The sequence below is a fragment of the Streptomyces sp. NBC_00554 genome, assembly GCF_041431135.1.
Classification (GTDB): domain Bacteria; phylum Actinomycetota; class Actinomycetes; order Streptomycetales; family Streptomycetaceae; genus Streptomyces.
Genome location: NZ_CP107799.1, coordinates 282,195 through 394,942, shown reverse-complemented (window position 1 = coordinate 394,942; position 112,748 = coordinate 282,195). Strand labels below are relative to the sequence as shown.

The 112,748-nt window shown below is 68.6% G+C and carries 100 protein-coding genes and 10 pseudogenes (1 of these 110 only partly in view); 51 read left to right on the top strand and 59 right to left on the bottom strand.

The genetic code is table 11. From position 1 onward, the window contains the following. Positions 1-10 precede the first annotated feature (10 nt). The gene (locus OG266_RS01900; protein WP_371552612.1) at positions 11-1,150 is read left to right on the top strand and encodes an acyl-CoA dehydrogenase family protein; all 1,140 of its coding nucleotides are present in this window, start codon (positions 11-13) and stop codon (positions 1,148-1,150) included. 142 nt (positions 1,151-1,292) lie between these two features. Here the strand turns inward: OG266_RS01900 and OG266_RS01895 are convergent, their stop codons facing one another. Further along, positions 1,293-1,802 (bottom strand): hypothetical protein, encoded by a 510-nt coding sequence (locus OG266_RS01895; protein ID WP_371541942.1) that lies wholly within the window; start codon positions 1,800-1,802, stop codon positions 1,293-1,295. A 358-nt stretch (positions 1,803-2,160) separates the two neighbouring features. Here OG266_RS01895 and OG266_RS01890 point away from each other — a divergent pair, with 358 nt between their 5' ends. After that, positions 2,161-3,390 carry an MFS transporter gene (locus OG266_RS01890; protein WP_371541939.1) on the top strand — a complete coding sequence of 410 codons (1,230 nt, stop codon included), beginning with the start codon at positions 2,161-2,163 and terminating at the stop codon, positions 3,388-3,390. 842 nt (positions 3,391-4,232) lie between these two features. After that, the gene (locus tag OG266_RS01885) at positions 4,233-5,528 is read left to right on the top strand and encodes an MFS transporter (RefSeq protein WP_371541937.1); all 1,296 of its coding nucleotides are present in this window, start codon (positions 4,233-4,235) and stop codon (positions 5,526-5,528) included. Between the two features lie 155 nt (positions 5,529-5,683). Here the strand turns inward: OG266_RS01885 and OG266_RS01880 are convergent, their stop codons facing one another. Both OG266_RS01880 and OG266_RS01875 read right to left on the bottom strand, forming a co-directional pair. Then, positions 5,684-6,088: a nuclear transport factor 2 family protein gene (locus tag OG266_RS01880; protein WP_371541934.1), complete on the bottom strand. Its 405-nt coding sequence runs from the start codon at positions 6,086-6,088 to the stop codon at positions 5,684-5,686. Between the two features lie 94 nt (positions 6,089-6,182). Beyond that, positions 6,183-7,163, bottom strand: coding sequence for an aldo/keto reductase (locus OG266_RS01875; RefSeq protein WP_371541932.1), 981 nt, complete (start codon positions 7,161-7,163; stop codon positions 6,183-6,185). Between the two features lie 205 nt (positions 7,164-7,368). On the opposite strand from OG266_RS01875, the gene OG266_RS01870 reads away from it, so the two are divergent. Further along, a complete protein-coding gene (locus OG266_RS01870) occupies positions 7,369-8,280 on the top strand; it encodes a helix-turn-helix domain-containing protein (protein WP_371541930.1) in 912 nt (303 codons plus the stop codon). Between the two features lie 305 nt (positions 8,281-8,585). Further along, the gene (locus OG266_RS01865) at positions 8,586-9,899 is read left to right on the top strand and encodes an MFS transporter (protein WP_371552610.1); all 1,314 of its coding nucleotides are present in this window, start codon (positions 8,586-8,588) and stop codon (positions 9,897-9,899) included. 71 nt (positions 9,900-9,970) lie between these two features. Here OG266_RS01865 and OG266_RS01860 read toward each other — a convergent pair whose 3' ends face one another. Next, complete coding sequence (locus tag OG266_RS01860; protein WP_371541928.1) at positions 9,971-10,798, bottom strand: helix-turn-helix domain-containing protein; 828 nt, start codon at positions 10,796-10,798, stop codon at positions 9,971-9,973. A 168-nt stretch (positions 10,799-10,966) separates the two neighbouring features. Between OG266_RS01860 and OG266_RS01855 the strand changes: the two genes are divergently transcribed. Continuing rightward, a complete protein-coding gene (locus OG266_RS01855; RefSeq protein ID WP_371552608.1) occupies positions 10,967-11,740 on the top strand; it encodes an NADPH-dependent F420 reductase in 774 nt (257 codons plus the stop codon). Between the two features lie 34 nt (positions 11,741-11,774). Here the strand turns inward: OG266_RS01855 and OG266_RS01850 are convergent, their stop codons facing one another. From OG266_RS01850 to OG266_RS01840, 3 genes are all read right to left on the bottom strand, one after another. Then, on the bottom strand, positions 11,775-13,409 hold the full coding sequence (locus tag OG266_RS01850; protein ID WP_371541926.1) for a Na+/H+ antiporter: 1,635 nt from the start codon (positions 13,407-13,409) through the stop codon (positions 11,775-11,777). 42 nt (positions 13,410-13,451) lie between these two features. Continuing rightward, positions 13,452-14,318, bottom strand: a complete 867-nt coding sequence (locus OG266_RS01845; protein WP_371541923.1) for an NAD-dependent epimerase/dehydratase family protein — start codon at positions 14,316-14,318, stop codon at positions 13,452-13,454. 120 nt (positions 14,319-14,438) lie between these two features. Next, entirely contained in the window at positions 14,439-15,314 is an 876-nt protein-coding gene (locus OG266_RS01840; RefSeq protein WP_371541920.1) for a LysR family transcriptional regulator, read from the bottom strand. 171 nt (positions 15,315-15,485) lie between these two features. On the opposite strand from OG266_RS01840, the gene OG266_RS01835 reads away from it, so the two are divergent. After that, complete coding sequence (locus tag OG266_RS01835; protein ID WP_371552606.1) at positions 15,486-16,136, top strand: DNA alkylation repair protein; 651 nt, start codon at positions 15,486-15,488, stop codon at positions 16,134-16,136. 21 nt (positions 16,137-16,157) lie between these two features. Here OG266_RS01835 and OG266_RS01830 read toward each other — a convergent pair whose 3' ends face one another. Further along, positions 16,158-17,429 (bottom strand): CynX/NimT family MFS transporter, encoded by a 1,272-nt coding sequence (locus OG266_RS01830; RefSeq protein WP_371541918.1) that lies wholly within the window; start codon positions 17,427-17,429, stop codon positions 16,158-16,160. 138 nt (positions 17,430-17,567) lie between these two features. On the opposite strand from OG266_RS01830, the gene OG266_RS01825 reads away from it, so the two are divergent. After that, positions 17,568-18,038: an Lrp/AsnC family transcriptional regulator gene (locus tag OG266_RS01825; protein WP_371541915.1), complete on the top strand. Its 471-nt coding sequence runs from the start codon at positions 17,568-17,570 to the stop codon at positions 18,036-18,038. A gap of 15 nt (positions 18,039-18,053) precedes the next feature. On the opposite strand, the gene OG266_RS01820 is transcribed toward OG266_RS01825, so the two are convergent. After that, positions 18,054-19,088 (bottom strand): helix-turn-helix domain-containing protein, encoded by a 1,035-nt coding sequence (locus OG266_RS01820; RefSeq protein WP_371541912.1) that lies wholly within the window; start codon positions 19,086-19,088, stop codon positions 18,054-18,056. A gap of 117 nt (positions 19,089-19,205) precedes the next feature. On the opposite strand from OG266_RS01820, the gene OG266_RS01815 reads away from it, so the two are divergent. Then, entirely contained in the window at positions 19,206-20,102 is an 897-nt protein-coding gene (locus OG266_RS01815) for an alpha/beta hydrolase (RefSeq protein WP_371541910.1), read from the top strand. 252 nt (positions 20,103-20,354) lie between these two features. Next, positions 20,355-21,416 carry a serine hydrolase domain-containing protein gene (locus OG266_RS01810; protein ID WP_371552604.1) on the top strand — a complete coding sequence of 354 codons (1,062 nt, stop codon included), beginning with the start codon at positions 20,355-20,357 and terminating at the stop codon, positions 21,414-21,416. A 46-nt stretch (positions 21,417-21,462) separates the two neighbouring features. Here OG266_RS01810 and OG266_RS01805 read toward each other — a convergent pair whose 3' ends face one another. Further along, positions 21,463-22,083: a TOPRIM nucleotidyl transferase/hydrolase domain-containing protein gene (locus OG266_RS01805; protein ID WP_371541908.1), complete on the bottom strand. Its 621-nt coding sequence runs from the start codon at positions 22,081-22,083 to the stop codon at positions 21,463-21,465. Positions 22,084-22,356: 273 nt separating this feature from the next. Here OG266_RS01805 and OG266_RS01800 point away from each other — a divergent pair, with 273 nt between their 5' ends. Beyond that, complete coding sequence (locus OG266_RS01800) at positions 22,357-23,751, top strand: amidohydrolase family protein (RefSeq protein WP_371541905.1); 1,395 nt, start codon at positions 22,357-22,359, stop codon at positions 23,749-23,751. Positions 23,752-23,833: 82 nt separating this feature from the next. Here OG266_RS01800 and OG266_RS01795 read toward each other — a convergent pair whose 3' ends face one another. From OG266_RS01795 to OG266_RS01780, 4 genes and pseudogenes are all read right to left on the bottom strand, one after another. Beyond that, positions 23,834-24,181 carry an antibiotic biosynthesis monooxygenase gene (locus OG266_RS01795; protein WP_371541903.1) on the bottom strand — a complete coding sequence of 116 codons (348 nt, stop codon included), beginning with the start codon at positions 24,179-24,181 and terminating at the stop codon, positions 23,834-23,836. A gap of 243 nt (positions 24,182-24,424) precedes the next feature. Then, positions 24,425-25,015 carry a transposase family protein gene (locus OG266_RS01790; protein WP_371541900.1) on the bottom strand — a complete coding sequence of 197 codons (591 nt, stop codon included), beginning with the start codon at positions 25,013-25,015 and terminating at the stop codon, positions 24,425-24,427. 121 nt (positions 25,016-25,136) lie between these two features. Continuing rightward, positions 25,137-25,760 (bottom strand): NADPH-dependent F420 reductase, encoded by a 624-nt coding sequence (locus OG266_RS01785; protein ID WP_371541897.1) that lies wholly within the window; start codon positions 25,758-25,760, stop codon positions 25,137-25,139. 32 nt (positions 25,761-25,792) lie between these two features. After that, positions 25,793-26,053, bottom strand: a pseudogene (locus tag OG266_RS01780) (SDR family oxidoreductase); the annotation flags it as partial. A gap of 35 nt (positions 26,054-26,088) precedes the next feature. Between OG266_RS01780 and OG266_RS01775 the strand changes: the two are divergent. The 3 genes and pseudogenes from OG266_RS01775 to OG266_RS01765 form a co-directional block, all read left to right on the top strand. After that, a pseudogene (locus OG266_RS01775) lies at positions 26,089-26,220 on the top strand (CGNR zinc finger domain-containing protein); the annotation flags it as partial. Positions 26,221-26,262: 42 nt separating this feature from the next. Beyond that, positions 26,263-27,327: a class I SAM-dependent methyltransferase gene (locus OG266_RS01770; protein ID WP_371552602.1), complete on the top strand. Its 1,065-nt coding sequence runs from the start codon at positions 26,263-26,265 to the stop codon at positions 27,325-27,327. Positions 27,328-27,721: 394 nt separating this feature from the next. Then, a pseudogene (locus OG266_RS01765) lies at positions 27,722-28,048 on the top strand (transposase); the annotation flags it as partial. Positions 28,049-28,057: 9 nt separating this feature from the next. On the opposite strand, the gene OG266_RS01760 reads toward OG266_RS01765, so the two are convergent. Further along, positions 28,058-29,038 carry a winged helix-turn-helix domain-containing protein gene (locus OG266_RS01760; protein ID WP_371541894.1) on the bottom strand — a complete coding sequence of 327 codons (981 nt, stop codon included), beginning with the start codon at positions 29,036-29,038 and terminating at the stop codon, positions 28,058-28,060. Positions 29,039-29,127: 89 nt separating this feature from the next. Here OG266_RS01760 and OG266_RS01755 point away from each other — a divergent pair, with 89 nt between their 5' ends. Then, positions 29,128-30,444, top strand: a complete 1,317-nt coding sequence (locus OG266_RS01755; RefSeq protein WP_371541891.1) for an MFS transporter — start codon at positions 29,128-29,130, stop codon at positions 30,442-30,444. A gap of 112 nt (positions 30,445-30,556) precedes the next feature. Further along, positions 30,557-31,141 carry a DinB family protein gene (locus OG266_RS01750; protein WP_371541888.1) on the top strand — a complete coding sequence of 195 codons (585 nt, stop codon included), beginning with the start codon at positions 30,557-30,559 and terminating at the stop codon, positions 31,139-31,141. A 38-nt stretch (positions 31,142-31,179) separates the two neighbouring features. Here OG266_RS01750 and OG266_RS01745 read toward each other — a convergent pair whose 3' ends face one another. Beyond that, entirely contained in the window at positions 31,180-32,178 is a 999-nt protein-coding gene (locus OG266_RS01745) for an ArsR/SmtB family transcription factor (protein WP_371541885.1), read from the bottom strand. A 67-nt stretch (positions 32,179-32,245) separates the two neighbouring features. On the opposite strand from OG266_RS01745, the gene OG266_RS01740 reads away from it, so the two are divergent. Both OG266_RS01740 and OG266_RS01735 read left to right on the top strand, forming a co-directional pair. After that, complete coding sequence (locus tag OG266_RS01740) at positions 32,246-33,154, top strand: aldo/keto reductase (RefSeq protein ID WP_371541882.1); 909 nt, start codon at positions 32,246-32,248, stop codon at positions 33,152-33,154. A 51-nt stretch (positions 33,155-33,205) separates the two neighbouring features. Next, a pseudogene (locus tag OG266_RS01735) lies at positions 33,206-33,475 on the top strand (helix-turn-helix domain-containing protein); the annotation flags it as partial. 23 nt (positions 33,476-33,498) lie between these two features. On the opposite strand, the gene OG266_RS01730 reads toward OG266_RS01735, so the two are convergent. Together OG266_RS01730 and OG266_RS01725 are read right to left on the bottom strand one after the other, a co-directional pair. After that, the gene (locus OG266_RS01730; protein WP_371541879.1) at positions 33,499-34,617 is read right to left on the bottom strand and encodes a fatty acid desaturase; all 1,119 of its coding nucleotides are present in this window, start codon (positions 34,615-34,617) and stop codon (positions 33,499-33,501) included. A 7-nt stretch (positions 34,618-34,624) separates the two neighbouring features. Next, positions 34,625-35,680: a ferredoxin reductase gene (locus OG266_RS01725; protein WP_371541876.1), complete on the bottom strand. Its 1,056-nt coding sequence runs from the start codon at positions 35,678-35,680 to the stop codon at positions 34,625-34,627. A gap of 87 nt (positions 35,681-35,767) precedes the next feature. On the opposite strand from OG266_RS01725, the gene OG266_RS01720 reads away from it, so the two are divergent. Then, the gene (locus OG266_RS01720; protein ID WP_371541873.1) at positions 35,768-36,907 is read left to right on the top strand and encodes a PucR family transcriptional regulator; all 1,140 of its coding nucleotides are present in this window, start codon (positions 35,768-35,770) and stop codon (positions 36,905-36,907) included. A 420-nt stretch (positions 36,908-37,327) separates the two neighbouring features. Further along, complete coding sequence (locus OG266_RS01715) at positions 37,328-37,666, top strand: thioredoxin domain-containing protein (protein WP_329543513.1); 339 nt, start codon at positions 37,328-37,330, stop codon at positions 37,664-37,666. On the opposite strand, the gene OG266_RS01710 is transcribed toward OG266_RS01715, so the two are convergent. The 7 genes from OG266_RS01710 to OG266_RS01680 all read right to left on the bottom strand — a co-directional run bounded on the left by OG266_RS01710 (position 37,620) and on the right by OG266_RS01680 (position 43,625). Then, a complete protein-coding gene (locus OG266_RS01710; RefSeq protein WP_371541870.1) occupies positions 37,620-38,087 on the bottom strand; it encodes an FAD-binding protein in 468 nt (155 codons plus the stop codon). The two genes, OG266_RS01715 and OG266_RS01710, sit on opposite strands and share 47 nt — an antisense overlap. Before the next feature lie 36 nt (positions 38,088-38,123). Continuing rightward, on the bottom strand, positions 38,124-38,291 hold the full coding sequence (locus OG266_RS01705) for a hypothetical protein (protein WP_371541867.1): 168 nt from the start codon (positions 38,289-38,291) through the stop codon (positions 38,124-38,126). A 91-nt stretch (positions 38,292-38,382) separates the two neighbouring features. Continuing rightward, entirely contained in the window at positions 38,383-39,138 is a 756-nt protein-coding gene (locus OG266_RS01700) for an Atu4866 domain-containing protein (protein ID WP_371541864.1), read from the bottom strand. A 226-nt stretch (positions 39,139-39,364) separates the two neighbouring features. Continuing rightward, positions 39,365-40,792, bottom strand: coding sequence for an Nramp family divalent metal transporter (locus OG266_RS01695; RefSeq protein WP_371541861.1), 1,428 nt, complete (start codon positions 40,790-40,792; stop codon positions 39,365-39,367). A gap of 85 nt (positions 40,793-40,877) precedes the next feature. After that, positions 40,878-41,831 carry a phosphoglycerate dehydrogenase gene (locus OG266_RS01690; protein ID WP_371541859.1) on the bottom strand — a complete coding sequence of 318 codons (954 nt, stop codon included), beginning with the start codon at positions 41,829-41,831 and terminating at the stop codon, positions 40,878-40,880. Further along, a complete protein-coding gene (locus tag OG266_RS01685; protein WP_371541856.1) occupies positions 41,831-42,616 on the bottom strand; it encodes an HpcH/HpaI aldolase/citrate lyase family protein in 786 nt (261 codons plus the stop codon). Before OG266_RS01685 ends, OG266_RS01690 begins: the two co-directional genes overlap by 1 nt. 28 nt (positions 42,617-42,644) lie before the next feature. After that, positions 42,645-43,625, bottom strand: coding sequence for an aldo/keto reductase (locus OG266_RS01680; RefSeq protein ID WP_371541853.1), 981 nt, complete (start codon positions 43,623-43,625; stop codon positions 42,645-42,647). A gap of 369 nt (positions 43,626-43,994) precedes the next feature. Between OG266_RS01680 and OG266_RS01675 the strand changes: the two genes are divergently transcribed. The 4 genes from OG266_RS01675 to OG266_RS01660 all read left to right on the top strand — a co-directional run bounded on the left by OG266_RS01675 (position 43,995) and on the right by OG266_RS01660 (position 47,732). Beyond that, positions 43,995-45,239 carry a four-carbon acid sugar kinase family protein gene (locus OG266_RS01675; protein ID WP_371541850.1) on the top strand — a complete coding sequence of 415 codons (1,245 nt, stop codon included), beginning with the start codon at positions 43,995-43,997 and terminating at the stop codon, positions 45,237-45,239. A 39-nt stretch (positions 45,240-45,278) separates the two neighbouring features. Beyond that, complete coding sequence (pdxA, locus tag OG266_RS01670; RefSeq protein WP_371541847.1) at positions 45,279-46,292, top strand: 4-hydroxythreonine-4-phosphate dehydrogenase PdxA; 1,014 nt, start codon at positions 45,279-45,281, stop codon at positions 46,290-46,292. 51 nt (positions 46,293-46,343) lie between these two features. Continuing rightward, complete coding sequence (locus OG266_RS01665; protein ID WP_371541843.1) at positions 46,344-47,126, top strand: DeoR/GlpR family DNA-binding transcription regulator; 783 nt, start codon at positions 46,344-46,346, stop codon at positions 47,124-47,126. Positions 47,127-47,201: 75 nt separating this feature from the next. Then, the gene (locus OG266_RS01660; protein ID WP_371541841.1) at positions 47,202-47,732 is read left to right on the top strand and encodes a GNAT family N-acetyltransferase; all 531 of its coding nucleotides are present in this window, start codon (positions 47,202-47,204) and stop codon (positions 47,730-47,732) included. Positions 47,733-47,767: 35 nt separating this feature from the next. Here the strand turns inward: OG266_RS01660 and OG266_RS01655 are convergent, their stop codons facing one another. The 5 genes and pseudogenes from OG266_RS01655 to OG266_RS01635 all read right to left on the bottom strand — a co-directional run bounded on the left by OG266_RS01655 (position 47,768) and on the right by OG266_RS01635 (position 52,893). Further along, positions 47,768-49,699 carry a glycoside hydrolase family 9 protein gene (locus OG266_RS01655; protein WP_371541838.1) on the bottom strand — a complete coding sequence of 644 codons (1,932 nt, stop codon included), beginning with the start codon at positions 49,697-49,699 and terminating at the stop codon, positions 47,768-47,770. After that, complete coding sequence (locus tag OG266_RS01650) at positions 49,696-51,006, bottom strand: sensor histidine kinase (protein ID WP_371541836.1); 1,311 nt, start codon at positions 51,004-51,006, stop codon at positions 49,696-49,698. The genes OG266_RS01655 and OG266_RS01650 overlap by 4 nt, the downstream gene beginning before the upstream one ends. After that, positions 51,003-51,674 carry a winged helix-turn-helix domain-containing protein gene (locus OG266_RS01645; protein ID WP_371541834.1) on the bottom strand — a complete coding sequence of 224 codons (672 nt, stop codon included), beginning with the start codon at positions 51,672-51,674 and terminating at the stop codon, positions 51,003-51,005. Before OG266_RS01645 ends, OG266_RS01650 begins: the two co-directional genes overlap by 4 nt. Before the next feature lie 199 nt (positions 51,675-51,873). Next, a pseudogene (locus tag OG266_RS01640) lies at positions 51,874-52,011 on the bottom strand (short-chain dehydrogenase); the annotation flags it as partial. A gap of 42 nt (positions 52,012-52,053) precedes the next feature. Continuing rightward, entirely contained in the window at positions 52,054-52,893 is an 840-nt protein-coding gene (locus tag OG266_RS01635; protein ID WP_371541831.1) for an SDR family NAD(P)-dependent oxidoreductase, read from the bottom strand. 171 nt (positions 52,894-53,064) lie between these two features. Between OG266_RS01635 and OG266_RS01630 the strand changes: the two genes are divergently transcribed. Beyond that, complete coding sequence (locus OG266_RS01630) at positions 53,065-53,529, top strand: MarR family winged helix-turn-helix transcriptional regulator (protein WP_371541828.1); 465 nt, start codon at positions 53,065-53,067, stop codon at positions 53,527-53,529. Between the two features lie 26 nt (positions 53,530-53,555). On the opposite strand, the gene OG266_RS01625 is transcribed toward OG266_RS01630, so the two are convergent. Next, positions 53,556-54,431 (bottom strand): helix-turn-helix transcriptional regulator, encoded by an 876-nt coding sequence (locus OG266_RS01625; protein ID WP_371541826.1) that lies wholly within the window; start codon positions 54,429-54,431, stop codon positions 53,556-53,558. Positions 54,432-54,630: 199 nt separating this feature from the next. Here OG266_RS01625 and OG266_RS01620 point away from each other — a divergent pair, with 199 nt between their 5' ends. The 4 genes from OG266_RS01620 to OG266_RS01605 all read left to right on the top strand — a co-directional run bounded on the left by OG266_RS01620 (position 54,631) and on the right by OG266_RS01605 (position 58,201). Further along, on the top strand, positions 54,631-55,479 hold the full coding sequence (locus tag OG266_RS01620; RefSeq protein WP_371541824.1) for a helix-turn-helix transcriptional regulator: 849 nt from the start codon (positions 54,631-54,633) through the stop codon (positions 55,477-55,479). Between the two features lie 201 nt (positions 55,480-55,680). Further along, the gene (locus OG266_RS01615; protein ID WP_371541821.1) at positions 55,681-56,496 is read left to right on the top strand and encodes a nucleotidyltransferase domain-containing protein; all 816 of its coding nucleotides are present in this window, start codon (positions 55,681-55,683) and stop codon (positions 56,494-56,496) included. A gap of 375 nt (positions 56,497-56,871) precedes the next feature. Then, positions 56,872-57,420, top strand: coding sequence for a hypothetical protein (locus OG266_RS01610; protein ID WP_371541818.1), 549 nt, complete (start codon positions 56,872-56,874; stop codon positions 57,418-57,420). Positions 57,421-57,634: 214 nt separating this feature from the next. Next, a complete protein-coding gene (locus OG266_RS01605) occupies positions 57,635-58,201 on the top strand; it encodes a hypothetical protein (RefSeq protein WP_371541815.1) in 567 nt (188 codons plus the stop codon). Positions 58,202-58,220: 19 nt separating this feature from the next. Here OG266_RS01605 and OG266_RS01600 read toward each other — a convergent pair. Continuing rightward, positions 58,221-58,490: pseudogene (locus OG266_RS01600) on the bottom strand (transposase); the annotation flags it as partial. Positions 58,491-58,507: 17 nt separating this feature from the next. Continuing rightward, positions 58,508-58,864, bottom strand: a pseudogene (locus OG266_RS01595) (transposase); the annotation flags it as partial. Positions 58,865-58,997: 133 nt separating this feature from the next. On the opposite strand from OG266_RS01595, the gene OG266_RS01590 reads away from it, so the two are divergent. The 3 genes from OG266_RS01590 (at position 58,998) to OG266_RS01580 (ending at position 62,813) form a co-directional block, all read left to right on the top strand. Beyond that, complete coding sequence (locus OG266_RS01590; RefSeq protein ID WP_371541812.1) at positions 58,998-60,179, top strand: ISAs1 family transposase; 1,182 nt, start codon at positions 58,998-59,000, stop codon at positions 60,177-60,179. An 835-nt stretch (positions 60,180-61,014) separates the two neighbouring features. Continuing rightward, positions 61,015-61,668 carry a hypothetical protein gene (locus tag OG266_RS01585; RefSeq protein WP_371541810.1) on the top strand — a complete coding sequence of 218 codons (654 nt, stop codon included), beginning with the start codon at positions 61,015-61,017 and terminating at the stop codon, positions 61,666-61,668. A 113-nt stretch (positions 61,669-61,781) separates the two neighbouring features. Next, a complete protein-coding gene (locus OG266_RS01580; RefSeq protein ID WP_371541807.1) occupies positions 61,782-62,813 on the top strand; it encodes a LacI family DNA-binding transcriptional regulator in 1,032 nt (343 codons plus the stop codon). 117 nt (positions 62,814-62,930) lie between these two features. Here the strand turns inward: OG266_RS01580 and OG266_RS01575 are convergent, their stop codons facing one another. The 3 genes from OG266_RS01575 to OG266_RS01565 form a co-directional block, all read right to left on the bottom strand. Continuing rightward, positions 62,931-64,037, bottom strand: coding sequence for a substrate-binding domain-containing protein (locus OG266_RS01575; protein ID WP_371541804.1), 1,107 nt, complete (start codon positions 64,035-64,037; stop codon positions 62,931-62,933). Positions 64,038-64,322: 285 nt separating this feature from the next. After that, entirely contained in the window at positions 64,323-65,693 is a 1,371-nt protein-coding gene (locus OG266_RS01570) for a hypothetical protein (RefSeq protein WP_371541802.1), read from the bottom strand. Further along, the gene (locus OG266_RS01565) at positions 65,686-66,444 is read right to left on the bottom strand and encodes a cyclase family protein (RefSeq protein ID WP_371541799.1); all 759 of its coding nucleotides are present in this window, start codon (positions 66,442-66,444) and stop codon (positions 65,686-65,688) included. The genes OG266_RS01570 and OG266_RS01565 overlap by 8 nt, the downstream gene beginning before the upstream one ends. Positions 66,445-66,551: 107 nt before the next feature. Between OG266_RS01565 and OG266_RS01560 the strand changes: the two genes are divergently transcribed. Then, positions 66,552-67,421 (top strand): LysR family transcriptional regulator, encoded by an 870-nt coding sequence (locus OG266_RS01560; protein WP_371541796.1) that lies wholly within the window; start codon positions 66,552-66,554, stop codon positions 67,419-67,421. Positions 67,422-67,889: 468 nt separating this feature from the next. On the opposite strand, the gene OG266_RS01555 is transcribed toward OG266_RS01560, so the two are convergent. The 8 genes and pseudogenes from OG266_RS01555 to OG266_RS01520 all read right to left on the bottom strand — a co-directional run bounded on the left by OG266_RS01555 (position 67,890) and on the right by OG266_RS01520 (position 80,251). Then, on the bottom strand, positions 67,890-69,212 hold the full coding sequence (locus OG266_RS01555; protein WP_371541793.1) for a sugar ABC transporter permease: 1,323 nt from the start codon (positions 69,210-69,212) through the stop codon (positions 67,890-67,892). Further along, a complete protein-coding gene (locus OG266_RS01550) occupies positions 69,209-70,000 on the bottom strand; it encodes an ATP-binding cassette domain-containing protein (RefSeq protein WP_371541791.1) in 792 nt (263 codons plus the stop codon). Before OG266_RS01550 ends, OG266_RS01555 begins: the two co-directional genes overlap by 4 nt. Before the next feature lie 403 nt (positions 70,001-70,403). Then, a complete protein-coding gene (locus tag OG266_RS01545) occupies positions 70,404-71,504 on the bottom strand; it encodes a sugar ABC transporter substrate-binding protein (protein ID WP_371541788.1) in 1,101 nt (366 codons plus the stop codon). A gap of 727 nt (positions 71,505-72,231) precedes the next feature. Beyond that, positions 72,232-72,999, bottom strand: a complete 768-nt coding sequence (locus OG266_RS01540) for a transposase (RefSeq protein ID WP_371541785.1) — start codon at positions 72,997-72,999, stop codon at positions 72,232-72,234. Positions 73,000-73,213: 214 nt separating this feature from the next. Beyond that, positions 73,214-73,483, bottom strand: a pseudogene (locus OG266_RS01535) (DDE endonuclease); the annotation flags it as partial. 53 nt (positions 73,484-73,536) lie between these two features. Next, positions 73,537-74,019 (bottom strand): winged helix-turn-helix domain-containing protein, encoded by a 483-nt coding sequence (locus tag OG266_RS01530; RefSeq protein ID WP_371541781.1) that lies wholly within the window; start codon positions 74,017-74,019, stop codon positions 73,537-73,539. 192 nt (positions 74,020-74,211) lie between these two features. Continuing rightward, positions 74,212-75,825, bottom strand: coding sequence for an ISL3 family transposase (locus OG266_RS01525; RefSeq protein ID WP_371541778.1), 1,614 nt, complete (start codon positions 75,823-75,825; stop codon positions 74,212-74,214). A 343-nt stretch (positions 75,826-76,168) separates the two neighbouring features. Then, a complete protein-coding gene (locus OG266_RS01520; RefSeq protein ID WP_371541775.1) occupies positions 76,169-80,251 on the bottom strand; it encodes a CHAT domain-containing protein in 4,083 nt (1,360 codons plus the stop codon). A 524-nt stretch (positions 80,252-80,775) separates the two neighbouring features. On the opposite strand from OG266_RS01520, the gene OG266_RS01515 reads away from it, so the two are divergent. Further along, positions 80,776-81,684 (top strand): hypothetical protein, encoded by a 909-nt coding sequence (locus tag OG266_RS01515; RefSeq protein ID WP_371541772.1) that lies wholly within the window; start codon positions 80,776-80,778, stop codon positions 81,682-81,684. A gap of 276 nt (positions 81,685-81,960) precedes the next feature. Here OG266_RS01515 and OG266_RS01510 read toward each other — a convergent pair whose 3' ends face one another. Beyond that, positions 81,961-82,167 (bottom strand): hypothetical protein, encoded by a 207-nt coding sequence (locus tag OG266_RS01510; protein WP_371541769.1) that lies wholly within the window; start codon positions 82,165-82,167, stop codon positions 81,961-81,963. A 231-nt stretch (positions 82,168-82,398) separates the two neighbouring features. On the opposite strand from OG266_RS01510, the gene OG266_RS01505 reads away from it, so the two are divergent. Next, positions 82,399-82,641 (top strand): transposase, encoded by a 243-nt coding sequence (locus tag OG266_RS01505; protein WP_371541766.1) that lies wholly within the window; start codon positions 82,399-82,401, stop codon positions 82,639-82,641. 42 nt (positions 82,642-82,683) lie between these two features. On the opposite strand, the gene OG266_RS01500 is transcribed toward OG266_RS01505, so the two are convergent. Both OG266_RS01500 and OG266_RS01495 read right to left on the bottom strand, forming a co-directional pair. After that, a complete protein-coding gene (locus tag OG266_RS01500; protein ID WP_371541763.1) occupies positions 82,684-82,932 on the bottom strand; it encodes a transposase family protein in 249 nt (82 codons plus the stop codon). Positions 82,933-83,373: 441 nt separating this feature from the next. Then, on the bottom strand, positions 83,374-83,775 hold the full coding sequence (locus OG266_RS01495; RefSeq protein ID WP_371541760.1) for an SMI1/KNR4 family protein: 402 nt from the start codon (positions 83,773-83,775) through the stop codon (positions 83,374-83,376). A 380-nt stretch (positions 83,776-84,155) separates the two neighbouring features. Between OG266_RS01495 and OG266_RS01490 the strand changes: the two genes are divergently transcribed. Next, entirely contained in the window at positions 84,156-84,434 is a 279-nt protein-coding gene (locus tag OG266_RS01490; protein ID WP_371541758.1) for a hypothetical protein, read from the top strand. A 50-nt stretch (positions 84,435-84,484) separates the two neighbouring features. Here OG266_RS01490 and OG266_RS01485 read toward each other — a convergent pair whose 3' ends face one another. Further along, entirely contained in the window at positions 84,485-84,865 is a 381-nt protein-coding gene (locus OG266_RS01485) for a RidA family protein (protein ID WP_371541755.1), read from the bottom strand. Between the two features lie 585 nt (positions 84,866-85,450). Between OG266_RS01485 and OG266_RS01480 the strand changes: the two genes are divergently transcribed. From OG266_RS01480 to OG266_RS01470, 3 genes and pseudogenes are all read left to right on the top strand, one after another. Then, a complete protein-coding gene (locus tag OG266_RS01480; protein WP_371541752.1) occupies positions 85,451-86,062 on the top strand; it encodes a DUF998 domain-containing protein in 612 nt (203 codons plus the stop codon). Between the two features lie 227 nt (positions 86,063-86,289). Continuing rightward, positions 86,290-86,478: pseudogene (locus OG266_RS01475) on the top strand (transposase family protein); the annotation flags it as partial. 244 nt (positions 86,479-86,722) lie between these two features. Next, positions 86,723-87,262: a GNAT family N-acetyltransferase gene (locus tag OG266_RS01470; RefSeq protein ID WP_371541749.1), complete on the top strand. Its 540-nt coding sequence runs from the start codon at positions 86,723-86,725 to the stop codon at positions 87,260-87,262. On the opposite strand, the gene OG266_RS01465 is transcribed toward OG266_RS01470, so the two are convergent. Further along, positions 87,240-88,385 carry an RNA polymerase sigma factor gene (locus tag OG266_RS01465; RefSeq protein ID WP_371552600.1) on the bottom strand — a complete coding sequence of 382 codons (1,146 nt, stop codon included), beginning with the start codon at positions 88,383-88,385 and terminating at the stop codon, positions 87,240-87,242. The genes OG266_RS01470 and OG266_RS01465 overlap by 23 nt on opposite strands. Before the next feature lie 8 nt (positions 88,386-88,393). Continuing rightward, entirely contained in the window at positions 88,394-88,801 is a 408-nt protein-coding gene (locus tag OG266_RS01460; protein WP_332880632.1) for a YciI family protein, read from the bottom strand. Between the two features lie 277 nt (positions 88,802-89,078). Between OG266_RS01460 and OG266_RS01455 the strand changes: the two genes are divergently transcribed. The 3 genes and pseudogenes from OG266_RS01455 to OG266_RS01445 form a co-directional block, all read left to right on the top strand. Continuing rightward, a complete protein-coding gene (locus OG266_RS01455; RefSeq protein ID WP_371541745.1) occupies positions 89,079-90,407 on the top strand; it encodes a cytochrome P450 in 1,329 nt (442 codons plus the stop codon). Between the two features lie 204 nt (positions 90,408-90,611). After that, positions 90,612-91,715, top strand: coding sequence for a DUF4037 domain-containing protein (locus OG266_RS01450; protein ID WP_371541742.1), 1,104 nt, complete (start codon positions 90,612-90,614; stop codon positions 91,713-91,715). A gap of 369 nt (positions 91,716-92,084) precedes the next feature. Then, positions 92,085-92,308: pseudogene (locus tag OG266_RS01445) on the top strand (lipase); the annotation flags it as partial. Between the two features lie 162 nt (positions 92,309-92,470). On the opposite strand, the gene OG266_RS01440 reads toward OG266_RS01445, so the two are convergent. The 6 genes from OG266_RS01440 to OG266_RS01415 form a co-directional block, all read right to left on the bottom strand. Further along, on the bottom strand, positions 92,471-93,109 hold the full coding sequence (locus OG266_RS01440) for a TetR/AcrR family transcriptional regulator (RefSeq protein ID WP_332880634.1): 639 nt from the start codon (positions 93,107-93,109) through the stop codon (positions 92,471-92,473). Between the two features lie 49 nt (positions 93,110-93,158). Further along, positions 93,159-94,265 carry a hydroxyneurosporene dehydrogenase gene (locus OG266_RS01435; RefSeq protein WP_371541739.1) on the bottom strand — a complete coding sequence of 369 codons (1,107 nt, stop codon included), beginning with the start codon at positions 94,263-94,265 and terminating at the stop codon, positions 93,159-93,161. Positions 94,266-94,472: 207 nt separating this feature from the next. Next, a complete protein-coding gene (locus OG266_RS01430; protein ID WP_371541736.1) occupies positions 94,473-96,131 on the bottom strand; it encodes a xylosidase in 1,659 nt (552 codons plus the stop codon). Positions 96,132-96,237: 106 nt separating this feature from the next. After that, complete coding sequence (locus OG266_RS01425) at positions 96,238-98,247, bottom strand: sigma-70 family RNA polymerase sigma factor (RefSeq protein WP_371541733.1); 2,010 nt, start codon at positions 98,245-98,247, stop codon at positions 96,238-96,240. A gap of 115 nt (positions 98,248-98,362) precedes the next feature. Then, the gene (locus OG266_RS01420) at positions 98,363-99,049 is read right to left on the bottom strand and encodes a hypothetical protein (RefSeq protein ID WP_371541731.1); all 687 of its coding nucleotides are present in this window, start codon (positions 99,047-99,049) and stop codon (positions 98,363-98,365) included. Beyond that, positions 99,025-99,675: a TetR/AcrR family transcriptional regulator gene (locus OG266_RS01415; protein WP_371541728.1), complete on the bottom strand. Its 651-nt coding sequence runs from the start codon at positions 99,673-99,675 to the stop codon at positions 99,025-99,027. The genes OG266_RS01420 and OG266_RS01415 overlap by 25 nt, the downstream gene beginning before the upstream one ends. A 398-nt stretch (positions 99,676-100,073) precedes the next feature. On the opposite strand from OG266_RS01415, the gene OG266_RS01410 reads away from it, so the two are divergent. Further along, positions 100,074-100,397, top strand: a complete 324-nt coding sequence (locus OG266_RS01410) for an SDR family NAD(P)-dependent oxidoreductase (protein ID WP_371541725.1) — start codon at positions 100,074-100,076, stop codon at positions 100,395-100,397. A gap of 174 nt (positions 100,398-100,571) precedes the next feature. Here the strand turns inward: OG266_RS01410 and OG266_RS01405 are convergent, their stop codons facing one another. Continuing rightward, positions 100,572-101,312: a TetR/AcrR family transcriptional regulator gene (locus tag OG266_RS01405; protein WP_371541722.1), complete on the bottom strand. Its 741-nt coding sequence runs from the start codon at positions 101,310-101,312 to the stop codon at positions 100,572-100,574. Positions 101,313-101,659: 347 nt separating this feature from the next. Between OG266_RS01405 and OG266_RS01400 the strand changes: the two genes are divergently transcribed. The 3 genes from OG266_RS01400 (at position 101,660) to OG266_RS01390 (ending at position 104,704) form a co-directional block, all read left to right on the top strand. Next, positions 101,660-102,706 carry an ABC transporter permease gene (locus OG266_RS01400; protein ID WP_371541719.1) on the top strand — a complete coding sequence of 349 codons (1,047 nt, stop codon included), beginning with the start codon at positions 101,660-101,662 and terminating at the stop codon, positions 102,704-102,706. A 38-nt stretch (positions 102,707-102,744) separates the two neighbouring features. Next, positions 102,745-103,842, top strand: coding sequence for an ABC transporter permease (locus tag OG266_RS01395; RefSeq protein WP_371541716.1), 1,098 nt, complete (start codon positions 102,745-102,747; stop codon positions 103,840-103,842). A gap of 205 nt (positions 103,843-104,047) precedes the next feature. After that, the gene (locus OG266_RS01390) at positions 104,048-104,704 is read left to right on the top strand and encodes a TetR family transcriptional regulator (protein ID WP_332880643.1); all 657 of its coding nucleotides are present in this window, start codon (positions 104,048-104,050) and stop codon (positions 104,702-104,704) included. A gap of 118 nt (positions 104,705-104,822) precedes the next feature. Here OG266_RS01390 and OG266_RS01385 read toward each other — a convergent pair whose 3' ends face one another. Then, complete coding sequence (locus OG266_RS01385) at positions 104,823-106,211, bottom strand: CoA transferase (protein ID WP_371541712.1); 1,389 nt, start codon at positions 106,209-106,211, stop codon at positions 104,823-104,825. A gap of 67 nt (positions 106,212-106,278) precedes the next feature. Further along, complete coding sequence (locus OG266_RS01380) at positions 106,279-107,358, bottom strand: enoyl-CoA hydratase/isomerase family protein (RefSeq protein ID WP_371541710.1); 1,080 nt, start codon at positions 107,356-107,358, stop codon at positions 106,279-106,281. Between the two features lie 103 nt (positions 107,359-107,461). Here OG266_RS01380 and OG266_RS01375 point away from each other — a divergent pair, with 103 nt between their 5' ends. The 5 genes from OG266_RS01375 to OG266_RS01355 form a co-directional block, all read left to right on the top strand. Then, complete coding sequence (locus OG266_RS01375) at positions 107,462-108,862, top strand: amidohydrolase family protein (RefSeq protein ID WP_371541707.1); 1,401 nt, start codon at positions 107,462-107,464, stop codon at positions 108,860-108,862. A gap of 150 nt (positions 108,863-109,012) precedes the next feature. Continuing rightward, entirely contained in the window at positions 109,013-109,642 is a 630-nt protein-coding gene (locus tag OG266_RS01370) for a TetR/AcrR family transcriptional regulator (RefSeq protein WP_332880647.1), read from the top strand. Between the two features lie 139 nt (positions 109,643-109,781). Beyond that, a complete protein-coding gene (locus OG266_RS01365; RefSeq protein ID WP_332880648.1) occupies positions 109,782-111,116 on the top strand; it encodes an aromatic ring-hydroxylating dioxygenase subunit alpha in 1,335 nt (444 codons plus the stop codon). Positions 111,117-111,120: 4 nt separating this feature from the next. Beyond that, positions 111,121-111,456 (top strand): 2Fe-2S iron-sulfur cluster-binding protein, encoded by a 336-nt coding sequence (locus tag OG266_RS01360; protein ID WP_371541703.1) that lies wholly within the window; start codon positions 111,121-111,123, stop codon positions 111,454-111,456. Positions 111,457-111,583: 127 nt separating this feature from the next. After that, positions 111,584-112,748 carry the 5' portion of an FAD-binding protein gene (locus OG266_RS01355; protein ID WP_371541701.1) on the top strand. It continues 497 nt past the right edge of the window, so only the first 1,165 of its 1,662 coding nucleotides appear in the window; it begins with the start codon at positions 111,584-111,586; the stop codon falls past the right edge of the window.

Genomic DNA, 112,748 nt, shown 5'->3' with positions numbered 1-112,748 from the left:
TCGGCCTGTGATCAGAGACGGATATTTCGACGATGCCCACGAGGCGTACCGGACCGCATGGCGTGACTTCGTCGAGCACGAGGTCATGCCGAGGCAAGCCGACTGGGAGCGTGAGGGAATCGTCGGCAAGGACATCTGGCGGCTCGCGGGGAAACAGAACCTGTTGTGTCCATGGGCCGAACCCGCGTACGGCGGCCTGGGCCTGGCCGACCTGCGGTACGAACAAATCATGATCGAGGAACTGGCGAACGCCGGCGAGTCCGGCTTCGCGGTCCCGCTGCACTCCGGCGTCGTCGCCCCGTACCTCGCCGAATTCGGTACCGAGGACCAGAAGACCCGGCACCTCACCCGCGCGGTCTCCGGCGAGACGCTGGTCGCCATCGCGATCACCGAGCCCGGTACCGGCTCGGACGTGGCCGCCATCCGCACTCACGCGGTGCCTGCCCCGCGAGGGGACGGCTGGCTGCTCAACGGGGCCAAGACCTTCATCTCCAGCGGCATCAACGCCGATCTCGTCGTCGTGGCCGCCCGCACCGGCGAGGACCACTCGATCGGCCTGTTCCTCGTGGCCGCCGACACCCCCGGCTTCACCCGGGGCCGCAAGCTCGACAAGCTCGGCCTGCGGACCTGGGACACCGCCGAGCTGTTCTTCGACGACGTCCACGTCCCGGCCGCCGACGTGCTCGGCGAGCCGGATCAGGGATTCGCCCTGCTGATGCGGCAGTTCGCCCTGGAGCGGCTGGTCCTCGCCATGGGTGCGGTGGCCGACGCCGGGGCGGCGCTGCGGGAGACGGTCGCCTACACCAAGCAGCGCTCCGCCTTCGGGCGTCCGCTGGCGAAGTTCCAGGACACCCGCTTCCGGCTGGCCGCGATGCGGGCACGGATCACCTCCGTGCAGGCCTTCGTCGACGCCTGCGTCCTCGCGCACAACCAGGGCACACTCACCGCGGACGAGGCCGCCGAGGCGAAACTCGTCACCACCGAACTACAAGGCCAGGTCGTCGACGACTGCCTGCAGATGTTCGGTGGATACGGCTACATGTGGGAGTCCCCGATCTGCCGCCGATACGCCGACGCCCGCGTCCAGCGGATCTACGGCGGCACCTCCGAAATCATGAAGGAGATCATCAGCCGCTCCATGGATTTGTAACCCCCGACCGGACTGCCCACGCAGCGGCTCCGGCAAATTGGCCGGCGGAGCGTGGCGCACCACCCGCTCCGCGTAGCGGATGGCGGTCGGCGGCAAAAACTGAAGGTCCCTCAGCCTGAACCCGCGGGTCCACCGGCCTGCTTCAGGTCGGTAGACCCGTGGGTTCGGTTGGAACACGAGGAGCTGTGCAAACCCGAAGAGCTTCGGCCGTGACATCGGCGTCGACCTGTTCCGGTGTTCTGTCGCCGTATTCGAGGACGTCGTAGTCGTCGTCCAGGTTGGCGAATTGTTCGGCCAGAGGCAGCTCGTGCCCGAAGCGCTGATGAATCCGGAAGGCCAGCTCGCGTGGCGTCAGCTCGCCGGCCAGCATCCGGGCGGCAAGTGCTCGTACGGCGGCTTCCTGCCCGGCAACGCTTCCCGCTGAGTGGAAGGTGAGGCCCAGTTCGTCGAGTGCCGGGGGAAGGAGGTCGGGGACGTCGTAATCCGCCTCCGCGCGCGTGCACGCGGCCAAGATCCGCAAGGCGGGACTGTCGAGGCCGGCAACGAGTGCATCACAGGCAGCAGTGACGACGTCGGTTGCGCGGATCTCGCCCATGGTCCAGAGAACGGCACGATCCTGAAGCCGGCGGGCTGCTGGTTCGGTCGGTGGCATCTGTTCATGATCTCGTCAGTGGGTTGAGCGGGTCGAGTGGGTCGGCGCCGTGGGTGAGCGACTCATGCGGATCCTGCGTGAGCACGACGAACAGACCACTGCGGCTTTGGCGTCACACGGTCATGTCGCACCATCGATCGCGCGTTGTCGGAACCGAGGACAGGACGGCCTCCGGCAGGAATGGCAGCGACCGACACCCGTACGACCTACGTACAAGTAATGGAATAGTGGTGCCTCGGTGCCTAGCGTCCCGGCACGCGGCCATGCGTGTGCGGATCGAAATCCGGGCGATCTGAAAGTCGCGACCGGAAGTCCCGTACCCCCGCGGCTCGTTGGGCGCGCGATCGGAGAGCGACGAATGCCGAGAGGACTCATCGCGCTGGCACTCGGCGGGTTCGGTATCGGTCTGACCGAGTTCCTGATCGCCGGGCTGCTGCCGCAGGTGGCGTCGAGTTTCGCGGTGTCCGAGGCGGCCGCAGGCCGGCTGATCTCCGGGTACGCATTGAGTGTCGCGATCGGGGCGATCGCGCTGACCGCGGCAACGGCACGGCTGCCCCGCAAGGGGATCCTGGTCGGCCTGGTGGCGTTGTTCGTCATCGGCAACCTGCTGTCCGCTCTCGCACAGAGCTATCCGGTGATGATGCTCGGGCGGATCGTCGCGGCGTTGTGCCACGGTTCGTTCTTCGGTATCGGCTCGCTGGTCGCTCGCAGTCTGGTCGTGCCGGAGAAGAAGTCCCGCGCGGTGGCCGTCATGTTCGCCGGGCTGACGCTTGCGAACGTCCTGGGCGTGCCGTTCGGTGCGCTGGTCGGCGAGCGCTGGGGCTGGCGAGCCGCCTTCTGGGCGGTCACCGCGATCGGTGTGCTCGCGCTGGCGGGAATCATCGCCCTCGTCCCCAATGGCGCCGGAGAGACGCGGCCGCCGACCGTGACGGGCCGCGCGGACCCGATGCCGCCCGACGGCTTGCGGGCCCAGTTCCGCGCTTTCCGGTCCTGGCAGGTCTGGCTGACCTTGACGGCCACCGCGCTCAGCTATGGCGGGATGTTCGGTGCGTTCAGCTACATCGCCTACACGTTCACCGAGGTCGGTGGCTTCTCCCCGGCGGATGTCGCCTGGTTGCTGATGGTGTACGGCGTCGGCCTGGTCGTCGGGAACCTGGTCGGCGGACGAGCGGCCGACCGCGACCGTGACCGCGCGCTGCTCCTCGCCCTCCTCGGACTCACCATCACCCTGGCCGTGTTCGGCCTGCTGGCCGACAGTGCCACCGCCTCGGTGATACTGGTGTTTCTGATGGGGGTGTTCGGGTTCGCCAGTGTGCCCGGCATGATCACTCGCGTCACCGACTACGCCCACGGGGCGGCACTGGCCGCCAGCGCCAATGTGTCCGCGTCCAACATCGGGAACGCGCTTGGCGCCTGGCTCGGGGGCGTGGCCATCACTGCGGGCTTTGGCTACACCTCACCGCTCTATGTCGGCGCCGGAATCGTCCTGCTCTCCGTCATCGTCATGGCAGTTGCCGCACGCCAAGCCAAGTCACCCGCGTTCACAGTGCAGCCGAACGCCCCGACGTCACTTGATCAAGGTCGGTAGCGGGCAACGCGGGCATGGGCGTGCCGCCCGGAGCAATGTTCTGGGCGGTACATCTTGGATCCGGCTGCGCGAGTTCACGGCCACAGTCCAGCTGTGCAGTCATGCAAAGCAGCAAACCTCGCAGCGGTCGAGCGCCTGCCCGACTGCCCCTTCCGTTTGTCATCGACGGAGCATCGCTTTCCTGGGCGGGGACGGATGGAGGACGTGACTGCCCGCTCCTACGCGGCAGTGTCCGAGCCTGAGTTGCCCAAGGCGGCGAACGCCAGCCCTGCGGCAGCCGGGGCGTTGAGGGGCGACAGTCAACGATTGCCTCAGTGATGCTGCCGGCTGGGCAAATTTCCATCCGTTCCACTCTCTTGACACCGGTTGCATGGCTGCCTTTACTTACCAATCACCAAACGACCAATCGTTCGGTCGGGAGACCGGGGCGACGATCGACCACCGCCCCGGAAGTCTCCGCCGACACGATGAAAGGCCTAGTCCACTCAGCTGCAGAGTCTCTGTCTCCGGCTGGCGGGAGCGGCCCGGGCGCCACCATGCCTCGGTCTTCCGCCGCCTGCTGCCGACGCTGTTGGTATCACTCACCCAGTGATTCCCGCGGAAGCCGGCTGTGCAGTGTTCCGCTCGAGTCGACCAGCTCAGTCCAACTGCGCGAGCCAGCCAGAAAGCTGGGCTCAGTGCACTAGCTGGCAGGGCACATCCAGCCGTAATCGAGGCAGTGACGGACCGCCTCGATTGGCCTGGCGACTGGGCGAGTTCATCCCTGACTTCGCCCTGGTATCTCCCTCTTAAGCCCCGATGAACAGCTGCGGCGGCACCATTCACCCTGTCAGGAGACAGCAGTGACCATCGACAGAAACCTCCCCGAGACAGTCGCGCCAAATAGGGTCCGCCCGCTGCGGGTGGCCACAGCGAGCTTCGTCGGAACCGCCATCGAGTGGTACGACTACTTCATCTACGGCATGGCTGCGGCAATTGCATTCGGTCCGCTGTTCTTCCCCGCCGTCTCCTCCGCAGCGGGAACCCTGGCTGCCTTCGCCACGTACTCGGTCGGATTCCTGGCCCGTCCGGTGGGCGGCATCATCATGGGCCACTTCGGCGACCGGGTCGGCCGGAAGTCCATGCTGGTGATCTCCCTCCTCACCATGGGAATTGCCACGGTGGGAATAGGACTGCTCCCCACCTACGCCACCGTCGGCGTCTGGGCCCCGATCCTGCTGGTAACCCTGCGCTTCATCCAGGGGATAGGGGTCGGTGGCGAGTGGGGCGGAGCAGTCCTCATGGCTGTCGAGCATGCCCCGGATCGCAAGAAGTCCTTCTACGGCAGCTTCCCGCAGATGGGCGTGCCAGGAGGGCTCATTATTGCCAACCTGGTGTTCCTCGGCCTCACGACCAATCTCAGCTCCGAAGCTTTCCTGGCTTGGGGATGGCGAGTCCCCTTCCTGGCGAGCGCCGTCATGGTCATTGCCGGTCTGGTGATTCGGCTCACCATCTCTGAAAGCCCGGACTTTGAGGCAGTCAAGCAGTCGAAGTCGGAGCAGCGCATGCCCATCGTGACGGTGCTGAGGGAGAACTGGCAGGAAGTGGCTCTGTCCGCCGGGGCCTTCATCGGAATCAATGCGGTCGGCTATATCTTCATGGCCTACCTGCTGTCCTATACGACCGCCGTGCTGGAGTTGAGCAGGAATCGCATCCTGGTCTTCACACTCATCGCATCCATGGTCTGGCTCGCGGTCATACCCTGGGCATCCGCTCTCTCGGACCGACATGGCCGGCGGAGGGTGCTCAGGGTCGGCTCCATAGGCCTTGTCGGGTGCGCACTCCTCCTGTTCCCGATGATCAACACCGCGAACTCCGCCCTGATTCTGTTGGCACTCCTGGTGACGGCGGTATTCATGGGCGTCGTTTATGGGCCCATTGCGGCACTGTTCTCGGAACTCTTCAAGGCCGAGATCCGCTACAGCGGGGCCTCTCTCGGCTACCAACTGGGATCGATACTGGGTGGCGGCCTTGCGCCGACCGTTGCCACGGCGCTCTATACGAGCTGGGCATCCACCACGCCGATCGCCCTCTACCTCACGGCGCTGACTCTGATCAGCCTGGGCTGTGTGTGGCTGGTTACCCGCAGAGCGGATTGAAGCTCGAGCCATCCGGAGACGGCCAGGCTGAAGCGCTTCAGAGGCAGGGCCGTCCCCGATCTCAAGGGCGAGAAGGAGGCGACGCGAGCGGCGGTCCGCGAGTTCCTCTACTGGGTGAGGAACTTTGGAGGGCGATCAGCAAGTTCGAGTGCGCGCTATACGACCCTGGGCTTTTCGAGCATGGAGCCGACGTTGTGGTAGAACACCCGATTCTCGACGATCTTGCCGTCCTTGAGGGTGAACTGCTCGATGAAGTGGGTCAGTTCTCCGGTCGTGACGTCCTTGATACCGACGCACGCCGCGACCCGGTCGCCGTCGGCGATGGTGTAGTACACCGTGATCGAGGAGACCTCGATGTAGTTCGGCAAGACCTGGGCGAGGCCGAGGAATTCGTCCTTGCCGTGGTAGGTCTTCCCGAAGGGCAGGAACACCGGCTCGATGACCGCGACGTCCTCGGACAGAAAGGAAAAGACTCCCTCGACGTCGCCGCGGTTCGCCGCCGCGAACATGCCTTCGACGATCGCGCGGTTCTGCTCGGTCAGTGATGTGGCTGCGGACATGGCGTTTCTCCTTTGAGGCGAAGACTCTCGTGCGTCGAGAACCCCGTTGGGGTCCGGTGTTCGGGCTGGTTGAGGCACACGCGCTGACGCTGGTTCAGCGGTCGATCGTGGACTCGTTGAAGTCGTCGTGTCGGGCGCCGGTGGCCGGCGTGAGGGTGTCGAGCCGCTGCAATTGGTCGGCGGTCAGGACGATGCCGTCGGAGGCGGTGTTCTCCTCGACGCGAGCGACGCGCCGGCTGCCGGGGATCGGGGCGATGTCCCCGCCCTGGGCCACCAGCCAGGCCAGCGCGATCTGGGCCGGGGTGCCACTGACCTCGGCCGCGATGTTCCGTACCTCCTCGACGAGCTGCAGGTTCTGGTAGAAGGCCTCGCCGATGAAGCGCGGATTGGTCTTGCGCCAGTCGCCGTCGGGGATCTCCTCCGGCGTACGGATCTGGCCGGTCAGGAACCCGTGCCCGAGTGGCGCGTAGGGAACGAGGCCGATGCCCAACTCGCGGAGCAGGGGCAGCAGTTCGGTCTCGACGTCGCGGGTCCACAGGGAGTATTCGGTCTGCAACGCGGAGATCGGGTGCACGGCGTGCGCGCGACGAATCGTGTCCGGAGAGGCCTCGGACAGGCCGATACTCAGAACCTTGCCTTCGGTGACCAGCTCGGCCACGGTGCCGATGGTCTCCTCGATGGGGGTGTTCTGGTCGACCCGGTGCTGGTAGTAGAGGTCGATCCGGTCGGTGCGCAGGCGCTTCAGGGAGCCTTCGACGGCGGTGCGGATGTTGGCCGGACTGCTGTCGAACAGGCCGGTTCCGTCCCCGGAATGGGACAGGATGCCGAACTTCGTGGCGAGGACGACCTGGTCGCGCCGACCCTCCAGCGCCTGACCGACGACCTCCTCGCTGTGGTACGGGCCGTAACTTTCAGCGGTGTCGATGTGGGTGACGCCGAGGTCGAGCGCGCGATGGACGGCGCGGATGGATTCGGCGTCGTCCAGGCCGCCCCCGGAGAGGAGGGTGCCGGCCATGGACATGGCACCCAGGCCGATCCGGGAAACCCGCAGGCTCCCCAGCATGGCGTGCTGCATCAGAGAACTCGTTTCTCGTCGAGAGTGTCGAAGGACGGTGCATCAGAGGGAAGCGGCGAGGGCTGACGTCCGAGGCATCCGGGCGTCGATCTCGATCTCGCCGACATCCAGCCAACATCGGTTCACCACATCCCGACAGGCACTGCGAAAAGGGGTACTCACAGGGACCCCTTCCGGGACGTGGGCCGGGCCTATCCTTGATCCCATGGACGAGAAGGAGGCCGCGCGGGCGGCGGTCCGCGAGTTCCTCACCACCCGCCGCGCCCGGGTCACCCCAACCGACGCCGGCCTTCCCCCGCAGGGCACCCGCCGTCGGGTGAAAGGCCTGCGCAGGGAGGAGGTCGCGTTGCTCGCCGGGGTCAGCCCGGAGTACTACGTGCGGCTCGAACGCGGCCAGGCGACCGGGCCCTCCGCCGGAGTCGTCGACGCCGTCGCCGGCGTCCTGCGTCTGGACGATGACGAGCGCGCTCACCTCGACCGGCTGCTCGCCGCTCTGACCCCCGCGGCCCGCAAGCGAAGCCGTGGCGCAGCGAAAGACCTGGTCACCCCCGGAATCCGGGTGCTGCTGGACTCTATGGACCACCTACCCGCAGTGGTCTTCAACGGCCGGTTCGACATCCTCGCGGTCAACACACTGGGGCGGGCACTCCTGGCGCCCATGTTCGACCTGCCGGGACGGACGAACAGCGCCCGTTTCCTGTTCCTCGACGAGCCCAGGGCCCGGGACTTGTTCCCCGAGTGGGACGGGATCGCAGCCGACACCGTGGCGATGCTGCGCATCGAGGCCGGCCGCCACCCAGACGACCCGGACCTGACCGGACTGATCGGAGAGCTCGCGACCCGCAGCACAGCATTCCGGACGCGCTGGGCGACCAACGACGTACGAACCGCCCGAGCCGGCGCGAAGACCGTCCGGCACCCGCTCATCGGCGAGGTCACACTGCCCTACGAGACCCTCCGTATAGACGCCGTCTCCAGCCAGATCCTCAGTGTCTACACCCCTCAACCCGGTACCCCCGAAGCCGATGCGATCCGCCTCCTGGCCAGCTGGAACGCCGACGACCAACGGAACAACAACCCGACGGCAGGAACACGCGGCCGGAACCCTGAGGACTGACTTGATCTTCAATTGCATTTCGCGCCGGGCCGCCGGGGGCTATTGTCCGGGCAGCGAGTGACCAACGAGGAGACAAGACATGCCCGGTCGTCAGAGCGCGCGTTGACGTTGTAGGCCTGATCGGCCCGTCATCGCGTGCTGCCCTTGATACGCGGCACAGCGAGCCTTCCCCGCCTGAACCGTAAGTGCGCCTTTCGTGCGCCAGGTGGCGGGCCTTGCCCTCGGCAACCCAAGGGATCCTCGTGTCGTCCGCTTCCTCTGCTTCCTCCGCTGTTTCCGATTCCGGCCGGCCTGCGTCGTCGAGCCTGTGGCGGGACGGAGACTTCCGCAAACTCTGGCTGGGGCAGACGGCCTCCCAACTCGGCGAACACGCAAGTCTGGTGGTTCTGCCGCTCTTCGCCGTCCTGACGCTCAACGCCGGTGCCGGCCAGGTGGGCGTTCTCCGCGCGGTGGGGCAGGCGCCGATCCTGTTGCTCTCGCTCTTCGTCGGCGCGTGGGTGGACAGGTGGCGGACCCGCACGGTGATGGTACTGACGGACATCGGCCGGACCCTGGCACTGGGCGCCGCCGCCGCGGCCGGCCTCTTCGGTTGGCTCGGCCTTCCCGCGCTGCTCGTGGTCGCCATCGCGGTCGGGACCCTGTCCGTGTTCTTCGACGTGGCCTACCAGGCGTCCCTCGTAAGGCTGGTGAAACGCGATCAGCTGGTGCGGGGCAACAGCGCGCTCGAGGGCAGCCGGTCCGTCGCGCAGATCGGCGGTCCCGCCCTCGGCGGTACGTTGGTGACGCTGCTGTCGGCGCCGATCGCGGCCGCTTCCAGTGCGCTGTTCTTCGCGCTGTCGTTCCTGTCGATCCGACGGATCCGCCGGACCGAATCGATTCCGGAGCGTTCGGAGCGTCCCCCTCGGGTGTGGCAGCGGATCCATGAAGGCCTGCGCTTCGTCGTCAGCGACACCTCGCTGCGGGCCGTGTGCCTGGCCTCGGCCGCCTTCCAGTTCTCCTTCGCGGCCATGATGACCGTCTATCTGCTCTTCCTGCCGCGGGAACTGCACCTGTCGGGTACCGCCGTCGGGCTGGCCCTTGCGGCGACGGGGCCGGGCGCGCTCGTGGGCTCGATGCTCGCCGCCCGCCTGCCGGGCCGGTTCGGTCATGGCGTGGTGCTCGTGTCCGCGGCGGCACTCGGCGACGGCGTGTTGCTGTGCGTCCCCGCTCTGCACGGCCCCTCCGCGGCGACAGTTGCCGCGCTCCTTGCGGTCAACTTCGTGTTCGGGACAGGCAGCCAGTTGGTGAATGTGACGGTCATGGCCGTCCGGCAGGCGGTCACTCCGGACGGGATGCAAGGCCGTACGGCCGCGACGATCACGTTTGTCGGCATGGGGCTGACTCCGCTCGGCTCGCTGCTCGGCGGATTTCTCGCGGGGGAGTGGGGGTTGCGTACCAGTCTCGTGGTGACGGCCACAGGCATGATGCTGTCCCCGGTGCTGATGGCTCTGTCCCCGCTCGCATGCCTGGGACGGGCGCTTCCGGCCTCGCAGGACGCGCCGACGACGGCCGCCCGGCTTCAAGTCCCCGAGAGGTCCCTCCGCGAGACCGGCGGCAGCTCACCAGGTGACGTCGGGTGACATCAAAACCCGGCTCTGGCACAGCTGTTGGGGGAGCGGCAGCGGATCGCCCCCCCGATGTTCGTGCCGGCCTACAGGCTCGCGAGTTTCCGCAGCGCCTGCTCGGATGCCGAGCCCGGTTCTGCGGCGAACAGGTCAAGGCCCCAGCACGCCGGATCGTCGGGCAGCGCGATGAGCTCGCCGTGCAGGGTCAGTTCGCCCACGACCGGATGGTGCAGAACGTAGGCCCGGTCCCGGACCTGCGCGACCGGGTGCTCCGCCCACATCCGAGCGAAGTCCGCGCTCAGATCCCGCATGTGGTCGATGTGCGCCGCGAGCTCGGCGTCCCCGCGATACCGCCCGAGCAGAACGCGCAGATGTGCCACGTGCTCGCGTGCCGCCCGTTCCCAACCGGTGCCGTGCAGTTGCAGGTAGGAGTCGGTGAACCACAGGTGTGAGATCGTGCGGCGGCTCTCCGGCAGTGCGGGAAAGTCGCCGAACACCGCTACCGCGAGCCCGTTCCAGCCGAGGATCTGGGTGTGCCGCCCGACCAGCAGCGCCGGCGTCATCACGAACGACTCCAGCAGGTAGCGCAGGCCCGGACGCACATCGTACGAGGCCACGCCCCCGACGCAGGGCCGGGGGCGCCGTGCGATCCGGTGCAGGTACGCCGATTCGTCAGCGTTCAGACGCAGCGCCGCGCCGACGGCGTCCAGAACCTCGTCCGAGACGGCCTCGCCCTTGCCCTGTTCCAGACGCGTGTAGTGGGCGATGCTCACGCCCGCCAGCCGGGCCAACTCCTCACGCCGCAGGCCCGCGACCCGGCGTACTCCGCCGTAGTCGCGCAACCCGACGTCCTCCGGGCGCAGGCGGGCACGGCGTGATTTGAGGAAGTCGCTCAGCTCGGTCCGATCGTCCACATGACGACTTTACGCCGGGACGTGCCGCGGGTGATCACGCCGTGAGTACGCAGAACACGAGCCTGGGTGAGCGGTCGCGGCCGTTCCATGCTGTGTGGCGGGCCACCCACGCGCGACCGGCGTGGGCCCTGCCACGCTCGCTCGCCGCCCGCCGGCTCCTGCCGTGGCATCCACACCAACGAACGGAGAGAAGCCATGCCCAAAACGCTCGGACTCATCGGCAGCGGAATGATCGGATCTTCCGTCGCCCGTCTGGCCGTTGCGGCAGGCCTCGAGGTTGTCCTCAGTAATTCGCGAGGCCCTGAGACACTCGCTGACCTTGTCGCCGACCTGGGCGGAAGTGCCCGAGCGGCCACACCGGCAGAAGCAGCACGCGCCGCGGACCTGGTGGTGGCGGCCATCCCACTCAATGCCTACAAAGACCTCCCCGCCGATGCCCTGGCCGGCAAGACGGTGCTGGACACGGCGAACTACTACCCGCAGCGGGACGGCCACCTGGCCGAACTGGACGCGGGTGAACTGACCTCCAGCGCTCTGATCCAGCGCCACCTCGCGGGCTCCCATGTCGTCAAGGCACTGAACAACATCACCCCGCACCAGTTGGTCTCCCTCGCCCGGCCCGCGGGCGCGCCGGACCGCAGTGCCCTGCCCATCGCCGCGGACGACGCGGAGGCCAACACAGAGGCCACCCGGCTGTTGGACATCCTCGGCTACGACACGGTGAACATCGGTGCGCTCGCCACCAGTTGGCGCAGTGAACCGAACACACCGGTGTACGTCCAGCCCTATCTCGGCGAAACACCCCCCATGAACGTCGAGGCCTTCTTCCGCTGGACCCTCCAGACACCCGGCATCGTCGTTCCCGCAGCGCAGGTCGACGAGCTCGTCAGGACCGCGGTACGCCTGCCGGCGGGCGAGACCTTGCTCCCGAGCGACGACTGACTCCGGAACCCGGCCGGGCCACCGACGACGTGTCTCACTCCCCGGGCACCCTGTCGCGCGGATCGGCCGTGCCGTCGGCCGGTGGTGAGGGCGGCCGGCCGGCGAAGGCACGCAGGGCCAGCTCGATCCTGATTTCCTCGCTGTCCAGGACCGACTGCAGCCGACGTAGGACGATGTCGTCGATGACGCGCTGGTCGCGCATGTGGATCAGGGCGCCGCGCTTGACGCCGACCAGCGTGCGGCGCAGTTCGAGCCCGGCCCGCACGCCGGGCCCGGTGTCGGACGGTCCCGCGTCCTCGGCCGCGTACTGGCGCAGTTCGCTCACAATGGCGTCGGTCGTCTTCGGCGGCGTATCGAGGCGGTCGGCGTGGTCGGGAAGGACTTTCAGCGCAGCATTGGCCATCTGGCGACGGGCGCGGCGTTCCTCGGTGGTCACGTCGGGATCGCCGCGAAGTCCGGACCAACGGATCACCGCGGGCATGGTCGTGCCCTGGACGACCAGCGTGACCAGGATGACGGCCACGGCGGTGAACACCAGCAGGCCGTGTCCCTCGATCGGTCGGCCCGCAGCAGTGGTGGTCGGCACTCCGAGGGCGGCCGCCAGCGACACGGCCCCGCGCACCCCGCTCCAGGCGACAGGGAACCGTTCCCGGGCGCCGGAGCGCAGCGTGCGCTGGACCGGGCGGCGGTCGACCACGCGGAGCAGGTAGGGCACCGAGTACAGCCACAGCAGGCGAGTGGCGATCACCACGCCGCCGACCAGCAACGCGGTGACCACGGCGTGTCCCAGAGAGACGGAACCGATCGCGCTCACGATGGCGGGTGTCTGGATGCCCACCAGGACGAACAGGGCACTGTTGAGGATGAAGGTGCTCACCTCCCAGAAGTCGGTGATCTGCACTCTTGCGCCCGCGCTGATCACCTTGGGTCCTGCCTGGCTGAGGATGAGACCGCAGGTGACCACCGCCAGCACGCCGGAGACGTCCAGGAGTTGAGCGGGCAGGTAGGTGGCGAACGGGGTGAGCACGGCCAGGGCGCTCTCCAACACGCGGTCGCGCAACCGCCTGCGCAGTGCCACCACGATGGTGGCGCAGGCGGCGCCGATCGCGACACCGCCCGCGTAGGAGAGCAGGAAGCGTGCGGCGGTGCCCGACCAGGTGACGGCCTGTCCCTGAACGGCGACCCCGACGACCACCGCGTAGAGGGCAAGCGCGGTGCCGTCGTTGATCAGGCTCTCCGCCCGCAGGATGGTCTGGATCCGACGCGGCAGGAGCCGGGCGACCGCCCCCACCGCGATGGCATCGGTGGGGGCGACGACGGCGCCCAGCACGAAGGCGAGCGGCCAGGAGAGGCCCAGCGCGTGCCCCACCCCGGCCACGGCGACAGCGGTGGCCAGCACCAGGCCGGTCGCGAGCAGCACGATGCCGCGCAGGTTCGTCCGGATCTCGCGCAGTGAGGTGGTCAGCGACTCCCAGTGGAGCAAGGGCGGCAGGAAGAGCAGCAGAACGACCGAGGGCGGCAGGACCAGTGTGCGGAACTCGGGGGTGAGACCGATCAGGCAGCCTCCTGCCACCAGCAGGACCGGCTCGTTCCAGCGCAGGCGGCGAGCCAGCCACGTCATGACCAGCACGGCCGCGAGAACGACCACGACGACTTCCAGTCCCCGCATTCGGCACCGCCTTCCTAGCAGTCACTCCTTTCCCTGGGTGGTTCAGCCCTGGGCGAGTTCGGCCAGGGCGTCGAGACGGGTGGGCGTCCAGCCGAGCTCGCGGCGCGCACGGGCGCCGCTGAACTGCTGGTCGAGGGCGAACGCCTCGGCGATCGGGCCCATCCGCTGTACGGCCTCCGCGAGGGTCAGCGACTCGATCCGGTCCGGGCATCCGGCGGCGTGGCTGAGGGCCCGGGTGATGTCGGACAGGGGAAGGTTCTGGCCGCCCACTCCCGCGTAGACGGAACCGGCCGGGGCGTTCAGGGCCAGGACGTACAGCTCGGCGATGTCGTCGACGTGGACCAGTGCCCAGTGGTTGGAGCCGTCCCCGATGCAGGGCACGGCACCCGCAGTGCGCCCCGGCTCGACGAAGAACGACTGCGCCAGCCCGCCGGAGCGGCCGTAGACCAGCCCCGGCATCACCACCACCGGGCGCTCTCCGGTGGCGGCCCGGGCGAGCACCCGCTTCTCGTTCTCCAGCCGCCAAGCGGTGATACGCGGCGGGCTCAGCGGGGCGCCCTCGTCGACGACCCCGTCGGTGTCGCCGTACACCCACACCCCGCCCGTGTGCACATACGGGCCACTTCCCACGCCGTCCTGCAGCGCCTCCGCCGCCGCACGGTCGACGTCCGCGGTGCCCTCGGCGTAGTCCACCCCGAGGTGGATGACCCCGTCGGCCGCGCGGGCCGCCTCACGGAGGACATCGGTGTCGGTGAGCGACCCCGCGACCGGGGTGGCACCAAGGTCCGACACGATGCGCGCCGCATGCTCGCTGCGCGCCAGCGCCGTCACGGCGATGCCGTGCCCGGTCAGTGCCCCGATGGTGGAGCGGCCGATGTAGCCGGAGCCGCCTGTGATGAAGATCTGCATCGCTCTCACGGTCCTTGTGGGTGGAGGAGCGGCGGGGGAATCCCGCCGCTCCTCCACCCTGGGGCCGTGCCTCGGCCGGCGTCCAAGACCTCTTCTGTCAGCGGTGATGCTCTCAGGGCATCAGTGCTGGGCAGCGGCGATGTCGGCGAACTCCGGGAGCAGAGGGGAGCGGCGGCCGGTGCTCCAGGCGAGGCAGACCTCGCCGGGGCCGATGTCGTCGATGGGCACATGCGCGACATCGGTGTGGGTGTAATACGCCGCGGTGGACAGCGGAAGGACGAGGACGCCCCCGGACGTCGCGACGTGCTCCAGCTTCTCCTCGACGGTGGCGAACGAGGGCCGCGGCCCGGCCTCCTCGCCGCCGGACCGCTCGGGGAGATCACGCCACTCGGGGACGGCGTCGGGGTCCTGCAGCAGCCGCTCGGACGCCAGATCCGCGATGACGATGGACTCCTTGCCCGCCAGCCGGTGGTCCGCCGGCAGTACGGCGACACGGGGCTCCCGGAAGAGCGGGCGCAGCTCCAGGCCGCGACGGTCGACGGGCAGCCGTACGAAGCTCACGTCGAGAACGCCCTCGTGCAACCCTTGGACCTGGTCACCCCAGGAAGTGCGCACCACCTGCACACTCAGCTCGGGATGCCTGGCGGAGAAGGCACGCACAGCGCCGGTCACGGTGATCCCGGGCATGAAGCCGACCGTGAACGCCGAAGACCCGTGGGCGGCCTGCTGGACCCGGCGGTGCAGAGCCTGCGAGGCGGCCAGCAGGGGGCGCGCGTCCTCCAGCAGTTGGCGGCCGGCGGCCGTCAACTCGGTGCTCTGCTTGTTCCTGCTGAACAACTGCGCGCGCAGCTCCTGCTCCAGCGCGCGGATCTGCCGGGACAGCACCGGTTGCGTGATGTGCAGCCGCTCGGCGGCCCTGCCGAAGTGCAACTCCTCGGCCACAACCACGAAGTAGCGCAACTTGCGCAGATCGACATCCACGACATCTCCCACCATGCAGACTCCACCTCCCAGACTAGATCTTCCGGACCGTGTCACCGGGGAGCCCGGCGAGGATACGGCCGGCGTGCGGATGCGCTGAGGCTGTAGCTCCCGTACCTCGCTAGGCTGAGCGCCGTATGTGATCGACAGGAGGCTGACGTGGCCGGGACGACGGTGGCCGACGTGATGGCCGAGTTGGCCGGGCTCGAGGACCCGAAGACGCGCGAGGTGAACGAGAAACACGGTGACGATCACGGTGTGAACCTCAGCAAACTGCGCGCGCTCGCGAAGCGGCTGAAGACGCAGCAGGAACTTGCGTGCCGGCTCTGGGAGACGGACGACACCGCGGCGAGACTGCTGGCGCTGCTGATCTGCCGCCCGAAGGCTTTCGAGCGCGACGAGTTGGACATCATGCTGCGCGAAACGCGCACGCCCAAGGTGCACGACTGGCTCGTGAACTACGTGGTGAAGAAGAACCCGCACTCCGAAGAACTGCGCCTGACCTGGTCCGCCGATCCGGATCCAGTGGTCGCGAGCGCCGGCTGGGCGCTGACCACCGAACGCGTGGCCAAGAAGCCCGAGGTCCTCGACCTGGCAGAACTGCTCGACGTCATCGAGGCGGAGATGAAAGACGCCCCGGATCGCCTGCAGTGGGCGATGAACCACTGCCTGGCTCAGATCGGTATCGAGCATGCCGAGCACCGCACCCGTGCAATGGACATCGGTGAGCGCCTGCAAGTGCTCAAGGACTACCCGACCTCCCCGGGCTGCACGTCTCCGTTCGCGCCGATCTGGATCACCGAGATGGTGCGCCGACAGCACGACAACGATAAGTAGGAAGCTGCGGCGGAGACACCGTCACTGGCGCTGTGAGGGCCCGGAAGCCTGTGTGGATGTGGCCAAGGCGGTCGTCGCGTCCACCACCGGAGCCGTGGCCCGGGGCCTGAGACGGAGGCTGAGGGCGATGCCCACGGCCGCGCAGGCACAGGTCATCCACCAAGTGGACTGCCAGCCGCCCGTACGGGTGGCCAGCCATGCGGCGATGGCGGGGCCCACGAAGCTGCCGGTGTTGAAGAGTTGCTGGATCAGGCCCATGGTGGCGGGGGCGGAGCCGCCTGCCGGTGTCAGTTCACCGATCATGCGCAGCAAGGCGGCCGGTATCGCGCCGCCGATCAGTGAGAAGGCCGCGACGCACAGGAACTGCCAGGTGGTGCCTGCGGGCACCGCACGCCAGTGGGGGACGAAGGCCAGCAGCGATGTGGTGGCCATGAGGGTGAAGGCGGGGATGAGGAGGGCCCGGGCGGGCAGGCCGCGTTTCATGAGTGCCGCGGTGGTGATCGAGCCGATGGCGTTCGCCGCACCGACCAAGGCACTCAGGACGCCTGGCCAGATGCCCGTCATCCCGCTGTCGCGGTAGATGGTGGGCAGGAACCCGACCACGGCCATCCACTGGAGGGTGTAGCAGGCGAAGACGAGCCCGGCCGTCCACGGAGCGGGGGCTCGGACAGTGCGGCCGATGCGGGCGAGGGCGGCCGACGCGGCACGGGCACCTCGTGCGCCGTCGTGGGGAACGCGGGCCAGGACGCAGGGCAGCGGCGCCAGTGCGAGCAGGGCCATGGCCCACCACCACACCCGCCATGGCACCACCTGCAGGACCAGTGCGCCGGTGATGAGCCCGGCGAAGGTGGAGATGCCCTGGTAGGCGCCCCAGAAGCCCATGGCTGTGGTGAAGCGGCCGGGTGGGGTGCTCCGGCGGATCAGCCCCGGGCCGGTCACCGCCACCAGGATGAAACCGGCGCCCTCGACCGCCCGGGAGGCCAGCAGCGGAGCCGCCGACCAGGCGAAGCCGCCGCCGGCAGACCCGAGGCACAACAGAACCAGCCCGATGCTCAGGCAGCGTCGCTCGCCGATCAGTTCGGCCAGGAGCGAGATGGCGAGTCCGCCGAGCATCCCGGCCAGCTGGACGATCCCCAGCAGGGTCCCGGCCTGGACGAGGGTCAGTGACAGGTCGTGCCGCAGGTACGGGAGCGCGGGCGGCAGCTTCCACACCTGCAGCCCGGCAGCAACCCCGGCGCACACGACGACGATCCAGGAACTGCCGGTGCCGGTGGGATGCGTCGTCGAGGCCATGGCGGCGGTCCTTCATCAGGGCGGGGGTGCGGAACGTCCCGCCACCTTGACCTCACGCCGGGGCATCCGCGCAATACAGACCCTATGGAGTGCGACAGATGCTCAGCATCAGGTCTCTCAGGTGGCAGAATGCGCACCATGACGCTGATGGACCCCTTGGATGCCCGGATCGCTCTGGCCCTGGACGACGACCCGGACGCCACGATTCTCGCTCTGGCTCAGACCCTGGGTGTGGCCCGGAACACCGTTCACGCCAGGCTGCGGAGGATGGCCGCCGACGGAGTGCTGAAGCCCTTCAGCCGGCGCGTCGATCCCGCCACCCTCGGGTACGGCCTGGTGGCGTTCATGTCGCTCACGATGAGTCAGGCCGAGCCCGAGAGCGTCCATGAGGGACTGCTCGCCCTCCCCGAAGTCATCGAGGTCCACTACACCACCGGCGACGCCGACCTCCTCGCGCACGTCGTCGCCAAGGACACCACGGACCTGCACCGCATCACCAAGGCGATCCTCGCCATCGACGGAGTCGACCGGACCAGCACTGCCATCTCGCTGGCCGAGGTCATCCCGTACCGCCCCCGGGCCCTCCTGCAGCGCCTGGCGAAGGGATGAACCCACGGCACGCCCTCAGTCGTCGAGCAGCCGCCAGGCGGTGAGTGCGAGCCCGGCGCGTACCAGTCCGGTGGGCTGGGTCAGTTCGAAACCCAGGGTCTTGCCGATCTGCTCGAGTCGGCGGGAGACGCTGCTGTGGTGCAGGTGGAGAAGGTCAGCGGCCCGGCGCAGGGAGCCGGTTGCACAGTAGGCGTCGAGAGTCTCCAGATCTTCTGGGTTGTCAGCCAGGCGAACGATCGCGGCCACGTCGGCATTTTCCCGCGCGGTGTCCTGGGGTATCTCGGCGAGGAGCGCCAGCGCGCCCAGGTCGGCGTAGCGGATGACGGGTTCGCGTGGGGTGGTGAAGCGGAGGGCGGTGCGCGCTTCCCGCCAGGACCGGTCGGGGCTCTCGGCGGCTCCGATGCCCGCGCGTACGCCTGCCGGAAACCTGGCCAGGTCCTCCCTGGTGGCCAGGATGACTCCCACGTCGGCGAGCGGTGCCGCCTTCACCGGGCGGCCCGGGCACACCAGGCAGCCGATCTTGTCGAGCGGAAGCTGCGACCGTAAGGCGATGACGCGGACCGGCAGGTCGGCGGCGAAACCCAGGAGCCGTAGCGCCCGGGCTCTCGCCGCCTCGTCGCTGTCGGAGCTGATGACCAGTTCGACGAGGGCGGGGTCGGCCATGGTGGTGCGGGCCGGGCCGTACCGCTCGACGACCGCCGCGGCGGCCAGGGCGAGCCGGTCCAGCATCAGTTCGTCGAGCGAGCCGGGCGTGCTGGAGCGTTCCAGCCACACGGTGCCGATCTCCTCCTCGTCGAGGGTGATCGACGCCGTGGTGGACGCGGGTGACGGCGGAGTCGACGCTTCCCTGCCGTCGGACGAGACGCGGATCGCCCGCCCCGTGCTGTGCAGCCGAATCCCGGTCACGCACTCGGCGAGAACCGCCGAGGCCCGGGCGAGCGCCGGGAGATCCACTCGCCGACGCATCAGCGTGTCGTAGAACATGACGACCCGGATCGCGCCTTCAGCTTGGGAGTCCAGGTGCGACAGCCGTACGGCCAGTGCCTCCATGGCTGGAGGATAGGGCCTCCCCGGCAGAAGGAGAGGCGCCAAACGCTGCGCGATCCGGGGGAGTTGACCGACGGACGGCGGATGAACTCGGGGGCGGCGACCGTGAGGATGGCCGACATGGATCCCGAACTCGAAGCATTCATACCGTTGTTCCCCCGCGCCGATCTGACCGACCCGGCCACCGACCGCAAGAGTTTCGCCGGTCTGGCCGCCGCGGTGCCGCCACCGGACACCGCCGGAATGGAGATCGAGGACCGCACGGTGCGCGCCGATCCGGACGTGCCGGTGCGGATCTATCGCCCGCACCGGGCACAGGGCGCCATCGTCTGGCTGCACGGCGGCGGATTCGTCATGGGTGACCTGGACACCGAGCATCCGTGGGCCACCCGGGTCGCGGACGTCTCCGGCGCAGTGGTGGTCTCGGTGGGCTACCGGCTGGCCCCCGAGCACCGGTTCCCTGCCGCCTTCGACGACGCCTACGCGGCGCTGCTCTGGACAGCCGAGTACGCGGCCGAGCTCGGCGTCGACCGGGGGCGGATCGCGGTGGGCGGTCACAGTGCCGGCGCCGGCATCGCGGCCGCGGTGGCGTTGCGGGCGCGTGATGAGCAAGGGCCGCCGATCCGCTTCCAGTTGCTCAACCAGCCCGAGCTCGACGACCGGCAGGAGACGTGGTCGGCGCGCAACTTCACCGACACGCCCTGGATGAATCGCGACAAGATCGCCGCGACCTGGCGGCACTACCTGGGCTCCACACCCGCCACGGCGTACGCCGCCCCGGCACGGGCCGCCGACCTGTCCGGCCTGCCACCCGCCTACATCGCCAGCGCGGAGTTCTGTCCGAACCGGGACGAGGACATCACGTACGCGCTGCGCCTGCTCCAGGCGGGCGTGCCGGTCGAACTGCACCAGTGGCCGGGTACGTTCCACGGTTCGCAGGCGATCGTGTCCGCCGAGGTCTCGCAGCGGCAGATGGCCGAACTGGGCGCCGCCCTGCGCCGCGCCCTGGCCGAGTGAACCGTCGATGTCGAAGAGCACGGGGAGTGTCCCCGTCGCACTCATTGATCATGATCATGAGAGGACGCTGTCATGAAGATCCGACTGGTCGTGTGTGGAAGCGTGGCCGCTCTGAGTGTGAGTGCGGGCATGGCGACGGGAGTTCCGGCGCCCAACGCGACAGACGCTGTACCGGCCGCCAGTACGAGCGCATCGGCCGGCTTGGATCCTGCGGAGCTGAAGTCCGCGCTGGACGGCGTCCACCGTGCGGGGATGCCGGGCGTGTACGCCGAGGTGCGCGACGCCGGCCAGGTGTGGCGCGGCGCTTCCGGGGTCGCCGATGTGAAGACCGGCCGCCCCATCACGCCCGACATGCGGCAGCGTGTCGGCAGCATCACCAAGACCTTCACCGCCGCCGCGGTCCTGCAGCAGGTCGAGAAGGGCCGGATCCAGCTCGACGCGCCGATCGGCGGCTACCTGCCGCGGTTGGTCCCGGGGGAGCGCGGCAAGAAGATCACGGTTCGGATGCTGCTCAACCACACCAGCGGCATCGCCGAGTACCTCCCCTATGCGTTCCCGTCGTTCAAGGAGTGGCCCTCTCTGCCGGACTTGTCCCCCAAGAGCCTGGACGACAACCGGTTCAGGCAGTTCCGCCCGGCTGAGCTGATCGAGATGGGGCTGACGGCGCCTGCCGTCGGCGAGCCGGGAAGCACTCCAGGGGTGTACTCCAACACCAATTACCTGCTTCTCGGCGAACTCCTGGAGCGGGTGACCGGCACGACGGCAGAGAACTACATCACCCGGAATGTCATTGAGCGCGCAGGACTCCAGCACACCGAGTTCCCGTCCGGGCCGCGTATCAACGGGCCGCACTCGCGGATGTACGAGGCGCTGTACGGCTTGATCGATCCGCCGCGCGACTACAGCGTCTACAACATGTCCTGGGCGATGACAGGGGCCGGTCTCGTCTCGACCACGGAAGATCTCAACCGCTTCTACGACCGGCTGCTCTCCGGCGAGATCGTCAACAAGTCATCGCTGGCGCAGATGCAGCGCACGGTCCCGGTCATCAGCCTCGAAGGGCAGCAGATCGACTACGGCCTCGGTCTGCAGAAGGTCACGATCCCGGGGTGTGGCACCTTCTGGGGCCACGACGGCACGGTATGGGGCGCCCTGACGATGTCCTGGACCCGGTCCGACGGCGAGCGGCAGGTGTCCCTCGCGATGAACCTCGCGAGGTGGAACAAGCTGGACGCTTCGGGGACCCCGCAGCACCACCCCATCGACGACGCGCTGTCGACCCTCTATCAGCAAGCGATGTGCGGGAGCTGGTAGGAGCGAAGGATGCCCCGGCCTGAAGGCCGGGGCATCCTCGGAGACTTCAGGTGGCATCCGCGAGCAGGAGCTCCAGGGGCCGTGGCACGCGGGCCGGGTCGAGGTGCTCCACGAGCGCGCGTGCGTACTGCGCCTTCCTGCCGCTGTGTGTACCCAGGAAGCGCCGGAGCTGCTGCTCCACGGTGCGCTCGCGCTGGGCGGGCTGCTTCTGGAAGGTACGGAACGAGCGCAGCTCGCCCTGCTCCTCGACGACCTGCTGCACCGAGTCGGCGCCGAGCGCACGGATCAGCTCGTCCTCGAGGTCCGCTTCACAGACGTAGAAGGCGCTGAACGTGAGCCCCGCCTGCTCCACGCTGCGCCGGAAATAGGGCTCCTCGCCGACATCGCACAGGCCCGCCAGCCGCAGTCCGAGGCCCTGCGGACCGAAGAGCTTCAGAAACCGTCCGATGCTCGTCGCACCCCCCAACGGCACGATCGCGATCCCCTCCGCATCGAGATCCCGGCCGCGGCGCGCAGCCAGCGCTTCGAGGGCGGCTTGGTCGCTGACGCCTTCGACGAGTACGACCATGCCCAGGCCGACGGCCAACTCCTGCGCCGCGGAGGCGGCATGGGCACTTCCGGCCGCCCATTGAACTGCCGCCCGACTGAAGCGTCTTGTGTCATCCATGGGCATGAGTGTCTCTCGCCGTCCGGCGCACCGCGGAGCGATTTTCCGGGGGCGATCTTCGACTGAACCCCCTCGCGGCCGAGATCACCGTGCTCGACTCACCCTTCGCGGGGCGTCGTCACGGCGTCGGCCCGTTGCTGCGTAGGGAACGCGGGCTGTCCTGGGTGTGCCGCACCTAGGGAAACGGCGACCTGGTTCCCGCTCGGGCACCGATCGAGTCTTGGGTCAGAAGCCGCTCGGCTCCGACTCAGCGCCTCCCGAAAGGGGCCTGCCATGAACACCGACGACACCAACAGCGCCAGCCTTCTCGAGCAACTGCGACGCCAGTCCGACGATCCGCGTCGGCGCATCCTGTTCACCGGCGCCACCATCGTCACGATGGACCCGGAACTGGGCATCCTGCACAACAGCGACCTGCTCGTCGAGGGCGACGCCATCGCCGCGATCGGACCGAACCTGACCGCGGACGGCGCGGTGGTCGTCGACGCCTCCGGCACCATTCTGGCCCCCGGCCTCGTCGACACCCACCGGCACGCCTGGGAGGCCCAGCTCCGCCGGATCATGCCCGACGTCGACGACTTCGGCGGCTATGTGATGGCCACCCTGGCCGGCTACGCCACGGTCTACCGGCCGCAGGACATGTACATCGGCACCAAGCTGGCGGCGCTGACCGCGATCGACAGCGGCATCACCACCATGCTCGACTTCTCCCACAACTCCCGTACCCGGGAGCACTCCGACGCGGCGATCGAGGCCCTCCGGGACACCGGCATCCGAGGCGTCCACGCCTCCATGGGACCGCACTTCGGGGAGTGGGACCGCCAGTGGCCGGCCGACCTGACCCGCCTCAAGGACGAGTACTTCAGCAGTGACGACCAGCTGCTCACGCTGCGCATGGCGACACTGGCCACCGACGAGATCGCCGGACCAGCCCTCGCCTACGGACCCGAACTCGCCCGCACCGCAGCCGACTTGGGCATCGGTGTCAGCGTCGACGCGGTCTTCGGCACTTCCTCGTCGGAGGCGGTGCTGTCCTGGGCCAAGCACGGCATCCTCGGCCCCGACGTCACGCTGATCCACGCCACCGGTCTGACCACCGAGGCATGGAAGGCGATGGGGGAGTCCGGCACCACGGTCGCCCTGGCGCCCACCTCGGATGCGCAGATCGGGCTGGAGACGGCGATCCCCGCGGTGGACGAGGCGCTCGCCGTCGGTATCCGCCCCGGACTGAGCATCGACGTCGAAGTCGCCCTCGCCAGCGACATGTTCACGCAGATGCGGGCCCTGCTCGCGATCCAGCGGATGCGCGCGGTCAACGCCGCCTACGGAACGGGCGGCGATCTCTCCCGCATCACCACACACGACGTCCTGGACTTCGCCACCATCCAGGGCGCACGCACCAACGGCCTCGGCGACGTCACCGGCTCCCTCACTCCCGGCAAGAAGGCCGACCTGCTGGTCGTCCAGGCCGAGGATCTCAACAACATGCCCCTCAACGACCCCATCGGCACCCTCGTACTGGGTTCCGACGCCCGCAACATCAGCGCCGTCCTCGTCAACGGCCGGCCCCGCAAGTGGAACGGTCAGGTCCTCGACGTCGACCTTCCCGCGCTGCGCACCGAGGTCAACGCCTCCCGCACGTACGTGCTCAACACGCCGGCCGCCTGACCGGAGTCCCGGGGCGCTCGCTGGGCCGAGCCCGGAGCGCCCCGTCGGACACAGCGCTGCACTGCCTGCGGTGACGTGGCACCTACAAATCTGCCGGGCGGGTAAACCCGTAGGCGCGCTCGACCTTGGCCACCTGGAGCGAGAACGAGGCGTACCAGTGCTCGCGTCCGTGCGCACGGGCCAGGGCGTGCTCTGCGTGATTCCGCCAGGCGGCAATTGAGTCCTCGTCTCTCCAGTACGACACCGTGATCCCGAGGCCATCCGCACCGCGAGCGGATTCGACACCGAGGAAGCCCGGCTGGTCGGCAGCCAGTTTCATCAACCGCTCGTCCGTCTCCCCGTAGCCGTTGTCGCTGGCGGTCCGCACGGCGGTGAACACCACGGCGTAGTAGGGCGGGGCGGGCAGCGACGCGGGCGCAGGATCGGTCACGGAGGTCCTCCAACAGACGGCACCGGCAATATCGCCTCAAACGATCTCGTGCACCGACCTGAACTCACAACCCTGCTGTCCGGCTACCGACCCACGCTCCGCCGGAGGCGCAGGCCGCCTCCGGCCGGGCGCATGTCTATGACAGGCAAGAGCTCCAGCCCTCCGCACGATTGGGGGGAGGGCTGGAGCTCACCGGGTGTGCTCAGGGCCTGCCCTTGATCCGCAATGACACAGTGAGCGTTTTCAGCGTTGCCTCTCCAGGGTGAGAATGGCTTTGGCGATGACGGTCATGCGGTTGGGGCTGATGCGGGATCTGCGGAAGATCTGCCAGGACTTCAGTCGCGCCATGCCGCGTTCGACGGGAGTTCGGGCCTGGGCGAGGACGCGGTTCACGGTGCGCTGGGTGGGGGTGAGTTCCCCGCCGGGCGGTCGTCTCTGGCCAGTGGTGACGACCTGGATGTTCACGCCGTGGTGGCGGTGCTTGGCGCAGTAATCGGCGCGGCTGCCGCCGACGCGGTCGCACTCGGCGAGGGTGCCGTCCAGAAGGGCGAACTCGGGATCGTGCTCGCGCAGCGTCTTCAGCAGGCCCGGGGCCCGGTCGGCGAGCAGGCCCGTGACGGTGGTGACATAGGCGTGGTCGGTGCCGACGGATATCCCGAAGCCGGCCGCGATCCGAGCGAGGGTGTCGTGGCGGTGCAGGTACACCAGCGCGACAGGTGCGTGCCGGTGCGGCGGGAGTTTGCAGCGCCTGTCACCCTCACGGGTTTCGCTGAGCGTCGTGACCCACTCGACCAGGGTGTGCGGGAGGTCGAGTGCGGCAGGACAGGGAACCAACAGGGCTCCTGTGCCGGTGGGTTGAGACTTCGAACACCTCCCTCAATAGCGGGCCCGACTATGGGAAGTGTGAAACCAAGCTTCATTGGCGAGTCCTGTCGGCGATCCGTCTACCGTTTGCTCAGACGGGAAGTTCGGTGATGCTGAGGGCGAAGTCCAAGTTCCCCACCCCGTGGTTGGCGAGGCCCACCGTGACCACGCCTGCTCCTTCCAGCCAGTGCGCCATTTTCAGGCCGCCGACGTCCAGCGGGCGCAGTCCGAGGCTCTCGACGAACGCCTCCACACTTGCCTTGGCCTGCGCATTGTCGCCCGCGAGGAAGACGTCGGGGCTCCCCTTCTCCAGGACATGACGGAAGACGGTGTTGAACGCCTTCACCACGCTGGCGCTTGCCGGGGCGGCCTTGGCGACTTCCTGCGCGATCGAGGTCTCCTCGCGGTGGGCCAGTCCGTCGAACGTGGAATTGAAGGGATTGCTGATGTCGACGATGACCTTGCCCGCGAGTGCGTCTCCGTACTGGGTGACGACCGGCACGACGCCGTCGTACAGCAGGGCCACGATGACGATGTCCCCGGCCGGGGCGGTGCCCCATTCTCCCGTCGTGGCGCCGCCGCCGAGAGCCTTGGCCAGGTCAGCGGCCTTGGACTGATCGCGGCCCATGACCTCGACGGCGTTGCCGCCCGCTATCGCCCGCGCGCCGATGGTGCGGGCCATGTTCCCGGTGCCGATGATGCTGATGCTGCTCATGAGATGTCCTGCCCTGGTTGTGGGTCGTCGGTTCAGATGGCGGTGGTGCCGCCGTCGGCGACCAGTTCCATGCCGTTGACGTAGCTGGAGTCGTCGGAGGCGAGGAAGAGGGCGGCGGTGGCGATTTCGTCGGGGCGGCCCATCTGGCCGCGGGGGATGAGGGACTCGAACTGGCGCTTGGTGGCCTCGTCGAAGAGTTCTGCCTGCTTGGCGGTGGCGACCTGGCCCGGGGTCAGGACGTTGACGCGGATGCGGCGGTCCTTGAGCTCGTTGAGCCAGACGCGGGCCCAGGCTGCTGGCCGGATATATCTGGTCCGCCATCGACTTTTTGTCCGGGCCGGACCGTGACAAACTGACCGCCTGCACCGTGCACCGCTGCGTGCGGTATTTCGTGAAGGTCCACGGCCGTGAGGAGTTCTGCCAGCCGTCGTGCGGCGACCGGGCCCGGGCCGCCCGTTTTGCGCGCAGACAGCGGGCGTTGATCGCCGCTACGCTGCGGCGCATGACCGCTTCCTCCTCGCTGGAGACGGATCCTGTCGCCGCGCGGCGTCCCCAGTATCTCGCCGACATCGCGGCCGGACTGGACCGCTTCTACGAGCCCCGTCGCACCGACTGCCCCTGGTGCGGCAGCGCCCGGCTGTCGACCCGGCTGCGCACCGTGGACCTGTTGCAGCACAAGCCGGGCCGGTTCGAACTGGCCGAATGCCTCGACTGCCGGCACATCTTCCAGAACCCTCGGCTGAGCCTGGCCGGGCTGGAGTTCTACTACCGGGACTGCTACGACGGTCTCGGCGAGCAGCAGATGGCCGTCATGTTCGAGGGCAACGCCGCCGGGCTCAAGGACCGGGCCTCGCTGCTCACCCAGCATCACCAGCCCAAGTGCTGGCTGGACGTCGGCACCGGGCACGGCCACTTCTGCAAGGCAGCCGCGGAGAGCTTGCCCGACACCGAGTTCCACGGCCTCGACATGAGCGCCGGCGTCGAGCTGGCCCAGGAGCATGGCTGGATCACGCGCGGATTCCGGGGCAACTTCCCGGAGATGACCGCAGAACTGACCGGGAACTACGATGTGCTCAGCATGTTCCACTACTTGGAGCACACCCTCGACCCGAAGGCTGAGCTGGCCGCCGCGGCCGCCGTACTGCCGCCCGGCGGGTACCTCGTCATCGAACTGCCCGATCCCGAGTGCAAGTGGGGCCGCATCCTCGGCCGCTACTGGATGCCCTGGCTCCAGCCCCAGCACCTGAACCTGATGCCCATCGCCAACCTGAAGAAGGCGGCCGAGGATGTCGGCTTCGCCGTGGTGGACGAGCAGCGGTCCGAGCCGAACGGCGGCATGGACATGGTCGCCGCCTTCGCGTTGTGGGCCAACTGGATCGTCGGCGGCAACGACGTGCCGTGGCACCCCAAGCCGCCGAGTCCGCTGCGCAAGTTCGCGCGCAAGGCCAGCATGGTCATCTCGGTGCCACTGATGGTGCTCGCGTTCCTCGGCGACAAGCTTTTCGCCCCGTACGGCCGAAAGCACGGCTACTCCAACGCCTACCGCGTGCTCCTGACCCGGAACTAGCGCCCGGGATCCGGGCGCTGCTGTTGTGCAGGGAAGGACGCCTTACCCGCGTTGAGTGCAGGTAAGGCCGACGCCGCGGGCGAGATCGACTGGGACATCTCGGTCGACTCCACCATCGTGCGGGCTCATCGGCACGCGGCCGGTGCCCGGACCGGACCGCCGCCGGCGCCCGCGTCAAAGGGGGCCGGAACGGCAGAACACCAGGGCGAAACACCGTGGCAGAGCCTGCTCACCCGGCTGGTGGAGGTGGTCCGGTGCCCGCGTCCACTACGACGAGAGCTGTCTGCCCGATGTGCGGCTGGCTCCAACCCAATTTGTCAGCGGCCGCCATCTGCTCTGCACCGAGAAGCAGCTCCAGCCCGGCGTCACCGGCTGACGAGGTGAGCCAGGGTTCCTGATCCACGCCGTACCGCCCATCCGCGGTAAGCGCGGACGATCCCGTCAGCGCCCCAAGGTCCTCTACGCCGACCGCGGTTACGACCACAACGTCTACCGCCGCCAGGTCCGTGAGCTGGGCATCCGCACGCTCATCGCCCGGCGCGGCACCGGGCACGGAAGCTGCCTGGGCAAGAACCGCTGGGTCGTCGAAGCGGCCTTCGCACTTCTGCGCTGGTTCCGCCGACTGCGTATCCGCTGGGAAATCTGCGCCGACATCCACCAGGCCTTCCTCACCCTCGGCTGCACAATCATCTGCTGGCGGCGCCTCAAAAAGCAGTGCTGATCCGTGCCCTCAGCCCGAACCGGCGACCAGTGCCTCGCCGAGCGGGGTGCGCCGGTAGAGCACCGACCGTCCGGACCGGGCGCGGACGAGCAGCCCCGCGCCTCGCAGGATGGCGAGGTGGTCTCCTACCGCGCCGGGTGCCATGGCGAGACTTCGGGCGAGGTGGCTGGTACTGGCCGGGGCGTCCAGCGCCAACAGCAGCCGGGCTCGGGCCCGGCCGACCAGAGCGGTCAGCGCGTCCGGTTGGGGGACGGTCTCCTGTTCGCCCCACAGGGCGGCGGTGCCGCGGGCTGGATAGACCAAGGTCCTGGGCCAGGGGTCTTCCAGGTGGGCGGCGATATTCCCGACGAAGACCGAAGGGATCAGCAGTAGCCCGTCGCCGGTGAGGCGGACTGTTCCGTCTCGGGGGAAGAAGCCGAGCTCGATACCGCCGGCGCGCCAGGCGATGCTCGGGTGCAGGCTCTCGATGGTCGTGGCCCATCCATGTTCGCCGATCACGCCCACCCGGTGCACGACATCGCGCTCACAGATCGCGCGCAGTTGCGGCCAGTCCGTGGCGAGCAGCTCGTGCCACGCCTGGTCCATCGCCTCGGCGATCCTGGAGACGGCGTCCGTCGAGTCCAGCACTGCGCGTACGCGGGGATCATGGGCGGACGGGCCGGTCGCGGTGGTGGCGAATTCGTGGCGGGCCGCTTCCAGCGGTGTGGCCCGGATCATGGCCAGGTCGTCTGCCCAGGTCTGGTTGAGGCCGCGCGGGGGCGGGGCGACGAAGTTCGGTCCGGATTGCGGGGTGTGCAGGGCGAGGGCGGCGTCCAGTTCGGTCTCGCGGCGAAGCCGTTCAAAGGTCGGCAGGAGCCGGGTGGCCCAGGCTCGCGGCAGCGGCCGGTTTTGGCCGGCGAGCGAGCGCAGCAGTAGGCAGAGGTCCATCGCGGGCGACAGTGCGAAGCGGCTGCGCAGCAGGTCCTCGACGGAGACTTCGAAGCGGAGCACCCTGGGATGCTACCGCCGGACGTCTGTTCCGATTCGTCCAGCGACGAATCATTGGTGAGTGGCGTGGGCACACGGCGAGGCTGGGCGTCATGATCCCAACCGCCGAACCCGCGCAGGGCAACCACCGTGCCACCTACCGGGAGGTGCTGGCCGAGCCGCGATTCCGGCTGCTCTTCTCGACCCGCGCCGTCGCGATCACTGCGGGCTCGCTGCGGATCACCACGTTCTCGGTGCTGGTCTTCGGGGCCACCGGCTCCGCGCTGTTGAGCGCACTCGCCTTCGGCATCGGCTTTCTCCCGCAGTTGTTCGGCTCCCTGCTGCTGGGCTCACTGGCCGACCAACTGCCGCCCCGTGCGCTCATCGCCGGCGGCTACGCCTTGGAGTGCGCCGCCGCCCTGCTGCTCGCCCTGGTGCGGATGCCGATCGCGGCAAGCCTCGGTGTCGTGGCGCTGGTCGCCCTCGCCACACCGGTGTTCGGCGGCGCGTCGAGTCGGCTGGTCGCGCAGTGGCTGGAGGGCGACGCCTATGTACTGGGCCGTTCACTGAACAACATCGCCTCCTCTGGCGCGCAATTGTTCGGTCTGGCGCTGGGAGGTGCGGTCGTCGCGGTACTCGGCCCGCACCGGGCGTTCGCGGTAAGCGCCGCCCTCTACCTCGGCTGCGCGCTCGCTGTCCGCATCCGGCTACCCCGGCTGAAGCTGGGGGAGTTCGGCGGCACACCCGGCAGCGCTCGGGGCGGTGGCGGGGCCGTCCGGGCAAGCCTGCACGGTGCCGGCCTGCTGCTGCGCGGGCACGCGGTACGACGACTGATGCTTGCCCAGTGGCTACCGCCCGCGTTCGTAGCGGGTGCGGAAGGCCTGATCGTCGCCTATGCGGGAGGACGCCACTTCGCGCCCGGCTGGTACGCGGTGCTGATGGGCTGTCTGCCGGTTGGCATGCTTGTCGGTGACCTGCTGGTGGGTCGACTCCTACGGCCATCCACCCGGGAGCGCCTGGTAGTCCCGTTGATTGCGCTGACGGGACTGCCGCTGCTCGGCTTCGCTGCCGAGCCCGGAGTGGGCGTCTCGTCCTGTCTGCTGCTGCTCTGCGGCTTCGGATTCGCCTACCTCCTCGGCCTGCAACGGCCGTTCCTGGACGCCCTGCCGCAGAATGGCCAGGGCCAGGCCTTCGGTCTGCTCGGCTCCGGCAGCATGACGCTTCAGGGCGTCGGGCCGGTCTGCTTCGGCTCGGTGGCCGCAGGCATCGGAACAGGCGGCGCAATCGCCCTGGCAGGCGGCGCGGGGGTGCTTACCGCCGGCTGGATTCTCACCTGGCACCCGCCCACCTCCCCGGTCCCCGTCCCGAACTACTCAACGGGATCAGAGAACAGCACCGAACAGCATGCGTGTAGTTCTCCTGCGCAGTAACCGTCGCAGGTCGGGTCGGCCGCGAGTCGTCCTAAGCCTCGGCTCTGCCAGCCGTTGCGGACCACGTACGGGATCTTGAGACCACGAGCAGCCCATGGAAGGGTCATGCCACATGATCGATGAATTCGCCAAAGACAACCTGCACGGGAGACTGCGGCGGGACCGCGAGGCGCTGCTCTGGAAAGTCGACGGCTTGTCCGAGTACGACACCCGTCGGCCTTTGACGGCGACCGGGACCAACCTCCTCGGCCTGGTCAAACACGTGGCCACCGTCGAGGCCAGGTACTTCGGCGAGGTCTTCGACCGCCCTTCCCCGGAACCGCTGCCCCGGTGGCAGGACTCCGACGGCAGCGATCTGTGGGCGACCGAGGACGAGACCCGCGATCAGATCGTCGGGTTCTACCGGCGCACGTGGGAACACTCGGACGCGACGATCAACGAGCTTCCCCTCGATGCCCCCGGCCACGTGCCGTGGTGGCCGGAGCCCCATGCCAACACGAACCTGTTCGCCGTCATGGTCCATGTTCTCGGAGAGTCCAACCGGCATGCCGGGCACGCCGACATCCTGCGCGAGGGCCTCGACGGCCGGACCGGGATGCGCCCCGAACACGAGCAGCAGATCGACGAGGAAGCCCGTGCAGCCCACTGCGCGAAGATCGAGCAGGCCGCCAGATCGGCCGCACCGATCAAGACTTAGTGGTCGGCTCCGTAAATCCTTCGGGGGTTGACGTGAGGTCAGGCGGAGGCGGCTTGGAGAAGGGCTTCGGCTGTGGCGGTGCGGGCGTAGAGGACGGAGCGTCCGGCGCGGTGGGCGCTGACCAGGCCCGCGTTGCGTAGCGCGGTGAGGTATTGGGATACACCTGCGGGGGAGAGCCCGGTGCGGTGGGCCAGCTGTGTGGTGGAGGCCGGGATCTCCAACTCGGTCAGCAGCAGGGTCCGCGAGCGGCCCAGTACGGAGGAGAGGGCGTCGGTCTGGGTGACGGGGCGCGGCTTCCACAGCGTGCCGATACCGCGCGCCGGATAGGCGAGTTGGGGCGGGTCCGGCGGCGCCGTTCGGGTGCGCAGCCCCGGTCCGGTGAAGGCTGAGGGGATCAGCAGCAATCCCGTGCCTGCCGTCGTGCGGGTCAGCGGCCGCTTTCGGCGGGCCATCCGTAGCGCGTTGCCATCCCAGCTCAGCGACGTGTGCAGGTCGTTGAAGAGTCGGCCCGCGCCGTGCTCGGCGACCATGCGGGCCCGGTAGAGGATGTCTGCATCCAGCACTTCCCGGATCCGTGCCCAGTAGGGGGCCAGCGCCAGCTCCCAGTACGTTTCGATCTCTTCTGTGACCTTGGCCAGGCGGGTCTGCGGGTCGGCGCGCAGGGTCCGCAGCCGGGGGCCGAGGCTCCCCTGGTGGCGGGCCAGGTGGTCGAGGTCCTGGCGTACCCGGTCGACGGGTGAGGCGAGGATCGCATCTCGCTCTGCCGCCGGCGTGGGGGCCGGTCCGGCGGGGGCCGGGTTGAGGAAGTCGGGGACGTAGCCGCCGGTGGGCGGGATCAGCTCGCAGAGCCAGCCCCGGTCCAGCCCGGCGGCCACCATCCGCGGGCGTACCTGGTCAGCCCAGGGCCGGTGGATTGGATGCGCGGCGGCGGACGTCAGCAGTCGGAAGCTGGGTGCGATCTCCCACATCGGTGAGACGGCGAACCGCACTTGCGCCAGATCGCTCGTCGAGAATGCCAGCTCTGCCAGGGCAACCACTCCTCAATGGATTCAGGCATATATGAATCAATGGCGGGCCAGCCTACCGTGCGGAGATCATCCCGCCATGACCTCACAGACGATCACCGTGGCGGCATCGGGCACCTGGAAGCTCGGCGACCTGACGGTCAACCGGGTCGGTTTCGGCGCGATGCGCCTGACGCAGCACGGCGAGGCGTTCGCGGACGATGCCGTCCCACGCGATCGCGACCAGGCGATCGGTGTGCTGCGCCGCGCGGTCGTGCTCGGCGTGAACCACATCGACACCGCCGCGTTCTATTTCTCTCCGCTGCGCTCGGCCAATGAGCTGATCAACCAGGCGCTGGCCCCCTACCCGGACGACCTCGTCATCACCACCAAGGTCGGCCCGAGCCGCGATCCCTCGGGCCAGTGGCTGCCACACGCCACCCCCGAGCAACTGCGCGGCCAGGTCGAGGAGAACCTGCGCCAGCTCGGCCGCGACCACCTCGACGTGGTGAACCTGCGCATCGTCGGCACCGACTCGATCGCCGAACGCTTCGGCGCACTCACCGACCTGCGCGAGGCCGGACTCATCCGTCACCTGGGCCTGTCCAACATCCGCCCCCACCAGCTCGCCGAGGCTCAGAGCATCGCGCCGGTGGTCTGCGTCCAGAACATGTACGGCGTTGGCGCATCGTCCGAGCAGAAGGAGTTCCTGGACAGCTGCGGTGAACAGCGCATCGCGTTCGTGCCGTTCTACTCGATTGCCGGCACCGGACGCACCGCCGGCGCAACCACCGACCACAGCCGGGAAGTTCGCGCCATCGCCCGCGCCCACGGAGTGAGTGCAGCCCAGATCCGGCTGGCATGGACCCTGCACCAGGGCCCCCACGTCCTGGCCATCCCCGGCACCGGCGACCCCGACCACCTCGCCCAGAACGTCGCCGTCGGCTCCCTGCGCCTGTCGCAGGAAGAACTCACCGCCCTGGACCCCCTCCACCACCAGACGGCATGAGCCAGACCCCCATGGCATTGTGATCCACTTCTGCTGATCGGCCTCTCTGCATTGCCTGTTCCCGCCGCCCGGCCCACAACCCTGACCGCCGCCGAGCGGCAACGGCTGAAGAAGGCGGCCTACGGTCACAAAACTCCGCACCAGACCAGGATCCGGTCACAGATCGTGCTCATGGCGACCCGGGGCAGGCCCAACGCGCGGATCGCTGTCGAGGTGGGAGTGCACGTGGACACCGTGCGCACCTGGCGCGGCCGGTTCGCCGACGGCGGCTTGCCGACCCTGGCCGACCGCAGGCGCAGCGGGCGCCCGGCCCGCTTCACCCCTGTGCAGACCGATACCGGGAATCAGGCGGCGATGAGCTCCTGCTCGCGGTCCGGCGTTTTGATCTTGGGCTTCTTGTTCGGCAGCGAGAGCCGGAAGACCTTGTGCCACGCGGAGAACACCTGCTTGGGCAGCGGGCCGGTGACGTACTCCAGTTCGTACTTTTCGAACAGGGCGCGCACCTTCACAGCCACCTCGGCGTACCGGTTGCTCGGCAGGTCCGGGAACAGGTGGTGCTCGATCTGGTGCGACAGGTTGCCGGTCATGAAGTGCATGGCCTTGCTGCCGCTGATGTTCGCCGAGCCCATCATCTGGCGCAGGTACCACTGGCCGCGGGTCTCGCCCTTGATCGACCGGCGCTCGAAGACCTGCACGCCCTCGGGGAAGTGCCCGCACATGATCACTGAGTGGGTCCAGATGTTGCGGACCAGGTTCGCGGTGAACGTGGCGGCGAGCGTGGGGAGGAACGACGGGCCCGACAGCAGCGGGTGGATCACGTAGTCCTTGAGCACCTGCTTGCGGATCTTGCGGCCCACGGCCTTGGCCCGGGCGCGGAACTCCGGGTTCTTGCGGCGACGCTTGTTCAGGTTCTTGCCGAGCTCCAGGTCGTACGCTGCGATGCCGTACTCGAAGAAGCAGGCGTTTATGAAGTTCCACAGCGGCTGGCCGAGGTGGAACGGGTGCCACCTCTGGTCCTCGTCGACGCGCATGATGCCGTATCCGAGGTCGTTGTCCTTGCCGATCACGTTGGTGTACGTGTGGTGCAGCTCGTTGTGCGAGTGCTTCCACTGCTCGGACGGCGAGACGTGATCCCACTCCCAGGTGGTGGAGTGGATCTTCGGGTCCCGCATCCAGTCCCACTGGCCGTGCAGGATGTTGTGGCCGATCTCCATGTTGTCCATGATCTTCGCCACGGACAGGCCGGCGGTGCCTAGCAGCCACGCGGGCGGGAATATCGAGAACAGCAGCACGCCCCTGCTGACCAGCTCTAGCTTGCGCTGCGCCGAGATGACCTTACGAATGTAGGCGGCGTCCTTCTCGCCGCGGTCGGCGATCACCTCGTCGCGGATCGCGTCCAGTTCGCGGCCTAGCTCCTCGATCTGCTCCGCGGTCAGGTGGGCGGTGGGGTCGGTGGCGGTCAAGGTGCTCCTACCGTTCGATGTCGCAGGGGCCCGCCGCGGCGGACACGCAGGTCTGGATGAGGACGCCCGGCTCGGCCTCGGTGATCTCGCCGGTGCGCAGGTCGCGGACGGCGCCGGCCTTGAGCGGCGTGACGCAGCCGAAGCAGATGCCCATGCGGCACCCGGAGGGCATGAGCACGCCGGCCTCCTCGCCGATGTCCAGCAACGGCGTGGCGCCGTCCGCGTCGACGGTCTTGCCGGTGGCGCTGAACGTGACCTCGCCGCCGTCGCCTGCGACGACGATGCTGGGGCGGAAGCGTTCGGTGTGCAGTCGCTCTGGTACGCCGTGCTCGCTCCAGTGCTCTTCGGCGGCGTCGAGCAGGCCCGCGGGCCCGCAGGCCCAGGTCTCGCGCTCGGCCCAGTCGGGCACGAGTTCGTCGAGACGGGCGATGTTGAGCTTGCCGTCCGTGTCGGTGTGCACCTCGGTGAGCCGCAGCTTCTTGTCCGCGACCAGGTCGTGCAGTTCGTTGCGGAAGATCACGTCTTGCGGCTGTGGCGCGCAGTGGACCATGACGACGTCGTCGAACTCGGTGTCGCGCAGCATGCCCATCACAGGCGTGATGCCGCTGCCGGCCGTCAGGTAGAGCACCTTGGTGGGCTTGGCCTGCGGCAGCACGAAGTCACCGGTCGGCTGGTCGAGCTGGATCAGCGTGCCCGGTTTGGCCCTGCGGACCAGGTGGTTGCTGACCTTGCCGTCCGGGATCGCCTTCACGGTGATCGTGACGCGGCCGTCCTGGCGGTCTGTCGGCGAGGTGAGGGAGTAGGCACGCCACAGGCGCACCCCGTCGACGTCGACGCCGATCCGCACGTACTGACCGGCTGTGTGGCCGCGCCAGCCCCGTCCCGGCCTGATCACGATGGTCGCGGCGTCACCCGTCTCGGGGTGCACGGCCTCGATGCGCCCACGCAGGTCAGCGCCCGCACGCAGCGGGCTGACCAGGTCGAGGTAGTCCGACGGCAGCAGCGGCGTCGTGACCATCTCCAGCAGTTTCCACGCCCTGCTGCGGAGGGCTGTACTCGTCATGACCCCAGCTTGCTGCGCCTCAAGGCGTAAAGTCCTGACCGCAGGACGTAAATCTGGCCGGCTGAATTGTTCGCAGGGAATAGAAACGTGAGCCATGCAATCCCCAGGGCCGGCGAACTGGCCCTGGATGAGACAACGGTCACCGCACTGCGGGCCGCGCTGACGACCACCGCCGACGAGGTCGTCCAGGCGATCATCGACGAGGTCCCTCCCTACGCCAACGCCCTTTCGGGCCACATGGGCGCCACCATCCGCCGAGCCGTCCGCACCGCCCTGGGGCACTACCTGGACCGCGCGAGCGGGAACGCCACAGGCGGCGACGCCGGTGACGCAGCCTACGAGCTGGGCCGCGGCGAGGTGCGCGACGGCCGTTCGATGGACGCCCTGCTCAGCGCCTACCGCGTCGGCGCCCGCGTGGCCTGGCGATGCCTGGCAGCGGGTGCCGTACCCGCAGGTCTGCCCGCCGCCGAGGTCGCCAAGTTCGCCGAGCTGACCTTCGCCTACATCGACGAGCTGTCCGCCGCGAGCGCCGCGGGCCACGCCGACGAACTGGCCGCCCGGGGCAGGGATCACGAGCGCCACCTGGAACACCTGGCCCGCGACCTCCTCGCCGGCGCGAGCCCGGACGTGCTGCTGGCCTCGGCTCAACGGGCCGGGTGGCAGCCTCCGGTTTCACTGACCACGGTCCTGCTGCCCGCCGCCCAGGCCCGGCCTGCCTACCGCGCGCTCGACCCCAGCACCCTCGTCCTGGACGATCTGCCGGACGCCACCGGTGTGCTGCTCGTCCCCGATGCCGACCGACCACATCTCCTGCGCCAGCTGACCGACCGCACCGCCGTGGTCGGCCCGGCCCGGCCATGGACGCGTGCGTCCGCCTCGTACGCACGAGCCGTACGCGCGCGCTCCCTCTCCTCTGATATCCGCGACACCGAGGACCACCTGCCCGAGCTGGTGCTGAGCGCCGACGCGGACGCGTTCGCAGACCTGCGTGCCAGGGCCCTCGCACCGTTGCGGACCTTGCCTGTCGCGACCGCACGGCGGCTGGAGGAGACGTTGCGGGAGTGGCTTCTGCACCAGGGCAGACGGGACGAGGTGGCGGCGGCGTTGTTCATCCATCCCCAGACAGTCCGGTACCGGATGTCGCAGCTGCGGGAGCTGTTTCCGGATCTCGCATCGCCACACCGGGTCCTTGAACTGACGCTGGCGGTCGGTCTAGGGGTCAGCTGACGCGTACATCGACCGTCCACGACCGCGTCCGCGAGCGGTCCAGGAATCGTGCCTCGTTCTCGGTGCCATCAGCTAGCTCGTGCGGCCCGGGGGAAGAGCGGTATGAGCCAGCTGAGACCGGGGGCTGATGCGAAGAGCAGACAAGGCCTTGGGAAGCCCGTCGGAGGCGCTGTCTCTGAGAAGCGCGGTGGCGGATACGGCTCGACTGGATCCGGTGGACGATGCGGACCGGCGGGGCAGCCAGGCCGGGTCACCAGGGGCGCGGGGCCGGGCCGCTCGCGCCGGGGGACCGCCGTGGTTCTGCGACGGCCCCGTGCCTCCCTTCCGGCAGGCCGGCCCGGACGAGCGACCGGGCCGGCTCGGCACACCGCGCGAGGGATGATGGGGATGGAATGACGGAACGTGAGGTCAGGAGCTTGAATGGCGCAGCGGGTTCACCGACCCCGTGAGGACGCGGAGTTCAATTTCATCCTCGGGATGAGCAAAGTTCCGGTCCTCGCCTACTTCACCGGGACATGGCCCAAGGCGATCGAGCCCTGCCGGGTGATGGACCTCGTCGTGGGTGGCATTGCCGACGACTACACGGGCCGCCTGACGGCCGTCCGCGCCGACATCACGCGTTGTCCGGCCGCAACCGAGCGATACGGGATCACCGGAGCCCCGTCCTACGTCCTGCTGAAGGAGGGAGAGGCGGTGGCGCACGGCACGGGGCCTATGACCACCGCCGAGGTACGGAAGTTCCTGGACGGCCACCTCTGAGCGGCCGCTGCGGCACGTGGCCGCGACGCCCGTCACGTCTCGTCCATGGGAGCTGCGCCGCCTGAGACACCTTGGGGCTGAGACACCCCCACAGGTCACATAACGCCGTCGAGCGCGGTGTCGTCGGGCAGATCGGCGGCAGCGGCAACGATCTCGGGTGCTCGTCAAGGCCGATCCAGCCGCCGACGACCGAGCCGGCCCCGAACAGTCCGGGGATGGGCCGGGACTGGGGGTCGAGCACCCGCAGGTACTGGTCGATCTGCAGCGGCCCGGCGGTGTCGATCATGAGTGGCCGGAACCGCAGTGCGTAGAACGGCGGCTTGCGCAGCGGGACCAAGTGCTCGGGGGCTTTTGCCCACAGCGCGTCACGCCCGGCGTCGCAATAGCCGCCGTTGTGTTCCTGCGCGGTGGCGCTCAGCACCTCCGGGTCGGCACCGATCCAGCGCGCGATCTCCGATCAGTCATCGGCCGAGACGCACCACTCCTTGTTACCCGGATCGGCCAGAGTGTCACGCAGCGTGGTGCGGTAGCCCCCGGCGATCCAGGTGCCCGGATCTTCCTCGCCGGGAGGCGCCTCGCCGGTCGCGTTCCATGGAGCCGAGTTCGCCGCTCGGGTAAGCCTCACGGGAAGCGGACGGACGAGAGCTCCAGCCCCCGCCCGATTGCTGGGAGGGACTGGAGCTCACTGGTGTGCTCAGGGCCGTATGGCGAACGGGTCAGCCCAGTCGCATCGCGTATCCCGCGTGGTGCAGTTCCTCGCCCTGGAACTCCCCGAAGGCCCAGAAGCCGAGGTCGTCCAGGTAGTCGATCCGGTCGCCGTCGATCCAGTACCGGCCCTGATAGGCGTGTGGCCGGCCGCCCCGGGTCTCGTCGTAGCGGCCGTCGGCGGTGAGTTCCTGGTGCAGGAAGTCGTTCTTGTCGATCCAGACGCCGACCCGTGGGCTGCCGGTCATGTCCTCGGCGGCCGGGATGCCTGCCACGGGCGCGGTGGGGCGGCCGGGGGCGTCGGCGCCGGCCCACAGGACGGGTTTGCCGGCCGCGACCAGGGCGCGGACCTGCTCCGGGTGGGCCAGGAGCGTGGCCTGCGCACTCGCCACGTCGGGAGCGAGTTCGTCGGGTACGACGAGCAGGTCGCCGGCGTTCCCCGGCGTCAGCGTCGCGACGTACTCCGAGCGGTGGCCACGTCCGCCGACCAGGGCGACGGTGTCCACGACGGCCGGCACGACGGTCATGCCTGTGCAGTCGACGACGATGGCGTTGTCGTCCTGTGCCGCCGTGATGATGCCGGGGCCGACGCCTACGATCAGGGCGCCCACGAGCAGGACGTCGGAGCCGGGCATGGTTCCGATCAGCGGGTCCGTCGTCAGGACCCGGGCGTTGGTGAACAGGACGGGGCGTCCCGTGTCGTTCGAGACGAGCTCGTCGAAGGCCTTGCTGTTCCAGCTCACGGTGTCCGTGTGGGTGGCGCTCATCGCCTGCTCCTCAGGTGAGTGGGTCCATCGGCCTGTGGAATGCGTCGAGCGCGCTCGCGCCGGCCGAACCGGGGTCGGCAGCTCCCTGCGGCTGCTTCACCGTCAGCCTGGTCGCGTCCGGGGAACGTAACCAGGTCGCCGTGTGCCCAGGAGTTCGGCACCCACCTTGCGCGGCGACCCAGCGTCGGGCGGTGCGCGGGGGCGCGAGCGCATCCTGCTGCCGGATTCAGCTGCCCGGCGTGAGCCCGAGCGTGTTGAGCACCCCGTACACCCCGAGGAAGAGGATCGCCGCGCTGCTCAGGACGAGGGCGCCGGTCAGCCAGGGGTTGGCGCGGAAGCGGGGCGGGACGCCGGTGTAGCGCAGGCGCCAGACCGCGACCACGACCGCGAGCAGGAAGATGCCGCCGCCGATGCCGCCGATCTGCACCATCAGGACCGGGGACTGGACCCACAGGAAGATGCACATCCACACCGGGGGCAGGCAGCAGGTGAGGATGCGGATGGTGCGTGTGCGCGAGCGCAGGTCGTGCCAGTCGATCACCCCGAGCAGACCGAGGGTGTTGGTCCACAGGCGGGGAACGCTGGCCGACGAGGCGACGGTGACCGAGAAGAGGACGGCGATCGCGCCGGCCAGGAACAGGTACTCGGCCCAGGGGCCCAGCGTGTCGGTGTAGCTGTGCGACAGCGTGGTGATCATGTCGTTGCCCTCGGGCACCAGGCCCTGCGGGTGGAGCACCGAGGCGCCGATCACGTAGAAGGACAGGGTGCAGACGGTGCACACGATCCAGGACACACCCACGTCGAGCCGCATGACCTTGAGCCAGCCCTCGGCCCGCCGGGCGCGCTGCTCGGTGCCGTCGTCGGGGCCGGTCCAGCGGGCGTAGCCCTTCTCCAGACACCAGTAGGTGTACGTCGTCATCTCGTCGGCGCCGACACCGGTGATGCCGAACATGGCGAGTGCGATGCCGACCGTGCCCGCGGGGATCTGGAAGCTCAGTCCGTCGGCGAGCTGCTCGGTGCCGTACCCGAAGGCGGTGAACGGGAGGGCGAGTGCCAGGCCGAAGGTGATGACCGTCTTGAGCGAGATGCCGATGACCTCGACCCGCTCGACTATGTGGTACTTGCCCGTCTGCAGGATGAGGATGGCGGCGCCGGTGACGATGAGGGCCCAGATGGTCAGGGACGAGGTGCTCAGCGCCGACCCGTGGATCGGCAGCAGGATCGAGCAGGCCGCCGCGGTGCCGCCGATGATGCCACCGCGCTGGAACATCTTGGCGAAGTCCATGCCGATCCAGAGCCAGTTGATCCAGCTCAGCGGGCCGATCCTCGGCCCGATCTGGCTGTAACCCTCCAGCGCGGGCTTGCCGTTGAGGATGGTCCAGCGGGCCAGCTCCATCTGCACCCACACCTTGACCGCGGTGGAGATGATCACCAGCCAGAGCAGCGCGAAGCCGGCCTTCGCGCCGAGCGAGGTGGTGGTTATCAGTTCACCGGAGCCGACGACGGCGGCGGACAGCACGAGCCCGGGGCCGAGTTGGCGCACGCGGCCGCGGAAGGTCTCGGGGGCCGGGCGGGCGTCTTCGGCGCGCAGGGCGTACGGGTCGGTCTGCGCGGGTGGCGGCGCCGCCGTGGCGCCGTCGGTCGTGGTGGCCATGTGAGGTCCTTAGGGATCTTCCGGCGTCGTCGCCGGTATCCGGAACGGGGACAGGGTGGTGCCGTATTACCTGTGCTGGGGCGTCTCAACGCGCCTGGTGGCGCGGCTCCTTGCCGGCCAGTACGCGGACGACGTCCTCGGCCACCATCGCGCCCATGGCCTGGTTGGCCTCGGGGGTGCAGGCGGCCATGTGCGAGGTGAGCAGGGTGCGGGGTGCCGTACGCAGGGGGTGGTCGGCGGGCAGCGGCTCGGTGCTGAACGCGTCGAGGGCCGCGGCTCCGAGGTGCCCGGAGTCGAGCAGGTCGGCGAGCGCGCGTTCGTCGATGAGGCCGCCGCGCGCGGCGTTGACCAGGATCGCGCCCGGCTTCATCGCCGCCAGTCGGGCGCGGTCGAGCAGCGGGGTGCCGGACGGGTCGGGCGGGGTGTGCAGGCTGACGGCGTCGGCGCGTGCCAACAGGGCGTCGAGTGCGGCCGGTTCGGCGCCGTGCGCGTGGACGTCGGCGTCGGAGACGTACGGGTCGTGGGCGAGCAGCTCCATCCCGAAGGCGTGGGCGTACCCGGCCAGCAGGCGGCCGATGCGGCCGAAGCCGACGATGCCCAGCGTCTTGCCGTGCAGTTCGGGGCCGAACAGCTTCGGCCAGCCGCCCGCCGCCACCGCGGTGTGCGAGGCGGCGAGGGAGCGGGTCGCGGACAGCAGCAGGCCGAAGGTGTACTCGGCCACGGCACGGGAGTTGCTGCCCGGCGCGCACACCACCGGCATCGAGCGCGCCCGGGCGGCGGCCACATCGATGGTGTCGACGCCGACGCCGTGCTTGGCGATCACCTTGAGTCGGGGTGCGGCGTCCATCACCTCGGCGGTGATCAGGTCCATGCCGACGATCAACGCGTCAGCTTCCGCTACGTACTTGAGGAGTTCGGCGGTGGGCAGCGCCGCGTCCTCGCGGGGGCGCAGGGGACCGGCTCCGGCCTCCTCCAGGATCTGCCAGGGACGCGCCGAGTGCCGGGCGAAGGTGGGCGTCGTGATGAGCGTGGTCGGCATCAGCGCGCCCCACCGCGTGCCGCCTCCAGGTGGGACGTCGCGATCTGCTGCAGATGTACGACGTCGGCCGCGACCGTCGCGAACGTGAAGCCCTCGGCGAGGCGACGGGCGGCGCTCGCGCCGTCGGCGTTGTGGATGCCGGCAGCGATGCCCGCCGCCTCTGCTGCCTTGCGTACGCGGGTGAGGGCCTGCTCGAACTCCTCCTGTACGGAAGGGTCGGTGGAGGTCGCGCCGCCGATGGCCAGGCGCAGATCGGACGGGCCGACGTAGATGCCGTCCAGGCCGGGAGTCGCGCAGATCTCCTCGACGTTGGCCAGGCCGTCGGCCGTCTCGATCATCGCGAGGACGGCGGTCTGTTCGTGCGCGTCGGCCGGGTTCGGGCCGATCCGCAGCTGGGAGCGCATCGGGCCGTACGAGCGACGGCCCAGCGGCGGATAGCGGACCGCGGAGACTGCGTCGGCGGCGTCCCGGGCGTTGTCGATCAGCGGGACGATCACGCCGGTCGCGCCCGCGTCGAGGGCCTTGCCGATGTAGGTGAGGTCGTTGGCCTCGACGCGCACCATGCCGACGGCGGTGGAGCCCTTGGTGTCGGTGGCGAGGAGGTTGTTCAGCATGCCCTGGTAGCCGAAGAGGCCGTGCTGGGCGTCGAAGGCCAGGTAGTCGTAGCCGACGCGGGCGAGGCGCTCGGCGGCGATCGGCGAGTCGAGCAACGACCAGTAGCCGATGATCTGTTCGCGGTTGCGCAGCGCGGCGGTGAACTGGGCGGAAGTGCGGCCTGCGGACATGTTCGTCTCCATTGCGAGGGCGGTGAGGTCAGCGGTTGTAGGCGGGCATCGGGCCGCGCAGACGGGCACCGACCTCGTCGCAGGCGGCCAGCACGTCCGAGGGCAGCGGACCGGCGGCCGCAGCGGTGATGTTGGCCTTGAGGTGGTCGACCTTGGAACCGCCCAGCAGCAGCGCGTCGGTGGAGGGCTGTGACAGGAGCCAGCGCAGGGCCAGTTCGGTCAGCGGCAGGCCCGCGTCGGAGGCGATGCGGGTGAGGTCGGTGACGGCTCGGAACAAGTCCTCGTTCCAGTACCGCTCGCGGTACATCACGGCCAGCTTCGAGTCGCCGAAGCGCCCGCCCTCCGGGGCCTGTTCGAAGCTGTGGCGGCCGGTGAGCAGGCCGCCACCGAGCGGGTTGTAGACCATGGTGCGCAGTCCGGTGACGGCGGCGTACTCGACGTACTCCTCCTCGATGCGGCGCGCGAGGAGATTGTGGAGCTGCTGGGCGACGACCGGGCGGGGGGCGCCGACCTCGTCGGCCACGCGGTTCAGCTCGGCGATCTGCCAGGCGGCGAAGTTGGAGACGCCGAGGGCGAGGACCTTGCCGTCCTGTACGAACTCGGCGACGGTCGCGAGGGTCTCCGCGAGCGGTGTGCTGCGATCGGGCTGGTGCAGGTAGAAGAGGTCGACGTGGTCGGTGCCCAGGCGCTTGAGGCTGCCCTCCAGCGCGGCACGCAGGCCCTCGGCGGAGAGCGGCGCGTACTCGCCCTGGTCGGGGTGCGGGATGCCGGCCTTGGTGGCGAGCACCACCCGGTCGCGGCGGCCGGGCAGCAGCTCGGCGAGGATGCGCTCGCTCTCGCCGCCCGCGTAGCCGTTGGCGGTGTCCACGCCGGTGATGCCCGCATCGAGCGCGGCGTCCAGCATCGCGGCGGCCGTCGCACGGTCGGCCGTGTCACCGAAGGTCATCGTGCCGAGAACGAGACGGGACAACGGGACGGGGACGTGCGGGAGTTCAAGGCCGACGGTCACTGCGGGTTCCTTCCGAGGCGGGTGGTGCGTTCTCATGCTCGTGCGCGGTCCCATGCGTGATGTGCGCATCGCGGTGGTGCCGTGCGGATGCCCGGTCCCAGCCGTGCGGCTACCCGGTCTCAGGCGGTCGCCGCGGTGGTTCCCGACGATGCGCCGCGCTGCGGCCAAGTGCGGTGCGATGTGCCGTGTAAGCCCGTACGCGTCGCATCCACGAGGGCGCCGAGGTCCGCGGTGACGGTCGTCGGCGCCATGGGAACGCTCGCATGGCTGCGTAAATCACGCAAGGGGTCTCGCGCACTTCACGCAACTTATGCCATGATCCGAACAGAGCCGCCCACCGCCGGGCACGCCCAAGGAGGTATCGACCCCGTGGCTTCCCCGTCCCCGCCCCCGCTTGCGTCCGTCTCGCCGCCCGTACCGTCGTACGTCGTCGCGCTCGCGGACGACCTCTCCGGCGCGGCCGAGACCGCCTGTGCGCTCGGTGGCCCGGTCCGGCTGTCGCTCAACGCTGTTGCCGTGGCCGAGATCGCTGCCGCGCACGATCTCGTCGTGGACCTGGACACGCGTCACCTGACGCGCGCCGAAGCGGTGTACGCCGTGCGGGCGGCGCTGCGCGCCGCGCGGACCGGCCCACCCCGCCTGCTGTACAAGAAGGTCGACTCACAGCTGCGCGGCCACCTCGCGGCGGAGGCGGCAGCGTACGCCGAGGGAGCCGAGGCCGTCGTCATCGCCCCCGCGCTGCCTGCGGCGGGGCGCACCGTGACCGGCGGCGTCGTGCACGTGAACGGAGTTCCGCTGCACCGCACGGACGGCTGGCGCGCGGAACGCGCGCCAGTGCCACGCTCGCTGCCCGAGGCGCTGTCCGGTCTGCCGGTCCGCACGATCCCCCTCGACGTCGTACGGTCCGAACCCGCCGCGCTGGAAGCGGAGTTCCGACGGATCGCCGCATCCGGTGCACACCCTGCGCCAGACACCGAGACCGACGCCGACCTGGACGCGGTGGCCGCGGCGGCGCTGCGGCTCGGCCCCGGATTCCGGCTCCTGGGAAGCGGTGGTCTGGCGGCCGGGCTCGGGCGCGCGCTGCTGCGGCCCGTGGCCGTCACACCCTCGCCCGTGCCCTCCCCGGAGGGCACCCCGCTGCTCTTCGTCGTGGGGACCGCCGAGCCCGGCGCGGTTGCGCAGATCGCGCACCTCGCCGCGCTCGGCGCGCACCATGTGCCGCTGGACCCGGCCGACTTGGCGGCGGGCACGGTCTGCCTGCCGCGTACCGGCGGCGCTCCTGCCCTGACCGTGTTGTCCATCGACGGATCGGGAGGCCCGCGTCCCGGTGCGGGCCGGGCCCTCAGCGCTGCTCTGGGTGCGCTCGCGGCCGCGTACCCGGGCCGCCCCGACCTCGTCCTGACCGGCGGCGAGACTGCCCGCACGACCCTGGACGCCCTGGACATAAGGGAGTTGGAACCGTTCGGCGAGATCCACCACGGCGCCGTCCACTCCCGTACCCCCGACGGCCGCCGCGTCGTCACCCGCCCCGGCAGCTACGGAGCCGAGGACTCACTGCTGCGCATCGCCGTCGCGCTACGGCCGCGCCTGGCCGCCGCCATCGCTGCCACCTGAAACCTGTCACCGTCCGCCTCCCGCCTAGGAGTTGTCCTCATGAGCACCCCCCTTCCTCTCATCGCCGTCACGATGGGCGACGGTGCCGGCATCGGCCCCGAGGTCGTCGTCGCGGCCCTGCTCGACGACGCCGTCCTGACCCGCTGCCGCCCCGTAGTCATCGGTGACGCGCAGCGGTTGCGCGAGGCCGCCCGGATCCTCGGCCTCGACTGCGAGATCGCCGCCGTCGACCACCCGCGCGACGCCGAGTTCACACCCGGCCGTGTCAACGTGATCGACCTCGGCCTGCTCCCCGCCGATCTGCCCTGGGGCAAGCTGTCGTCGGTCGCTGGCGACGCCGCGTACGCGTACATCAAGCGTGCCGCCGAACTCGCCGTGGCCGGCGAGGTGCACGCCATCTGCACCGCGCCCCTCAACAAGGAGGCCCTGCACGCCGCGGGCCACATCTACCCCGGCCACACCGAACTCCTCGCGCACCTGACCGGGACCGAGGAGGTCTCGATGATGCTCTCCACCGAGAAGGTGAAGGTCATCCACGTCACCACGCACATCGGCCTGATCGACGCCGTCAACCGCATCGAGCCGGGCCTCGTCGAGCGCACCGTGCGCCGCGGCCACGACGCGATGGTCCGCGCCGGCACCCCGAACCCGGTCATCGGCGTCTGCGGCATCAACCCGCACGCGGGAGAGAACGGCCTGTTCGGCTACGGAGAGGAAGAGGAGAAGATCGTCCCGGCTCTGGAGAAGCTGCGTGCCGAGGGCGTCGACGCCCGGGGTCCGCTCCCCGCCGACACCGCCTTTTTCCTCGCCGCACGCGGCGACTACGACCTGATCGTGGCGATGTACCACGACCAGGGCCACGGCCCGGTCAAGGTCCTGGGCATCGAGGCGGGTGTCAACCTCACCGTGGGCCTGCCCGTGATCCGCACCTCCGTCGACCACGGCACCGCGTTCGACATCGCCGGAACGGGCGTGGCCGAGGCCGGTAGCATGGTCGAGGCGCTGCGCCAGGCCACCGTGATGGCCACGGCGCCGACCGCCCCGGTCGCCTGAACCTCCGTCCCCTGCAACGCCGTTACCACCGCACCGTAGAGGACTCCGAACATGCCTCCGACCACCTCCCAGGCCCGACGCGACCGCATCGTCCACCTCGCCACGACCACCGGCCTCGCCAGCGTCGAGGAACTCTCGCAACTCCTCGATGTCACCCCCTCAACCATCCGCCGCGACCTCGCCCGTCTCACCTCGGAGGGCCGCCTAGCACGCACCTACGGCGGCGCGATGGCGCTGTCCGCGCACCCCGAGGCGTCGCTGCGGCAGCGCACGGGTGAGGCGTACGAGGAGAAGCGGGCCATCGCGCAGTGGGCGGCGCGGCAGGTCGAGCCGGGCGAAACGCTGCTCCTCGACGCCGGTACGACGGTGGGTGCGCTGGCCCACGAGCTGCGCGGTGCAAAGGAGTTGACGATCGCGACGACGGGCCTGACCGCCCTGCACGCCCTGGCGGATGCGGAGGGCGTGCACGTCGAGTGCCTCGGTGGCACGCTCCGCCCGCTCAGCCAGGGTTTCGTCGGCCCGCTCACGGAGGCCGCGCTCGAGCACATGTCCTTCGACCGGGTCTTCCTCGGCGCCGACGGCGTCACCGTCGACCGAGGCATCTGCGAGGCGGACCTGCGCCAGACCCGCCTCAAGGAACTGATGTCCCGCCGCGCCGACCGCGTCTACGTGCTGGCCCACGGCGCCAAGCTGGGACGCAAGCCGTTCCACGCGTGGGCGACACTCCAGGAAGGATGGACCCTGGTCACGGACACATCGGCGCCCGACGCGCAGATCCGCGCCTTCGAGGCCCGCGGAGTGCGTGTCGAGATCGCCCCGCCGGCGGGGACGTGACGGAACCGGCACGAGCCTGAGCGGCCCGGGGATATTCGCTGGTCGCCGCCGACGGGTGGTGTCCATACTGCCGCAATGGATCCGGTGACTCTTGAGACCGACCGTCTGGTGCTGCGGGCCTTCGAGCCCGGCGACGTGGACGCGGTGTATGACGCCTGCCAGGACGAGGACATCCAGTTCTATACGCCGGTTCCGGTGCCCTACCGGCGGGAGGACGCCGAGAAGAGCGTCCGTGTGGACCTGCCCGAGGGCTGGGTCACGGACAAGGACTACACGCTCGGGGCGTTCCGCAAGGGAAGCGGGGCGATCGTCGGCTCGTACTGCCTCACCAGGGTGAGCCGAGGTGTCTTCGAACTCGGCTACTGGGCAGTCAAGGAGCAGCGCGGCCACGGCTATTCGGTCGAGGCCGCGCAGGCCCTGTGCGACTGGGGGTGGGCCACGCTCGACGTCCACCGCATCGAGTGGTGGGCCATGGCCGGGAACACCGGCTCGCGTGCCGTCGCCGAGAAGCTGGGCTTCACCCTCGAAGGGACGTTGCGCAACCGCGGGATCGCCAACGACGGGAATCCGCACGACTGGTGGGTGGGCGGCCTGCTGAGGCCCTGAGGCCAGTCGCGTCAACCATGGCTTGAGACGGGCGCCTACCGGTCGTCGGCCTGTGCGGTCAGCGCGAAGGCCAGCAGTGCGGTCGTGGTGAAGTCCAGCGCGGGTTCCACGGTCTGCCAGGCGCCCACGTCGTCGACGTACCGCGCGCCCTTGCCGTCGAAGTCGGTCCAGGCTCCTGTCGGCGGGGCGGCCGTGCACTTCTTCATGGTCGGGAAGCCGTTCAACTCCTCTAGTTTTGAGGCCTCGTTGGGGCCGTTGACCACAGCGCCCCGCAGGATGGCGCCCTTCCCGTCGTGGCTGCCTGCCAGGTTGGCCAACTGGTGTTCCGGGCAGTGCGGGTAGACCTCACCCGCACCGATCATGAAGCTGGTTCCCCAGGGGTTGGCGCCCAGAGCCCAACCTCGCTGCCGCCCGGCGAAGGCCGCGTAGTCGGTGTCCCCGGTGGCCTTGGCGTAGAGGCGGGCGGTGGCCACCAGTCCGAAGGTGTGCGGTACGGCGTCGAAGTCGTCGTAGACGGCGCCGGCTCCGAACGGGTCGTGCCCGGCGCGGTCGACACCGTCGTCCAGTTGGCGGCGCAGGTCCTCGTGCAGTTCCTCGGCCCCGATCCCGTTCGTCCGCGTGTCGTCCAGGACGGTGGCCAGGTCGACATGGGCCAGGGCGCTGACGTCCGCGACGTTGAGCGTGCCCTTGACGTCGGAGTCCAGGTAGGCCCTGGCCCAGCCGGCCGCGGCGTCGGCCCAGTCGCTTTCCCGGTCGTCCCCGAGTTCCCGTGCGGCCAGGGCCAGTTCGGCGCCGCCGAACTCCATGTCGTCCTGCCAGGAGTCCTCGGGATAGAAGGCGCCCGGGAACGCGGTGGCGAGCGGCTCGTTGGGGTCGTGGCCGGTGTCGGCCAGGTCGTAGACGGCGGCGGCCTTGTCCAGCCAGGCCTGGGCCTCCTCCGGGTCCGTGTCGGCCGCGCGCTGGGCGGCGAGGGCGAAGACCGCGGCCACCCGGCCCGCCAGGTTGGGGCTGATCGGCTCACCCGGGCCGGCCGCGCGGAAGACCGGCCGGTGCTTGATCGTGTAGTCCGGATCGCCGGGGGATACGTCCAGTCGGTCGTCGGCCTCCGGGAGCCGCCACACGTCGTGATCCGACCGTGCGTCTTCGTTGCCCGCGCCGATGCCGACCTGGGCGTAGAGGGTCTCGCTGTCCTCGTCCCACATCCTGTCCAGCCAGTCCAGCCCGTGCGTGGCCTCGTCGGAGAGCTCCTCCATGACCGGCAAGTCGCGTTGTGCGAGCAGGAGTTCGGCGACCGAGTAGGAGGTGGTGGCGGTGAACTTGAGGAAGTCTCCCGCGTCGAACCAGCCGCCCGAGACGTCGACCTGGTCACCGGTCGGGGTCAGCTCGTCGAGCAGCTCGTTGCCCTCCTCGTCGTACTCCGGCTCGGCGTAGACGGTCGCGTCCTGGTCGGCCAGATGAGAAGGCCCGTGCTGCAGAGCACCGGGAAGCACGTCCGCTCCGTCGCGCTGGGCCTGCAGGAAGCGGACGTTGTCCCGGACGAGCGGGGTCATCAGCTCGTCGGCGTCGGCGATCCGGAAGGCGGGGGAGCGGCCGGCCGCGGTGCCGGTCAGGACGATGCGGTAGGTGCCGGGGGTGTCCAGCGCGGAGAGGTCGGCGGTGCGCACCGAGGGGTACTTGGCGTTCCAGCGGCCGGTGACGGCTCCGAGCCGCCCCGCCGTGACGACCTTGTTCTTGGCGTCGACGACCTGGAAGCGCGCTCCCGCGAGAGCCGCCGAGGGCCCCATGACGTAGGCCTGCTTCGCTTCGCCGCGCACATAGCCGACCTGGTCGACCCGGATGGCCACCTTGGCCGAGGCAGGCGTGGTGCCGCCGCCGAAGGGCAGACCGTGCAGGTTCACGGCGAGGAGCAGGGTGCCAAGTCCCGCGGCGGTGCCGACCAGCAGCCGAGGGTTGCGCAATGAGTTCATGCGCCCACGGTGCCGGGGCCTTCATGAGATGAAGATGAGGACGACGCGTGGGCCGTGTGCGTCGGCAGCCTGAGCTCGGCGATCAAACCGCCTCCGGGCGCGTCCGCGAGGTGAGCGGTGCCGTGATGCAGCTCGGCGACCCAGCGGACGATCGCGAGCCCCGCCCCCGTTCCCGAGGCGGCTCCGGAACCCCCGGTGACACCCCGGGCGAAGACTCGATCCCGGTCGGCGAGCGGCACGCCCGCCCCATGGTCGCGGACCGTGACCAGGCCCGGTGCGATGGTGACCTCCACCGGCGACCCGGCCGGGCCGCCATGCCTCTGGGCGTTCTCCACCAGGTTCCGTACCGCCTGGGCCAGCAGGTCGGGATCCCCGAGCACCACCACCGGCTCGGAGCTCACGGTGACGCTCTCATGGTCCGGCAGCTCATCGACCGTGGTCTCCACCAACTGGTCGAGACGCAGGGGTACCAGCTCGGCCCGGTGTGCACCGGCCTCCATACGGGCCCTGGCGAGCAGCCCGGTGACCAGTCGGCTCAGCCGGTCCACCAGCCGTAGCGCCTCGTCGGAAGAACCACCCCGCTCCACCACGAGCCGCAACGTGGCCAGCGGCGTCCGCAGCTCGTGTGCCGCTTCGGCCAGGAACTGCTCCTGCTGCCCCAGCCCGCGCAGAGCGGGCCGCATGGCCCGGCCCGACAGAAGATGGCCGACGGCCGCCGCGCAGCAGACCAGAGCCGTGCAGCCGAGCGCCAACCAGCGAACCAGTACCTCGTGATCGTGTTCGCTGCGCGCCAACTCCGTGCCCACCAGCACGGCCGCACCGATCCGGTCTCCGTCCCAGACCGGAGCCGCCGCCCACCTCAGCCGCCCGCCGTCTGCGGAAGGGGCGCTGACGAGGACGGTGTCCTGTTCCTCCAGGACGCTCTGCCAGACCTGGTCGAGCCGGTCCTGACCGGGCAGCGCGGAGCGCGCGGGAACGACGTTCCGAAGCGACGGCGATTCGCCCGGCGCCGCCTGCAGCACGGCCAACACCTGTGCGCCCTGGGCGAGTTCGTCCTCACTCAGCGGGTCCAGGTGCAGCGTCCCCGCGTCGAACCAGACCGCCCGCGACAGGCCGACGGCGCGGCTGCCGGCCTCGTGGTCGAGGCCGGAGCGGCGGGATCCGGCATCGATGCGGACGGCGACGGTGGCGAGTACGACGAGACAGGCGGCGGTCGTCGAGGCGAACAGGAGGGTCATCAACCGACGGGTGCGCCGCAGCCGGGCCACGGCGGGGGAGAGGGAGGACGCCTTGCCCCGGCGGATCACGCCTGCGCCTCGTCGCCCAGCCGGTAGCCGACGCCGCGCACCGTCCCGATCGGATCGGGCGGCCCGAGCCGCCGTCGCAGCTGGCCGATCAGGACGTCCACCACGTTGGACATCGGCTCACTCGCCTCGTCCCAGCAGCTCTCGATCAGCTCGGTGCGTGTCACCACCTCGCCCGCGCGCAGCATCAGCAGCTCAAGGACCGCGAACTCCTTGGCCGACAGGCTGAGCAGCACCCCGGCCCTGGACACACGGCGCCGTGGCAGATCGACCTCCAGATCACCCGCCCGCAGCACCGGCAGCCGCGCGGGCTGCTCCCTGCGGCACAACGCACGTACCCGTACGACCAGTTCGGCGAAGGCGAAGGGCTTGACCAGATAGTCGTCCGCCCCGTGTTCGAAGCCGGCCACCCGGTCGCTCACCGCGTCCAGCGCCGTCAGCAGCAGAAAGGGCAGCGCCGATCCGTTCCGCCGATGTGCCGCGAGGAGCGTGAGCGAGTCACCGTCCGGAACCGAGCGGTCGGCCACGACACAGTCGTAGCTGTTGACGGAGAGCTTGAGATCCGCTTCGGCCAGCGTCCGCGCGAGGTCCACCGCGAACCCCGCACCACGCAGCTGAGCAGCGACGACGGGCCCCAGGTCGGGGTCGTCCTCCAAGACCAATACGCGCATGGCCGGGAGCTTAGACGGCTCCTCGGCCAGCCACTCATCGGCCACCAGGCGGGGCTCCCAGCTGCTGCATCAGGGAGTACGTGGTGACGAGACCGCCGTCGGCCGCCCGCCAGTGGATCACCGCATGGAAATCGGGAGAGACGGCCCGCAACACTGTGTACAGCTCCAGGGCACCCGCCTTGTCGGGGGTACGGCCGGGCCGGGCCAGTACGACCACGGTGGCGCCGAGTTCGGCGAGGCGTTCGGCGGTGACAGCACCCATGCCGCTGGAGGCGCCGGAGACGACAGCGACACGTCCGGCAAGGGGAGTACCGGTGAGCAGAGCAGCAGACATCACAAAACCTCAATCTCTTTGCTGGGAACGGTTACTGGCGGTGCGTCAGGCGACGTCGCTGTGCGCGGTGGCGGCGGACTTCTCGCGCCACGGGGCGAGGTCGTCCTGCACCTGCTGGTACTTGACCTCGAGCCGCTCCAGGGTGTCGCGCCCGAGGTAGAGATGCGTGGGCAGCTTGTCGGTGGACGCCACCTCGACGATGAGGGCGGCGCCCTTGACGGGGTCGCCGAGCTGGGCGTGGTTGGCCCGGTCGATCCAGTCCAGCGTCACGTGGGCGGGGGTGTCGTCGTAGTCGGCGATGCGGTTCGCGGCGACCGACAGAGAGCTGGCGTCGAGGAAGTCGGTGCGGAAGACGCCCGGTTCGACCACCATCGACTGGACACCGAACGGCGCCATTTCGGCGGAGAGAGCTTCACTGATGCCGGCGACCGCGAACTTCGACGCGGAGTACAGGCTGACGCCGGGCTCGCCCTCGAAGCCCGAGCGGGAGCCGATGTGCACCAGCCTGCCGGACCCCTGCTTGCGCATGACGGGCAGTACGGCACGGGTGACGTTGATCAGGCCGAAGACATTGAGGTCGAACAGCGACCGGGCCTCCGCGTCGGTGATCTCCTCCAACGCGCCGAGCAAGCCGCGGCCGGCGTTGTTGACCAGGACGTCGATGCCGCCGAACCGGTCCACGGCGGCCTCGACCGCCTGCGGGGTGCTGTCGTTGTCCGTGACGTCCAGGGCGACCGCGAAGACCTTGCCGGAGTTCTTCAGATCGTCCGGCACGCGCTCCGGATTCCGTACGGCGACCACGACATTGTTACCGCCTGCCAGGGCGGCGTGGGCGATTTCCGCACCGATTCCGCGGGAGGCGCCGGTGACAAACCACGTAGCCATGGGAAACCTCTTTCGTCGCTTCCCCTTTTCGGGGATTTCCTGTTGACGTATTCGAGTGTGTCCGCCGGCTACAGCGCTATGAAGGCTGCGGTTTTCCTGGGAGTCCCGCACCCACGAAGAGGGGAGGCCCAGAAGATCAGTGACATGTCAACAAACTGGTACGGTGAGGGCATGTCCGAACCGCGATGGCTCACCCCGCACCAAGCCGATGTCTGGGCGAAGTACCGGAGGCTGCGCCGCGAGCTCCAGCGGGTCCAGGATCAGCAGTTGCATCAGGATTCCGGCCTTTCGGCGGCGGACTACGCCCTCCTGGCGCCGTTGTCCGAGTCCGCCGACGGCCTGCTGCGGGCGAGGGATCTCGGAGTCGAGGTCGGCTGGGAACGCAGCCGTCTGTCCCACCAGATCAGCCGCATGGAGAAGCGGGGACTCGTCACGCGCGAGGCCTGTGCCGATGATGCCCGCGGCTCCATGGTGCGGCTCACGGAAAAGGGCCGGGAAGCGATCGATGCCGCCGTACCCAAACACGCGGAATACGTGCGGAAACTTGTTTTCGATCCGCTGACAGCCGACGAGGCACATCTTTTCGGTGACCTTATGGACCGAATTCTGGATGCCGTCGAGAGAAATGCGCGGTAAACGGCGGCCGGTTGTTCTCCGCGCGCTCAGGCGCCGTGGGCGGGGTCCTGCTGGTGAGGTACTTCGGGTGCGCTGATGCAGCCCAGCAGCGCCAGGCCGTCCGCGGAGGGCGAGCCCGGCTCGGCCTGAAGGATCACGAGCTGCTGTCCCGGAGCGCTGCGGATGTTGAGGGCCTCATGCCGCAACTCCAGGTCTCCCACGCTGGAGTGGTACATCTGCTTGACGTCGTAGGGCGGGACCCGGGTGTACTCGCGTGCCCACAGGGAGCGGAACTCGCCGCTGCGCACCGACAGTTCGCCGACGAGCTGCAGGATGCGGGGATCCTCGGGGGTGCTCGCGGCGGTCTGCTGAAGGTCGGCGACCGCACGATGCTTGGCCCGCTCCGCGTTCCGGTAGAAGGTCTTCGCCGCGGGGTCCAGGAAGAGCATGCGCAGCACGTTGTCGTGCTGCGCGAAGTCACGGTAGAGGGCATCGGTCAACGCGTTGGTCGCCAGCAGGTCCTGGGCGTGCCCGATGATGAAGGCGGGCGTCCTGGTCCAGCTTTCGATCAGTTGCCGCAGGTGCGGGCGGACACGCTCGACCCGGAAGGGCGACTTCGTACGGCGTCCTGCGGGCTGGGCCAGCCGGAAGAGCTGCCGCCTCTCCTCATCCCCGAGTTGCAGCACACGGGCCATGCCCTCCAGCACCCGGAGTGAGGGGCTGAGTTCCCGGCCCTGCTCGAGCCGGCTGTAGTAGCTCAGGCTGACACCGGCGAGCGCCGCCACCTCGTCACGCCGCAAGCCGGGCACCCTTCGGCGGCCAGCGCTGGGCAGCCCGGCTGCCATGGGGCTGAGGCGTTCCCTGCGGGAGCGCAGGAACTGACCCAGCCCTTCAACCGAGTCAAGGCGCGTGTCATCGTCCATGCTGCCGAGGCTAGGCGGAAAACGCCCCGAAAAGTTCTGCCGACGGTGGGTGCATTGCACCCAGGATTACGGCTCCCTGGGTGGCGCAGGTGACCGGCTGGCGGCGACGGCGCATCACTCTGTGTGAAGCGAGTGGCACCTGGTGCATTTGTCCACGACCGGCCCTTCTCGTCGGCCGAAAAGCATCTAGTCTTGCCGCATGAGCAATGGGACCCCTTTGGGAGATTTCCTCCGGGCCCGCCGCGAGGCCCTCAAGCCCCAGGACGTCGGTCTGCCCGAATACGGCCGACGCCGCGTGCCCGGACTGCGCAGGGAAGAAGTCGCGATGCTCGCCGGAGTCAGCTCCGACTACTACATCAGGCTGGAGCAGGGGCGCGAGAACAGCCCGTCCTCCCAAGTGCTGGAGGCCGTGGCACAGGCGCTGAAGTTGGACGCGGAGGCCACCGACCACCTGAACCGCCTCTGCCTCACGCCCTCGCAGCGCCCGCACGACTGGGGTGAGGCGGAGGTCAGCCCGCAGTTGTTGCAGCTGATGGACGGCTGGGAGCACACCCCGGCCTTCGTCCTCGGCCCGGCCCTCGACATCCTGGCGGGCAACTCCCTTGCCACGGCGCTCCACAGCGGATTCGACGGGTTCGACAACCTCGCCCGCAACGTGTTCGTCGATCCGGCGGGGCGCGAGTTCTACCAGGAATGGGAGCGAGCGGCGCATTCCTGCGTCGCCGAACTCAGGGCCGCCTTCGGCCACGATCCCGAATCGGCCCGTATCGCCGCGGTGGTCGCCGAACTGTCCACGGACAGCGAGGAGTTCGTCGGGATCTGGCAGCTGCACGACGTCAAGAGCAAGTCCCAGGAAGGCAAGCACCTCAAGCATCCCGAAGTCGGCGACCTGCACATCGACTTCGCGGCCTTCACGGTCAATGGCGCCCCGCATCAGCAACTGGTGGTCTACCAAGCCGAACCGGCCAGCCCGACGGCGGCTGCCTTCGAGACGCTGAGGGCCATGGCCGCCGAGCCGAAGCAGGCCCAGGCGAACGCCGGCACGTAACTCAGGTCGAGACTGGTCCTCCCGCCACTCAGGAAAACCACGGCCTTCATGGCGGAGTGTCCGTCTGCCGACACTCGAGTCGACAGACAGAGCGCCGGCTGTTACGCCGACGCGCAGCTGCGTGGGCCGGTTCTCCGGGTTGGGCGCGGGTGCCAGGTAATTCGGTCGCGGGTGGCGATCTGCCTCTGCAGACTGTGGCTCGTGGATCGCCTCGTGGAGATCGCGAATCGGCTGGCCGATGTCAGCGGTGTCGTTGGTGTGTGCCTGGGAGGCAGCCGGGCAAGGGGAACGCACGGTCCCGATTCCGACTTCGATCTGGGCTTGTACTACCGGGCGCCGCTGGATACTGCTGCTCTGCGCCTGCTGGCAGCCGAGCTGACGGGCGGGCCGGTGGAAGTAACCGAGCCAGGCGGCTGGGGACCGTGGGTGGACGGTGGTGCCTGGTTGACCATCGATGGCCATCGCGTCGACTGGATCTACCGCGACCTGGACCGGGTGCACCGCATCTGGCAACAGTGCCAGGGCGGGCACTTCGAGGTCGGTGCCCAGCCCGGCCACCCTCTGGGGGTGTACTCCCACGCCTATGCCGGTGAGGTGGCACTTGGGCGCGTCCTCGCCGACCCCAGCGGCGAGCTTCAAACCCTGCAGGAGCAGACTCGTCTGTATCCGGCACGGCTGCGCGAAGCGCTCATCGGCAACGCGCAATGGGAGGCGCCGTTCATCCTGGCCGTCGCCCGCAAAGGGGCAGCCCGCGGTGATGCCTTCCATGTCGCCGGTTGTCTCTTCCGCGCGGTCGGACTCCTCGTACATGCCCTCCACGCTCATGAAAGGTGTTGGGTGCTTAACGAAAAGGGAGCGGTGCGAGCCGCGGGAGAACTCGCCGTCGCCCCTGCGGACTTTGTCGAACGGGCTCACACGCTGCTTTCCGCGCTCGGCACCACCCCGGCCACTCTCGCTGCGGCCCTCGATGACGCCGACAGGCTTGCCGCCGAGGTTTGCGATGAGCTCGCACGATGACGAAGACCACGATGGTGCCAGCTCGCGTTGAAGGCCACAGTTGAATGTCGCGGTGTCTTCTCCGGGTATGGCGGAGAGGAATGGCTCGGTGCCTGTTTCACATTTCAGGTGCAGGGTCTTGGTTGGCTGATGGCTGAGCGGTGGAGTCCGTAACGACCGTGCAGCAGAGCTGAGTTGGCGGTCGTTCAGTTGCACCGTGCCACCCAGCCAGGCGCCCTTGTGGGTCTCGTCGAGCCCAACGGGGACACGCTGCCCGTCGATGCGGAGGATCGTCAGACCAGCCGTGACTTCACTCGGAGATGAACCACCCAAGGGCACCAAGCAGGGTGCGGCGCTCTTCCAGCGCTGTCAGTGGGGCAGGGCATGATCCGGTGGATGCGCTACACGACGTGGACTTCAGATCGCATGTTCGTCTCCTATAAGCAGTACTACCTGCAGGGCGACGACTTCCTCGACGACTACGACGACACCGACACGGTCGGGCGGATCTTCGCGGGAAACAGTCTGGCAGCCGGGGGCCCAGAACACCTCACGGTGCTGGCGGGCACGCACACCGGCTGGATACGCCTGACCACTCAGCAGTGCGCGGATGAACCACTCCTGCCCCGGCAGGAGTGGGAGACCGTAGTGGACGTGAGCATCTGCAGCACGAGTGGCATCCTTCGGCTATTCCGATGGGGCGGGGATGTCGAAGAGAGTGCCGGGAACTTCGCCACGGCCGGGGAAGGCTGGTACCGCGTCCGCGTTCAGGCACGCGGACGCGATGAAGGCGAGACACACGAAGGCGACACCGCTGTCGAAGAGCACCTTCTGAGCGTCTGGCCGGCACCGCCGCAACCCGACACCGTCCACAGCGCAAACGACACCTTCGCCCGCACCCACTACGACCCCACCCGGCCTCCCGGTCAACCCATTCACCCCTGAGCACGTTCACTCGTACGCCGTGGAGCAACTGAAGGTGTACGCCGACAGCCGCAACATGCAACAGGTGGCTGGGGCGGCGCTATTTGGGCTCTGTCCCAGATCTTGGGGAGCGGTTGCGGAGCGTCAGCACCGGGGAACGGCTTCGGCCCGATTGGGCTGTACAGACGAGCGTTGCACTGGTCGCCGGGCATCGTCACGAGTACAGAAGACCAACATGGCAGCGAACCTTTTCGTCCCAGCGACTATCACCGCCGCAGCGACCCTTCTTGTCGGCATAGCGACCGCATGCGTGGCCGTCTACGGTGCCCGCCTGGCCAACAGCTACCGCCGCCAACTCGACTTGAAGACTTCCGAACGTCGCATCCAGGCGTACGCCGCTCTCTGGGCGCTACTCAGAGTCGCCTCTCCCACCCGGTCCGAGCCTATGAATGAGGCAGAACGGCATGACCTATTCGAGCGGGTTACCGACTGGTACTACACCGATGGCAACGGCATGGTTCTGACCGACAAAACCCGTCAGCTCTACCTCAAGGCGAAGGCGAACCTACGCTGCTCCGACGATGAACTCTTCCCAGCCAGCCTCTGTGCCCAAGCTCATCGACGCGAGTTCGGCGACCTCGAACGATGGAGAAGCGAACTCTCCCGACAGCAACTGTCGCTGCTGCGTACTCAGATGAAGGTGGACCTCGCCATCTACGGCAAGGTCTCCGCTGGCTCGCTGCACGGCCCGAGCACCGACCGGAGAGGGACTTCCTCGAAGCCTGTGGCATCAACCTACTGACCTTGAATGCGTGATGTCGTCATGGTGAGGCGGGTGCCAATCCGGTGCCGGTGAGGCAGCCGTCGAGGACGTCGTGGCGGTATTGGAGCTGGCGTAAGCCGCGCCGGACGGTGGTGATCAGGTCTTGCGGGTCGGCGAAGGCGCGGTTGGCTGTGGTGGTGCGCCGCAGTACCGACCAGATGCCTTCGACGGGGTTGAGGTCGGGTGAGTAGGGCGGGAGTTGGTAGACGGTGAGCCAGTCCCGCCCGGCGATGAACTGCCGCATCCCGGCGGCGAGATGGACGTTGAGGATGCCCCTATGTTGCGTCAAGCGACAGCAGACGAGACGCCCAGGGCTGGCGTCCGCTGGATCTGACCGTAGATCTCGCGAGCGACGTAGCGTTTCAGACAACGGATGATCTCGCGTTTCGACATGCCCTGCTTGGTGCGTCGTTCGAGGTAGAGACGGGTCCGTGTATCACGGCGAAGGCGAGTAACGACGATGCGGTAGAGGGCAGCGTTGGCCTGCCGGTTCCCTCCGCGGTTCAGCCTCCGTCGCTGCGTCTTTCCGGAGGACTGCTCGACCGGGCTGACGCCGCATAGAGCGGCGAACGATGCCTCGCTGTCCAGCCGTTCCGGATTGTCGCCAGCGGCGATCAACAAGGCAGCGGCGCTGTCGGGCCCACAGGGCTTCGGCGTAGTCGTGTGACGCCCGGTTCGTGATGGCCTGTCGGCTCTGTGGGGGGCGGGAAGCAGTGCAGGCACGGGCTTCCAAGATCATGGAGTTCTCTACGCCCCGTGATCCGAGTGGAAGACCGTGCCTGCCGACGCATCATCGCTGATCCCGCCTGCCCTTGACCAACTCCGGGAGCATCCCGAGGTCGCATCGCAGGAGGTTCCGGGCCTGCTGGAGCGGCTGGCCGAGGTGCCGGACCCGCGTGATTCGCGCGGGGTGCGTCATCGTCTGGCCGTCGTGCTCGCGCTCACCGCGTGTGCCGTACTGGCCGGAGCGACCTCGCTGCTGGCGGTTGGCGAGTGGATCGCCGATGCCCCGCCACTCGTGCTGGAACAGGTCGGCGCCCGTACCGACCCGCTCCTGCCCAGGCGGGTCCTGCCTTCCGAGACAACGGTCCGCCGGCTGCTGGGCCGCATCGACGCCGACGCGCTGGACCGGGCAGTCGGACACTGGCTCGCAGACCGCTGCCCCAAGCCGGCCGGGCTACGCGGCCTCGCGGTGGACGGCAAGACCCTGCGGGGCGCGGCCAGGGCGAAGGGCCGGAAGATCCACTTGCTCGCCGCGCTCGACCACACCACCGGCCTGGTCCTGGCTCAACTGGACGTCGGGGAGAAGACCAACGAGATCACCTGCTTCCAGCCCCTGCTGGACACCGTCGCCGACCTGGCCAAAACCGTGGTGACCAGCGACGCGATGCACACCCAGCACGAGCACGCCACATACCTCCTCGGCCGCCGGGCCCACTACATCGTGATCGTGAAGGGCAATCAGAAGAAGCTGCGCAGACAGCTCAAGTCCCTTCCGTGGAAGGACATCCCGCTTCAGGGCCGCACCCGGGGCATCGGCCACGGCCGTTCGGAGATCCGCCGCATCAAGGTCGCCACCGTGAACAGCCTCCCCTTCCCCGGAACCCGCCAGGCCGTCCAGATCAAGCGCCGCCGAACCAACCGCAAGACCGGCAGGACCACCATCAAGACGGTCTACGCCGTCACCAGCCTGACCGCCGAGCAGGCCACCCCTGCCGAACTCGCCCAACTCGTCCGCGACCACTGGAAGATCGAAGCCCTGCACCACGTCCGCGACACCACCTTCGCCGAGGACGCCTCACAAGTGCGCACCGGCAACGCACCCCGCGCCATGGCCACCTGGCGCAACCTCGCCATCGGAGCCCTCCGAACAGCCGGAGCGAAGAACATCGCCGCCGGCCTCCGCCACAACGCCCGCAACCCCCATCGCCCCCTCACACTCCTCGGCCTCGGATGATCGCGAACCGGGCGTCATGCGACTACGACGAAGCCCTGGGACCTGGACGAGGTGGCCGCTGCCCGCCGCGACCACGGCCCCCAAGCCGCCCTCGACCTGCTCGGTCGCACCGACCCGGCCCCCACCCAGGCCCAACCAGGAGCACCACAGCGCACCCTCGCCGATGGCACCGCGGGCGCCCTCCTCCACCCGTACGCTGACCGAATCCAACAGGTTCCGTGATTCTCGGAGGGCATGGTTCGCGAACCCGCCGTGGAAGATCTGAGCCCCGCGTGAGACTGCGACAGGTTCCGTCACGCTAGACGACCGGCCTGGCCGCATTTCCGGTGGCAAGGCGGTGCTCGATGACGAGGGCTCGGTGGCACTCGCCAATTGTGGTGGCTGGCATGACCGGATCAGGCTGCGGCAACGTCCCGCGTGAGTTTGGCTCGGCACGTATCTGATGGTCGGTAACGCGGGGTGCCCCGTACAGGCTGGGCGGCAGTACGGGGTGCGGGCGGGTGATCGTCTCCCGCCTCTCAGTTCTGGCCCCGCCGCACCCATCTGCTGGCCCGGGGAACAGTTCCGAGCGCCGCCACCCTGGCCGCCCACGCGCTCGCCGCCCACCTGCGCCGCGCAGCCCGCCTCACGCCGCCAGGCGGCCCGTCGGACTCGGATGGCGGCGGACGAAGCTGTAGCGGAGCGTGAGTGTGTCAGCCGCTCGGCGCACACAGGGGAGAACTCGGCAGCCCGGAGGCAGGCTGCGAGATCGATCCGGTGCACGCCGGCACTGGGCCCGACCTCGACACCGCCGAGAACTCCGCAATATTGCGCAACGTTGCGTATAATTTGAGCAATGAACGTTGATCTGACCGACCTGCTGGACCGCCACGGGCCTGCGCAGGCCGTCGTCTGGGATTTCGACGGCGTACTGTCGGAGACCGAATCTCTGCACCAGGCCAGCTACGCCCAGGTACTCACCGCGCACGGAGTACGACTGGTCGGCGACTGGTACACAGCGTTGATCGGGAACACCGCATGGCAGAACTGGCAGACCCTGATCCACAGGGGGCTGGATGCTGGCCCGCAGGACATCAGCCTGCTGGAGGAAGAGCGGGAGGCGGCCTTCGCTTCCCTTGCCGCCGCCGGTCTCAAGTTCAGCCAAGTCGGCGTCTCGCTCGTACCGGCCTTCGCGCGCGCTGGTGTGCGACAGGACATTGTCTCCAACGGCGACCTGGACCTCATAGGCCGTGCCGTGCGCGACTGGGGCATAAGTGACATGGTGACAGTCGTGCACCGTGCTCCGGACGGGGACAAGCTAGCTCTGCTGGAGGAGCGGGCGGCTCCGGGTGTCATCACCTTCGACGACACTGACCGCTATCTACTGGCGGCCGGCCGCAAGGGGGCGTTCACCGTCGGGGTGCGCCATCGGCACAACAGCCACGGAGCGCTCCCAGCTGACATCGTGCTGTCCATCACCGGGGAGCGCATTCTCGCTGCCTGCGCGTAGTGCCCTCTGGTGGTCATGACGGCGGCGTCTGTCGCGCAACGCTGTTGCGCGACGGTGCGCTTATATTGTTCGAGGGCGGAGACAAGCCGCGAGTGGAGCTGACAGGGGGCGGGATGGCACGGGTGTCCGGTTCTGACAGACGGGTGAGTCTGCATGATGTGGCCGCGCACGCTCAGGTCGCCGTTTCCACTGTCTCCCGCTATCTCAACGGGGCGCTGCAGTTGAGTCCGGAGACGGAAGCCCGGGTGCTGCGCGCGATGGAAGCCGTGGGCTACACGCGATCTGTCAGTACGCCTCGCGGCCCGGCCCGGCCGCGAGGTGTGCTGGGGCTGGTGGTGCCGCAGATCGGCAATGCCTACTTCGCGCGGATCGCGGAGCAGTTCGTGACTGCGGCCGAAGGCCACGGCTACCAGGCTCTGATTGCCTCGACGTCCAGCCATGCCCGCAAGCAGAACGACTATGTGGAACTGCTTCGCGACAAGAACCTCGACGGGCTCGTGTACGTCGGCAACTTCGGCTTCAACAAGGCCCTTTCCGCACTGATCGAAGACGGTCTGCCCGTCGTTCTGCTGGACGAAGCGCTTTCGGTGACGCCCGCAGCGGATGCGGTGCTCGTCGACGACTACTCCGGGGCTTACCAGGCCACAGCCCATCTGACCGCGCTGGGGCATCAGCGCATCGCCCTTCTCACTGGTCCGCCCGCGCTGCGGTCAGTGCAGGAACGCCGTCGTGGCTGGGCAGACGCCCTTGAGCGAGCCGGTATCGACCCGGCGGCACAGATTACGTTCAGCGGGTCGTTCACCGAGGAATTCGGGGCCGGCACCCTGACGCATCTTCTAGCCGCCGCCCCGGCCCCCACCGCGGTGTTCGCGGCCAGTGACGCCATTGCCATCGGGCTCATGACCGGTGCACGTGCGCTTAACGTCCGTATTCCGGCGGACCTGTCTGTCGTCGGCTTCGATGACGTCCCCGCAGCGTCCTACGTCCAGCCGCGGCTGACCACAGTGCACACACCGCTTGAGGTGATGGCTGCCAGGGCCGTCACGGCGCTGATCGACCGCATCGACCATCCCGACCGGCCGCCGGCGATGGAGAAAACGCCCGTCACGCTGGTCATCGGCGGCACGGCCGCAGCACCGGCGTAGCCTTTCGCGGGATCCGGTGCTGCCCTGGTGCCTGCCCGACCCTGGCTCCGTGCCGCTGCGGCACGCCGGGCACGGGCTGTCAGGTCATCCGTGCTGGCGGGTGCCTTTCCTGCCTGGTCAGATAAGGCCGGCGTCCTTGCATGCAGTCTTGTACTTCGCGGTGCAGATGTCGGAGATCTGATAGATGCCGTCAGCGACGACGGTGTTCTTGATGTTCTCCTTGGTCACCTGGGCCACGGACACGAAGTTTGCGGGGATGTCCTTGTCGGTGGGACTGTCCACGGTGTCGGGCTGAAGGGCATCGAACTCGATGCTGCGGCCCTGGATCTTGGTGACGGCTGCCTCGGCTGCGGTCTCCGCCTCGTCGGCGTAGGGCTTGTAAACCGTCATGTACTGCTCGCCAGTGAGGAGGCGCTGTATGGCGGCGAGTTCCGCGTCCTGGCCGGTGATCGGCGGAATGGCGGTGACTCCTGCGGCCCGGTACGCCGCGAGGACGCCTGCGGCCATGGCGTCGTTGGCCGCATAGACCGCCGCGACATCCGCCGCACCGTACTGCGTGAGGGCCTTCGTCATGCGGGTCTGGGCTATCTGCGGGCTCCAGTTCATGATGTCGTAGGAGGCGACGACGGTCACTCTGCCGTTCATCTCCGACACGGCACCCTGCTCGAACTGACGGGCGTTGGGATCCGACGGGGAGCCATTCAGCATGACAACCTTCGCCGACGGGTCGATGCCGGCCCCCAGGGCTTCCACGAGTGAGCGGCCCTGCACCTCGCCGACCATGGCGTTGTCGAAGGTGACGTGTCCGTCGACCGGCCCTTCGGCCAAGCGCTCGTAGGCGATGACGGGGATGCCTGCGGCCTTGGCCTTGCGGACGGTGCCGGCGATGGCGTGTGTGTCGACGGCGTCCAGGACGATGACGTCGACTCCGTCGGTGATCATCTTTTCCATCTGGCTTGTCTGCTTGCCTGCGTCGGAGGCGGCGTTTGCGTAAGCGACCTTGCCGTGGCCGTCGGTGAGGGAGGCGACCTTCTTCTTGATGATCGGTACGTCGAACTGGTCGTAGCGGGTGCTGGACTTATCCGGCATCAGCACTCCGACCGTGATGTTGTCGCCCTTGACCAGGGTGGTGTCATCGCTGCTTGACGTGGGGTTGAGCGTCCCGCAGGCGGCCAGCGACAACATGGCGGCACAGACGGTCAGACGTATGGCGCTACAGCGCATTTGCGAGGCTCACTTCGCTGTGAGGTGCTGGGAAAGGGCAAGGCAGGAACGAGGCGAGGCCGTGTCCTGCGGCGGTGCGCTCGCACCGGCGGGCAGAGACGCCGACGGGCCGTGGACGAGGGCGAGCGAGTGCGCGGGAGACAGGTCCGGGCCGCAGGTCTGGCCCGCACAAGGCAAGGCCGGCTTGGCCGACGACGCTCAACTGCGTGCGCCGTATGCCGAGGTGGCGGCATACGGCGGCAGTGCGGGTGAGTGCCGGATGAGTGTTCGGGGCCGCGCAGCCTTCTAGACGGTGGCGACGAGGACCGCGGAGAGCGAGAGCAGGGCGGGCGGAAGCACGGCCTGGCGGTCGGAGAGGGGCAGGACTTCCTCGGCGAGTGTGAGGCCGAGGACCTCGGTCATGAAGGTGCGCCGGGCAGTGACGCGCTGCCACATATGCGGGTAGCGCTCGGCGAGTTCCGCGCGCAGGTCCGCATCAGCGATCGCTACCGCGTCCTCGCAGTTGGCGGCCAGGTCAGGGGTTGCGCCGACGGGGATGATGTCGGCCTGCAGGGACATGCCCGAGTGGACGGTGCCGGCGGATCCGGCGGCGAACGGGCTGTCGAGCCACTCGTCGATGTGCTGCAGATGGCCGGGGTTGAGCAGCGGGCGGATCTGCGACTTCGCGAGTTCCTTGGTGGTCTGCTCGGCGATATCGGCGGTCGATGCTCCCAGGGTGAGGCCCTGGTACCAGACGGCGATTGCGGCGAAGTAGCCGGCCGCGAAGTCCAGCTGCCGCTGGTCGAGTTCATCGGCGCGCAGCACATAGCCAGCACGGGAGGTCAGGCCGCCCTGCAGGCCGACCGCGGTCGACAGCAGGTCGCCGTGGCCGATCACCCGGTCACTGGGGCTGCACAGGCCGACGACCTTGCCGCTGCCGGTGGTCAGCATCACGTGCGCACTCAGGGGCAGACCGTTGAGACCCATGTGGGCGGCGGTGCCCAGCTCCGAGCGGCCGGGCGTGAGGGCTTCCAGGGCCCGCCAGGCGTGGCCGGCGGCGCGGGTGGAGCGGTGCTCGTTGAGAGCGATCTGGTCGGCCTCATTGCGCGAGCGCAGGCCGTCGATGCCCATCAGCACGGTGGTGGCGTCCGTGAGGTGCTGGGTGACGTCCAGGATCTCACCGACCACGAAGGCCGGCACGGCGTAGGCGAACTGTGACAGGCGGGAGTCGTCGGCCGTGATGGGCCGCCATCCGACCAGTCCCACGCGGGAGTCGGCATCGACACCGGCCTGGCGCAGGGCGGTGGAGACACGCTGCTGGACACTGCGGTCCTGGCCCGGCAGGCTGAGCGACTGACACAGCACGGTGGTGGCGGTAACGGGCAGGCCGGGGACCATCGCGGCCGATTCGTTGCCGGCCAGGATGAAGGGCGCGTTGTCGAGGTCCAGCACGACCAGTGCTTCTTCGAAGCGGGGGTCGAAGCCGGTCAGGTAGAGGCTGTTGCCGGGGTGCTCGCGGTCGGCGTAGGCGATGAGGTGGGTGAGGCCGAGTTCGCGCATCTTGACACGGGCGCGGCTGATGCGGCCGGCGTACACCTCGGGTGACAGGGTCGGCTCAGGTCCGAGCTGGGACAGCGGGGGAAGCTCAACCTGGCGCAGGGTGATGTGGTCAGGCACGGGAGTCTCCCTTGGCGACGAGAGCGACCGCGCGGACCGGCGAGCCGGTGCCGCCTGCGATCTTCAGGGGCAGCGCGGCGAACAGGACGACCGGGGGCAGGCCATCGAGGTTGGTCAGGTTCTCCAGGACCAGGACGCCATTGGGCAGGAACTCGTAGTGCGCCTTCAGGTCGTCGCCGGAGACGTCACCGGGGTCGATGCTGATGCAGTCGATACCGACGGCCTTGATGTTCTTGCCGCGCAGATAGGAGGACGCCTCACCGCTCAGGCCCGGCCAGCCGCGCAGGTAGTCGAAGCCCTCGGGGATCGTCGTCCAGCGCTTGGCCCAGCCGGTGTTGATGATGACGATGTCACCGTCACAGACCGGCTCGTTGGCCTCCTCCCAGGCCTGCACGTCCTCAAGGCTGATGTGGTGGCTGGTGGCCTCGAACGGGCCGAACGTCATCACCACGGCGCGGCCGATCAGCTGGGACACGCTCAGGTCGGCGGTCGAGATCCGCCTGGGGTCCTCGGGATCGGGGACGAAGTGGGAGGGGGAGTCGATGTGCGTGCCGGAGTGGTCGCACATGATGAGCTGCTTGAATTCCGCGACGTCGTCCATCGACGTGTAGTCGGCGATGATGTACTTCGGATGCGTCGGGAAGGTGGGGATGCCGAGTTCGAGGGTGTGGCTCAGGTCGACGATGTTGAAGCCGTGCAGGGTGTCGGCGAGGCGGTCGACCTCACTGATGGCGTTTATCTGGGAAGTCATACAGGCAGCGAAACACGCTTGAACGAGGGGTTACAAAGACCACTTCTCACTTACCTAATAGGAAAGGGCTATAGGGCAAGCCTATGGGTCGCCGTTAGACTGGCCCTATGACAGTCACCTTGCGGCAGATCGAGTACGCACTCGCTGTCGATGAAGCAGGGGCCATCTGCGCCGCTGCGAAAGCACTGCATGTCGCCCAGCCGTCCTTGTCCCAGCAGATCTCCAGCCTGGAGCGCTCCCTGGGCGTCATGCTCTTCGAGCGCACGGCCATGGGTACCTCCACGACCCCGGCGGGCCGGGCTTTCCTGGCCGAGGCCCAGCAGGCGATGCAGGCGGTCGAGCGTGCGCGCGAGGTGGCGGTCCGGGCAGCGAGCAGTATGCGCAAGGACATCATCATCGGCGCGAACGAGATGACACCGGCTCTGTGGCTCGCGCAGTCGGTGGCGAGCCTGCGGGCGTCCGCTCCGAAGCTCTCGGCTCGCGTCGTGACCTTCTCCGACACCGAATCACTCATCGAAGCTGTCACATCCGGCGGTATCGACGTCGGTGTCGGCCCCGTACACGCGGCGTCGTGGCGGGAGCGAAAGCAGCGCGTCGGCTCCCTGGAACTCGCTATGGCCGTCTCGCACGACGCCTCTCCCCGCCTCGGGGGCCCGGTGCCGGCCGGGCAACTCGGTACGCAGGACTGGGTCACCTGCCCGTCGAACGCTCATGCCTTGAGCGAACTGCGCAAGTCGATCGGCGACACACGCATCGACAATCCGTCCGCCGCGAACCTCAGTGCCGCTGTCTCCTACGTGGACGCCGGCCTGGGCGCGACCCTGGTACCGAACCGACAGGCCCTGCCCGACTCACTCGACCTGGTCGCCATCAACCCCCCGCCAACGGTCGACGTCTACGCCTTCGCTCTGCGCAGCACCGACGTAGTGACGTTCAACCGCATCGCCCGCGAGATCACCGCACACAGCACCCGCTGAAAACCCGGCCGCCGGCAGGACATCGACTGGCTCAAGGAGCCGCGTCGGCCTGCCGGTCTGCCTTGCTGCCGTCGGCGCGCACCTGCAAGAGCGACTGCGCCGGCCGGCCCGACTGCCTGGAGGCGACCGCCGCAGCGCGGTCACGCGCGAGGATGGCTTCGGGCACGGGGCATCGTCGCCCGCCCGCCGTGGGGCTGTGTTTACGCAAATCTTGATTCTCACCACAGGTTGTCGCATTCACGATTGCCTGACTCACCGGATGTCGCCGCAGAGACTGAACGCTATGAGTGCACAGGCCGAGCGCTTCGTCATTCCTCGTCTTCGAGGTGCCGCATGCCTGATCTGTGCCTGCTCCGGCACACCTGCGGCAACAGGAAGTCTCAAAGGAAGCGAATTCTTTGGCGGACATGCCGGGTGCCGCCGCCCGTCGTCAGGTTCGGGCGGCGGCACGTATGCGGGGCCAGCGTGTCAGGCCCGACCTGCGGCTTTCTGGCTGCGGCGCGACACCGAGTCGATGACCACGGCGCCCAGGAGGACACCACCGGTGATCATGTACTGGATCGACGTGTTCATGTTGAGCAGGTCGAGGCCGGTCTGGATGGACTGGATGACCAGCATGCCCAGGAGGGCGGACCAGACGGAGCCACGGCCGCCGAACAGCGACGTACCACCGATGACGGCCGCGGCGATGGCGAGCATCAGGGTGTTGCCGCCACCGGCGTTCAGCGTCGCGGAGGCAGTCTGACCGGCGAAGAACATACCGCCGACCGCCGCGAAGCCACCGGCGATGGCGAACACCGTGATACGGATCAGCGGGACGTTGATACCGGCCCGACGGGCCGCCTCGATGCCGCCGCCGACCGCGAAGACCTTGCGGCCGAAGGTCGTACGGCGCAGGACGAAGTCGACGATGACGAGCGCCGCGAGGAAGATCACCAGGGCGTTGGAGACACCGGAGGCGTTGTTCAGCACGACCGCGGTGACGAAGGACGCCACGGCGAGCAGACCGACCCGGAGCAGGATTTCGCTGGTGGGCCGGAAGGGCACGCCCGCGGCCTTGCGGCGGCGCTGCTCACCGAAGTTGCCGACGAGGGAAAGGACGACGCCGAGGCCGGCCAACAGGTAGGCGCCGACGATGGCCTGGTCCATGAAGAAGGAGCTTTGGCCGAGCAGGTGGATCGGGCCGGCATCCGAGGGGATGTTGATGGTGCCGCTGGAGCCCAGCAGCCACAGCATCAGACCGTTCCAGCCGAGGAAACCGGCCAGGGTGACCACGAAGGCCGGTACGCCGATCTTGGCGAAGAACCAGCCGTGCAGGGCGCCGATCAAGGCACCCGTGACGATGGTCAGGACCAGACCGAGCCATGGGTTCATGCTGTGGTCGACCACGAACACCGCGAAGATCGTGGACGCGAGTCCGCTGACCGAGCCGACCGACAGGTCGATCTCACCGAGCAGCAGCACGAACACCAGGCCGATGGCGAGCATGCCGGTGGCCGAGAGGAAGTAGCTGATGTTGGAGAGGTTGTCGGCGCTCAGGAAGCGGTCGTTCTTCAGCTGGAAGATGGTCCAGATGATGATCAGGCCGACCACGACCGGTAGCGAGCCCAGCTCGCCGCCCTTCACCTTGCGGGTGAACTCGGTCCAGTAGCCCTTGAGGCCCTCCTCGCGGACCAGCAGCCGCGGGTCGACAATCGTGATCGGCGCGACCGTGGGGTCGCCGGCAGCATTCTCTTCTCCCGGCGCGGGGCCGGTGATGGGGTTGTTCAGGGTCTTCGACGTGTCGCTCACTTTGCCGCCTCCGCGGTGCGACGCCCCGCACGACGGGTCACGGCGTTGTCCGTGGCCCCGGTGATCGCGGCGATGATCTCTTCGTGGCTGGTGTCCTTCACGGGGAAGGAGCCGTTGTTCTTGCCCAGACGCAGGACGGCGACGGTGTCCGCGACCGCCTTGACGTCGGCCATGTTGTGGCTGATGAGGATGACGCCGAGGTTGCGCTCGCGCAGCCGCTCGACCAGGTCGAGGACCTGCGCGGTCTGCTCGACACCGAGGGCGGCGGTGGGCTCGTCGAGGATCACGACCTTGGGGTCGCCTATCAGCGCGCGGGCGATGGCGACGACCTGGCGCTGACCGCCGGACAGGCTCGCGATCGGGATGCGCACACTCGGAATGCGGATGGAGAGCGTGCTCAGCAGTTCACGCGCGTTCTTCTCCATCGACACCTCGTCGATGACACCGCGGCGGAGCAGCTCGCGGCCGAGGTAGAGGTTGCCGACCACGTCGAGGTTGTCGCACAGCGCGAGGTCCTGGTAGACGGTCGCGACGCCGAGTCCCTGGGCGTCGTGCGGCTTGTTGATGCTGACCGGGTTGCCGTCCCACTCGATGACGCCCTCATCGATGGGGTGGACGCCGGCGATCGTCTTGACCAGCGTCGACTTTCCTGCGCCGTTGTCGCCGACCAGGGCGACCACTTCTCCGGCGTGAACCTCCAGATCGACATCGGTGAGTGCCTGCACCGCACCGAATCGCTTGGAGACTCCGCGCAACGCCAGCACGGGCGTAGCAGACACGTGAACCATCTCCTTCGCCGCCTGACCGGCGGGAACGCCGCCTGTGCCCGAGGTGGGCGTGAGCGGTGGATGACAAAAGAACAAGCAGTGAAAGGACAGAGCGTCTTCCTGGGGCGCTCCACTGTGGTGTCGTCCGGCGCCGCCCCGCAGCGGGGAGTGAAAGGCGGGGCGGGCGCCGGACGAGTTCTGGGGAGGCAGCCCGGGCGCGGCCGCGGCGTGGATCTGCCGCAGTGCCGTGCCTTTCGGCACCGGGCCGAGGAGTACAGCCGCATTGCTGGCCGGCTGGAGGTGAGGGCCGTGCCTTGCCGTTGTGCCGGACGGATCTTGACCGTCTCGATCCGAGGAGGTCCGGCCGATGGGCTGGTGAGACCGCCCGGGCCGACGGGCGTCGTGTCGAGGGGTGGAGCGTGTCCTACTGAAGACCGGCCTTCTTGCAGGCGGCGGCGTACTCGGCGGTGCAGATGTCGGCGACCGTGTACAGGCCGTCCTTGACGACCGTGTCGTTGATGTTGTCGGCCGTCACCGACACGGGGGTCAGCAGCCGCGAGGGGACCTTGTCGCCGGAGCCGCTGGTCTCGGTCTGCGTGGCCAGGGAGGAGATGTCCTTGCCCTGCAGCAGGTTGACGGCCAGTTGGGCTGCAGCCTCCGCCTCAGGCTTGAACGCCTTGTAGATGGTGGCCGACTGGGTCCCGACGAGGATCCGCTGGATGGCAGCGAGCTCGGCGTCCTGGCCCGTCAGCGGAGTGCTGCTGATGCCGGCGCCCTTGAGGGTGGTCGCGATACCGCCGGCCATGCCGTCGTTGGCGGCGTAGACGCCCGCGATGTTGTTCTTGCCGAGCTGGGTGATGGCCGCGGACATCTTCTGCGCGGCGACCGAGTCCTTCCACAGGCCGGACTGCTCGTAGGCGATGTCGACCTTGCCGTCCAGAGCCTGGTGCGCGCCCTTCTTGAACAGCCCGGCGTTCGGGTCGGCGTCGTCACCGTTGATCATGACGACCTTGGACTTGGGGGTCGCCTTGGAGCCGAGGGCGTCGAGCAGTGCCTGGCCCTGCAGCTCGCCGACCTTGATCGGGTCGAAGGACACATACGCGGAGACCGGGCCCTGGGCGAGGCGGTCATACGCGATCACCTTGACCCCCTTGTCGACCGCGGCCTGGATGGAGGACTTGGTCGCGGCGGAGTCCTGCGGGTCGACCACGAGCACCTTCACGCCCTTGGTGACCATGGTGCTGATCTGCTGCGCCTGCTTGGCGGCGTCGGCACCGGCGTTGCTGTAGGAGACGGTGCAGTCGCCGCACAGCTCCTTGACCTTGGCCTCGAAGAACGGCTTGTCGAACTTCTCGTAACGCGTGGTGACGCTGTCCGGCAGCAGCAGCCCGATGGAGTTGCCGCCGGAGGAGCTGGCGCTGTCACTGCCGGAGTCGTCGCCTCCGGCCTTCCCACAAGCGGCCGCGGAAAGGGTCATCGAAAACGCGGCGGTACCTATGACGAATCTGCGCATCGTTGCGTTCATGCCGGAATCCCTCCGAGGAAGGGCCGCAATGTGCGGCCGGTGTGACTGGAAGTCGATGCGACCGTCATCGCGGCGTCAAGAATTCAATGCCTAACGGAATGACGACCGCCATCTTTTGTTCTGGTATCACGAAACAGTCATGGAGATTTGAAGCGAACCCCGGCCTAGATTTCGGTAAAACCGCTGGCCAGGGCAGCCGCAACGGCATTTCGGTGTATGCGTCACGGGTAAATTGGATGTGATGGTGTCACTGCATCAGATGGTGCTTCTTTTCATTTGTGATCGCGAGGTTTTGGTGCGTCTCGGGACTCATTCGCCGGCCCCTCGCGCATTCAGTGACTGAGTGAGCTGTGCGGGGTGCGCGGATCGCGCGCCGCCCCGGGATCGGTCGGACCGGCTGAGCGTGCCCGCAGGGTCCGCCGCACCGGGGCACCCCCCTGTCGCTCAAGACGCAGAACCGGGCCGACCCTTGCACCGCGTTGCCGTATGCCGTTAGCAATGCAGTCAAGCCGCATTCGCTCGCACGTTACAAAGACGGGTTTCCTCTTCGGCGATAGGGTCAGCCTCTTACCCCTCCCGCCACCGCGCACTGATCAGGCACCGGCTCGACGCCCGCCATCGAGGCAACCGGACGCCGCCACGTCGAGCAGAGCGTCGCATACGCCCAGGCCAGAGCCAGCATCGCCAGTGCAGCACTCCTCGGCCGCGGATGATCACGAACCGGACGTCATGCAACTACGCCGAAGCCCTGGTCGGGCCCAACCCCGATGATGCCCAGAAGCTCCGGCCGGCACCGACGAACGGCCTTGGTGACCCGGCGGGCGAGTTCCTTCACCTCGGCGGTCAGCTGCTGGATGCGCCGGGCCAGCAGCCGGAGAGTGAAGACGGCGGCATCGCCAGTGTCGGGAAGGTCGGCGCACGTGGCGATCAGGGCCGTATTGCTGAGGTCGGAAAGTGTCTCGCGCATCTCGGGATCGATTCCGAGGAGTACGGCCTTGAGCTGATTCTTCGCCTGCGTGCGGGCCTTGACGGCCGATTCCTTCGCCAGACGGAGCACGCGCATGTCGGCGGCCGGCCCCTGGCCGGTCTTGGGCGTGACGTCGGCGCGTCCGGACAGCACCGCGCGGGCCGCGGCCTCCGCATCGACGGCGTCGGTCTTGCCGTGCTTGCGGCGCAGGGCCCGGTCGGGCTGATTGACCTCGACAACGTGGATGCTCTCCCGGCTCAGGAAGCGTGTCAGGGCCGCTCCGTAGGAACCCGTGCACTCCACACCGGCTCGGCGCAGGACGCCGAAAGAGCGTGCCCAGACCAGGAGTTGACGGTATCCGGCAGCGGTGACCGGAAACTCCTGGTGGGCCAGGAGCACCCCGAGCACGGTGATCACGGCGGCAACATGCACGTCCTTGTGGGTGTCCACCCCCAGGATCACGTCCTCTGCCGGCGGTTCTTCAGACTGTGCGGGCAGAGTCGGCTGGGGCAGGCTGGTGATGGTCACGCGGCTCCTCGATCGGCACGGGGCTGATGGCCGACGTCGGGCCGGTGGGCGGTCAGAACTGTGACGGTGCCTGGTGCGGCAAGGCCCCTATCGAGACACGCCCGCCGGTCCGATGGCAGCAGCCGCCGCCCAGGACCGCGGGCCGACAGATCCTGAACAAGGCAACCTGGGCCAGTTGTCCCACGGGTCAGACCCTGGCCCCGGACGGCGCCCCATGAGTCTCACAGTTGTCCCAGACCAGCACGATCGGGCCGCCGAGCTGCTGGTGCGCGGTCTGGATCAGGTCGCGGTAGTCCTGCCAGGAGAAGCTTTTGCGTCCGTCGGGCCGGGCGTCCGGGCAGGGCCGGTAGATCAGCCGGGAGCGTTCGCCGGGTTTGTAGCAGGCCAGGGCAGCGACGGATAAGCGTCGGCGGGAGCGGCCCCGCACGCGCACGACGGGAGTGCGGCCGCGGCGGGACCAGGTGCGGGCGGTCGGCGGCGTCATCGAGAAGCCGGCCTCGTCCTCGAAGACGAGCCAGGCGTCGAGCGCCGCCGCGGTCATTCCACGTGCGGCCAGGTCTCCTTCACCCAGCCGGCCACCGCTGTCTCGTCGCGTTCCAGGGCCCGGCGGGCGGGGAGCTGACAGGTCCAGCCGTGCCGTTTGAGCAGGGCCGCGACGCCCTGGATCGTGTAGCTCCTGTGGAACCGGCGCCCGATCAGGGTCTTGATCCGTGCCAGAGTCCAGGTCTGGTCGGGCCAGCCGTGCGCGAGGGGGCCCTTGTCCAACTCCCGCTCCAGGACCGCGAACAGCTCATCGCTCAGCAGCGGCAGGGACGCCGGTCCCTTCGACGCAAGAGCCCGCGTCCCACCCTCGGCCCACGCTCTGCGCCAGCGCTGCACCGAGCGGACAGTGACCCGCAGGTCATGAGCGACAACGGCGGTGTCGTCACCGCGCGCGAATCGCTCGGCCGCCTCTGCCCGAAGCCGCTCCCGAAACGCCCGACGCTCAGCGGTCAGCCCGCCACCCTGCGCGTACCTCATGAAGACGGCATACCGCCGGGAACACCAGCTGTCAGCCCTCACGACACCACGCTTTGAAGGTCAGTAAGCGATGAGCCGTGGGTCCACTCCTGCCAAGGTGACCGGAAGAGATGAGGACCAAAGCCGACACGCCCGTGTGGCTATGGCGACATCTTCCGAGCTCTGTCCCAGAAGGGGAGCGGTCGCGGAGCGTCACTGAAGCAGGATCATCTTGCGAAGTAATGCGAATCCGGCTCGGCCGTAGAGCTGCCTCTTGATCTTTTTCACGCGTGTCACGGCGCCCTCGGTGCCTCCCGAGCTCCAGTGCAGGGTCAGTCCGGCGATCACGGCTTCGAGGTCGGAGGTCAGTCCGCGGGCGAAGCCGGTGATGCCGGGCAACTGCGCGGCGCGGGCGGTGTTGATCCAGTCCGGCAGGTCAGCGCCGGTGCGCTGGGTGAGCATCTGGGCGAAGTCCCGTACGAGTTCATGAGTTTGCTCCAGCTCCGGGCAGCCGTCGAGTACCGCCTTGAGCAGCCGGTTCTCGTCCTCGGTGAGGGTGTCGGGGTGTCGGGTGATCCAGCCGACGACGGCGCGGACGGACGGCGCCGCGGGGGCCGGTGCGGGTGCGTCGGGCCACTGCAGGCGGCTGCGGGCCCAGTCCCGCAGGCTGCTGTAGGGCACCGGATGACCGCGGTCGGCGAGTTCCTCGCCTAACTCGATGATGGTGATCGCGCCGTCGGTTTCGTCGATGCGCCGTTGCAGGTATGGCTGATAAACATCGAGGCGGCTGCTGCGGGAACTGCGGCCGGTGACTATGTCCTGCCAGCGGGCGGCGCGCGCATACCGCTGGACGGTGTGCCTTCCCCAGCCCAGGTGGCGGGCAATGGCACGGAGTCCCATCCCCTCGCTCAACAGGCCGTGAACCAGGGCATGATGGGCGCGCATCCGCTCGGCCCGCCGGCCAGTGGGCCAAGAGAGTGAGCGCGGCTCGACGGCGGAGCCTCCGTCGGCGTTTCCCTCGGTGGCCGCGTCCGGCTGCGGTGCGATGGAACGCAGGCAGTCACGGTGCGCGGCAACGCACTTCTCAACGGCCTGGCCGAGGTTCTGCAGCAAGTGATACCTGTCCGCGACCTGGAGTGCGTGCGGGGCTCCGAGTGCGGCGCCCTCGGCGTAGGCGCCTGCGCGGTCACGGCAGATCACCTCAACTCCCGGGTGGGCCGCCAGCCACGCTGCCAAGGGGGCCCTTTCGCGTCCCGGCAGGACATCGATGGGCCGGTGGCGTTCGCCATCCGTGATCACGGTGGCATACGAGTGGCCACGCCGGGTGGCGAAATCGTCCACCCCGAGTACACGCGGCGTGGTGAACTGCGGATCCGGCAGCGCCATGACGCGGCGCAGCAGGGTCATCCGCCCAGCGCCAAGGCCCAGTTGGGCTGCCAGCCGGGCGCCGGCCCGTCCGGCCAGCGCGAGCCCGATGCGCTCCAAGGTGTGGTTGAGCCGGGTGGTGAAGCGTGCATACGGGGCGGTCAGCTGCGCGAACGGCTCGGCGAACGTGCGGCGTGGACAGCCCACGACGTCGCAGATGAAGCGCCGGACCCGCAGCAGGATCACGACGCTCTGCCCGCCAAGCGGGAGATCCTTCAACCTGCGCTGGTAGGAGTCGTGCACCCGTTCCGAGAAGTGACCGCAGTCCGGACAAACGGCACCCGCAGCCCGGCCTCTCGCCACGACGTCGATCGTGCCGAAGACAGCGGTCACCGCCTCGACGTCCACATCGTCGATCCCGTCGAACACCAACAAGTCCCAGAACGCTGCATTGGCCTGCATGACCAGCACAGTCACCGGCCACAGTCGACAACTGCGGAGTCCCGTCGGGATCTGACGGAGCGTCACTACTTGCTGTCCGATGGCGAGGCGTACGCGGTCTCATACGAGACCGCCCTCTCGCAATCGAACACCGCGGCGACCCTCCGCGACCGCTCCCAAAGATCTGTGCCAGAGCCCCAAGCGCCGCCTAGCCAGACACGATCCGGTCACGTGCTGTCGCACCGTGATTTGCGCTACCCGGATGCAGTTTCGAGAGTGCAAGCCGCTGGTCCATAGGGAACGCGAGGTCGGCGGGTGTCCCTTGTCCCGGCCCTTGATCACTTCGACTTCCGGCCGCTGGCGCTCACGGGCCTACGTGCAGGTATGCCGCCCAAAGACTCGGCGTGGCGGGGTACCGGTCGCTCAGTTCTCGAATCGCCCCGTGGAGTGCGCGAGCCGCTTGCCCGATCTCCAGGCCTCCACCATGGCCCGTGCGCAGACCGGTGTACACGGCTTCGCACACCTCCGCCGCGATTGCGTCAGCCACCGGCCACAGTGTCCCGATCACCTGGGGAAACCCCGCGGACTGGAACGCCGCCGACAGATGGATCGCCTCGTCCACAAGCACGCCGCTGAACGATGCCGTGGAACATGCCGACAGGTAGGCCAGCCGGGCTCGGGGCAGGTGCAGCTGTGAGACCTCCCGTACGGTGAACGGATGAGTCTGGTGGTCGTACAGGAGCAGCCGGCTTTCCGCGGGGTGCGCCGGGTCGTAACGGCCGTGGCACGCGAAGTGAACGATCCCGTATGACGGCAATGCCGACCGAACAGCGTCATGGGTGGCGGCCGAACCGATCAATTCAGTCGCGTTGAACGTGCGGACCAATGAACGAGCCTCGTCGAGGGCGGCCGGCAGTGGCAACTCGCCCTGCGTCTCGGGCATGGCCACCACGAGCACACGGGCATCGTTGTCCGGCAGTTGAGGAAGCGCCTGCGCGCGACGCAGAGCGCGCGCTGTCGAGGTGTATGAGAAGACCGCACGGTCCAGCGCCCGTTCCCCGCTGTCCGACATCGCCGCGTGGAGAGGGAAGCAGGACAGTGGCCCGCTCGGCGAACACCATATGCGCGGCAGTAGGCGGGTCGGTGCCGCTCTGGTGAAGCCGAGCCGGTCGAGCACGGGAGCCACTACCACCGTCCAGAGCCAGGTCAGTGTTGCCCGAATGGTGTCCTGGGCGGTCTTTTGATCCCGTAGAGATACGTCGTGCTGATGAAGAACCTCCAGGGCGAGGAGGAATTCCGAGGCCTTCTTTGTCGTCGATCGATCCGTCAACAGAGGGAGAGGCAGCGGATCAACGCGACCGTCGGGGTGCAACAGGAGGGCGCAGCCGCCGTGTGCGCTTGCACTCAGCAAGGCAACGGGCCCGACCACACCGGGGTGGAGCGGCATGCCCTCAAGTTCTGGCGCGCTGAGGAAGTCGGTGAAGCCGGGGAGCGCACGGATTTCAGCAAGCAGGGTGCGCCAGTCGTCGGTCAGCCGCTGTCTTGCAGCCGCAGCGGCGCCGGGTGTCGGCGGATCGGAGACGGCCCGCCACCCGAAGGAGTCGGTCATCGCCGGACCGGGCGCCATGTCGGTGCCGGAATGACCGATTAGTTCGCGCAGCCGCTCGAAACGGTTCGCCAGGTCTGGAACTTGCTCTCGCAGCCGGGTCGATTCATCCCGCTCCTCCAGTTCCTGGGCCCACAGCACACCCCGGCCGGCCTCAAACAGCCTGACGGCATCGACCGGCCGCCCGGCTCGTACGGCACATGCGGCGGCGTCGGCTGCCAGACCGCTCACGTTACTCAGGCCGTGTTCCCGGTCGGCGTGGCGCAGCGATCGCGGTGCAAGCTGCGGTAGGAGATCAATGGCCAGCGCGTAGGCGTCGGTTGCGCCATCCCAGTCCTGGGTTGCGGCCAGTGCCAGCCCCCATCGCCGTGCCGCGCTGAGCCGGAGGTCCGGCGGTGTGGACTCGCTGAGGGCGGTCGTGCGGTAGTAGCTGGCGGCCTTGTCCTGCACTCGGCGGCTTCTCCGCAGCGTTCTGTGCAGCAGCACCAGCACGTCGCCCAATTCGGCTGCGCAAATGGGATAGTCATCGGGATCGCTCCGTACCGCCTCCTCCAGCAGTTCCTGCGCTTCCATGGCCAGCAGCCCAACCGAATAGCGCTTCTTCCATTCTCGCGGCCAGTCACGCAGGCGTCGTGGCCGCGCACTGGAACCGAGGGTTGAAGACGCCAATATGCGGTAGGCCTTGGTGGTGAGCATGTAGGCGAGCGAGCGCAGCAGCGCGGGAGAGGTGGCGCTGCCCTGCGGGGTCCGCTCCAGTGCCTGCCAGGCCACGGCGATTGCCTCGTCCGTGAGCGCCTCATCATCCTTGGCTCGTGTGAACAAGGCGAACGCCCGCGCTGTGAGGGCATCCACATTGTCCGGTGCCGACTCGACCGCCCTGAGGCTGAACTCGGACGCCTGGTCCAGATCCTCTTCCGCGTCACTGCGCTCATAACGCAGCAGGAAGTACATGGCGAGGTCTTCGCAGTAACGAGTGACCACTTGCAACCCAAGCGGTGCGGCCTCCACGGCGACCTTCAGCACGGTGATCGCCTCGTCGAGATCCGACAGGTCGCCACGGCTCCGATATCGGATTACGAGGGCATCGGCCAGGACGTCGCTCGGCTCTGCGATACGCATCCACTGATCAGGACGGGAACGAACGGCGTCCATGGCGTCGCGGGCACGTGCCACGGCCTCGTCGAGATCGGAGTCCTGGCGCAGCAATCCGTAACGCAGGAGCAGTCCGCTGGCCACATTCGCCAGGGCCGGGCTCCAGTCAGGGTGATCCTCAGGAAGTTGGTTCAGCCCCAGGAGCTGCATCTCGATCCCCTCGTCGAGATCCGCCTGAGTGCCTTCGCCGGAGCGGTAGCGAAGCTCGAGCGCGGTGCCGAGCCCTGCCAGCGCTCTGCCGTGTGCACCACTGTCGGGCTCCGCCGCCATGACGGCCGCACGCGCGGTGCTGATCGCGTTGTCCAGCGCGTCGGTCTCACCAGGACGGCACTGCGTCAATAGGAGGCTGGCTGTTTCGCTGAGAATGTCGGCACGGTCCTCGCAGTCCGGCGGAGTGAGGTTCGCGACCTGCTGGTAAGTGTCGACTGCCGTGCGGAGCGCGTCAAGATCGCCCGACACGCGGTACGAGGCAAGCAGGGCCCTCGCGAGTATCCGCAGGATCCGGAAATGGTCGGGATGCGTCGGCGGGGACGTGTCCACCGCGGCCCGGGCCGCCCGTATGCCGTCGTCCAGGTCTAGACGGCTAGCCACAGCCTCGAACCGGTCCAGATGCACCTCGGCCAGGGAACGGAGAAGACCCGCACGGATCGGGGGATCGGCTTCGGCCGCGGATTCCAGCTCTGCCCGGAGCAGGGCGATCTGCGTCTTGCGGAGGTTGACGTTCATCATCTCGATGGGTTCGTCGCCCTGATGGTTGGCCATGGCTATCAGCTGAAGCGCCTCCCATGCTTGATCGTAGAGGGCCTGGTGCAGATCTCTACGAGGATGGGCTTCCCCACCACGCGAAAGGGCGCTGGACGCGGCCCCCGCAGCTTCGAGGGCGTCCTCCGGGATCAGCTGCCCGGTGACGTCTGCCGTTGTCATGAACTTTGCGAACAGCATCTCACTGAGATCACTGTAGCGGTCCGGTAACCCGGCGTCCTCGGCCGGCGAAAGCTCCACCGCGCGCTGGGCGGCCGCCACGGCCTCCGAAAGGTGGGCGGACTCTCCGAGCACTACGAAGAGGCGATAGAGAGCATTCGCAAGGCTGCTTAGCATCGAAGGCACGGCAGGGTCACCGCTCTTCGCCAATGCCACAGCATGGCGGCGTACGGTGACGGATTCGCGAAGCAGGTCCGCATCCTGACGTTCCGTGAACCGCCGCACCAGGGCTGCGCCAAGACCGTCGAGCAGTTCCGGCCGGAGCCGGTTGTCTTCGCAGTGCGCGATGGCCAGTCGCTGGAGCGCGATGGCCAGCACGGTGTCCGGCTCCTCCGCGTTGAGCAGCTCGATGGCGGCCGCGGCGAGTCGCGATGCATCGAGAAGCGGGGTGTCGGGCTGCGCCGCCTCATATACCACTCGTAGCGGCGGCGGAAGGCGGTCAGGCGCGCTCGCGTACACCGGGGCGAGCAGTCGCAGGGCGTCCACCAGTTCCCGCACGTTGCGACGCTCGCCGAAAGCGAGATGCCGATACCAGGCGAGCCGTCCGGCGAGCAGATACTCCTCCACTCCGGGAGACCCGGCCAGCAGTTCCGCTGCCTCACGTCGCGCCTGGCCGCCGGTGACCAGTGTCGGATCCCCCGTCAGTTCGTACTGCCGCAACCGGTCACGTATGGCCTCTGCTGCTCGTGGAGTTTCGTCCGGTGCCATCAGATCCCCCGCTCCCGTCGGCACTCCCAGACGCCCATCTTCCGACATGTCGCATAGGCCGCATAGTCTCTGGTCGCGGAAGTGTGGTGCGAAGGGGAGGGGCCCGCTGTGAAGTGGCCGGCCGAAGAACTCGCGCGGATGTGTGCTCTGTTGGAGGCCGCAGGCCCGCCCCTGAGCGAGGGGGCAGCGCGGGCCAAGGCCGAGGAAACCGTCGCGGCTGTGCGCGGCGGTGCCGACGCGGAACAGGTGGTGCGGCTCTTGAGAGAGCTGGACGATGTCCTCAGAACCGCCGGCTATGCGGGCGGGCTCGGGCGTTACCGAACCGCTCCGCCCCCTCCTGTCTCCGCGGGAGGCCACGCATATCAACCACTGGGCGGACCCGACGAGCATCCGGTCGAGGAGGTACTTGCGTGCCCGGGCGAGAACCGGTGCATGCGAGCGGAGTTGCCCGAATGGGGCGCTCGGATCACTGATCCTTTGTGCACCGTCTACGACCGGCCGCTTGCCCGCGTCAGGACCGGACCTTGAATACCTTCCTGGCCGAGCTGGGCAAGAGAGTGGCCGAGCGCTGGTTGTCACTGCTCGTGCTGCCGGGGGCGCTCTATCTGGCCGTCGCCGCGGCAGGGTCGATGGTGCTGCGGCATAGCGGCTGGTACGACCTGGAGATTCTTGCCGACTACGTGAACCGGGTCGCTGCGCGTCGTCGCGGAATCGGGCAGGTGGTGCTGATCGGCGCAGCGCTGCTGCTCGGATCTGGGGGCGTGGGCTTGGTGGCGCAGTCAGTGAGCGGCGGCGTGACACGGTTGTGGCTTGCGGCAGGGCGCGGGCCTGTGGGGCGTCGACTGACCGGTCGACGCCGGAAGCGCTGGCAGAGGGTTCACGAGGCGTACCGGAACGCGCTGCTGCAGCGGTACCGCCGGCAGCAGGGGTGGGGGGAGGAGGACGACCCCGGCCCGCTGCCGGACTCCGCTCGGCTTCTCGTCGTACGTAACCGGATCTGCCTTGTCGAACCGGACCGGCCGACCTGGATGGCCGACCGGATGCGGGCGGCCGGTGAGCGTGTGCACCAGGCATACGATCTTGACCTGACGGCAGCGTGGCCGCGGCTGTGGCTGTGCATGCCGGAGATGTCGCGCGCCGAAATCGCGACCGTTCAAACCGCCTTCGCCTCGGCATCCCGGTTGGCCGGCTGGGGTCTGCTGTATCTGGTGCTCGCGGTGTGGTGGTGGCCCGCTGCCGTGATCGCGTGCGTGACCGTGGGCACGGCCTGGCAGCGCGGGAGGGCGGCGACGGCCGTCCTCGCCGAATTGGTGGAGTCGGCGGTGGACCTGTACGGGCGGGACTTGGCCCAGGCGTTGGGGCTGGTGTGTCCGGATGGGTTCACGCCCGACCATGGGGCGTCGTTGACCCGCATGCTACGCAAGGGCGTCTGACCTCACGACGCTCTGCAGTATTCTCCCTGTTCGCAGCATATAGCTTGACTGTGCTGTGGCCGCTGTTGACGGCGGCGACTGCCAACTGGTCAGCCGGGCAACCGCGCGGGCAGCGGAGTTGTGCGTCTCCTAGCCGGTCATTGCGCCCTTGGCGTAGCTGATGACGGGTCAGGTCATCACGAGTGCCCGGTCGACTGGTGCATGCGCGACCTGAGAATTCGCCGTGAACACGGCTACACCAGCGGCGGGACACCATCCTGGTATCGGACTGTTCGTCTACTCACCATCGTCCGTCCAGAGCCTGATGTCCCAGGGATCATCAGAGGTCTGCCGCGTGGCGATGTGGCCAGGCGGTACGGCTGCCAGCTGAGCCAATGACGGGTCGTGGGCGAGGTCGAGGTGGACGATGTGCGAGGCGCCGTCCTCGTTCGGATCGTGGATGTCGTCGCTGACAAGCCAGTCGCCTGCGTCGTCGTGGATCACAGCCAGTGCCGGGAAGTGCCCTTCCGAGACCGTGGCCGTTCCGCGAGCCAGGCTGGATGCCTTCCGGTCGGGCAGCAGGTCAATGGGGCGGCGGGCTTCGATGTCGACGAGGACGGTGCCGTAGTGGCGGACAGAGGACGAGACGTCATGCTCCTTCCTCGTCCCCTTGAGGAGATCCAGAATCGCTCACGCCAGGAGCAGGAGACCAGCGCCTGGCGTGAGTGATTCGCGATGCGGGCCGGCTGCGAAGCCACGGTCTCCGAGACCGTCCACGCCCACGGCCTGCGCAACTGCCGCTACCGGGGAATCGCCAAGACACATGTCCAACACCTCTTGACCGCCGCCGGGACCAACATCATCAGGCTCAGCGACTGCTTCCCACCCAGCGCTGCACCGTCACGACCACCTCGCCCCACGAGCTCATTCCAACTCCTCTGCCGAAAGCTGATGTTCAGCACCTCACGCGATCGGTGAAGATCGCCAACAGCATCGATCTTGGGGAACGGTCGTGGAGCGTCACTGAAGCCGGATCGCAACGCCCTGCTCGCAGATTGGGAAATCCTTCCGTCTGCGCCGGTAGGAGCCGTGTACCCGGTCTGAGAAGCGGCCGCAGTCCGGACATGCAGCGCCGGCCACCCAGCCTCTCGCCACGAGGTCGACCGTGACGAAGACGGCGGCCACCGCCTCGACGTCCACGTCGTCGATTCCGTCGAACACCAGCGAGTCCCAGAACGAAGAGTCAGCTTGCATGACCAGCACCGTCACCGGCCAGAGGCTACAAGCGCGGATGCAGTAACAGACCTGATGGAGCGTCACTATCGGCAGCCCGGCGGCCAGGCGTACGCGGTCTCACACGAGAGTGCCCCCTCGCAATCGAACACCGTGATAACCCTCCGCAACCGCTCCCCAAGATCTGTGCCAGAGCCGCTATTTGGCCCCACCCGAGACGACTCCAACTGGCCCCGGTTTGGGGACGATCCGCGAAGATCAGGCGTCGTGAAGTGGCCCCGGAGGGCGGCTTGTTCTGGGCGCAGGGGCTTCGTGGATGGACGCCGGTAAGTACGCGCACGCGTCTGGTCGGCTTCCATACCGACTTGGCCACCCCTGGGCTCGGTGGGCATTGGCAGCGCGCGCCACGATGTGAGTCACGGCGCTGATTGTGTCGGCGGGAAGCGGGATCAGGCACACCTTTCGTGAGGACGCCGGTCAAGGGGACGAGGGTTCGGAGTCGTCCCACTGCCATCCACTTTCGGGGAACTGTTCAAGCAGGGCAGACAGCGAAGCCGCCTGGTGGATGGCGGAGGACCAGTCCTGAGCGGATACGTCGATCAGGACCAGAGGCGGAGGGTCCTGCCGGAAGTCGTAGGTGAGCATTTCGCGGCTTCCGTCCCCGCCGATGACGAGGCTCGCGGGGAAGCGTTGTTGGAATTCTCCGGCCTCGTTGACATCGACAAGCACCGCAACGTCGTTGATCACCAGGAAGTCATCTGCGGGGGGAACAAACCGGCTCATGCTTCCCTGCGTGGCCAGGAAATGCCGGTAGTCCTGCGGAAAACGGACTCCGAAGTGACGCTCAGCCTGCGTGATCTCATCGTTGTTCGAGCTCATGAGGCCGTTCTATCAATGTTGGGTCATGCCGGATGGCGGTGGCCACCCTGAACTGCCGTGAGCAGGACTCGCTTCCGAAGGAGGGGGAGTTTGGCCGTCCGAACATCTGGCGCTTGAGCATCTTGATGTGGTTGACCCGGCCTTCCACCGGACCGGAGTTCCAGCAGCTGGTGAGGCCCTGGTCGCTGATCGTCTGGTAGCTGCTGCGGTAGCCGAGGTCCTCAAGCTCGGTGTGCAGATCCCTTCACGACCTTCATCCTCGTCACGTGCACCTTGGTTGGAGCACATGGTCAGACGAAGGCCCCCCCATGTCCGGCGAATCCTCAGTTGAGCGAATCAGTCCGAGACGTCGTTCGAGGTGAGCGACGTACTGTCTCACCGTGCCCACTCTCCTGGACCTGCTGCAGTCCCTCGACGAACAGCCTGCCGAAGCGGTGATCTACGCAGCCAAGCCCTGGACGGCCGCCTTGGACGCGGCCGTCGCAGCAGGCGACGCGCCGCGGCCCAACCTTCCCTATCTACTCGAAGTCGTGCTGGCGCAGGACGTCCTCGAAGTCTGGTCGTCCTGGCGGGACGGCGCCCGGCCCAACGCCTCAGAGAGATGTCAGGCGGTCATCCACTACGCCGAGTACGACGCGTACCTGGACGAACATCACTGAACATCGCCACGCAGCAACAAGGCTTCTGCCGTCGTTGACGAAGAACAAGCTCAGTCCGTGACGGCTACAAGGGCGATGGACACCAGGATCCCCGGCCGGTCGACACCCAGCTTGCTCACGCAGCGGGGTGGCCGCACGTCGGGGAAGAACTCGTCGAAGACCTCGATGACGCCGTCGGCGTCTTCGGGTCGCATGAGCAGGGTGTGGATCATGACGGCGTCGCCCAACTCGGCGCCCCCGGCGCGCAGGATTGCCTGGCAGTTGAGCAATGACTGGCGGGTCTGCTCCTGGATCGTGGGCCCTGCGAGTTCACCGGTTGCCACGTCGACACCGACTGTTCCGGCAACGTAGATCGTGTTGCCGACTTTGACCGCCTGGCTGTAGCTGGGGTACTCCGGCGCTTCGGGGGTGGAGATGACCTTTCGGGGCATTGAGTGGGCTCCTGTCCGGTAGGTATCTGCTCAACTTGACCGCACCCTCGGCCGTCGGCCGGTCGAAGTTCCGCTCGACGGTGTGGTGTTGCTTGCTCTGCGCATCCAGGTCCGCCCGTGGCATCGGGCCGATCAGTGGCTTGAACGGATCCATCCGTGTCCGGCGTGGCTCAGGCTTCTTCCTCGGTGCCGGCCACACCGCATCCATCGCGGTCCCACCCGCGCGGAAAGCCACCCCGTGCCCGCGCAACGACGCCCGATGGGACAACCCGCCCGGGCAACACGGCGTATCGCCGCGTACAGATCGACCGTGGACTTCGGTGGCACCATCGCCCCCTCACCGGGCCGTGCCCGTCGATGCTCCCACTGCGAGCCCTGAGGTGTTGTCAGAATCCGCAGACACCTGCCGTGGAATCCGACGCTTTCCACGCTGAGTTTGTTCTTTGATCCGGACACAACGATTGCAAGGTGTGCGCCCAGTTGGGCCGTGACGGCAATGCGACTCCCACGAGGGCGGGCAGGTGGGGCAATGGCGGCGCGCCGCTCGGTGAAGGCCACAACATGGCGTGAAAAGGTGGCCGAATCATGTCTGTCGCACTCTTCTTCGCGATCCTCGGCCTGATCGGGCTCATCGGATATGTGGGCATCTTCGTCGCTCTGCATGTGCTGCCGACGGGCTATCACCCCATCCGGCACGCCGTCAGTGACTATGCCGTGGGCCAGTACGGCTGGTTGTTCCGCGTCGGGCTGTTGGTGTCCTCGCTGGGTGTCTTGTTCCTGGCGATCGGGCTCACTCTCGACCCGGGCGCCCCGCCACTGGCAGTGAGCCAGCTCGTCTTCCTCTACCTGGTGCCGGCCATGCGTCTGGGCATGGCCATCTTCCGTACTGACCTTGAGGGCGAGAAGCTCACCCCCACCGGTCGCCTGCACTACCTTTTCGCCATCGCCGCCTTTGCGTTCACCTACGCGGCCATTTCCGGGATGACGCCCCGGCTGACATCAGTGTCGCCCTGGCAGTCCGCGGACGGGCTGCTGTCCACGCTCCAATGGATCGCTCTGGTGTCGCTCGTGCTCCTGGTCGTGACCCTGCTCCCGCGCCTGCGGACGATCTTTGGCCTGTTCGAGAGAGCCTTCCTCGTCAGCACCAACCTCTGGTTCATCACCATAGGAATCTGCCTCGCCGTCAAGGCCACCTGACAGGGTCTCCGGAGGGCAGGGAGGGTGTTCATCGGCGCGTACGACGGTGAGCAAGGTGTGCGCGAGCACCGCTCGGAGCACGCGCTCGCCTCAACTCTCAGGCCAGATGGACATGTTGTCGTTGTGCACTCCGTATTGACTCCGTACATTGAAAGGGCATGAGTCTTCATGGGTGCAGCGGCTCGCGTCGCTGCCCACCATGTCGATTCGTGATTGGCGACCCCCGCGAGAACCGTCTGCTGCTGGTGACCACGTACTGGCCCACGAACTTGACGCTAGGTCAGCTGACCCTGCTGTTCGGCATCACGAAGTCCGCGGTTGACCGCATGGGTCGACCATCTCGGGCCGCCGCTCGCTGTCCGCCCCCCCGCATGCGGATCCGCAAGGACACGGTGCTCGTCGTCGATGGCACCCTCGCAGAGCCGGGCAGGAAAGCAACCCAACCGCCCGAGTAAGCAGGGGCCCGACCGTGTCGAGGCACCCTCGCTGGACAGGCCGCCAAGTCACTTGCCGGACGGCCGTGTTCACCCACCCGGAGAACATTTGGGGGAGGGCGCTCACGGGGGTGTCTCCGGGAGTGATCACGCTGCGGTGTGGCCGAGTGAGGGGCTGCCAGAAAATGAGGACCGGACGGGCGTTGGGTTGCCTATATTCCTGTTCATGCCCGAGATGCAGCTGCTCCGTCCAGGCCACGCCCCCGCGCTACTCGCCTTCGAGCAGGAGAACCGGTCCTACTTCGCCGGGTCCATCTCTGACCGGGGCGACGACTACTTCGCTCGGTTCGATGAGCAACACCGTGCCCGGCTCGCCGAGCAGGAGGCCGGTGGCTGCTACTTCCACGTTCTGGTCGGAGCCGAAGGCGAGATACTGGGGCGGATCAATCTCGTGGACGTAGCGGATGGCAGCGCTGAACTCGGGTATCGGATCGCAGAGCGTGCCGCGGGCCGGGGGCTGGCCACCTGGGCGGTGCGGGAGCTGTGCGACCTTGCCGCCAACAGCTACGGGCTGACCAGCCTGCGCGCCGGGACCACACTCGACAATGCGGCATCGCGGGCCGTGCTGGCCCGCTCAGGGTTCACGGTCGTGGGCGAGAGGCAACTCTCCGGTCGCCCCGGTCTGTCGTATGTCCGCAGTCTTGCGGATTTCACCGCTCCGCCCGGTGCGCGAGCGCGACACGTCAGTGACGCCCGCGGGCGTTGAGCCGGGCCGCCTGGCGCGTCAGGTGGTCGCGCTCGGCGAGGTTGGGTGCCTTTTGGGCCGCTTCGGTGTACAGCCGTGCCGCCGTTTCCAGGTCGCCGTCGCGCTCGTGGAGGTACGCCGCCACCGCGGTGTGGCGGGGGAGTGAGGCGTCCAGAGTCGCGAGCGCCGCCAGGCCGGCGCGCGGTCCGTCGGCCTCGCCGACGGCGACCGCGCGGTTGAGCCGGACGACCGGGCTGTCGGTCAGTCGCGCGAGCTCGTCGTACCACTCGACGATCTGTACCCAGTCGGTCTCCTCGGCGGTGAGCGCGTCGGCGTGGAGTGCCGCGATGGCGGCCTGGGCCTGGAACTCGCCAAGCCGGTCACGGGCGAGGGCCGCCTGCAGGATCTCGACGCCCTCGGCAATCGACTTCGTGTCCCAACGGCCGCGGTCCTGCTCGGCGAGCGGCACCAGGCTGCCGTCGGGCGCGGTCCGGGCGGCGCGCCGGGCGTGGTGCAGCAGCATGAGGGCGAGCAGCCCCGCCACCTCCGGGTGGTCGATCGCGGCCGCGAGCTGGCGGGTGAGCCGGATGGCCTCGGCCGCGAGGTCGACGTCGCCGGAGTAGCCCTCGTTGAAGACCAGGTAGAGGACGCGCAGCACGGTGGCGACGTCGCCGGGCTGATCGAACCGCACACCGGAGACGGTGCGCTTGGCCCGGCTGATGCGCTGCGCCATGGTCGCCTCGGGTACCAGGTAGGCCTGGGCGATCTGGCGGGTGGTCAGCCCGCCGACGGCGCGCAGCGTGAGCGCGACCGCGGACGACGGCGTCAGCGAAGGGTTGGCGCACAGGAAGTAGAGCTGAAGCGTGTCGTCCACCGTCGGCGCGGGACCGGGCGCCGGTTCCTCGTCGACGAGGTCCTCACGCCGGCGGCGGGCGGTGTCCGCCCGGGTCGCGTCGAGGAACTTGCGCCAGGCGGCGGTGACCAGCCAGCCCTTCGCATCCCGCGGAGGGTCGGCCGGCCACACGCGGACCGCCTCGACCAGGGCGTCCTGTACGGCGTCCTCGGCCGCCGCGAAGTCGGCTCCGCGGCGGACGAGGATGCCGAGAACGCTCGGCGTGAGGCTCCGGAGCAGGAGGTCATTCACTGGAGAGGTCACTCCGTGATGGTGGGCGACACACCGTAGAACGGGCGCAGCTCCAGCCACTCATGGATCGGCTTCCCGCCCGCTCCGGGGGCGGCCGACAGCTCCCCGGCCAGCTCGACGGCGCGGTCGTAGTTGTCCACGTCGATCACCATCCAGCCGGCGATGAGGTCCTTCGTCTCGGCGAACGGGCCGTCAGTGACCGGCGGGCGGCCCTCGCCGTCGTACCGGACCCACGTCCCCTCGGGGGCGAGCGCCTGACCGTCGACGAACTCGCCGGTCTTCTCGAGCCGGTCCGCGAAGTCCTGCATGTACTGCATGTGGGCCGAGATCTCCTCCGGCGTCCACTGGTCCATGGGCACGTCGTTGGCCGGAGCCGGGGCGCCGCGGTAGTGCTTGAGAAGCAGGTACTTGGCCATGGTGTCTCTCCTCGGTACTGGTGCGACCCATTGTGGTCGCCTTCACTGCAGGGACGGAGCCGGCCACGGGTTCTCGACATCACCGTCCAAATATTTCTGTGCCTCTTGCGGATGAGCCTGGATGGGCCTGTGTGAGCCGTCCTGCGGCGTCCGGGCTCACGGCGTGGCGCGAAGGAGAGAGCGGAGCCTGCTGTCACCGGATGTGCCCGCTCCCGTACAGTCCGTGGTGCCAGCGCTCCGTTACGGCCAAGCCCAGCGGTTGACCAGGAGAAGAAACATGGACACCGAAGCCGGTCCCGGCTCTCTTCCGTACCTTCCGGGAACGGGTCGGCCGATTCCCGAAGCCGAACCCGGACTCGTGGAGCGATGGCATTCGGGGGGAGGCGAACTGGTCGAGCTGCTGACCCAGGTACGCGAGGGGCTCGGCGGCATCGCCGCATTCCGCCTCGGGCCGGCTCCCACCGTTCTCGTCACCGACCCGCAGGCGGTCCAGCACGTACTCGCCCAGCACCCGGAGCGGTACGTCAAGCGCTCCCACCGCGCCCGTGTGCTGCTCGGCGACGGCGTCCTCTCCGCCACCGGCGCGGCGTGGAAGCGGCAACGCCGCTTGTTGCAGGCCCAGTTCACCGGTACCGGGATGCGCCGCTACGAACAGCGGATCACCGGCGCTGCACGGACCACCGCCGGGCGCTGGGCCGAGTACGCCCGTACCGGCCAAACCCTCGATGTCGGGCAGGAGATGCGCCGTTTCGCCCTGGACGCCATCTGGCGCTCCCTCACCGGGTACCCCCTCGATGAGGGCACCGAGCGCGAACTGGCCGCAGTGGCAGCCGTGGCGACAGCCCTTCCGACTCTGCCCGCGGATGTCACCGACGCCCAGGACGCCGTTGCCGCCGATCTCGCCCGAATCGACACGGTCGCGCGGCACGCCATCGAGGCCGCTCGCAGCGGGGAGGCAGGCCCCGACGGCCCGGGCCTGCTGCACGTCCTGATCGACGCCGCCACCGAGCGTCCCGAGTACACCGACCGGCTGATCCGCGACGAGTTGGTCACCTTGCTCGTGGCCGGGCACGAGACCACCGCCACCACCCTGACCTGGCTCTACCTGCTCCTCGACCGGAACCCCGCAGCTCGCGAAGAAGCTCTCGCCGCGGACGTCGATGGCTCACCGCAACGCCGCCAGGCCATCCAGGCGTTGGTCCACGAGACGCTCCGGCTCTACCCGTCCGCCTGGATCCTGCCCCGCCACGCCACCGAGGACGACACCCTCGCCGGTTACGTCGTCGAGGCGGGCACCGACATCCTGGTCTGCCCGTACCTCACGCACCGCGATCCCGAACTGTGGCCGGACCCGGAGCACTTCGCCCCCCGGCGCTTCACCACCCCCGACGGCAGGCCTTCCCACCCGGGCGCCTACTTCCCCTTCGGCATCGGTCCCCGAGCTTGCCTCGGTGTGCAATTCGCGCTCCGCGAATCAACCGTTCTGCTCGAACACCTGCTGCCCGCCTACTCCCTGGCCTTCTCCTCCACTCCCACGAAGGCGGTGTACGGCATCACCGTCCGCCCCGACGGCCCCACCCCCGCGACCCTGCTACCGCAGCCCTGACCTGAAGCGGGCCGGCCGGGAACGGTACGGAGGACAGGCAGCGCATCAACTTCCGGGACGACACGGTCGCTGCCCGAGGCGGTGACTCGGCGTGCGGCCCGACAGGTGGGTCGCTTGCGCCACTTGGGGATGCACAACGACGTGAAAATGCCTCGCACGATCATGTGCAGAACGGGAAGAGTCACGTGCATGAGCTCCACGAATATGCCAACTTTCATACCGGGTCTCGAACTCTCCCGCCGTTTCTACACAGATGCCGTACGCCCTCTCCTTGAGGAGGCCGCCCCCGGAATCCCGCACTCCGCTGCCCGTCTGGGGAGTGGTTCGGAGGTCCTCGGCTTCGACACCGCGCGCTCGGCGGACCACGAATGGGGCCCGCGCGTGCAGCTCTTCCTCCGTCGCCGGGACGTCTCCCGGCACGGCGGACGCATCAGACACCTGCTCGCCGAACACCTCCCGAAGACCTTCGCGGGATACCCCACCCACTTCGCGCCCACCGGCGACGGGGACATCCGGGTCATGGAAGCCACCGACGGACCAGTCCACCACCGCATCGAAGTCACCCATCGTGCGGCCTGGTTCACCGACGTCCTGGGCTTCGACCCGTCGCAGGGCATCACCCCGTCGGACTGGCTGGCCACCCCCACCCAGCTTCTCGGCGAGGTCACCGGCGGCGCTGTCTTCCACGACGGCCTCCACGAACTCGGCCCCCTACGCCACACCCTCCGCTGGTATCCGCACGACGTCTTCCTCCACGTCTTGGCCTGCCAGTGGAAGCGCATCTCCCAGGAAGAGGCATTCGTCGGCCGCTGCGGGGAAGTGGGCGACGAGCTCGGCTCAGCCGTCGTCGCCGCCCGCCTCGTCCGCGACCTGATGCGGCTGTGCCTCCTGATGGACCGCCGCTACCCGCCGTACGGGAAATGGCTAGGCAGCGCCTTCGCCCGCACCCACGCGGCCCCTCGCCTCACATCCGTTCTCACCGCCGTCCTCGCGGCCCCGGACTGGCACACCCGCGAACGGCACCTCGCGCACAGCTACGAGATCGTCGCCGGCATCCACAACCAGCTCCACCTGACCGACCGCGTTGACCCGGCCACACGCCCCTACCACTCCAGACCGTTCCAGGTCCTATGCGCCGAACGCTTCACCAAGGCCCTGACCGCCCGCATCACCGACCCCGCCCTCCGCGACCTGCCGACGGTCGGGGCGGTGGACCAGTTCGTGGACAACACGGATGTGCTGACGAGGCCGGAAATCACGCGGGCGGTCAGCGACTTGATGAGGAAGCCGCTGCCGGAACGGCTGTGACGAAGGCCGGCCGGCCAGGCCCGGATACTGAGCCCAAGCCCGGTGGCGAGGCCGGTCTTGTTGTGGCGTGGACAGGGGCTTGAGATTTCCTGTCCACATACGCCAGAAACGCGCCACGGGATGATCTTGAAGTGCAGGCAGGTCGATGCGACTCGGTCGATGCCGGCGACGCTGGGGATCCGTCCCTTGCGTCTGCCCTTCGAGATGATCAGGTCGGGGTAGTGACAGGCAAGCCTGTGGGTCGCGCGATGGGGGCACGGCGCCTGCTGGCAGACCTTCACCGAGCCGTCCACCTCCAGCCGGGGCCAGAACCGCCCGGGCTGGGCGCAGATATACAACCACTACGCCGTTCAGCAAGCAGACCAGGGATCCGTCATCTGGCCCGCACTGGCCGCGGCCCGGGGCGGCGTGCAGCGGGTCAATCTGGGTTCGGCGGCAGCGCGCTGCTCGACCCGTTCACCGCTCGTGCGATGCGGGACACCCCCGCGGACCTGATCAGCTTCAAGATGGGCATCAATGTCGTGAACACCGACGCGATGCGCCTGCGCGCCTTCACCCCCGCGCTCCACGGCTTCCTCACCATCATCCGCGAGGCGGCGTTGTTGATGAGGAGTTCGACGGAGCAGAGCCGGGCTGTGACGCGACGGTGTCGAAGGCCGTCCGCCACCGTCTGGAGGTCCATAGCCACGGTCTGCCGGCAGATTCTTGACAACCCCGACCACTCGAAGTGACACCAGCCCTCCACGTTGCCGGTCTCAGGGGCGCAGTGCGTTCATGATGAAGTCGGCGACGGTGTCGGCGTATGCGTCGATGCCTTCGGGAGCCAGTGGTGCGGGGGTGAAGAGGCGTGCGGTCTGGGCGCGGCTGGCGTACATCGCGCCGCCGCCGGAGGTGATCATGTAGAAGATGACTTCGGCGGGGACGGGGCGGATCTCACCGTGGTGCACGAGATCGTCGCGGACCGGTAGGAAGCGGGCGACGACGGGGGCGACGTAGGTGTCGGTGATGTAGTCGATTCGCTCGCCGGGCTGTGCGCCTTCAACGTTCATCAGGCGCAGGAGTTCGGGGTGGTGGGCCGAGAAGCGGGCGAAGGTGCGGACGAAGGTGCGAAGGCGGGCCTTCGGTGGCGCCGACTCGTCGTCGGTGGCGAGGAGTTCGGCGACCAGGAGGCCGAAGCCCCAGTCGGCGGCAGCCTGCCACAGGGCTTGTTTGGAGCCGAACCTCTGGTGGAGCAGGTTGTGGCTGACGCCGAGTTCGCCGGTGAGGGTGCGTAGCGAGACTCCGTTGAAGCCGTGGGTGGCGAAGGCGCGCAGCGCCGCCCGGAGCACCTCCTCGGCAGGCGCGGGGTCGGTGTCCTTGGCCGGCCGGCCGCGGCGGCGGACGTTCTGGTCCATGGCTGGGTGCTGCTCCCTCTCGCTGCGGACGCCGCCTTCGCCTGCGGCTTCAGGACGGGTTCTTGCCGAAGTACATCAGTTCCCACAGGGCGGGTGCGTCCACGCGCTCGGTATCCGCGCCAGGGGTGAGATGTTCGACGCTGACCTGGCCGGTGAAGCGCAGGTAGGCACCGTCGAATCCGGCGACCGTGGCCAGCAGGCGCTTGGGGCCCTTGAGGGATTCGATCATGGGGTCCTGGACGATCGTGGACTGGCGGCGGAAGGTCACCCGGTAGCGGTCGCCGCCGGTAGCGCTGGCGTCGTAGTCGTAGACGACGGTGTTGGCGACGGGTTTGCCGGTGACCGGGTCGATCTGCTCGTCGCTCTTGGTGAAGTGCATCAGCGAGCCCTCGTCGGCGAGGATCTTGCCGTCCTTGGCGAGCACGAAGATCGGCACCTCGGCGAAGCCGAACCTCTTCTCCGCGGTGATGTAGGAGGCGATGACCGTGTAGCTGCCGGCTTCAGCGCGCATCCAGTACCAGTGGTGCATGAGACGGGCCATCTCGGCGTCGCCCCAGTTGTGGTCGTGGTAGCCGGTGCCGGTACGGGTCTCGGTGGCGCCGTCGACGGTCAGCGTCGCTTCCGCGGTGCCCTGGGGTACGGACGGCAGCCAGGCGAAGTACTTCTGCGCGTTCCCGTCACCGAAGAGGATGTGCCCGGTCTCCGGGCGCCAGGCGGGGACCTGCCCGGTGAGGGTGACATCCGCGGTGACACCGTCGAGGTCGACGTGGATGCGGTAGGTGTGCAGGTCGCCGACGAAGGTGTTCGTCGCGATCCGCAGCTCACACCGGTCGGTGGCGAACTCGAAGTCGTCGGGGTGCGGCTGCGAGGTGCGCTCGATGTGGGTGCCGTCGGGGCGGTCGAGTTCGAAGGTGACGACCGGGGCCGCGGGCTGGTTGGCGCCCTTGGCGCTGCGAAGGGACTTGGCCATGAAGTTGATCACTAGTGTGGAGCCGTCGTCGAGGACGAAGTCGGAGTACCACCACTCGAAGGTCCCGGGCCCTCCCGGGGCGGAGCGGAAGCCGTCCTCCCACTGCGCGATGTCGCCCTTGGCCAGGCCGAGGCGCTGGTAGTCACTGCTCTGGCCGGCCATACGGCACGGTTCGGTACGGGGCATGATCTGCGCCTCACGATCGGTCGACGTGCGTCGTGCCCGTCGAGTACGGGTCCTGGCCGCCTCCCCCTTCCATTAATGGGCAGCTGACCATTAAATGCAAGTCGGGGAGGCGACGCGCATCCCGGGCAGACCCGGGGGGCGAGGAACTCGCAGGCAGGCCACCGCGTCCGATCACGTCCGGGAAGGCAGCGGCATCCCCCGTTCCGGCTACGTGGTGATCAGAGTGAATTTCTCCCATGGGCCGATAGTCGTGCGGTCGGCGATCAGGGCGGAGTCTCCGGCGTCATCGGCGGTGACGTACTTGCCGGTGGCGGAGGCCAGCAGGCTGACCGTGCCGTCGCTGTTGTGGACGAGCTGGAAGCTCTGGGCACGGCCCGCCGAGGTGCTGTCGGCGATCAGCGGGGCGGAACCGGCCGTGACGAAGCGGTAGTTGGCGTGCGAGTAAAGCGCGACAGCGCCGCTGCCCGCGTCGATCATGTCGAACTTCTCCCAGTTGCCGACGGCCGTGCGATTGGCGATCAACGCGGACGTCCCGGTGTTCTCGGCGGTGACGTAGTTGGCGTTCACGCCGGCCTTGAAGCTGACCACCTGGCCGGTGACGGGCAGGGTGGGCCGGGTGGCGGTCAGTGCGAGTTCACCCTTGAGCATGCGGCCGCCGTCGCCGGTGAGGCGCAGGTAGTAGTCCGAGGAGCAGGCGGTGCCGTCCTCGTCGAGCGCCAGGATTCCGGAGTCGGTGGGGACGGTCGCCTGGGTCTCGGAGGTCTTGGCGATCTGGTTGCCCTCGTTGTACTCGTCGAACATCGAGATGTAGATGCCCTGCGCGCCGACGCGGACCATGTTGTAGAACTGCCGCCACATGAAGTCGCCGTGCGCGCGCTGGCGTTCGGCGACGTCGCCGGGCAGCACACAGGGCTGGTAGTCGATGCCCGAGGCGTCGCACTCGGCCTGGTCGCCCAGGTTGACGTTGGTGTAGTAGTGGTCCGAGTCGGCGGCGTTGCCGATGGCGCCGACCATCCACGGCGAGATCATGTTGAACGCGTGGTAGACGTCGCCGAAGCCGGGACGGGTGCCTGTGCCGCCGGTGCGCCACTCCTTGGGGATGCCTCCGATGACGTAACAGCCCTGGTCCTTGAACCAGTTGACGACGTCCAGGCAGGCCTCGGCGGTGAAGTCGCGTTTGTCGTCGGGGAAGCCGAAGCCCCAGATGCACACGACCGGCTTGCCGTTCTGCACGGCATAGGCGGATGACGCTGTGTACGCGCGCATCTTGTTGGTCCAGTCCGTCTTGATATCCGACTGCATGTTCGTCCAGCCGGAGACGTCGTACATGACGTAGAACTTCACGCCCTGGGACTCGGCGGAGCTGCGCACCTTGGCCGCCATGTCGTCGCGGGTGGGGCCCTCGCCGCCGGTCGGGTTGAAGCGCTGCAGGGCCGCGGTGTCGATGCCGTACTGCTTCATCCACTGGAAGTGGGTGTCGACGGTCTGGTCGTCGTACGAGGAGAACAGCGTGGCGGGCTGCCCGTTGCCGAGCGCCGCGTAGTCGGTCTGATAGGTCGCGGTGTACTCGCTCATGTCGGGCCAGCTCTTGATGCCGGTGTTCGACGGCGAAGGGGTCTTGCTCATGTCCTTGGCCCAGTGCCACCAGCCGTTGATCGGGGCACCGTCGCCCTTGGCGGCGAACCAGCCCTGGTAGCCGACGGTGATCTTCCCGACGACGTCCCCGGGGGCGCTGCCGGCCGTGGAGGACGTACTGGCGGCCCTCGCCACGCCGAAGGCTCCGAGTGCGGCGACCGCCGTACCGGCGGCGGTGGCGCCCAGAACCTTGCGGCGCGACCAAGACCGCCTGCGATGCGACAAAGACATGAGATTGCTCCAGAGGCGATAGAAACAAACGAGAGAAACGATGGGTACGGCGCTGCCGGACTCAGCAGCTGACCGCATGTGTGAACTGGGGAAAAGGGGGCGCGATTCAGCGCGGATGTGCGGCGAAGGCCTCGTGCAGGATGTCCATGTAGGCGCCGTGCCCGCTGGAGCTGGGCCAGTCCGTGGACGACTCGACGGACGTTCCCTCGCCCCACTCGTTGTAGGTCACGACGAGTTGGAAGGGTTCGCCCGAGGCAGCGACGGTGGCGGCGTCCCGCCGGAACTGGTCGAGGTCGCGCGGGACGGTCGGCTGCTCGGCATCGTTCTTCCAAAAGCCCGGGGACAGGATCGCCGAGTACCCCTTCTGGATGTCCAGGCCGGAGGCGTACTGGTGCCAGCCCTCAGGCTGGTCGGCGCAGTCCCGGTAGCCGCCGAACACCTTCAGCACGACGTAGTACCCCTGGGTCTCGTTGGCCTGCGTCCAGCGGGTGGCCATGTCGCAGGCGTCGCCGCCCGCGCCGTAGACGAAGATCACGGGTTTGCCGTCGATGTGCAGCCAAGTGTCGTGGTCGGAGTACTTGCGCAGGTACTCGAGGTCTTTCCTGATCGTCGCCGCGGACGGGTCGGTGTAGGCCTCGTTCTCGTAGTACACGGTCCAGGAGAAGTCGAGTCGGTCACCCTCGGACATCAGCAGGGGCAGGCGTACGTCCTCGCGCTTGCCAGCGCCCCACCAGGAGGAGATGCCAGCCTGGAGGCCGCCGTACTGCATGTCCTTGATCTGGCGCTCGACGGTGGCGGGGTCGTCGATGTCGTACTTGCCCGCCGACGGTGTGTATTGACTGCCGCCGGGCGTGAAGTTCTCGCTATACCAGGGGTAGTAAAAGGCGGCCCGCACCGGGAGTTCGGTGCTGGTGACGGTCGTCTTCTGCTCGGTGGACGGCTTCGGTGCCGGGGCTGCGGGGGTCGCCTTGGAGGTGGGTGTCGGGGTCGCTGAGTGTGTGGGCGTGGCCTCGGTGGCGGACGTGGGGAGTGCCGACGCGGAGGGGGCCGATACGGCGCGCGCCGGCCGCTGGTCCTGTCCGCCCGGTCCGAACAGGCCGAGGGTGTAGGCGATGGTGCCGGCGACGAGGACCAGAGCGGTGGTGGCGGAAAGGACCGCGGTCTTGCCGGCGGAGATGCTTGCCGTCCGCGCGGCCCGGCCCGCTGCCCTCCCGGTCCGGACGGTGTGATGCAGGCTCGCGGTGGCCAGGTCCTGGCCGGCCGTGCCCGCGCCTCCGCCCGCCGCGCCCATCGTCAACAGGCCCAGCAGCAGGGGCGGAACGGGCAGCAGCGCCAGGTCGGCCAGGAGCCGTTCCGCCGGCACGACATCCTCGGCTACGCCACCACACGCCTCGCAGGTGCGCACGTGCCGCGCGATCCGCTTGCGCCACAGGCCGTCGGGGCGCCCGTCCCACCCGTGCAGAGCCGTGCCCAGGTCCGGGCAGCGGGGTATGGCACCGAGCGCGCGGACCACAGCCCGTGCGACCTCAAGGCGGGCCTTCATCCGCTGCACCCGCACCGCGGCCTGCGGCAACGGCAGCTCCATCGCAGCGGCCAGCTCGGCCCGGGTGAGCCGGCCCGCGACCTCCAGCCACCACAGGGACACCAGCTGCCGGTCGTCGGCATCCAGCCAGCGGGTGGCCTGCGCCGTTTCCTGCCGCTGACCGGACAGGCTGAGCACGGTGATCGTCAGATCGACGAAGTCGGCTCCCGGATCCGAGAGCAGGGCCGTCTCCTCCAGGCCCTCGATCCCGTCGGTCGCCGGCGCACCGCGCCGCAACCGCCAGTGCCTGCGCACCTCTCGCATCGCGATGGCCACCAGCCAGGACCGGAAGGCCTCGGGGTCACGCAGCGTCCGCACGTCGCGGATCATCTGCAGCATGACCTCCTGCACGACATCGTCCGTATCGGCAGGGGCGTCCAGCGCGCGTCCCACGATGTTGTAGATCAGGGGGAGGTACCCGGCCACCAGGTCGTCGAGGGCCCGCTGGTTGCCGACCTGGGCAGCGCGTACGACCGCGGCCTCGTCCCGGCGGCCGTCGGGTCCTTCGTACCCGTGGTGTGAAATCTCGCTCATGACTGGAGGAGGGTCCCTCGTCGGTGTCGGCATAACAGAAATCGGCGCGCCATTTTCGAACTGCTGGAAGAGTGGTGGCGCGGTCGGTACCGCGGGATCGCGCGACGGCGGGTCGTCAGGGCGGAGTGACCCGTTGGGCCGGGAGCCACACCGAGGCCGGCGCAGGTGCCGGGCCGGCGTCGGAGAGCGCGTCGGGCTGGGCCCGGAGCCGCAGGACGAGTCCGATGTAGACGAGGTCGAGGACGCTGCACAGGATGCCGATGCCGAGAATAAACGGCTCGCCGTCGATTACGCCGATCAGGATGGTGGGGGCGAGGGTGCCGAGCCACTTCGCGACGGCGATCGTGAGGGTCTGTCCGCGCAGGCCACGGCGCGCGACGAGCATCGCGATGAACAGGGCCGACATCAGAAGGTTCTGCAGGAAGGCCGAGTAGCGGGTGGCATCGTGTTCGCCGAACTCCGCAAGGAACAGCCACTGCACCGCGTACGAGGCGCCGAAGACCAGAGTGCCCCAGAGGGCGAACATCGGCCGGGTCACGAAGTGCGGGAACTCGGCGCGCCCGAAGGCGAAGAAGGTGTACACGATGACGAAGTCGGCCAGTGCCCAGACGAGGTTCACGTAGCCCTGGAGCGACATCGTGCCCATGAGGTCGTGCACCGTGTACGTGGTCTCCCAGGCGAAGTTGAGGGCCAGCGCGGCCAGGGGTATCGCGTAGGTCCGTTGACGGAACCCGATCCGGATCGCGGCCATGTAGACGATCGTCCAGGCGAGGCCGCTCAGGGCGGAGAGGAAGGGTTCCATGGGGCTTCTCCTGCGGGGGGTGGGGCGACATGCGGGGGGACCGGCCCGCCGGGGGTGGCGCGGTAGCGGCGGATGAGATCGCTCACCGCGACCCGCAGTCGACCGGGTTCACGTGCCCGATCGGGCGAGAGGGCTGTGAGTACGAGGCCTTGCAGCGCGGCGGTCACGGTGAACGCGGCCTCGTCCGAGCCGACGTAAGGGGTCAGGAGGCGGGCGAGGCGCAGTTCGAGAAGTCGCTTGACCGGCCCGAGTTCGGGGTCGTGACCGGCCGCGAGGATCATCTCGAAAACGGCGATGGTGTCGATCCGCCGCTCGGTGACGAGACGCGCCGTGAAGTCGCCGCAGATGTCTGGAAGGGCGTCGGGCTCCTCGGCGGCGCGGGTGACGAGCCACAGGAACTCAAGGCCGATGCGCGAGCCGGCGTGCTCGAACGCTGCCCGGCGGAGGTCATCGGCCGACGGGTAGTGGTAGGTGACCGAAGCGAGCGACACGGCCGCGGCGGCGGCGACGGCACGGTGGGTGAGCGCGCCCAGGCCCTGCTCGCCGACGATGCTCACCGCCGCGTCGAGCAGCAGTTCCCTCCGGGCCTCGCCGCGCGCGAGGCGTCCGTCGGTCACCTTCTGCATTACCGCTCCCTCTGCCTATCCGTACAGATGTACCGCTAACTTACGGTACGTATGTACCGGTAATCAAGGTTCCACGGGTTCCGCCCGCTGCGGCTCGCGTACTGAGGGGCCGCCTCTCGACGTGCCCGCCATGCGAGCCCCATGTGAGATGCCGAAGGTTTCGCCTTCGCCTGAGCGCGGTCACCGTCGCGACGGCGCTGTGCATGGGCTTCGCCGGCGCGGCCGAGGTCGCTCCGGCAATGAGATCAACAACTTCCCCGGTCCGCCGCATCGTTCGGGATGATGCAGTTCTCGCCCGACACTCGGAACGGCTATGCCGGGTACTCAGTGCGAGCTCGCGGTGCACCAGGTGTGACGGGGGATCGGCGGCTCGCATGGGCAGGGCCAAGGTGACAGCCGTGGCGACGGCGAGCGGGAAGCGAAGAGCGCGTACTGCGGCACCGCCGGCCACAGTGCGTGCAGCCGCGGCTTGGGCGGGGGGCTTCTATCTGAACCAGGCGGCCTTCGGCCACCTCAAGGAGCGGGGTGGCCGGATCGTCAACTTCGCTTCCGCCGCCGGTGTTCAGGGGTACCCGGGCAAGGCCGCTTACGCCGCTGCCAAGGGGGCTGTTGTCGCCTGGACGCGGTCCGCCGCCGTGAAGTGGGGGCGGTACGGCATTACCGTCAATGCCATCGCGCCGGCCATCTGGACCCCCACGTACACAAGACCCGTGCGTCGATGAGCGCCGGACAACTCGCTGGGTATGACGCCAGATGGCCAAGGCCGTGCCGTTCGGCGGGAGGTGACGTTCCCACGAGTTCTGCGGGCCCGGGGGAGCGTGCGCCGTCTGGCCTCGTGTGACGGCGCTCCTCGCGTCGCCCCGCTGGGCGGCACGCACGGAGCCCGTGGCGTCGCATCAACTCGCTTCCGGTGAAGCCGAATCGCCCTGTCCCGACAGGATCGCCCGGATGCGCCGTGCCGCTTCGGTGTCGGCCGCCGGCGGTTGGGCCCCGTCGGCGGGCTCCGCCGGAATCAGGGCGTCGACGAGGCCGTCGGCGAGGGGCTCCACCGGCTCCTGCACCTGGGCGGCGCTCGACAGGGCGTGCTGGAGCGCGATGAAACCGTGCAGTCCCGCCCAGAGCGTCTGTGCCGCCTGTTCATCGGGCATCGCGAGTGGGTATCCGGCCGCTCGGCATCGGGCGAGACCCTCGCGCAAGGAGAGCGAGACATGCCGGGACGGGTGCCGGTGGAGACGGGCCGTCGGGACGGACGGCTGGCGCACCTCGTACATCAGCCGGTAATGACCGGGGAATTCGCTCGCGAACCGGCAGTAGGCGTGCGCCTGGGCGCGGAGCCCCTCACGTGCGTTCGCTCCGGTGTCGGCAGCGTTCGCGTCGGCCGCGCGCATGCGTGCCGCGAGATCCTCGTACTTGTCCTCCAGGGCTGCCCACACGAGCTCCGCCTTGTCGGAGAAGTGCAGGTAGATGCTCGGGGCAGCCACGCCCGCCTCGCGCGCCACAGCGCGCATGGTGAGCTTCTCCACTCCGCCCCACTCGTCGAGCAGCCGCCCCACCGCACGCAGGATCTCCCTGCGTAGCTGCTCGCCCTGTCCGCGAGGGCTTCGTGCCCGCCCCTTGCCTGCCGCCTGCGTGCTCATGCTGGTCCTCTCCCTTGCAGGTGAGCCTAGTGAAGAGCCTCATCCGCGGTTCGGGCGCGTGCCGTCCGGAGAGCCCTTTGCCCGTGCCCCGCATCCCATCGCTCTGGGTGCCTCCCTTGCCTCACCCTAATTTATGGCACACGGAGACGAAAATGGCGCACGGTGGCAAAAAGGCGTACGCTCGAAGCCTGGACAGTTGGTCGGCAGTGACTGAGCTGGCCTGATTGTCACGTTCCGCCTCATGTGCAGGTGTATCGCCGCACTGCGAAGGAGAGTCGATGGAAGCCGAAAAGGCGTCGGGGACGTCCGGTGCCGGTCCGGGGGCCGGGCATCAAGGAGGCGGCCCCATGCCGCTGCCGGGCGGCGCCAAGAAGTACGTCTTCATGGTGATGTTCCCGTTCCTGATAGTGATGCTCCTGGTGAGCGTCTACTCCGGCGCCATGCACTCGCCGAGCCCCCAGGACATGCCGGTGGCCGTCGTGGGGCAGAGCGCACAGGCCGAGCAGCTCGCGTCGAGCCTGGAGGCGACGGATGGGTCGCCGTTGGACGTCCGTGTGGTGTCCACGGTGGCCGAGGCCGAGCAGTTGCTGCACGACCGTGAGATCTCCGGCGCTTTCGCCCTGCCGACCAGCGCGGACGGCGACGCCGTCCTCTACACGGCTCAGGCGGCCGGCGCCGCCCAGGCGAGCATCGTCGAGTCGATCTTCCAGCCGGTCGCCGATGCGCAGCACCTCGACATGGACCACAAGGACGTAGCGCCACTGCCCGCTTCCGACGGCATGGGCATCACCGTCCTGTTCACCGCTATCGGCTGGATGCTCTCGGGCTATCTGGTGGTCACCGTGGTGAGTAGTGGTGCCCCCGAACTCGCCTCACTGCGCCGGATGGTGCCGCTGATGGCCGGCTGGGCCGCCGTGATGAGCACGGTGGTGTGGCTACTCGTCGGACCCGTCATCGGAGCCGTCGACGGTCATGCGTGGGCCCTCCTCGGCCTCGGCTGGCTGTCGGTCTTCTCCGTGGCGATGGCACAGACCCTGCTCGCGCGGCTCTTCGGACCGCTGGCCGTGCTCCCCGGCCTCGCCCTCTTCATGTTCCTCGGGGTGCCGTCCTCCAACATCATGATGTCGATCTACACGGTGCCCGGAATGTTCACGTTCCTGCACCAGGTGCTTCCGCTGCCGGCCGCGGGTGAGGCACTTCGCTCGGTCCTCTACTTCGGGGGTGACGGGGCCGGCGGACATCTCGTGGTGCTGGGCGTCTGGGCGGTGGCCGGGTTGCTGCTGACCGCGGGCATCGACCTGTTGCGCCACCGGAGGAAGAAGGGACGCGCCGCCGCGGAGGCGGAGCACATCACGGCCGACTCGGTCTCCTCCGAAGCCATGGCCTCCGCCTGAACCGCGTCCGTCCCCACCCGCCAGTATCTGGAGAGACTGTGATCACCACTGACACACCTGCCGCGGCGCCACCCGCGAAGCAGATATCGAACAAGACCAAATACACCATCCTGGCCTTGTTTCCCTTCCTCATGACCGCCCTGATGGTCGGCATCTTCACTTCGGCGATGCACGGGCCGACACCGAACAACCTGCCGGTCGCGTTGGTGAGCAGCAGCGCGCAGCAGGCCCAGGGAATGGCCCAGAACCTTGGGAAAGAGGCCGGTGACGCCCTGGATGTGCGGGTCGTCGACACCGTCGGCGAGGCCAGGCAGCTCCTGCTCGACCAGGAGATCGGTGGTGCCTACGTGATGCCGTCGGCGCAGAACCAGGACGCCACGCTCTACGTGGCAGGGGCTCAGGGAACCAGCCTCAAGCAGGTGGTGACACAGATATTCACCACGGTCGCCGAGCAGCAGAAGGTCGAACTGCAGACCACGGACGTCGCACCGCTGCCCACCCAGGACAGCATGGGTACCACGAGTCTCTACCTGACCATCGGCTGGATCATGGCGGGCTTCGTCTTCGTCGTCATCATGAGCGTCGCGGCCCCGGAGCTCCTCCAGGTGCGTCGACTCGTCCCGGTGCTCGTGGGCTGGGCCGCGTTGATGACCCTGTCCATCTGGCTGGTGGTGGGCCCGGTCATCGGGGCCTTCGACGGGCACGCCGCGCAGGTGCTCGGTGTGGGCTGGCTGACAGTCTTCGGCATCGGCCTCGGCACCGCCCTCTTCGCGCGTTTCCTGGGTCCGCTGGCTGTCATTCCGGCCGTCACGATCTTCATGTTCCTGGGAGTGCCCGCGTCCGGTGGCGCGCTGACGCCGTACATCGAGTCGGGCTTCTTCCAGTTCCTGCACGACGTCCTGCCTGCCCCCGCCGCTGTGGAATCGGTGCGCTCCATCCTCTACTTCGGCGGGGACGGAGTGGGCGGACATGTGGTGACCCTGCTCGTCTGGGCCGTGGCGGGCCTGGTGCTGAACATCGCGGCGCAGTTGTTGAGCGGCCGGGGCAAGAAGCGCGGCGGTGGGGTGCCGGAGGAGGACACATCGCTCGCCAGGGATGACAAGGCGATGGCCGGCGTCGTCGCGACCGGAAGCTGAACGTTCCGGAACACCGCTGCGTCCTGGAGCCTGTTCAGGTCCCCGGGACGCGGCGGTGTGCAGTTCACAGGACCGGAGGGTATTTCACGGGCCGGGCATACGCGGCTGCGGCTGCCGTCGGTACGACAGCGCAAACGGCCGCTGCGGATAGGCTGACCTTTGGTGACGCGGACGGGACCGTGCCCTGGGTGAGGACGGGAGAACCATGGATGCGGCGCAGCTGCAGCCACGGCGGAAGCCGGAAGGACTGGGTGGCGAGCCGCGCGTAGGACGCCCCCCACTGTCGGAACTGCGCAAGGCCGCCGCCCGGCTGGAGATCGCGAAGGCCGCGGTGGAGCTGTTCACCGCGCAAGGCGTCGAGGGAACCTCGGCGGCCGAGATCGCCGAGACGGTCGGCATTTCGACCAGAACACTGTGGCGCTACTTCCCGTCGAAGGAAGACTGCGTCACCCCGCTGCTGGCCTTCGGCGCGGAGCGGCTGAGCCGACGGCTGGGCGAGTGGCCCGTCGACCGTCCGCTGATCGAGGCGCTCGACGACGACCTCTGGCTGGGGGACACCGACCCCGTCACGCTGCGTGTTGTCCTGGACCTGATGCGGCTCACACGTACCGAACCGGGGCTGCAGTCGGTATGGATGCGCGAGAACTTCGCCGCGCTGCCGCCGGTGGCGGACGCCTTCGCAGCGCGTGCCGGAAAGCCGGCAGCCGACATGGAGGCACGTGTCCAGGCCGGCATGCTGGTCTCCGCGCTGCATCTGGCGCTGCGGGAGTACGCATGGCGTGAGCCGGGTGAGGATGGTCCCGAGCTCGACGAGATGCTGCGGGAGGCGGCACGGATCGTCATCCGAGGGCTGCCCTTCTGAATCTCAGACCGAGGGCTGCCCTTCTGATGGCCTGGCTGAGGACTGCCCTCCGATTGCTCGACAGGGGCGGGACCGCCGGGAACAGGGGCGGGTCGCCCGGGCGTCAACCGGCCGAGTGTTACCGCGTACCGTCGCGCAGAACCCGTTCCGTGTCGGCGCCGAGCGCGGCCGCCGGTCGCCTCGCGCCCCGCGCACGCGGATCGCGGACCGGGAACACCTGGTCCGCCGTCTCCACCAGCCAGCCGCCGCCGGGCTGCCGCCGCACCGCATGTGGTTCCACTGCCCCGTGTGCGACGAGTGCGGTGACGTCCCGCATGGAGACGTCGAGCAGATACGCCCGCTCGCCGCGCAGCGCCGCCGCCGCGAACGCCGCGGCATGCACCCCGGTCAGCGGGTCTGCCGGCGCGTCCGCGCAGGGCAGCACGGCGCCCTCGTCCCGGACGATCAGGCCCGCCGCGGCTGCGACGTCGTCGCCGAAACCGACCCGGTTGCTCCAGGGTCCCGTGCGGCCGTACGCCGTGATGCTCAGCCAGCTAGTGCCCGAGGCCACCACCTCCTCGGCGTCGATGCCGAGCTGTCGCAGAGCCCGCGGGCGCGACGACTCAAGGACGAGGTCCGCCCGTACGACGAGCCGTCGCAGCGCCTCGCGGCCCTCGGGCGACGAGAGGTCGAGGGCAACCGAGGCGTGTCCGGCATGGAGCAGGTCGTAGAAGGCGGGCGACCCGAAGCGCGCGCCGTCCGGACGTCCGGGAGTCTCGACCTTGATGACGTGAGCCCCGGCGAGGCCCAGCAGGGATGAGCAGAGAGGTCCTGCCCACAGAGAGGTCAGGTCGACGACCAGCGGATGCGTACGTCCGTGCCGTCGCGGTCCGCCGTGACGGGCCAGCAGCGGCGTCGGGATGGTAGGGGACAAGGGTTCGCCGCCCGGCCCGTGCGGGAGAGGCACGATGGGGGAGACCTCCGCTCTCAGCGCGGCCCGGCGGGCGGCCTGCTCGTCGTCGGCCGCACCGGGGCGGACGGGTACAGCGGCAGCCGGGATACCGAGCAGCTGGGCCCGCTCGGCGACCGTGGCGGCCGGCTGTCCGCGGACCCAGGAGGTAAGTGCCGCCCAGCAGTTCACCTCTTCGACGGTGTCCCCGACGAGAGCCGGCACCAGCTCACGGTCGGCCTGCCGTGCCAGGGACACCCCGGCCCAGCCGTCCCGCGCCCGCAGCACCCGGAACGCGCCGCCGGCCGACCACGGTCCCCGTCGTGTCAGCGCCATGAGAGCCGCGCGTTCCCCCAGAAGCCCGGCGTCGGGCAGCGCGTGAGCACCGCTCAGCGCGCCGAACACGGCGAGCGCGCCATGGACAGCGCTCGCCGCGTATCCGGGGGCGGCGAGCGGCGGTCCGTCGCACCGGCCGGTCAGTGCCATCGCTCCGGACGCGGCCCAGTCCGGCAGAGCCCCGCTCGGCGGAACGTCGGGTGCCGTGACGCTCGGGCATTCCGGAACGGTGATGTCCAGCATCGCGAGCAGCCAAGCCGCGTGCCGTGCCGCCGGATCGGCCGGTGGGAGGGCTGGAGGGTCTGGGACGTCAGTGATCGACACAGTCGACCAGCCCCCATCGCAGTGCGGTGGAGGCGTCGACCGGTGCACCACTCAGGACGAGATACGCGGTACGCCACCGGCCGATACGCCGGGTGACGCTGACCGTGCCACCTGCCCCGGGCACCAACCCCATGCGTAGTTCGGGGAGTTGGAAGTACGCGTCGTCCCGGGCCTCCACTCGGCCTGCGAACGCAGGGATCTCGATACCCGCGCCGATGCAGGCACCGTGCAGACGCACCCGGACGCGCTCGGCGCAGCGGTGCACGGCGTGGCCGGCGCTCTGCCGCAGCCGGATCAGATGCGCGACGGCCACATCCGGAGCCGTACCGAATTCGTTGAGGTCGCCGCCGCTGCAGTAAGAGGGGCCGCGGCCGGCCAGTTCGACATGAGCGATGGTTGGGTCCAGGTGCACCAGATCAAGCGCTTCGACGAGTCCGTCACGCACCTCCCGGCTGAAGGCGTTGTGCCGCCGCGGGCGGTTGAGCGTGATGCGCAGGACCGAGCCCTCCCGGGAGAGCAGGACCGGCTCCTCGCCGAGGTCGAGGTCAAGGCCGGCGTCGGCGCTTCCCGCGCCCGGCCTGCGAGTCCGCCAGTCCGCGAACTCCGGTCCGGCCAGCAGCATCGAGTACGCCAAGGACTCCGCGACCAGGCCATCAGGTACGGAAAGTTGCTCGGTCAGCCGGAGCAGGCCGACCAGTGTCACCGCCGCGCGAGGCGACGCCTGTGCGTACGCGGCGATGGCAGCGGCTGTTGTCGACGGATCGTCCACTGCGACCCGGTTCCTCGGCTTGCCCTCGTTCCGACGCGGCACCAAGGTGAACGTCAACGCGTCGAGCAGTGGGGACAGGGAGGCGGGCACCGATCCGTGGCTCACCCCGACGAGTACCCGTTGTGCCGCACTCGCCGCTGCGGCAACGGCCGCCACGGGGGTATCGGACCCGCCGCACTGGTCCAGGTCCACGAAGGCCAGCGGAGCCACTGGATGTCCTTCCGGGGACAGGTCCAGTGGATCTGTGGCGCTCTCGACGAGGTCCTTCGGGCTCAGCCATGGCAGCGCGGTGTCCATCGAGTTCCGTCGTTTCCGTTCCTGCGCGAGAGGTTCTGAAGGCGCGGGGATTTTAAAGTATCACTGATTTAACCTAGTCCAATAGATCAACGGACGGGGCTTCATGACTCTGATCCTTCGCGACGTGGAACTCGCAGGACGCCGCACCGACGTGGCGGTGTCCGGGGACGGACGCGTCTCGGCGACCGGCCGGCTGCGCCCTGGGCCCCGCGACACTCTCGTCGAGGGGCGCGGGGGAGCGCTGTTGCCAGGTCTCGCCGATCGGCATGTGCACCTCCTGGCTCTGGCCAAGTCCCTTGAGTCGGTGGACTGTGGGCCACCCCGGATCCGTACGGCCGAGGCGCTGGCCGACGCCCTGCGGGCCCGTGCCACGGCAACCGCACCCGATGCCTGGATCCGGGGGGTGGGCTACCACGAATCGGTTGCGGGCGCGCTGGACCGGGACCGATTGGACGCGATGGTTCGGCGGCCGGCGGTCCGTGTCCAGCACCGGAGCGGGGCACTGTGGACGGTGAACAGCGCGGGAGCCCGCGTGCTCGGACTGGATGAGCCGGGGCTGCCGCTCCCCGGCGGGGTGGAGCGGGACGCCGGGGGGCGTGCGACGGGTCGGCTCTGGCGGGTGGACTCCTGGTTGCGCCGGCGGATGGGCCCCTCGACCGCGCCGGACCTGGCGGCAGTTGGGCGCCTTTACGCCTCGTACGGTGTGACCGCGGTCCACGATGCCACTCCGGAACTGGAGGACGACACGGTCGCGGAACTCTCCCGGGCGCTCACGGACGGTCGACTGCTGCAGCGTGTGACCCTCCTCGGCGCCGGAAGGCCCCCACGACCGGGGGAGGAGCGGTGGGAGAGGGGCCCGTACAAGCTGCTGCCGCCGGACCATGACATGTGGACGTACGACGAACTCCTCTGCCGCGTCCGTGCCGCGCGGGGCAGTGTGGGCCGCCCGGTCGCGGTGCATGCCGTGACGCGCGAGGCGCTGGTCCTGACCCTGGTGGTGCTGCGTGAGGCAGGCCCGGTTCCCGGTGACCGTGTCGAGCACGCGGCCGTTGTACCCCCCGAACTGCTCTCACAGATAAGGGGGTTGGGGGTGCGTGTGGTCACCCAACCCGGATTCATCGCTGAGCGTGGTGATACCTACGCGGCCGAGGTGGAGCCTGACGACCTGCCGCACCTTTACCCGTACTCCTCGCTTCTGGCTGCCGGGATTCCGGTCTCGCCGTCCAGCGATGCGCCGTACAGCAGTCCGGACCCGTGGGCCGCGGTCCGTGCGGCACGCGACCGCCGTACGCCCGCCGGCCGGGTGCTCGGGCCGGGAGAGCGCGTCCGGGCGTCGGCAGCCCTGACCGGATTCCTCGCCCGCCCCGCCGTCGGGCCGGGCGACGACGCTGATCTCTGCCTGCTGCACGTGCCCTGGCGGGTGGCCTGCGAAGACCCGGATGCCGGTCTGGTCCGGATGACCGTGTGCCGGGGGCGGGTGGTGCACGGCGGGCTCTCGGATTGAGCCCGACCGGCAGAGCGGCGTCGCCCCTTCGCACGCCGTCTGTAAGGGCGCCCACCGGGCAGCGCGAGAAGGAGGCCCGCTCCGCGGATCCCGCCTGGACATCATGGGACGATGTTCCCGGTGAACGGCGAAGTCGGGAGGGTGTACGGGATGGCACAGACAGCCCGGCGAGGGCGTCCCGCAGGAGTGGACGGCGAGCAGACGCGGCGCCGCATCATGGCCGCGGCGACCGAGCACGTGGCCGAGGTGGGTTACGGCAACGCGACCATGAAGTCGATCGCCGAGCGCGCCGGTCTGACGAGTGCGGCCATCTACCGGTACTTCCCCACCAAGCAGGAGCTGGTGGGCGTCATTCTCGACGAGCTGGTCCAGGAGATCATGGGCCGCCTGGAGCGGGCGACGCAGGTTCCGGGAACCCTTCAGGAGCGTTTCGTATCCCTGCTGGAGGAGTCGCTTGCCTGCACCCGTGACCATCCGGCGGCGGCGGGGCTGAGCGAGGCCGTTCACTTGGAGTCGGCGCGGACCCCGGAGTTCCAGGCGGTCATCGACGGTCGGCTGCGTACCGAGGAGAAGATCTACACGCGGCTCGTCGACGACGCGATCCGGCGTGGCGAGCTTCCGGCCGACGCGGACCGGCAGGCGATCGCCGACACGCTCACCTCGCTGACCTGGGGGCTCACGCGCCTCGGGGCGACCGTGCCCCGAGCGCGCCATGCCGCGGCCATCCGCCAGGTGGAAGGCCTGCTCGCCAGCGGCACCCTGCTCCCTCGCCGCGGCTGACCGGTCCGGGAACCGCTCCGTCACCCCGTCCGTCGAGGACCGGGGAATTACCCGACGCACATCTCTTGACCAGAGGTGTCAGATTGCCTAAATTAAATAACTGATCAATTACTTACGTTGCGCCAAAGGAGGTAGCGACGTGTCACTCACACCTGACCTAGCAGCCCGGGCCTCGCATCCCCATGCGATCACCGACCCCAAGCGGGTCCCCGCCCAGCGCTACTACTCGGCCGACTTCGCCCAGCTGGAGAAGGAGAAGCTGTGGCAGCACGTCTGGCAGGTCGCCTGTCGGCTTGAGGATCTTCCCGAGACCGGGGACTACATCGAGTACGAGATCAACGACCAGTCCATCCTGGTCGTCCGGGAGTCCGACTCCCGCATCAAGGCCTACCACAACGCCTGCCGGCACCGCGCGACAGCCCTGGGGAACGGCGCCGGAACCTTCCATGGGCGTCAGATCGTCTGCCCGTATCACGGATGGCGTTGGGATCTCAACGGAGAGAACACCTACGTCTACGCCGCCCAGCGCGGGTTCACGCCGGCCTGTCTGGACAAGGACAACCTGCGCTTGCGCGAGGTCCAGGTCGACAGCTGGGGCGGCATGGTCTTCGTCAACATGGACGCCGAAGCGCCGCCGCTGGAGCAGTACCTCGAAGGCATCGCCAAGGTGCTGGACCCCATCGCCTTCGAGCGCATGCGGGTGCGCTGGTGGCGGCATGTGATCCTGCCCTGCAATTGGAAGATGGCGCAGGAGGCCTTCCTCGAGGCCTATCACGTCATGCAGGCCCACCCCTCACTCGCCATGGGGGCGGCAGACGACGACTACAACGTCGACTCGCTTGCCAGCAACTTCGAGTGCTTCGAGGGCGGCCACGCACACTCGCGGCCTCCCACCAGCAGCGAAGTCCCGGTCAAGGGCATGTCCTGGGCGGACTACTTCATCCAGTTCAACAACGCGCTGTACTTCGGCACCGACGCCTTCACGACCGAGCGGGAGATGTTCATCCAGCAGGGACTGCTGGAGAAGGACATCCCGGACGACGAGTTCCCCGCCAAGTTCTTCGAGGCGCTGTACACGTACGCGCAGGGGGCCGGTATTCCGCTGCCGCCGCCCGCGACGGAGACGACCGGGTACGGGCACATCTTCCCGAACCTCACCTTCCTGCCGGGCTACGGCAACAACATCATCTACCGGTCCCGTCCGAATGGTGACGACCCGGAGAGCTGCATCTTCGAGGTCTGGGCGGTGCAGATACCGGGTGCCGACGCGGGTGAGCCCGAGCGTCCCGTACTGGAGGGCCCCATCCCCGTCGAGGAATGGCCGCAGATCTTCCGCGAGGACTTCCAGAACGTCATCGGCCAGCAGAAGGGCGTGCGCGGCTCAGGCATCGACGACCTCATCATGTCCGAGCACTACGAGGCGATGATCATCAACAACCACCTCACCATCGACCGCTACCTCAGCGGGGACTGACGTGGTGGCGCGCGTACGGGTCGATCCCGCAGGCGTCGAACTCGCGCCGCGGGCCGGCGAGACCGTCTTCCAGGCGGCGCTACGGGAGGGCCTGACCTGGCCCACCATCTGCTACGGCCAGGCCCGTTGCACCGCCTGCGCACTCCGGGTGACCGACGGACACCTCGCGATCGACCCACCGGGGCCCGAGGAGGAGGCGGTGCTGCGGCAGTTGGGGCAGCGCCGCCGGGGCTCCGTCCGCGGCATCCGGCTGGCCTGCCGGTTGACCGTGACCGGCGAGGTCACGGTCGAGAAGAAGGGCGTCAAGCCGACGGGTGATGGGCCTCCGGAAGTCCAGTAGTCGACGGACGAAGGATCCCCGCATGTCCCGTGGCCGTTGGAGCCAAGTCCCGTAACCGGTGAACGAGAGCTCCCTGCAAGACCGTTGAGCGGCAGCTGCCGCCGAACCAGTAGCTAGGAACCACACCATGGCACATCAGCAAACCAGGGTGCCCGCGGACGAGACCTACGACGTGATCGTCGTCGGTTTCGGCGGCGCGGGCGCCAGCGCCGCCATCGCGGCCGCGGATGCGGGAGCGTCCGTACTCGTTCTGGAACGCTCGTACGGCGGCGGCTCCACCGCCCACTCCGGCGGCGTCGTCTACGCCGGTGGAGGCACCGACGTCCAGCAGTCCGCCGGGGTCTCCGACTCCCCCGAGGAGATGCTCGCGTATCTGAAGCAGGAGAGCGGGGGCGTCGTCTCGGACGAGACCCTGCGGACGTTCGCAGAGGGCAGCCCGAAGATGATCGACTGGTTGCGCGCGCAGGGCCTGGAGTTCGACGGCAGCCTCTGCGACTACAAGACGTCGTATCCCACCAACCGCCACTACCTCTACTACTCGGGCAACGAACTGACTGCGGCAGCGCGCGCGGTGGCCCGCCCCGCCGCGCGCGGCCACCGGGTCCATGCCAAGAACTTCACGGGCGCCGTCTTCTACGCCAAGCTGCGTGAATCGGCGCTCAGGAAGGGCGTCACCGTCCGCCCGCTGGCCGACGTGCGCGATCTGATCGTCGAGGACGGCACCGTCGTCGGAGTCGAGTTCGCGGCCCCCGCACCGGGCAAGGAGCCCGGGGGCTGGCACAAGAAGCTCGCCAAGACGGCCGGGAAGATGATGATCTACTACCGGCCCGTCGGCAGCCGGCTGAGCAAGCTCGCCGACTCGGCCCAGCGCCGCCGCAGCCAGGTCCACCGGGCCCGGGCCCGCGGCGGAGTCGTCCTCGCCACCGGCGGGTTCGGTTTCGACATGGAGATGGTGTCCGAGCACGCGCCGCAGTACGCGGGCCTGAACGCGCTCGGCCCGGGCGGTGAGAACGGCTCCGCGGTGAAGCTCGGAGCACAGGTCCAGGCGGCCACCGACCGGATGGACTCGATATCGGGCTGGCGCTTCATCTGCCCGCCGTCGGCCTTCATGGAAGGCATCGTGGTGGACGGGGCGGGACAGCGCTTCACCAACGAGCAGCTCTACGGCGCGACGATGACCAAGCCGCTGATCGAGGAGCACGGCGGTCGCGGTTTCGTCATCACCGACGCGGCCACCTGGCGCAAGGCGCGGGGCCAGATCCGGACCCAGTCCGCCTTCTTCCACTTGCCGC

Excerpts from the sequence above, each read along its gene's own strand:
- OG266_RS01895 (WP_371541942.1), bottom strand. The coding sequence starts at position 1,802 with ATGCCACCGACCGAACCAGCAGCCCGCCGGCTTCAGGATCGTGCCGTT.
- OG266_RS01890 (WP_371541939.1), top strand. The coding sequence starts at position 2,161 with ATGCCGAGAGGACTCATCGCGCTGGCACTCGGCGGGTTCGGTATCGGT.
- OG266_RS01880 (WP_371541934.1), bottom strand. The coding sequence starts at position 6,088 with ATGTCCGCAGCCACATCACTGACCGAGCAGAACCGCGCGATCGTCGAA.
- OG266_RS01875 (WP_371541932.1), bottom strand. The coding sequence starts at position 7,163 with ATGCAGCACGCCATGCTGGGGAGCCTGCGGGTTTCCCGGATCGGCCTG.
- OG266_RS01870 (WP_371541930.1), top strand. The coding sequence starts at position 7,369 with ATGGACGAGAAGGAGGCCGCGCGGGCGGCGGTCCGCGAGTTCCTCACC.
- OG266_RS01850 (WP_371541926.1), bottom strand. The coding sequence starts at position 13,409 with ATGCGGGGACTGGAAGTCGTCGTGGTCGTTCTCGCGGCCGTGCTGGTC.
- OG266_RS01845 (WP_371541923.1), bottom strand. The coding sequence starts at position 14,318 with ATGCAGATCTTCATCACAGGCGGCTCCGGCTACATCGGCCGCTCCACC.
- OG266_RS01840 (WP_371541920.1), bottom strand. The coding sequence starts at position 15,314 with ATGGTGGGAGATGTCGTGGATGTCGATCTGCGCAAGTTGCGCTACTTC.
- OG266_RS01835 (WP_371552606.1), top strand. The coding sequence starts at position 15,486 with ATGGCCGAGTTGGCCGGGCTCGAGGACCCGAAGACGCGCGAGGTGAAC.
- OG266_RS01830 (WP_371541918.1), bottom strand. The coding sequence starts at position 17,429 with ATGGCCTCGACGACGCATCCCACCGGCACCGGCAGTTCCTGGATCGTC.
- OG266_RS01825 (WP_371541915.1), top strand. The coding sequence starts at position 17,568 with ATGACGCTGATGGACCCCTTGGATGCCCGGATCGCTCTGGCCCTGGAC.
- OG266_RS01820 (WP_371541912.1), bottom strand. The coding sequence starts at position 19,088 with ATGGAGGCACTGGCCGTACGGCTGTCGCACCTGGACTCCCAAGCTGAA.
- OG266_RS01815 (WP_371541910.1), top strand. The coding sequence starts at position 19,206 with ATGGATCCCGAACTCGAAGCATTCATACCGTTGTTCCCCCGCGCCGAT.
- OG266_RS01810 (WP_371552604.1), top strand. The coding sequence starts at position 20,355 with ATGCCGGGCGTGTACGCCGAGGTGCGCGACGCCGGCCAGGTGTGGCGC.
- OG266_RS01805 (WP_371541908.1), bottom strand. The coding sequence starts at position 22,083 with ATGGATGACACAAGACGCTTCAGTCGGGCGGCAGTTCAATGGGCGGCC.
- OG266_RS01800 (WP_371541905.1), top strand. The coding sequence starts at position 22,357 with ATGAACACCGACGACACCAACAGCGCCAGCCTTCTCGAGCAACTGCGA.
- OG266_RS01785 (WP_371541897.1), bottom strand. The coding sequence starts at position 25,760 with ATGAGCAGCATCAGCATCATCGGCACCGGGAACATGGCCCGCACCATC.
- OG266_RS01770 (WP_371552602.1), top strand. The coding sequence starts at position 26,263 with ATGACCGCTTCCTCCTCGCTGGAGACGGATCCTGTCGCCGCGCGGCGT.
- OG266_RS01755 (WP_371541891.1), top strand. The coding sequence starts at position 29,128 with ATGATCCCAACCGCCGAACCCGCGCAGGGCAACCACCGTGCCACCTAC.
- OG266_RS01750 (WP_371541888.1), top strand. The coding sequence starts at position 30,557 with ATGATCGATGAATTCGCCAAAGACAACCTGCACGGGAGACTGCGGCGG.
- OG266_RS01740 (WP_371541882.1), top strand. The coding sequence starts at position 32,246 with ATGACCTCACAGACGATCACCGTGGCGGCATCGGGCACCTGGAAGCTC.
- OG266_RS01725 (WP_371541876.1), bottom strand. The coding sequence starts at position 35,680 with ATGACGAGTACAGCCCTCCGCAGCAGGGCGTGGAAACTGCTGGAGATG.
- OG266_RS01715 (WP_329543513.1), top strand. The coding sequence starts at position 37,328 with ATGGCGCAGCGGGTTCACCGACCCCGTGAGGACGCGGAGTTCAATTTC.
- OG266_RS01700 (WP_371541864.1), bottom strand. The coding sequence starts at position 39,138 with ATGAGCGCCACCCACACGGACACCGTGAGCTGGAACAGCAAGGCCTTC.
- OG266_RS01695 (WP_371541861.1), bottom strand. The coding sequence starts at position 40,792 with ATGGCCACCACGACCGACGGCGCCACGGCGGCGCCGCCACCCGCGCAG.
- OG266_RS01690 (WP_371541859.1), bottom strand. The coding sequence starts at position 41,831 with ATGCCGACCACGCTCATCACGACGCCCACCTTCGCCCGGCACTCGGCG.
- OG266_RS01685 (WP_371541856.1), bottom strand. The coding sequence starts at position 42,616 with ATGTCCGCAGGCCGCACTTCCGCCCAGTTCACCGCCGCGCTGCGCAAC.
- pdxA (WP_371541847.1), top strand. The coding sequence starts at position 45,279 with ATGAGCACCCCCCTTCCTCTCATCGCCGTCACGATGGGCGACGGTGCC.
- OG266_RS01665 (WP_371541843.1), top strand. The coding sequence starts at position 46,344 with ATGCCTCCGACCACCTCCCAGGCCCGACGCGACCGCATCGTCCACCTC.
- OG266_RS01660 (WP_371541841.1), top strand. The coding sequence starts at position 47,202 with ATGGATCCGGTGACTCTTGAGACCGACCGTCTGGTGCTGCGGGCCTTC.
- OG266_RS01655 (WP_371541838.1), bottom strand. The coding sequence starts at position 49,699 with ATGAACTCATTGCGCAACCCTCGGCTGCTGGTCGGCACCGCCGCGGGA.
- OG266_RS01645 (WP_371541834.1), bottom strand. The coding sequence starts at position 51,674 with ATGCGCGTATTGGTCTTGGAGGACGACCCCGACCTGGGGCCCGTCGTC.
- OG266_RS01635 (WP_371541831.1), bottom strand. The coding sequence starts at position 52,893 with ATGGCTACGTGGTTTGTCACCGGCGCCTCCCGCGGAATCGGTGCGGAA.
- OG266_RS01630 (WP_371541828.1), top strand. The coding sequence starts at position 53,065 with ATGTCCGAACCGCGATGGCTCACCCCGCACCAAGCCGATGTCTGGGCG.
- OG266_RS01625 (WP_371541826.1), bottom strand. The coding sequence starts at position 54,431 with ATGGACGATGACACGCGCCTTGACTCGGTTGAAGGGCTGGGTCAGTTC.
- OG266_RS01620 (WP_371541824.1), top strand. The coding sequence starts at position 54,631 with ATGAGCAATGGGACCCCTTTGGGAGATTTCCTCCGGGCCCGCCGCGAG.
- OG266_RS01610 (WP_371541818.1), top strand. The coding sequence starts at position 56,872 with ATGCGCTACACGACGTGGACTTCAGATCGCATGTTCGTCTCCTATAAG.
- OG266_RS01605 (WP_371541815.1), top strand. The coding sequence starts at position 57,635 with ATGGCAGCGAACCTTTTCGTCCCAGCGACTATCACCGCCGCAGCGACC.
- OG266_RS01585 (WP_371541810.1), top strand. The coding sequence starts at position 61,015 with ATGAACGTTGATCTGACCGACCTGCTGGACCGCCACGGGCCTGCGCAG.
- OG266_RS01580 (WP_371541807.1), top strand. The coding sequence starts at position 61,782 with ATGGCACGGGTGTCCGGTTCTGACAGACGGGTGAGTCTGCATGATGTG.
- OG266_RS01575 (WP_371541804.1), bottom strand. The coding sequence starts at position 64,037 with ATGCGCTGTAGCGCCATACGTCTGACCGTCTGTGCCGCCATGTTGTCG.
- OG266_RS01565 (WP_371541799.1), bottom strand. The coding sequence starts at position 66,444 with ATGACTTCCCAGATAAACGCCATCAGTGAGGTCGACCGCCTCGCCGAC.
- OG266_RS01560 (WP_371541796.1), top strand. The coding sequence starts at position 66,552 with ATGACAGTCACCTTGCGGCAGATCGAGTACGCACTCGCTGTCGATGAA.
- OG266_RS01550 (WP_371541791.1), bottom strand. The coding sequence starts at position 70,000 with ATGGTTCACGTGTCTGCTACGCCCGTGCTGGCGTTGCGCGGAGTCTCC.
- OG266_RS01545 (WP_371541788.1), bottom strand. The coding sequence starts at position 71,504 with ATGAACGCAACGATGCGCAGATTCGTCATAGGTACCGCCGCGTTTTCG.
- OG266_RS01530 (WP_371541781.1), bottom strand. The coding sequence starts at position 74,019 with ATGAGGTACGCGCAGGGTGGCGGGCTGACCGCTGAGCGTCGGGCGTTT.
- OG266_RS01525 (WP_371541778.1), bottom strand. The coding sequence starts at position 75,825 with ATGCAGGCCAATGCAGCGTTCTGGGACTTGTTGGTGTTCGACGGGATC.
- OG266_RS01520 (WP_371541775.1), bottom strand. The coding sequence starts at position 80,251 with ATGGCACCGGACGAAACTCCACGAGCAGCAGAGGCCATACGTGACCGG.
- OG266_RS01505 (WP_371541766.1), top strand. The coding sequence starts at position 82,399 with ATGCGGGCCGGCTGCGAAGCCACGGTCTCCGAGACCGTCCACGCCCAC.
- OG266_RS01495 (WP_371541760.1), bottom strand. The coding sequence starts at position 83,775 with ATGAGCTCGAACAACGATGAGATCACGCAGGCTGAGCGTCACTTCGGA.
- OG266_RS01485 (WP_371541755.1), bottom strand. The coding sequence starts at position 84,865 with ATGCCCCGAAAGGTCATCTCCACCCCCGAAGCGCCGGAGTACCCCAGC.
- OG266_RS01480 (WP_371541752.1), top strand. The coding sequence starts at position 85,451 with ATGTCTGTCGCACTCTTCTTCGCGATCCTCGGCCTGATCGGGCTCATC.
- OG266_RS01470 (WP_371541749.1), top strand. The coding sequence starts at position 86,723 with ATGCCCGAGATGCAGCTGCTCCGTCCAGGCCACGCCCCCGCGCTACTC.
- OG266_RS01460 (WP_332880632.1), bottom strand. The coding sequence starts at position 88,801 with ATGGCCAAGTACCTGCTTCTCAAGCACTACCGCGGCGCCCCGGCTCCG.
- OG266_RS01455 (WP_371541745.1), top strand. The coding sequence starts at position 89,079 with ATGGACACCGAAGCCGGTCCCGGCTCTCTTCCGTACCTTCCGGGAACG.
- OG266_RS01450 (WP_371541742.1), top strand. The coding sequence starts at position 90,612 with ATGCCAACTTTCATACCGGGTCTCGAACTCTCCCGCCGTTTCTACACA.
- OG266_RS01440 (WP_332880634.1), bottom strand. The coding sequence starts at position 93,109 with ATGGACCAGAACGTCCGCCGCCGCGGCCGGCCGGCCAAGGACACCGAC.
- OG266_RS01435 (WP_371541739.1), bottom strand. The coding sequence starts at position 94,265 with ATGCCCCGTACCGAACCGTGCCGTATGGCCGGCCAGAGCAGTGACTAC.
- OG266_RS01430 (WP_371541736.1), bottom strand. The coding sequence starts at position 96,131 with ATGTCTTTGTCGCATCGCAGGCGGTCTTGGTCGCGCCGCAAGGTTCTG.
- OG266_RS01425 (WP_371541733.1), bottom strand. The coding sequence starts at position 98,247 with ATGAGCGAGATTTCACACCACGGGTACGAAGGACCCGACGGCCGCCGG.
- OG266_RS01420 (WP_371541731.1), bottom strand. The coding sequence starts at position 99,049 with ATGGAACCCTTCCTCTCCGCCCTGAGCGGCCTCGCCTGGACGATCGTC.
- OG266_RS01415 (WP_371541728.1), bottom strand. The coding sequence starts at position 99,675 with ATGCAGAAGGTGACCGACGGACGCCTCGCGCGCGGCGAGGCCCGGAGG.
- OG266_RS01405 (WP_371541722.1), bottom strand. The coding sequence starts at position 101,312 with ATGAGCACGCAGGCGGCAGGCAAGGGGCGGGCACGAAGCCCTCGCGGA.
- OG266_RS01400 (WP_371541719.1), top strand. The coding sequence starts at position 101,660 with ATGCCGCTGCCGGGCGGCGCCAAGAAGTACGTCTTCATGGTGATGTTC.
- OG266_RS01390 (WP_332880643.1), top strand. The coding sequence starts at position 104,048 with ATGGATGCGGCGCAGCTGCAGCCACGGCGGAAGCCGGAAGGACTGGGT.
- OG266_RS01385 (WP_371541712.1), bottom strand. The coding sequence starts at position 106,211 with ATGCTGGACATCACCGTTCCGGAATGCCCGAGCGTCACGGCACCCGAC.
- OG266_RS01380 (WP_371541710.1), bottom strand. The coding sequence starts at position 107,358 with ATGGACACCGCGCTGCCATGGCTGAGCCCGAAGGACCTCGTCGAGAGC.
- OG266_RS01375 (WP_371541707.1), top strand. The coding sequence starts at position 107,462 with ATGACTCTGATCCTTCGCGACGTGGAACTCGCAGGACGCCGCACCGAC.
- OG266_RS01370 (WP_332880647.1), top strand. The coding sequence starts at position 109,013 with ATGGCACAGACAGCCCGGCGAGGGCGTCCCGCAGGAGTGGACGGCGAG.